The 104,522-nt window shown below is 47.2% G+C and carries 115 protein-coding genes, 2 tRNA genes, 1 pseudogene and 2 other annotated features; of the genes and pseudogenes, 96 read left to right on the top strand and 22 right to left on the bottom strand.

Features of this window, described 5'->3' with window-relative positions; genetic code table 11:
• Positions 1-114 precede the first annotated feature (114 nt).
• Complete coding sequence (locus FC47_RS03580) at positions 115-402, bottom strand: heavy metal-binding domain-containing protein (RefSeq protein ID WP_006500104.1); 288 nt, start codon at positions 400-402, stop codon at positions 115-117.
• Between the two features lie 116 nt (positions 403-518).
• Between FC47_RS03580 and folB the strand changes: the two genes are divergently transcribed.
• Genes folB through folP form a run of 6 tightly spaced genes read left to right on the top strand, consistent with a single transcriptional unit; the run spans position 519 to position 4,951 of the window.
• Positions 519-884, top strand: a complete 366-nt coding sequence (gene folB, locus FC47_RS03585) for a dihydroneopterin aldolase (RefSeq protein ID WP_080749573.1) — start codon at positions 519-521, stop codon at positions 882-884.
• Positions 877-1,359 carry a 2-amino-4-hydroxy-6-hydroxymethyldihydropteridine diphosphokinase gene (gene folK, locus FC47_RS03590; RefSeq protein WP_056967958.1) on the top strand — a complete coding sequence of 161 codons (483 nt, stop codon included), beginning with the start codon at positions 877-879 and terminating at the stop codon, positions 1,357-1,359. The genes folB and folK overlap by 8 nt, the downstream gene beginning before the upstream one ends.
• A gap of 8 nt (positions 1,360-1,367) precedes the next feature.
• Positions 1,368-1,940: a GTP cyclohydrolase I FolE gene (gene folE / locus FC47_RS03595; protein WP_006500101.1), complete on the top strand. Its 573-nt coding sequence runs from the start codon at positions 1,368-1,370 to the stop codon at positions 1,938-1,940.
• Entirely contained in the window at positions 1,937-3,211 is a 1,275-nt protein-coding gene (locus FC47_RS03600) for a bifunctional folylpolyglutamate synthase/dihydrofolate synthase (RefSeq protein WP_056967960.1), read from the top strand. The genes folE and FC47_RS03600 overlap by 4 nt, the downstream gene beginning before the upstream one ends.
• Before the next feature lies 1 nt (position 3,212).
• Positions 3,213-3,815 carry a non-canonical purine NTP pyrophosphatase gene (locus tag FC47_RS03605; protein ID WP_006500099.1) on the top strand — a complete coding sequence of 201 codons (603 nt, stop codon included), beginning with the start codon at positions 3,213-3,215 and terminating at the stop codon, positions 3,813-3,815.
• Complete coding sequence (folP, locus tag FC47_RS03610; protein ID WP_056967962.1) at positions 3,812-4,951, top strand: dihydropteroate synthase; 1,140 nt, start codon at positions 3,812-3,814, stop codon at positions 4,949-4,951. The genes FC47_RS03605 and folP overlap by 4 nt, the downstream gene beginning before the upstream one ends.
• Positions 4,952-5,040: 89 nt before the next feature.
• Here the strand turns inward: folP and FC47_RS03615 are convergent, their stop codons facing one another.
• On the bottom strand, positions 5,041-5,379 hold the full coding sequence (locus FC47_RS03615; RefSeq protein ID WP_006500097.1) for a hypothetical protein: 339 nt from the start codon (positions 5,377-5,379) through the stop codon (positions 5,041-5,043).
• 154 nt (positions 5,380-5,533) lie between these two features.
• On the opposite strand from FC47_RS03615, the gene FC47_RS03620 reads away from it, so the two are divergent.
• The 8 genes from FC47_RS03620 to FC47_RS03655 all read left to right on the top strand — a co-directional run bounded on the left by FC47_RS03620 (position 5,534) and on the right by FC47_RS03655 (position 14,343).
• Positions 5,534-5,884: a hypothetical protein gene (locus FC47_RS03620; protein WP_048345298.1), complete on the top strand. Its 351-nt coding sequence runs from the start codon at positions 5,534-5,536 to the stop codon at positions 5,882-5,884.
• 81 nt (positions 5,885-5,965) lie between these two features.
• A tRNA-Gly gene (locus FC47_RS03625) sits at positions 5,966-6,036 on the top strand.
• Between the two features lie 493 nt (positions 6,037-6,529).
• Positions 6,530-7,426 carry a M48 family metallopeptidase gene (locus FC47_RS03630; protein WP_006500095.1) on the top strand — a complete coding sequence of 299 codons (897 nt, stop codon included), beginning with the start codon at positions 6,530-6,532 and terminating at the stop codon, positions 7,424-7,426.
• A gap of 320 nt (positions 7,427-7,746) precedes the next feature.
• Positions 7,747-9,435: an arginine--tRNA ligase gene (argS, locus tag FC47_RS03635; RefSeq protein ID WP_056967964.1), complete on the top strand. Its 1,689-nt coding sequence runs from the start codon at positions 7,747-7,749 to the stop codon at positions 9,433-9,435.
• A gap of 284 nt (positions 9,436-9,719) precedes the next feature.
• Positions 9,720-11,819: a PBP1A family penicillin-binding protein gene (locus tag FC47_RS03640; RefSeq protein WP_056967966.1), complete on the top strand. Its 2,100-nt coding sequence runs from the start codon at positions 9,720-9,722 to the stop codon at positions 11,817-11,819.
• A gap of 66 nt (positions 11,820-11,885) precedes the next feature.
• On the top strand, positions 11,886-12,263 hold the full coding sequence (locus FC47_RS03645; protein WP_006500091.1) for a YlbF family regulator: 378 nt from the start codon (positions 11,886-11,888) through the stop codon (positions 12,261-12,263).
• Positions 12,264-12,316: 53 nt separating this feature from the next.
• Positions 12,317-13,282 (top strand): 3'-5' exoribonuclease YhaM family protein, encoded by a 966-nt coding sequence (locus FC47_RS03650; protein ID WP_033935321.1) that lies wholly within the window; start codon positions 12,317-12,319, stop codon positions 13,280-13,282.
• A gap of 89 nt (positions 13,283-13,371) precedes the next feature.
• Positions 13,372-14,343: a peptidylprolyl isomerase gene (locus FC47_RS03655; RefSeq protein ID WP_056967968.1), complete on the top strand. Its 972-nt coding sequence runs from the start codon at positions 13,372-13,374 to the stop codon at positions 14,341-14,343.
• 96 nt (positions 14,344-14,439) lie between these two features.
• On the opposite strand, the gene FC47_RS03660 is transcribed toward FC47_RS03655, so the two are convergent.
• Positions 14,440-14,664 (bottom strand): hypothetical protein, encoded by a 225-nt coding sequence (locus FC47_RS03660; RefSeq protein WP_033935319.1) that lies wholly within the window; start codon positions 14,662-14,664, stop codon positions 14,440-14,442.
• A gap of 2 nt (positions 14,665-14,666) precedes the next feature.
• Positions 14,667-15,095: an HIT family protein gene (locus tag FC47_RS03665; RefSeq protein ID WP_006500087.1), complete on the bottom strand. Its 429-nt coding sequence runs from the start codon at positions 15,093-15,095 to the stop codon at positions 14,667-14,669.
• A gap of 131 nt (positions 15,096-15,226) precedes the next feature.
• On the opposite strand from FC47_RS03665, the gene FC47_RS03670 reads away from it, so the two are divergent.
• The 9 genes from FC47_RS03670 (at position 15,227) to FC47_RS03710 (ending at position 24,810) form a co-directional block, all read left to right on the top strand.
• Entirely contained in the window at positions 15,227-15,964 is a 738-nt protein-coding gene (locus FC47_RS03670) for an ABC transporter ATP-binding protein (protein ID WP_056967970.1), read from the top strand.
• On the top strand, positions 15,957-17,150 hold the full coding sequence (locus FC47_RS03675) for an ABC transporter permease (RefSeq protein ID WP_006500084.1): 1,194 nt from the start codon (positions 15,957-15,959) through the stop codon (positions 17,148-17,150). Before FC47_RS03670 ends, FC47_RS03675 begins: the two co-directional genes overlap by 8 nt.
• A 9-nt stretch (positions 17,151-17,159) precedes the next feature.
• Positions 17,160-17,804, top strand: a complete 645-nt coding sequence (trmB, locus tag FC47_RS03680) for a tRNA (guanosine(46)-N7)-methyltransferase TrmB (protein ID WP_006500083.1) — start codon at positions 17,160-17,162, stop codon at positions 17,802-17,804.
• A 425-nt stretch (positions 17,805-18,229) separates the two neighbouring features.
• Positions 18,230-18,904 (top strand): deoxyribose-phosphate aldolase, encoded by a 675-nt coding sequence (gene deoC, locus FC47_RS03685; protein WP_033935315.1) that lies wholly within the window; start codon positions 18,230-18,232, stop codon positions 18,902-18,904.
• Between the two features lie 47 nt (positions 18,905-18,951).
• On the top strand, positions 18,952-20,148 hold the full coding sequence (locus FC47_RS03690) for a phosphopentomutase (protein ID WP_006500080.1): 1,197 nt from the start codon (positions 18,952-18,954) through the stop codon (positions 20,146-20,148).
• Positions 20,149-20,171: 23 nt separating this feature from the next.
• On the top strand, positions 20,172-21,470 hold the full coding sequence (locus FC47_RS03695) for a pyrimidine-nucleoside phosphorylase (RefSeq protein WP_048345306.1): 1,299 nt from the start codon (positions 20,172-20,174) through the stop codon (positions 21,468-21,470).
• Between the two features lie 32 nt (positions 21,471-21,502).
• Positions 21,503-22,222: a purine-nucleoside phosphorylase gene (deoD, locus tag FC47_RS03700; protein ID WP_006500078.1), complete on the top strand. Its 720-nt coding sequence runs from the start codon at positions 21,503-21,505 to the stop codon at positions 22,220-22,222.
• A gap of 102 nt (positions 22,223-22,324) precedes the next feature.
• Positions 22,325-23,290 carry a sugar-binding transcriptional regulator gene (locus FC47_RS03705; protein ID WP_006500077.1) on the top strand — a complete coding sequence of 322 codons (966 nt, stop codon included), beginning with the start codon at positions 22,325-22,327 and terminating at the stop codon, positions 23,288-23,290.
• A complete protein-coding gene (locus FC47_RS03710) occupies positions 23,290-24,810 on the top strand; it encodes a helix-turn-helix domain-containing protein (protein ID WP_006500076.1) in 1,521 nt (506 codons plus the stop codon). Before FC47_RS03705 ends, FC47_RS03710 begins: the two co-directional genes overlap by 1 nt.
• Before the next feature lie 545 nt (positions 24,811-25,355).
• On the opposite strand, the gene FC47_RS03715 is transcribed toward FC47_RS03710, so the two are convergent.
• Positions 25,356-25,691 carry a hypothetical protein gene (locus FC47_RS03715; RefSeq protein WP_033935312.1) on the bottom strand — a complete coding sequence of 112 codons (336 nt, stop codon included), beginning with the start codon at positions 25,689-25,691 and terminating at the stop codon, positions 25,356-25,358.
• A 153-nt stretch (positions 25,692-25,844) separates the two neighbouring features.
• On the opposite strand from FC47_RS03715, the gene FC47_RS03720 reads away from it, so the two are divergent.
• From FC47_RS03720 to FC47_RS03840, 25 genes are all read left to right on the top strand, one after another.
• Positions 25,845-26,162 carry a thioredoxin family protein gene (locus tag FC47_RS03720; protein WP_006500073.1) on the top strand — a complete coding sequence of 106 codons (318 nt, stop codon included), beginning with the start codon at positions 25,845-25,847 and terminating at the stop codon, positions 26,160-26,162.
• Between the two features lie 156 nt (positions 26,163-26,318).
• Positions 26,319-26,954: a YtpR family tRNA-binding protein gene (gene ytpR, locus FC47_RS03725; RefSeq protein ID WP_033935311.1), complete on the top strand. Its 636-nt coding sequence runs from the start codon at positions 26,319-26,321 to the stop codon at positions 26,952-26,954.
• Positions 26,955-26,980: 26 nt separating this feature from the next.
• Positions 26,981-28,291 carry a UDP-N-acetylmuramate--L-alanine ligase gene (gene murC, locus FC47_RS03730; protein WP_048345309.1) on the top strand — a complete coding sequence of 437 codons (1,311 nt, stop codon included), beginning with the start codon at positions 26,981-26,983 and terminating at the stop codon, positions 28,289-28,291.
• Between the two features lie 102 nt (positions 28,292-28,393).
• The gene (locus tag FC47_RS03735) at positions 28,394-29,116 is read left to right on the top strand and encodes a Bax inhibitor-1/YccA family protein (RefSeq protein ID WP_033935309.1); all 723 of its coding nucleotides are present in this window, start codon (positions 28,394-28,396) and stop codon (positions 29,114-29,116) included.
• 148 nt (positions 29,117-29,264) lie between these two features.
• Positions 29,265-31,928, top strand: coding sequence for a DNA polymerase I (gene polA / locus FC47_RS03740; protein WP_006500069.1), 2,664 nt, complete (start codon positions 29,265-29,267; stop codon positions 31,926-31,928).
• Between the two features lie 133 nt (positions 31,929-32,061).
• Complete coding sequence (mutM, locus tag FC47_RS03745) at positions 32,062-32,901, top strand: DNA-formamidopyrimidine glycosylase (protein WP_039945839.1); 840 nt, start codon at positions 32,062-32,064, stop codon at positions 32,899-32,901.
• Positions 32,898-33,500 (top strand): dephospho-CoA kinase, encoded by a 603-nt coding sequence (coaE, locus tag FC47_RS03750; protein WP_006500067.1) that lies wholly within the window; start codon positions 32,898-32,900, stop codon positions 33,498-33,500. Before mutM ends, coaE begins: the two co-directional genes overlap by 4 nt.
• 51 nt (positions 33,501-33,551) lie before the next feature.
• Complete coding sequence (nrdR, locus tag FC47_RS03755) at positions 33,552-34,025, top strand: transcriptional regulator NrdR (RefSeq protein WP_033935305.1); 474 nt, start codon at positions 33,552-33,554, stop codon at positions 34,023-34,025.
• Positions 34,026-34,041: 16 nt separating this feature from the next.
• Entirely contained in the window at positions 34,042-35,430 is a 1,389-nt protein-coding gene (locus tag FC47_RS03760) for a DnaD domain protein (RefSeq protein WP_048345312.1), read from the top strand.
• Between the two features lie 15 nt (positions 35,431-35,445).
• On the top strand, positions 35,446-36,372 hold the full coding sequence (gene dnaI, locus FC47_RS03765) for a primosomal protein DnaI (RefSeq protein ID WP_006500064.1): 927 nt from the start codon (positions 35,446-35,448) through the stop codon (positions 36,370-36,372).
• A 49-nt stretch (positions 36,373-36,421) separates the two neighbouring features.
• Positions 36,422-36,556: a sequence feature (ribosomal protein L20 leader region), on the top strand.
• A 44-nt stretch (positions 36,557-36,600) separates the two neighbouring features.
• The gene (gene infC / locus FC47_RS03770; RefSeq protein WP_006500063.1) at positions 36,601-37,113 is read left to right on the top strand and encodes a translation initiation factor IF-3; all 513 of its coding nucleotides are present in this window, start codon (positions 36,601-36,603) and stop codon (positions 37,111-37,113) included.
• Between the two features lie 24 nt (positions 37,114-37,137).
• Positions 37,138-37,335: a 50S ribosomal protein L35 gene (rpmI, locus tag FC47_RS03775; protein ID WP_033935301.1), complete on the top strand. Its 198-nt coding sequence runs from the start codon at positions 37,138-37,140 to the stop codon at positions 37,333-37,335.
• A 52-nt stretch (positions 37,336-37,387) separates the two neighbouring features.
• Entirely contained in the window at positions 37,388-37,741 is a 354-nt protein-coding gene (gene rplT / locus FC47_RS03780; RefSeq protein WP_006500061.1) for a 50S ribosomal protein L20, read from the top strand.
• A 142-nt stretch (positions 37,742-37,883) separates the two neighbouring features.
• Positions 37,884-38,411 (top strand): YqeG family HAD IIIA-type phosphatase, encoded by a 528-nt coding sequence (locus FC47_RS03785; protein ID WP_033935300.1) that lies wholly within the window; start codon positions 37,884-37,886, stop codon positions 38,409-38,411.
• Positions 38,412-39,536 (top strand): ribosome biogenesis GTPase YqeH, encoded by a 1,125-nt coding sequence (yqeH, locus tag FC47_RS03790; protein WP_039945837.1) that lies wholly within the window; start codon positions 38,412-38,414, stop codon positions 39,534-39,536. It begins immediately after the preceding gene.
• A gap of 26 nt (positions 39,537-39,562) precedes the next feature.
• Positions 39,563-39,874 (top strand): ribosome assembly RNA-binding protein YhbY, encoded by a 312-nt coding sequence (yhbY, locus tag FC47_RS03795; protein WP_006500058.1) that lies wholly within the window; start codon positions 39,563-39,565, stop codon positions 39,872-39,874.
• Between the two features lie 37 nt (positions 39,875-39,911).
• A complete protein-coding gene (locus FC47_RS03800) occupies positions 39,912-40,526 on the top strand; it encodes a nicotinate-nucleotide adenylyltransferase (RefSeq protein WP_045025495.1) in 615 nt (204 codons plus the stop codon).
• The gene (gene yqeK, locus FC47_RS03805) at positions 40,519-41,133 is read left to right on the top strand and encodes a bis(5'-nucleosyl)-tetraphosphatase (symmetrical) YqeK (protein ID WP_056967972.1); all 615 of its coding nucleotides are present in this window, start codon (positions 40,519-40,521) and stop codon (positions 41,131-41,133) included. Before FC47_RS03800 ends, yqeK begins: the two co-directional genes overlap by 8 nt.
• Complete coding sequence (rsfS, locus tag FC47_RS03810; protein WP_033935297.1) at positions 41,133-41,489, top strand: ribosome silencing factor; 357 nt, start codon at positions 41,133-41,135, stop codon at positions 41,487-41,489. The genes yqeK and rsfS overlap by 1 nt, the downstream gene beginning before the upstream one ends.
• 2 nt (positions 41,490-41,491) lie before the next feature.
• Entirely contained in the window at positions 41,492-42,241 is a 750-nt protein-coding gene (locus tag FC47_RS03815; RefSeq protein WP_056967974.1) for a class I SAM-dependent methyltransferase, read from the top strand.
• Entirely contained in the window at positions 42,241-43,386 is a 1,146-nt protein-coding gene (locus tag FC47_RS03820) for a nucleotidyltransferase (protein WP_056967976.1), read from the top strand. The genes FC47_RS03815 and FC47_RS03820 overlap by 1 nt, the downstream gene beginning before the upstream one ends.
• Positions 43,387-43,447: 61 nt before the next feature.
• Complete coding sequence (locus tag FC47_RS03825; protein WP_006500052.1) at positions 43,448-44,002, top strand: YceD family protein; 555 nt, start codon at positions 43,448-43,450, stop codon at positions 44,000-44,002.
• Between the two features lie 51 nt (positions 44,003-44,053).
• Positions 44,054-44,230 carry a 50S ribosomal protein L32 gene (gene rpmF, locus FC47_RS03830; protein WP_006500051.1) on the top strand — a complete coding sequence of 59 codons (177 nt, stop codon included), beginning with the start codon at positions 44,054-44,056 and terminating at the stop codon, positions 44,228-44,230.
• A 203-nt stretch (positions 44,231-44,433) separates the two neighbouring features.
• Positions 44,434-45,120: a response regulator transcription factor gene (locus FC47_RS03835; RefSeq protein WP_006499995.1), complete on the top strand. Its 687-nt coding sequence runs from the start codon at positions 44,434-44,436 to the stop codon at positions 45,118-45,120.
• 19 nt (positions 45,121-45,139) lie between these two features.
• Complete coding sequence (locus FC47_RS03840; RefSeq protein ID WP_056967978.1) at positions 45,140-46,624, top strand: HAMP domain-containing sensor histidine kinase; 1,485 nt, start codon at positions 45,140-45,142, stop codon at positions 46,622-46,624.
• A 63-nt stretch (positions 46,625-46,687) separates the two neighbouring features.
• Here the strand turns inward: FC47_RS03840 and FC47_RS03845 are convergent, their stop codons facing one another.
• From FC47_RS03845 to FC47_RS03860, 4 genes are all read right to left on the bottom strand, one after another.
• Positions 46,688-48,046, bottom strand: coding sequence for an MATE family efflux transporter (locus tag FC47_RS03845; protein WP_006499993.1), 1,359 nt, complete (start codon positions 48,044-48,046; stop codon positions 46,688-46,690).
• 159 nt (positions 48,047-48,205) lie between these two features.
• A complete protein-coding gene (locus FC47_RS03850; protein WP_006499992.1) occupies positions 48,206-48,616 on the bottom strand; it encodes a peptide deformylase in 411 nt (136 codons plus the stop codon).
• 85 nt (positions 48,617-48,701) lie between these two features.
• Complete coding sequence (gene yidC / locus FC47_RS03855) at positions 48,702-49,652, bottom strand: membrane protein insertase YidC (protein ID WP_056967980.1); 951 nt, start codon at positions 49,650-49,652, stop codon at positions 48,702-48,704.
• Positions 49,653-49,741: 89 nt separating this feature from the next.
• Entirely contained in the window at positions 49,742-50,014 is a 273-nt protein-coding gene (locus FC47_RS03860) for an acylphosphatase (protein WP_056967982.1), read from the bottom strand.
• Between the two features lie 94 nt (positions 50,015-50,108).
• Between FC47_RS03860 and FC47_RS03865 the strand changes: the two genes are divergently transcribed.
• From FC47_RS03865 to FC47_RS03910, 10 genes are all read left to right on the top strand, one after another.
• The gene (locus FC47_RS03865; protein ID WP_006499989.1) at positions 50,109-50,882 is read left to right on the top strand and encodes a TrmH family RNA methyltransferase; all 774 of its coding nucleotides are present in this window, start codon (positions 50,109-50,111) and stop codon (positions 50,880-50,882) included.
• Between the two features lie 128 nt (positions 50,883-51,010).
• Positions 51,011-51,538 (top strand): HD domain-containing protein, encoded by a 528-nt coding sequence (locus FC47_RS03870; RefSeq protein WP_056967984.1) that lies wholly within the window; start codon positions 51,011-51,013, stop codon positions 51,536-51,538.
• A 21-nt stretch (positions 51,539-51,559) separates the two neighbouring features.
• Positions 51,560-51,898: a winged helix-turn-helix transcriptional regulator gene (locus FC47_RS03875; protein WP_006499987.1), complete on the top strand. Its 339-nt coding sequence runs from the start codon at positions 51,560-51,562 to the stop codon at positions 51,896-51,898.
• A gap of 306 nt (positions 51,899-52,204) precedes the next feature.
• Positions 52,205-53,251, top strand: coding sequence for a phenylalanine--tRNA ligase subunit alpha (gene pheS / locus FC47_RS03880; RefSeq protein ID WP_006499986.1), 1,047 nt, complete (start codon positions 52,205-52,207; stop codon positions 53,249-53,251).
• A gap of 5 nt (positions 53,252-53,256) precedes the next feature.
• Positions 53,257-55,689: a phenylalanine--tRNA ligase subunit beta gene (pheT, locus tag FC47_RS03885; protein WP_056967986.1), complete on the top strand. Its 2,433-nt coding sequence runs from the start codon at positions 53,257-53,259 to the stop codon at positions 55,687-55,689.
• A gap of 67 nt (positions 55,690-55,756) precedes the next feature.
• A complete protein-coding gene (locus tag FC47_RS03890; RefSeq protein ID WP_056967988.1) occupies positions 55,757-56,125 on the top strand; it encodes an endolytic transglycosylase MltG in 369 nt (122 codons plus the stop codon).
• A gap of 66 nt (positions 56,126-56,191) precedes the next feature.
• Entirely contained in the window at positions 56,192-56,845 is a 654-nt protein-coding gene (udk, locus tag FC47_RS03895) for a uridine kinase (RefSeq protein WP_048345325.1), read from the top strand.
• A gap of 96 nt (positions 56,846-56,941) precedes the next feature.
• Positions 56,942-57,418: a transcription elongation factor GreA gene (greA, locus tag FC47_RS03900; protein ID WP_006499982.1), complete on the top strand. Its 477-nt coding sequence runs from the start codon at positions 56,942-56,944 to the stop codon at positions 57,416-57,418.
• A 132-nt stretch (positions 57,419-57,550) separates the two neighbouring features.
• Entirely contained in the window at positions 57,551-57,928 is a 378-nt protein-coding gene (locus tag FC47_RS03905; protein ID WP_143112705.1) for a cupredoxin domain-containing protein, read from the top strand.
• Entirely contained in the window at positions 57,928-59,838 is a 1,911-nt protein-coding gene (locus FC47_RS03910; RefSeq protein WP_164479305.1) for a copper-translocating P-type ATPase, read from the top strand. The genes FC47_RS03905 and FC47_RS03910 overlap by 1 nt, the downstream gene beginning before the upstream one ends.
• A 120-nt stretch (positions 59,839-59,958) precedes the next feature.
• Here FC47_RS03910 and FC47_RS03915 read toward each other — a convergent pair whose 3' ends face one another.
• A complete protein-coding gene (locus FC47_RS03915) occupies positions 59,959-62,589 on the bottom strand; it encodes a YfhO family protein (RefSeq protein ID WP_056967992.1) in 2,631 nt (876 codons plus the stop codon).
• Between the two features lie 234 nt (positions 62,590-62,823).
• On the opposite strand from FC47_RS03915, the gene FC47_RS03920 reads away from it, so the two are divergent.
• From FC47_RS03920 to FC47_RS03950, 7 genes are all read left to right on the top strand, one after another.
• Positions 62,824-64,890, top strand: a complete 2,067-nt coding sequence (locus FC47_RS03920) for a peptidoglycan D,D-transpeptidase FtsI family protein (protein ID WP_056967994.1) — start codon at positions 62,824-62,826, stop codon at positions 64,888-64,890.
• 156 nt (positions 64,891-65,046) lie between these two features.
• Complete coding sequence (rpmG, locus tag FC47_RS10395; RefSeq protein WP_033935278.1) at positions 65,047-65,196, top strand: 50S ribosomal protein L33; 150 nt, start codon at positions 65,047-65,049, stop codon at positions 65,194-65,196.
• 355 nt (positions 65,197-65,551) lie between these two features.
• Positions 65,552-66,106, top strand: a complete 555-nt coding sequence (locus FC47_RS03930) for a 5-formyltetrahydrofolate cyclo-ligase (protein WP_056967998.1) — start codon at positions 65,552-65,554, stop codon at positions 66,104-66,106.
• 2 nt (positions 66,107-66,108) lie between these two features.
• Entirely contained in the window at positions 66,109-66,771 is a 663-nt protein-coding gene (locus FC47_RS03935) for a rhomboid family intramembrane serine protease (RefSeq protein ID WP_056967999.1), read from the top strand.
• Positions 66,768-67,007, top strand: a complete 240-nt coding sequence (locus tag FC47_RS03940; protein WP_056968000.1) for a YqgQ family protein — start codon at positions 66,768-66,770, stop codon at positions 67,005-67,007. Before FC47_RS03935 ends, FC47_RS03940 begins: the two co-directional genes overlap by 4 nt.
• 43 nt (positions 67,008-67,050) lie before the next feature.
• Positions 67,051-68,025 (top strand): ROK family glucokinase, encoded by a 975-nt coding sequence (locus FC47_RS03945; protein WP_056968002.1) that lies wholly within the window; start codon positions 67,051-67,053, stop codon positions 68,023-68,025.
• Between the two features lie 94 nt (positions 68,026-68,119).
• Complete coding sequence (locus tag FC47_RS03950; protein ID WP_235803990.1) at positions 68,120-68,545, top strand: rhodanese-like domain-containing protein; 426 nt, start codon at positions 68,120-68,122, stop codon at positions 68,543-68,545.
• Between the two features lie 52 nt (positions 68,546-68,597).
• On the opposite strand, the gene FC47_RS10400 is transcribed toward FC47_RS03950, so the two are convergent.
• Positions 68,598-68,774 (bottom strand): DUF3042 family protein, encoded by a 177-nt coding sequence (locus FC47_RS10400; RefSeq protein WP_081036732.1) that lies wholly within the window; start codon positions 68,772-68,774, stop codon positions 68,598-68,600.
• A gap of 88 nt (positions 68,775-68,862) precedes the next feature.
• Here FC47_RS10400 and miaA point away from each other — a divergent pair, with 88 nt between their 5' ends.
• Together miaA and glnA are read left to right on the top strand one after the other, a co-directional pair.
• The gene (gene miaA / locus FC47_RS03955; protein WP_056968005.1) at positions 68,863-69,786 is read left to right on the top strand and encodes a tRNA (adenosine(37)-N6)-dimethylallyltransferase MiaA; all 924 of its coding nucleotides are present in this window, start codon (positions 68,863-68,865) and stop codon (positions 69,784-69,786) included.
• A gap of 204 nt (positions 69,787-69,990) precedes the next feature.
• Positions 69,991-71,334 carry a type I glutamate--ammonia ligase gene (gene glnA, locus FC47_RS03960; protein ID WP_006499969.1) on the top strand — a complete coding sequence of 448 codons (1,344 nt, stop codon included), beginning with the start codon at positions 69,991-69,993 and terminating at the stop codon, positions 71,332-71,334.
• A 113-nt stretch (positions 71,335-71,447) separates the two neighbouring features.
• Here the strand turns inward: glnA and FC47_RS11015 are convergent, their stop codons facing one another.
• Entirely contained in the window at positions 71,448-71,579 is a 132-nt protein-coding gene (locus tag FC47_RS11015) for a hypothetical protein (RefSeq protein WP_006499968.1), read from the bottom strand.
• Positions 71,580-71,778: 199 nt separating this feature from the next.
• Here FC47_RS11015 and FC47_RS03965 point away from each other — a divergent pair, with 199 nt between their 5' ends.
• The 3 genes from FC47_RS03965 to FC47_RS03975 are packed head-to-tail and all read left to right on the top strand — an operon-like array spanning position 71,779 to position 74,258.
• Positions 71,779-72,663 carry a hypothetical protein gene (locus FC47_RS03965; protein ID WP_056968007.1) on the top strand — a complete coding sequence of 295 codons (885 nt, stop codon included), beginning with the start codon at positions 71,779-71,781 and terminating at the stop codon, positions 72,661-72,663.
• Positions 72,653-73,705: a hypothetical protein gene (locus tag FC47_RS03970; protein ID WP_056968009.1), complete on the top strand. Its 1,053-nt coding sequence runs from the start codon at positions 72,653-72,655 to the stop codon at positions 73,703-73,705. Before FC47_RS03965 ends, FC47_RS03970 begins: the two co-directional genes overlap by 11 nt.
• Position 73,706: 1 nt before the next feature.
• Positions 73,707-74,258 carry a dUTP diphosphatase gene (locus tag FC47_RS03975; protein ID WP_056968011.1) on the top strand — a complete coding sequence of 184 codons (552 nt, stop codon included), beginning with the start codon at positions 73,707-73,709 and terminating at the stop codon, positions 74,256-74,258.
• A 489-nt stretch (positions 74,259-74,747) separates the two neighbouring features.
• On the opposite strand, the gene FC47_RS03980 is transcribed toward FC47_RS03975, so the two are convergent.
• Together FC47_RS03980 and FC47_RS03985 are read right to left on the bottom strand one after the other, a co-directional pair.
• Positions 74,748-75,047, bottom strand: a complete 300-nt coding sequence (locus tag FC47_RS03980) for a tyrosine-type recombinase/integrase (RefSeq protein ID WP_056968013.1) — start codon at positions 75,045-75,047, stop codon at positions 74,748-74,750.
• Positions 75,044-77,563 (bottom strand): excinuclease ABC subunit UvrA, encoded by a 2,520-nt coding sequence (locus FC47_RS03985; RefSeq protein ID WP_056968015.1) that lies wholly within the window; start codon positions 77,561-77,563, stop codon positions 75,044-75,046. The genes FC47_RS03980 and FC47_RS03985 overlap by 4 nt, the downstream gene beginning before the upstream one ends.
• A gap of 173 nt (positions 77,564-77,736) precedes the next feature.
• Between FC47_RS03985 and FC47_RS10405 the strand changes: the two are divergent.
• Positions 77,737-78,318, top strand: a pseudogene (locus tag FC47_RS10405) (ISL3-like element ISL3 family transposase); the annotation flags it as partial.
• Between the two features lie 182 nt (positions 78,319-78,500).
• Entirely contained in the window at positions 78,501-78,854 is a 354-nt protein-coding gene (locus FC47_RS03995) for a hypothetical protein (protein WP_056968017.1), read from the top strand.
• Positions 78,855-79,070: 216 nt separating this feature from the next.
• Here the strand turns inward: FC47_RS03995 and FC47_RS04000 are convergent.
• A tRNA-Arg gene (locus FC47_RS04000) sits at positions 79,071-79,144 on the bottom strand.
• 200 nt (positions 79,145-79,344) lie between these two features.
• On the opposite strand from FC47_RS04000, the gene FC47_RS04005 reads away from it, so the two are divergent.
• The 5 genes from FC47_RS04005 to citX all read left to right on the top strand — a co-directional run bounded on the left by FC47_RS04005 (position 79,345) and on the right by citX (position 81,759).
• Positions 79,345-79,980 (top strand): TetR/AcrR family transcriptional regulator, encoded by a 636-nt coding sequence (locus tag FC47_RS04005; protein WP_033935193.1) that lies wholly within the window; start codon positions 79,345-79,347, stop codon positions 79,978-79,980.
• A 111-nt stretch (positions 79,981-80,091) separates the two neighbouring features.
• Positions 80,092-80,162, top strand: a sequence feature (ribosomal protein L21 leader region).
• A gap of 16 nt (positions 80,163-80,178) precedes the next feature.
• Positions 80,179-80,487: a 50S ribosomal protein L21 gene (gene rplU, locus FC47_RS04010; RefSeq protein ID WP_056968018.1), complete on the top strand. Its 309-nt coding sequence runs from the start codon at positions 80,179-80,181 to the stop codon at positions 80,485-80,487.
• Between the two features lie 12 nt (positions 80,488-80,499).
• Positions 80,500-80,820: a ribosomal-processing cysteine protease Prp gene (locus FC47_RS04015; RefSeq protein WP_056968020.1), complete on the top strand. Its 321-nt coding sequence runs from the start codon at positions 80,500-80,502 to the stop codon at positions 80,818-80,820.
• Positions 80,821-80,849: 29 nt separating this feature from the next.
• A complete protein-coding gene (gene rpmA, locus FC47_RS04020) occupies positions 80,850-81,131 on the top strand; it encodes a 50S ribosomal protein L27 (protein WP_006499566.1) in 282 nt (93 codons plus the stop codon).
• Positions 81,132-81,219: 88 nt separating this feature from the next.
• The gene (gene citX / locus FC47_RS04025) at positions 81,220-81,759 is read left to right on the top strand and encodes a citrate lyase holo-[acyl-carrier protein] synthase (protein WP_056968022.1); all 540 of its coding nucleotides are present in this window, start codon (positions 81,220-81,222) and stop codon (positions 81,757-81,759) included.
• Positions 81,760-82,046: 287 nt separating this feature from the next.
• On the opposite strand, the gene cysK is transcribed toward citX, so the two are convergent.
• The 6 genes from cysK to FC47_RS04055 form a co-directional block, all read right to left on the bottom strand.
• Positions 82,047-82,973 (bottom strand): cysteine synthase A, encoded by a 927-nt coding sequence (gene cysK / locus FC47_RS04030; RefSeq protein ID WP_056968023.1) that lies wholly within the window; start codon positions 82,971-82,973, stop codon positions 82,047-82,049.
• A gap of 13 nt (positions 82,974-82,986) precedes the next feature.
• Entirely contained in the window at positions 82,987-83,808 is an 822-nt protein-coding gene (locus FC47_RS04035) for a homoserine O-acetyltransferase/O-succinyltransferase family protein (RefSeq protein ID WP_056968025.1), read from the bottom strand.
• 350 nt (positions 83,809-84,158) lie between these two features.
• On the bottom strand, positions 84,159-85,022 hold the full coding sequence (locus FC47_RS04040) for a lysophospholipid acyltransferase family protein (protein WP_056968026.1): 864 nt from the start codon (positions 85,020-85,022) through the stop codon (positions 84,159-84,161).
• Entirely contained in the window at positions 85,019-85,987 is a 969-nt protein-coding gene (locus FC47_RS04045) for a glycosyltransferase family 8 protein (RefSeq protein WP_056968029.1), read from the bottom strand. The genes FC47_RS04040 and FC47_RS04045 overlap by 4 nt, the downstream gene beginning before the upstream one ends.
• Before the next feature lie 11 nt (positions 85,988-85,998).
• Positions 85,999-86,859, bottom strand: a complete 861-nt coding sequence (locus FC47_RS04050) for a glycosyltransferase (protein ID WP_155519136.1) — start codon at positions 86,857-86,859, stop codon at positions 85,999-86,001.
• The gene (locus FC47_RS04055) at positions 86,825-87,589 is read right to left on the bottom strand and encodes a lysophospholipid acyltransferase family protein (RefSeq protein ID WP_056968033.1); all 765 of its coding nucleotides are present in this window, start codon (positions 87,587-87,589) and stop codon (positions 86,825-86,827) included. Before FC47_RS04055 ends, FC47_RS04050 begins: the two co-directional genes overlap by 35 nt.
• Positions 87,590-87,732: 143 nt before the next feature.
• On the opposite strand from FC47_RS04055, the gene FC47_RS04060 reads away from it, so the two are divergent.
• The 19 genes from FC47_RS04060 (at position 87,733) to FC47_RS04150 (ending at position 103,929) form a co-directional block, all read left to right on the top strand.
• On the top strand, positions 87,733-88,350 hold the full coding sequence (locus FC47_RS04060) for a TetR/AcrR family transcriptional regulator (protein ID WP_056968035.1): 618 nt from the start codon (positions 87,733-87,735) through the stop codon (positions 88,348-88,350).
• Positions 88,351-88,389: 39 nt separating this feature from the next.
• The gene (locus tag FC47_RS04065) at positions 88,390-89,469 is read left to right on the top strand and encodes a M24 family metallopeptidase (protein ID WP_056968037.1); all 1,080 of its coding nucleotides are present in this window, start codon (positions 88,390-88,392) and stop codon (positions 89,467-89,469) included.
• Position 89,470: 1 nt separating this feature from the next.
• Positions 89,471-90,151, top strand: coding sequence for a 2'-5' RNA ligase family protein (locus FC47_RS04070; protein ID WP_056968039.1), 681 nt, complete (start codon positions 89,471-89,473; stop codon positions 90,149-90,151).
• Positions 90,152-90,227: 76 nt separating this feature from the next.
• Positions 90,228-90,665 carry an Asp23/Gls24 family envelope stress response protein gene (locus FC47_RS04075; protein ID WP_006499577.1) on the top strand — a complete coding sequence of 146 codons (438 nt, stop codon included), beginning with the start codon at positions 90,228-90,230 and terminating at the stop codon, positions 90,663-90,665.
• On the top strand, positions 90,665-91,072 hold the full coding sequence (gene nusB, locus FC47_RS04080) for a transcription antitermination factor NusB (RefSeq protein ID WP_006499578.1): 408 nt from the start codon (positions 90,665-90,667) through the stop codon (positions 91,070-91,072). The genes FC47_RS04075 and nusB overlap by 1 nt, the downstream gene beginning before the upstream one ends.
• 105 nt (positions 91,073-91,177) lie before the next feature.
• On the top strand, positions 91,178-92,041 hold the full coding sequence (locus tag FC47_RS04085; protein ID WP_006499579.1) for a bifunctional methylenetetrahydrofolate dehydrogenase/methenyltetrahydrofolate cyclohydrolase: 864 nt from the start codon (positions 91,178-91,180) through the stop codon (positions 92,039-92,041).
• The gene (xseA, locus tag FC47_RS04090) at positions 92,034-93,401 is read left to right on the top strand and encodes an exodeoxyribonuclease VII large subunit (RefSeq protein WP_056968041.1); all 1,368 of its coding nucleotides are present in this window, start codon (positions 92,034-92,036) and stop codon (positions 93,399-93,401) included. The genes FC47_RS04085 and xseA overlap by 8 nt, the downstream gene beginning before the upstream one ends.
• 3 nt (positions 93,402-93,404) lie before the next feature.
• On the top strand, positions 93,405-93,719 hold the full coding sequence (locus tag FC47_RS04095; RefSeq protein ID WP_006499581.1) for an exodeoxyribonuclease VII small subunit: 315 nt from the start codon (positions 93,405-93,407) through the stop codon (positions 93,717-93,719).
• A 27-nt stretch (positions 93,720-93,746) separates the two neighbouring features.
• Positions 93,747-94,622 carry a polyprenyl synthetase family protein gene (locus tag FC47_RS04100; protein WP_033935180.1) on the top strand — a complete coding sequence of 292 codons (876 nt, stop codon included), beginning with the start codon at positions 93,747-93,749 and terminating at the stop codon, positions 94,620-94,622.
• 12 nt (positions 94,623-94,634) lie between these two features.
• Positions 94,635-95,456: a TlyA family RNA methyltransferase gene (locus tag FC47_RS04105; protein WP_033935204.1), complete on the top strand. Its 822-nt coding sequence runs from the start codon at positions 94,635-94,637 to the stop codon at positions 95,454-95,456.
• A gap of 17 nt (positions 95,457-95,473) precedes the next feature.
• Positions 95,474-95,923, top strand: coding sequence for an arginine repressor (locus FC47_RS04110; protein ID WP_006499584.1), 450 nt, complete (start codon positions 95,474-95,476; stop codon positions 95,921-95,923).
• A 15-nt stretch (positions 95,924-95,938) separates the two neighbouring features.
• Entirely contained in the window at positions 95,939-97,618 is a 1,680-nt protein-coding gene (recN, locus tag FC47_RS04115; RefSeq protein ID WP_006499585.1) for a DNA repair protein RecN, read from the top strand.
• A gap of 721 nt (positions 97,619-98,339) precedes the next feature.
• Positions 98,340-98,684: a PadR family transcriptional regulator gene (locus tag FC47_RS04120; protein WP_006499586.1), complete on the top strand. Its 345-nt coding sequence runs from the start codon at positions 98,340-98,342 to the stop codon at positions 98,682-98,684.
• Positions 98,674-99,279, top strand: a complete 606-nt coding sequence (locus FC47_RS04125; RefSeq protein WP_056968043.1) for a DUF1700 domain-containing protein — start codon at positions 98,674-98,676, stop codon at positions 99,277-99,279. Before FC47_RS04120 ends, FC47_RS04125 begins: the two co-directional genes overlap by 11 nt.
• Complete coding sequence (locus FC47_RS04130; protein ID WP_056968044.1) at positions 99,276-100,247, top strand: DUF4097 family beta strand repeat-containing protein; 972 nt, start codon at positions 99,276-99,278, stop codon at positions 100,245-100,247. The genes FC47_RS04125 and FC47_RS04130 overlap by 4 nt, the downstream gene beginning before the upstream one ends.
• 10 nt (positions 100,248-100,257) lie before the next feature.
• Positions 100,258-100,494: a PspC domain-containing protein gene (locus FC47_RS04135; RefSeq protein WP_056968046.1), complete on the top strand. Its 237-nt coding sequence runs from the start codon at positions 100,258-100,260 to the stop codon at positions 100,492-100,494.
• A gap of 349 nt (positions 100,495-100,843) precedes the next feature.
• Positions 100,844-102,274, top strand: coding sequence for an amino acid permease (locus FC47_RS04140; RefSeq protein ID WP_056968048.1), 1,431 nt, complete (start codon positions 100,844-100,846; stop codon positions 102,272-102,274).
• Between the two features lies 1 nt (position 102,275).
• A complete protein-coding gene (locus FC47_RS04145; RefSeq protein ID WP_006499591.1) occupies positions 102,276-102,704 on the top strand; it encodes a universal stress protein in 429 nt (142 codons plus the stop codon).
• A gap of 40 nt (positions 102,705-102,744) precedes the next feature.
• Entirely contained in the window at positions 102,745-103,929 is a 1,185-nt protein-coding gene (locus FC47_RS04150; RefSeq protein WP_056968050.1) for an aminotransferase class I/II-fold pyridoxal phosphate-dependent enzyme, read from the top strand.
• A 162-nt stretch (positions 103,930-104,091) separates the two neighbouring features.
• Here the strand turns inward: FC47_RS04150 and FC47_RS04155 are convergent, their stop codons facing one another.
• On the bottom strand, positions 104,092-104,394 hold the full coding sequence (locus tag FC47_RS04155) for a hypothetical protein (RefSeq protein WP_033935173.1): 303 nt from the start codon (positions 104,392-104,394) through the stop codon (positions 104,092-104,094).
• Positions 104,395-104,522 lie beyond the last annotated feature (128 nt).

Genomic DNA, 104,522 nt, shown 5'->3' on the forward strand with positions numbered 1-104,522 from the left:
TGCCAGTTCCGCCACTGGGGCATCTCAAATTTAATTGATTAATTGTTGCCTAAGACAACGATATTAACTATACCGTTAATATTAAAATATTGCAAGCGAATTTACCAAAAAAAATCAACTTTTTTGATTCAGCAGCTGCACCATCGTTCCATAACCGGTTAAGACCAGAAATTTAGGTGCGACTTGGACGTTGGCGACATTAGTGGTAAAACGGACGCCAACGATTCCATCAGCACCTTTTTCACTTGCTTTTTGCTTCAGCTTCTCTTCAACGGCTGGAAAAAGCTGATCAAAGGCCTCAAATTCATCGATAGCCTCGCTGGGCAGCATCAGGTGACTGGTTGCATTAACGATGCCAAGCGATTTATGCGGTGATGGCAGATTTTCGGTCATTAAGAACATGGCTTCACTTCCTTAAAATTTATCAATATTTATTTTAGCATAAAGATTTTGCATCGGGCACGGGTGCGGTATAGTGGTTGTATTGAATTTTGAAACCAGGTAAGGAGAGGATTATCATCGGGCGCATCAGGATCAATAATATGAAGTTTCATACCTATAACGGCGTATTTGCCGAAGAAAAGAAACTCGGACAAAAGCTGGAGATTGACGTCGACATGCAGTATCCAATTGAAGAACGGGTTCAGCATGATGATTTGAACGAAACCGTCAGCTATGCGGATGTCTATGGTACCATTAGAGAATTTGTTACGACGCATTCTTTTGACTTGATCGAAAGCGTGGCCAATCAGCTTTTAAAAAAGATTTTAGCAGACTACCCAAGCTTGCAGCAGGTTACTTTAAGAATTCGCAAATACAGTGTGCCGATTGATGGTATTTTTGACAACGTGGAAATTGAAGTAGCGGGGGTTAACAATGACTAAGCGGGCCTATTTAAGTATCGGCACCAATCTGGGCGACCGTTTTGACAATCTGGCGCGTGCGTTGGACCTGTTGATGCGCAATCCGGCCAATCAAAATTTGAAGGTTTCGCCAATCTATGAAACCGAACCAGTTGGCAGTGTCAAGCAGGATGATTTTTTAAATATCGCCGTTGCGCTGGATACCAATCTAACACCGCTTGAGCTGCTTCATTGGCTGCAGATCATTGAAAAGTCGCTGCATCGACGGCGGCTGATTCACTGGGGACCACGGACGATCGATCTGGATATTGTTCTTTATGAAGATGAAGAATGGCAGACGGCGAATTTAAAGATTCCGCATCCTGAAATGGGCAATCGTCGGTTCGTCCTGCAGCCGTTATTAGACGTGATGGATGATGATCCGGCACACCAAGCTTGGATCAAGAGGCTGCTGCAAAACACCACGGATCATAACTGGATTCGTCCAGTAGAATAGGGGAAATTATGGATCAAGAAAAAATCAAGCACGCGGTCAGTGAGCTTTTAGAGGCATTTGGCGAGGATCCGCAGCGTGAGGGCCTTAAAGAGACGCCACAGCGGGTTGCCAAGATGTATGCTGAAATTTTTGCCTCTTTGAACCACCAGCCAGAAGACTTCAGCAATTATAAGACTTTTCATGTTGATGATCAGCCAGAAATGGTCCTGATCCAGCAGATTCCGTTTTACTCAATGTGTGAGCATCACCTGCTGCCGTTCTTTGGCAATGTCAGTGTGGCTTACGTGCCACGCGACGGCAAAGTCATCGGCCTAAGCAAGATTCCGCGGCTGGTCGATTTTGTCGCTAAAAAGCCTGGAATGCAGGAGCGGCTGACCACTGAGCTGGCTAATGAGCTGCAGCGGATCTTAAACCCTAAAGGAATTGCAATCAAGGTCGCAGCTCGGCATATGTGCATGGAGATGCGGGGGATCAACAAGGCTGGTCAGTTTACCTATACTTCTAAATTTACCGGTGAGTTTAAAGATGACCTGGCACTGCGCAAAGAGTTTTTAATGCAGACTAAGGACCTGGTCAAATGAGCTATGAACGAATCATTGCCAGTCTAAATCCACAGATGCGTGGTGGCGACAACGATCGGGTAGGCATGCTCAGGCGGGTGTTGGTAAAGCTGAATCATCCTGAGCGTCAGTACCGAATCATTCATATTGCTGGAACCAATGGCAAGGGATCGACTGGCAGTCTGATCGTTAATTTTTTGCGGGCTGCGAATTTAAAAGTCGGTCATTTCAGCAGTCCCGCGATGGTTGATCAGCGCGAACAGATTCAAGTCAATGGTCAAATGATTGCACGCACGGCTTTTGTTGCCACTTATGAGAAGATCAAACGGCAGCTGCCTGATGATCTATCAACGGCTGATCTAACCGTTTTTGAATGGTGGACGCTGATTATGCTGCAGTATTTTGCCGACCAGAAAGTTGACTGGGCCGTCATCGAGTGCGGCTTGGGCGGTCAAAATGATGCCACCAATGCGATTGAGGCTCCCGAACTAGCGATCATTACGCACATTGCCCTTGATCACACGCGAATTTTAGGACCTACCATCAAAAATATCGCGCAGGCCAAAGCCGGCATCATCAAACCGGGCAGTCAAGCGGTTATTTTGGCGCCACACCAAGAACCGGCTGCTTTTCAAGAGATTTTAAAAAAGGCGCAGGCATGCCAGGTGAACTTTTTGGACAGTGAAAAGCAGGCTGCAATCAAGGTGTTGGATCAAAGCTGGTCGAAAACACAGCTGCAGATCAAGACGGCAGCCATTGACTCAACATGCAGCTTTAGGCTTTTAGGTGCTTTTCAGCTGGATAATCTTAAAACTGCATTGACGGCTGTCGATTGGCTGAAGCAGACTGGTACAGAAATCACAGAAGAACAGATCAAGAAAGTGTTGGCGCAGATTACAATTCCCGGGCGTCTGCAGCAGATCGGTACGCATCCTTTATGTTTTTTGGATGGCGCGCATAATCCTGACGCGGCATCACGGTTGATTCAAACGCTCAATCAATTGGGGTACCCCAAAAAACTAGTCTTGGTACTGGGATTTTTAAAGGACAAAAACGTTGCTCAAATGGCGCAGCAATACGCGCAGCTGGATGCCCAGATTATTTTGGCAACTCCCGATCAGCAAAAGCGCGCTCTGCCAGCTGAGGAGCTGCATCAGTATCTGCCCGATGCCATGGTGATTGATGATGCCTGGACTGCCTATCAAAAAGCCGTTGCATTGGCAGACCCGAGCGGTATGGTGCTGGTAACAGGATCGTTTTATCTGATCAAAGAAATTGAGGCGAGAATTTAAGATGACGACACAGAGTTTTGTAATTGCAACTCATAATCCAGCCAAGCAGCGCGAAATCGGTCAAATTCTGGAATTTTACGGCACCCGTGGAATTGCCTATGATCAATTGACGGTGCGGCAAGAATTTCCAGCAGAAGGCAAGCGCAGCTACGAAGAAAACGCCACAAAAAAAGCCCAGTTCATCAGCCGGCTGCTGCCTGATCAAAACGTGATTGCCGATGATTCTGGACTTGAATTGAAAGCTTTTCCGCAAAAGTTTGGAATTGAGACTGCGCGTCAGCTAACCCCGCATTTTGCCACCAAAAGCGATATGAATGATGGTATTATTCAATTGGTTAATGGTCATGACCGACATTTTGTCATGAAAACCGTAATTGCACTGGCAAGAAACGGTCAAGTCGTTCAAATTGCTCATGGAGAATTGAGCGGAACGATTGCCACGGCTCAGCATGGTAATGAGGGTTCAGGATTCGACCGCATTCTGATTCCAAATGGTCTTGATCATACGCTGGCCGAGATGGATTTTGCCAGTTGGGTTGCCTATTGTCATCGCAGCCGTGCCGTTAAGAATCTTTTAGACCTAATGGAGGAAACATCGAAATGAAAATTGTTGAAAATACAAACATTGCTAACCTGTCTCCGCTGGCCTCAGCAATTTATGACAAGCTGGCTCATAATCAGCAGATGCTTTTTTTAACCTGGGAATGCAAAGATGATGAACTGACCAATCAAGTTGCCCATTTTTTGAATCATTTTGATGCTGCCATTGCGCATTTAAAAGGCAAGGTTGAGTTCATGCTGCCACTGACGGCCTTTCATTTAATGGCTCACCGTGCAACCAGTAAATGGCCGGCTGATGAGGAGCTGTGCCGCTCGCTAGCTAAGATTGCGGCCAATCATACCGTATATTGGCGAGCGGGCCGGTTTGACTTTAACGTTTCGGCCAAGCCAATCATTTATGGCATTATGAACATTACGCCCGACTCGTTTTATGATGGCGGACGCTACAATACTCCAGAAGCCATGCGTGAACATATTCGGCAAATGGTTGCGGCAGGTGCCGATGTGATCGAGGTTAACGGTCAAACCACCAAGCCGGGGGGATTTAAAGAAGTCTCGCCAGAAGAGGAATTGGCGCGGATCGTTCCTGGAATTAAAATGCTGCAGGAAGACTTCCCCAATGTAGCCATTGCCGTTGATACCTATAAGCTGCCGGTGATGGAAAGAGTTCTGGAAATGGGTGTTGATATCATCAACGACGTGCAGGCCTTTGACGATCAGCGGAAACTGCTGCTGTTAAAGAACAGTCGCGCTGGCTTGGTAACGATGCACAGCAGCCGGGACCGTGAGTATGGCAATCTGACCGTTGAAATGAAGCACTTCTTTGAGCATAACCTGGCTAAGATCTCAGAAGCCGGCATTAACCTGGATCGTGTAATCATCGATGAAGGAATTGGTTATTCTAAAGTTGCCGATGGTGAGCAGGACTATGCAATGATGCGCAATATTGATGAATTTCGCTACCTTAACCGGCCGATCATGGTTGCCATCTCACGCAAGGGTTTTGGCAAGAAGCTGTTTGATCTGCCAAAAGATGAGCGGCTGCCCGTTACCCTGATTGCGGAAACCTACATGTATCTGCATGGTGGTCGGGTCTTGCGTGTTCATGACATTGAAGAAACGCGTCAGCTGGTAAAAATGATCGATACGATTACGGCTGGATATTGGCAGCGCGGCTGATCAACAGTATCGGCACTGACTAAGATCGATCGCATCGTTAGGTCATTCTTGCGGCGTTGGACGGATAAAACCTGATTAATTGGCTTTGATTACCAAATATTGATAATGACGTTGATGATTAAGATCAGGTAGGTAGCCCCAAACAGCCAGGGACTGCCAAAGGTTTCGCGTTTTTGTCGAAAGGCGGCCTCGATTGCCAGCAGCGCGACCAACAGCCAGATGATGCGGCCGATAAACAGCAGCGGATGCAGACGGAAAAACATTAGCGTCGTTGCCAGAGCCGTAATGGCCGCGACAATCAATGCCAAGCGCGTGAGGACGAACCAGTCACTGACGCGCTTTTCCATTTTGGCATGCAGTCCCATAAAAGCAGTGACGAAAAGCGCAATTGCACAGATGGCATCGATTAAAGTTAGGGTTTTGATCATTTGAAAGGCCTCTCTTTTAAAGTTTTAGTTGTTTAAATTTTATCATTTTTTACCTGATAAAACCGGGTTTGATACGTGATGCTTGAATTTTGCCGCAAAAAGAGTAAACTATCATGTATTGCTATCAATCGGGAAAATTGACGAGGTGAATTGCATGCTTTACAAGATTGGCGATATTGTCAAAGGCAAGAAGTTTGGCCCCATGGATCATGACTTTTCCGGGGAAGTCGAAAAGGTTTATGAAAACTCGATTATGATTGCCATTCAAGACTACGATCCGTCTGACCAGAGCGGTGTCAACGAATTGAACGGTCGCGCAATCATTCGCAAAGATGAGGCCAAGATGTTAAAGGCGGTTCCACGGACGGCAGAAGACAAGGAAGCCGAAGTGGAAGCAGAGAAAGAAGAAGCCGAAAAAGAGGCTAAAAAGACGACTGGTAAGAAGGCGACGCGGGCACGACGCTCTTCAAAGGTACGCATTGAAAAGCCAGCCGACAAGAATTAGTTTGAAAAAATCAAATTACTTGATGACATTTTTAAATTAATGAGGTATACTTGCTAAGTAAGTTATTTTTACTTAGCTTTTGCGGGTATAGTTCAGTGGTAAAACCCAACCTTCCCAAGGTTGTGTCGCGAGTTCGATTCTCGTTACCCGCTTAGTTGAAAGGGATGAGCAGACTGCTCATCCCTTTTTTATTTATCTTTCAACATTAGGAAAGTCGATCAGTATCGTCTTAATCTAAAACGATGGTGTATCAGCAGCAGATTAGTTGACTGACATCAAAAACTGCCATCATGACGATTATTATGCAGAAAATCTTGTATAAAACATCTGACTAAAATCTCATTACCTACCTTTTTTCAAAAAAGCGATGTAATAGTAGGTAATCTCTTGGCCAATAGCCGATTAAGTCTCTATTTTCTTCACAAAGGCAGTTCGCTGATGATCATAAAAACAGCTGACGACTGAATTTATGGTGACAGCCCCGTTCATCAACCAAAAAGACTTGATGAGGACCACGGCTTACCCATCAACATGCAGATCACAGACAAGTTTGGGCAAACGCATCTATCTATATATTTTGAAATAATGCTGGGCGTAAGATCGTTTTCTTTTTGGATTATAATTAATGCATAGGGGGGAGCAAAAATGCTGTTTGAACAGATTGCTCGTAATCGCCGGCATACGATTTGGCTGCTGATTTTTATGGCAATTATCGTTTTGGCGGTTGGCTTAGTGTTTGCTTGGGCATTTGGTACCGATTGGATGTGGATCTTTTGGCTGGCTGGTTTTGGTTATCTGGCTTGGTTTTACTGGCATTCGGCGACGGTTTTGATGAAAATCAATGGTGGTCGGCGGATCGATGAAAAGTCTGCCCCGCGTCTTTATGAGCTGGTGACGGAACTTTGCTTGGCCAGTGGATTGCCGCTGCCCAAAATCTATCTATTGCCAATCGACTGTCCCAATGCGTTTGCGACCGGCTGCGACCCTGAGCATGCTAGTTTAGCGGTAACCAGCGGACTGCTTGAAATGATGAATGATGAAGAACTGCGCGGTGTTTTGGGACATGAGCTGGCGCATATCAAAAACTATGATATCCGAGTTACCACGATTGCGATGTCGCTGCTTGAGCTGGTTCGCTATTCAGGATGGGGGCTGCTGATTGCTGGTCTGGGATTGATGAGCGTCAAAACCAGGGCCGGGATCATCAAGCTGATCTTTTGGATGATCGGGGCCAGTTTGGCAGTAGTTGGCGGTTTGATTGCTATTGTTGGGATTCCATTGGCTAAGATCGCGTTTTTTGCCATCTCAAGAGAGCGCGAATATCTGGCTGATGCCGGGTCAGTAGAAATAACGCGTGATCCTAGTGGCTTGATCAGTGCACTTGAGAAATTGAAAAATGATGATCACCAGATGCCAACTGACGATGCGGCCACCAATGCCATCTGCTTTAATGCCAAGCAAGGAAATTGGCTGATGAAGCTGTTTGATACGCACCCGCCATTGGAAAAACGGATCGCCCGACTGAAAGATTCGGCATCTTAAAAACGCATGAGCTGAGAAGATGAATCGCGCGAAAAAATTCATTCTCGTAACAAACATGTAACTTGCCTTTTTTAATTGAACTGGTATAATCTGAAATTGTATAAAAAGCTGAAGAATATTAGAGAGGTAGCCGCTGGCAAGCGAGCCTGCGTTGCTGGAAGGCAGGTGCAGCTGGTCTCTTGAACGCGCTTTGGTAAGACATTTAAATATCATTTGAGTGGAATGTTGCACATTCAACTAGAGTGGTACCGCGGGAAATTTCTCGTCTCTAATGGACTTTGGGGTTCGTTGGAGACGTTTTTTTATTTAGGAGGTTAAACATGGACGAAAAGACACAGGTTGCTACGGCGCTGCAGACTGCATTGCCAGATATGAGCATTGAAGACATCAAAAATAAGTTGGAACGGCCAAAAACCAACAAGAACGGGGACTACGCTTTCCCAACCTTCTTTTTGGCTAAGGAGCTGCACAAGGCACCACAAATGATTGCTGGTGAATTGATTGAAAAGATCGACCAAACTGGTTTTGAAAAAGTCGTTGCAGCTGGTCCATACATCAACTTCTTCTTGGACAAGGCCAATGTCGGCGCAGGGATCTTAAAGGAAATCTTGGCTGACCCAGAACATTACGGTGACTTGGATCTTGGTCACCAAGCCAACGTTACGATCGACATGTCTTCACCAAACATTGCCAAGCCAATGAGTATGGGTCACCTGCGTTCGACGGTTATCGGTAACGCAATTGCCAACATCATGAAGAAGGTCAACTACAACCCAATCAAGATTGACCACCTTGGCGACTGGGGGACCCAATTTGGTAAGCTGATGGCCGCCTACGAAATGTGGGGCGATGAAGAAGCTGTCAAGGCTGACCCAATCAATACGCTGCAAAAATACTACGTTAAGATCAACACGGAAGCCGACGAACACCCAGAATATGCCGAAGCTGGTCGTGAATGGTTCCGGAAGCTGGAAGATGGCGATGAAGAAGCCGTTCGTCTGTGGAAGTGGTTCCGGGCTGAATCCTTGAAGCGTTTCATGAAGGTCTACGATATGCTGGACGTTCAATTCGACTCCTACAATGGTGAAGCCTTCTACAACGACAAGATGGATGAAATCCTGCAGCTGCTCAACGACAAGCACCTGCTGCAAAAGAGTCGTGGTGCCGGCATCGTTGACCTTTCCAAGTACGACTTGAATCCAGCCATGGTTCAAAAGTCAGACGGCTCAACGCTGTACATGACGCGTGACCTGGCTACGGCCCTGTTCAGAAAGCGGATGTACGGCTTTGAACAGTCGCTTTATGTTGTTGGTGCCGAACAAAGCTACTACTTCCAACAATTAAAGGCCACGCTGGCGACGATGGGCTTTACCTGGTCTAAGCAGATTCACCATATTCCATTTGGTCTGATGACGCTGAACGGTAAGAAGATGTCAACGCGGAAGGGTAATGTCGTTCAACTGGAAGAAGTGCTGGACGAATCCATCAAACTGGCTCGCCAACAAATTGCTGAAAAGAACCCTGACCTGGCCAATGCCGATCAAGTTGCTCAAGAAGTCGGCGTCGGCGCAATCGTCTTCCATGATTTGAAGAACGAACGGACCAATTCAATCAACTTCAAGCTGGAAGATGCCGTTAAGTTTGAAGGTGAAACCGGTCCTTACGTTCAATATGCGCATGCTCGGGCTGAGAGTCTGCTGCGCAAGGCGGGCAACCCAGATCTTGCTGGTGCCGACTTGAAGCTTAATGATGAAGAATCATGGAACATTATCAAGCTTTTGGGACAATACCAAGAAACGATCAAGCGGGCAGCTGTTAAGTACGACCCATCCTTGATCGGCAAGTACGCTCTGTCACTGGCCAAAGCCTTCAACCAATACTACGCTCATACGCGGATCCTGGTTGACGATGACCAAAAGCTGGCGCGGCTGGCACTGGTTCAAGCAGTCAGCGATGTTTTGAAGTCTGCTCTGGCATTGCTGGGCGTTAAGGCTCCAGACGAAATGTAGTCAATCTCAATGGCTTAATGGCTGCCAGCTGCTGGCAATTGAAGCCAGACGATTATCGATTCTGACCAGATCAAATCAATCAAGAAAGCTCCTTGCTTCAATGACTGAAGTGAGGAGCTTTTTTGATAAATTGACGATACCGGCAGCTGATCTTCAATGATGAGTTTCAAGCATGATTGTTTGCGTTTTGGATAAGTTTTAATGGACTGACTTGGCGACTGATCCCAAAAAGGACTGATTGTGATAAAATTACGTGGTGAATTTCAAACATGAGGAAAATTTAAATGAAACAACCAACATCTGATTGGAAATTACGTTTTAAAGCCTGGCTGGGCAAGACCTGGCATGCTTTTTGGACGCGTTTTAAGTATTTATGGCATCGTTTTCAGCTGACGCGCTGGATTATCGTTGTCCTAATGTCGCTGTTTTTGGTGATCAGCATCTATTTGACGTTTGTTGCCAAGACAGCCAATGTTAAGGATCTGGAGCGACGATTGGAACAGCCGACCATGATCTACGACAGCAAGGGCAAGTCGGCCGGCAGTCTTTATTCGCAAAAGGGAACCTACGTCAAGCTTAGCAAGATCTCTGCAAACGTACCTGACGCAGTGCTGTCAACTGAGGATCGCCGCTTTTATCAAGAGCACGGCTTCTCGGTTCGCGGCTTGGGACGGGCGGCACTGCTGCTGGTCAAAAACAAGTTGTTGGGTCGCGACTATATTTCAGGCGGGGGTTCGACTTTGACCCAGCAATTGGTAAAAAATGCCTTTTTGAGTCAGGAACAGACCTTTTCGCGGAAAGCCAAGGAAATTTTTATTGCGATTGAAGTTGAGAATCAATACTCCAAAAAACAGATTCTCACTATGTATCTCAATAATGCCTACTTTGGCAATGGCGTCTGGGGCGTGCAGGATGCGGCCAAGCGTTATTTTAACGAAGACGCCAGCGAATTAACGGTTCCCCAGGCGGCCACGCTAGCAGGGATGCTGACCTCGCCAGGAATTTATGATCCCGTCAAGCACCCGGCTGCCACCAAGTCACGGCGGAATGTGGTCTTGCAGCTGATGGTCGAAAACAAGAAATTGACCCAGTCGCAGGCTGATGCCTATAAAAAGACACCGCTAACGATTACCAATGGCTATACCAGTCCTGACACCTATAAGTATCCATACTACTTTGACGCCGTAATCAGCGAGGCCGTCAATACCTACCATCTGTCAGAAAAAGACATTATGAACAATGGCTACAAGATCTACACGACGCTGAATCAAAATCAGCAAAAGGCCATGCAGGATACCTACGATGACGACAGCAACTTCCCAGACAGCTCCACCGGCTCAACGATGGTTCAATCAGCCTCAATTGCCATGGATCCCAAGACTGGCGGAGTAACAGCAGTCGTTGGCGGTCGCGGCAAGCACGTCTTTAGAGGCTACAACCGGGCAACCCAAATGCGGCGGCAGCCTGGATCAACCATTAAGCCGATCGTCGTCTACACACCGGCACTGGAAAAAGGATATTTCTATGACTCAACGCTGCAGGATAAAAAGACGTCTTATGGCAGCAATCACTATACGCCGAAAAACTATGACAACACGTACAGCGGCAGCGTGCCAATGTACAAAGCGCTGTATGAGAGTCTCAATGCTCCAGCAGTCTGGCTTTTGAACAAGATTGGCGTCAATGCCGGCTACCAGATGGCTGAGAAGTTTGGACTGCCGGTTGAAAAGAGCGACAAGAATCTGGCTTTAGCGCTGGGTGGGATGTCAAACGGCGTGTCGCCTCAGCAGATGGCCCGTGCCTACTCGGTCTTTGCTAATGGCGGTAAATTGCCAGCTGCGCACTATATCGTCAAGATCGAGGACGCAAACGGCAAAGTGATCAAGCGTTATCGAGCCAAACCTGCTAAGCAGATCATCTCTAAAAAGATCAGCAACGAGATGACCAGCATGCTGTTGGGCGTCTTCAATCATGGAACCGGGGTCTCGGCAAAACCAGACGGCTATAAGCTGGCCGGCAAGACTGGGACGACTGACTCGGGAATTGGCGATGGTGATCGCGACAAATGGATCGTCGGCTATACGCCAGACATTGTCGTTGCAACCTGGGAAGGCTATGACAGTACGACTGAGTCTCAGCAGCTCACAGACGTTACTAGCAAAAACATCAGTGTGCTCTACAAGGCTGAAATGAGCGCGATTCTGCCAGAAACAGCCGGTACGCAGTTTACGGTCAAGGATGCTCAGGCCAAGGCTACGGCTAAGCAAAATAAGACCAGCAGCAGTTGGTGGAGGAGTTTTGCCAACAACTTAAACGACAGCGGCAGCACGCTCAAGCAAAAGGCCAGCGATTGGTGGAGCTCTTTGCAGTCGATGTTTCAGTAGCTTTGCCTTAAGTGGTGCATAATGTTACAATCTAAAAAGCAATGAATTATAGGAGGTAGGCCGATTATGGTTGTCAATATCTACGACACGGCAAACGAAATGGAGCGCCAAATGCGGGAAACGCAGGAATTCCAAGCATTGAAGGAGGCTTTTGCAGAACTTAAAAAGGATGAGGATGCATTTGGTACTTTCCAAAAATTCCAAGAAAAGCAGATGCAGGCTCAACAAAAGCAAATGCAAGGCGTTCAGCTGACGGAAGAAGAAATCAAGGAAGTTCAAGACTTGGCTAAAGAAGTTGGTCAAAAAGACGCCATTAAAAATCTGATGGTTAAAGAACGCCAGCTTGACGACATGATTCAACAGATCAGCAAGACGATTACGGCACCAATTGCGGAACTGTATCGCGAAGCTATGCCGGAACAAAACGGCGGCGCGGAAAAATAGTTTTTAAAACGGAATCGTAGCTTGCGGTTCCGTTTTTTAAAGGCGGTGAAAAAATGGCCAAATTGATTGCTCAATACCAAGATGGCGAGGAAATGCAGCTTTTTGCCCTGATTAAAGAAGCAGCGGCTAAGACTACCAGTGCCGGCAAGCCTTACCTGGCACTGACTTTGGCTGATGCTTCCGGTGAGATTAGCGGAATGCGCTGGGATGCGGCACCAAAAGACATTGCCGAACTGCAGGCTGGCAAAGTCGTCAGCGTTAAAGGGCAGCGCGAAACGTATCGCGACCGGCCCCAGATCAAGATTGAAACGATTCGTTTGGCTGGTGACGATGAGCCGCATGATCCGCTGTTGTTCGTTCCGCGGGCTCCAGAAACGACGGCCCAATTAAAAGCAGGTTTTCGCGAGTTTTTTGATCTGATCGATGAACCGGTTTGGAAAAAGATTGCCGGGCATCTGTTTAGCAAGCACGGCGACAAACTATTCTCTTATCCAGCAGCCAAGAGCAATCATCATGCTTTTGTAGGCGGTCTGGCCTTTCACACGCTGTCGATTCTGCGGCTGGCACGCTCGGTTGCGGCTCAGTATTCAGGAATCAATGCGGCCTTGCTTTATACTGGGGCCATGCTGCATGATCTGGGCAAGACCATTGAGCTGAGCGGACCGATCGCGACTCAATATACCGTGATGGGGAACCTGATTGGGCATATCTCGCTTCTGGACGGCGAGATCGTGCAGGCCTGTGACGAGCTGGACCTTGATCCCGAGGCACCCAAGGTAATTCTGCTGCGGCATATGATTCTTTCTCACCATGGTTTGCTGGAATATGGCTCACCGGCGCGGCCCCAGCTTTTGGAAGCCGAGATTCTGCATCAACTAGATGAATTGGATGCCTCAATCATGACGATTCAGACGGCTTTGAAGCAAACCGCGCCTGGCGAGTATACGGATCGTTTGTTCAGCTTGGATAATCGTCGCTTTTATCGGCCGACCAATGAAGAAACTTTGAAGAAAAGCTAAACATTGTCTAAGCCGGGTTTAATCTGGGATCGGTTGTGTTATATTAGATTGGTAAATTTATCACGAGTAAATTCTTAATAAACTAAAGGATGTGTAATTTAGTGAACGCAAAGAAAAAAGCTTTGGCAATTTTAGCCGGAATTTCTTTAATGCTGCCATTGGCTGCCTGTGGCAATAAGGCTGTTGCAACGACTAGCGGTGGCAAGATTACCGAAAGCGAATACTACAGCAGCATGAAGCAGACTTCTGCTGGTAAGCAGGTGCTGCAGCAGATGATCTTGGATAAGGTGCTGGAAAAGCAGTATGGCTCGCAAGTCTCCAAGAGCAAGGTCAACAGTGAATACAATGCCTACAAGAAGCAATACGGTTCATCATTCTCAACCGTTCTGCAGCAAAATGGCCTGACTACCAAGACGCTTAAGCAGCAGATTCGCTCCAACCTGCTTTTGCAAGCGGCCGTTCGCCACTACTCCAACTTCTCCAACAAGGCTTTGAACAAGCAATGGAAGAAGTACCAGCCAAAGGTTCAGACAGCAGAGATTCTGGTTGGCTCAAAGTCTGATGCTCAGGCAATCATTGACGAGCTGAACAACACTTCCGGCGACAAGTACAAGGCATTCAAGAAACTGGCCAAGGAAAAGTCAACGGATACTTCAAACAAGAGCAATGGTGGTAAGGTAGCAGCCTTTGACAACACTGATACCTCGCTTGACTCAGCTTACAAGAAGGCAGCCTTTAAGCTTAAGACTGGCGAATACACGACGACGCCGGTCAAAACCGACAGCGGCTACCAGGTCATCTACATGATCAAGCACCCAGCCAAGGGTAAGAAGAGCAACCACATCGCTCAATTGAAGCAGCAGATCGTCGAAGAAAACATGAATGATTCGACTTTCCTGCAAAACGTTGTCTCCAAGGTTCTGAAGAAGGGCAATGTTTCAATCAAGGACAGCGACTTGAAGAACATCTTGGATGAATACTTGACGACCAGCTCCAGTTCAACCAGCTCGACTTCCAGCTCCAGCAAGAGTTCAAGCTCGGCTTCCAGCTCCAGCAATTAATCAAAAAGGATTGCATCTGATATGCAATCCTTTTTTGGCAGCATTGGAAAAATTAAAATGGGACTCCTTGTCTAAAGGCAGGGGGTCCCATTTTGGCTATGCTTGATATTTTGACAACAGTTTTTGAATCTTGATCAGTCGCGGCTCATTTTTAAACTGCCAAAGATCAATGGCATGCTGGGCAGCGCGGGTAAACTCACTGACGCCATCCATTGCCTGATTCAGCTTGATCACGCTCTGATTAAGCTTAACCAGCTGCATCTGGAGATTCTTAGCGGCGCTTAAAGTGTCGCGACCAGCGTTTTTGAAGTCGTCGAACATGACTAGTCACCGAATTGATCGATAATCGCCTGTTGAACAGCTTGATACTTCTGCTCATCATATTGGCTCGAGTTGTCCGAAAACGTAATGCCAAAATCATCTTGGTCGCTGTAGCGCGGAATCAGGTGAATGTGGGAATGGAAAACAGACTGGTAGGCTACGGCGCCATTGTTGTTTAAAATATTCATGCCCTTGATGTCAGGGTTGGAGTCGCGAATGGCCCGGGCAATCTTTGGCAACCGGCTAAATACGGCAGCTGCCAAGTCAGAGTCATATTCAAAGATGTCTTGAACGTGCTTTTTTGGTACGACCAGCGTGTGGCCAGGCGTGTTTTGCGAAATGTCCAAAAAGGCTTTGACGACATCATCTTCGTAGACCGTGTAGCTAGGAATCTCACCATTGATAATCTTGCAAAAAATACAATCTTCCATTCTGAGAATACCTCTTTTCAATTTTTTTTAAGTATAAACGAATTTTTCAAAAACTGCACCCTTAGTCGATTATAATCAGTATGGTATAATTACTCGGTTAGGCAAGCAAGAAAGACAAAGAAGGGATGACAATGGCGCTGGAAGTTGAACATTTAACGGGTGGCTATTCTCAGCTGCCGGTTTTAAAAGACGTTTCTTTTAACGTGCAGTCAGGCGAACTGGTCGGTCTGATCGGTTTAAATGGGGCCGGCAAGTCAACGACGATTAATCATGTTATCGGCTTGCTGCGGCCGTTTTCTGGATCAATTATTTTAAATGGTCAAAATCTGCAGGAAAACGCCGCGGCTTATAAGCGTCAGATCGCCTATGTGCCGGAAACGCCGATCCTGTATGATGAGCTGACGCTAAAGGAGCATTTGGAACTAACGATGCTGGCATATGGCCTGGATCGAGATCTGACTTGGCAAAAAGCCCATCAGCTGCTGAAAATCTTTCGCTTGGACAATAAGCTGGACTGGTTTCCGGCCAACTTTTCCAAGGGGATGAAGCAAAAGGTCATGATCGTCAGTGCTTTTATGACGGACGCCAAGCTGTTCATTGTCGATGAGCCGTTTTATGGCCTGGATCCACTGGCAGTTCATGATCTGTTGAATCTGATTGAGGAAAAAAAGGCACAGGGAGCAGGTATCTTGATGTCGACGCACGTTTTGGACACGGCACAGCGCTACTGTGATCGCTTTATTCTGCTGGCACATGGTCAGGTAAAGGCGCATGGTACGCTAAAGGAGCTGCAGCAAAAAGCCGCTGGTGCCGGAGAAACGCTGGATGACATTTATCTGCGCTTGGCAAGGGATGAGAGCGATGAATAGTCTTTTTAAGAAACGGCGGCAAGCCCATCTGCTGCGGCTGATGAAGTATTGGCGGCTGGTATTTAATGACCAATTCACGATTGCGCTGTTCTTTATGATTGGCGCACTGGCCTATACCTATGCGCAATGGCTCAAGACGCTCAGCCCTGGCATATGGTGGATTCGCTGGCTTTTGATTTTATGGTTCGTCTTGGTAATGCAGGTCGGCCGCTTTGCTACTTTGCTGAAACCAGCCGATCCCGTATTTTTGCTGCCGCAGTCTGATGGCATCAAGAAATACCTCAATCAGGCGTTTTTATACAGTCTAATATTGGGCGAGCTGATGTCGCTGGGGCTTTTGATTATCGCGCTGCCCTTAGCCCTGATTGACATCAGACTGACCGCGCTAACCATTTTGGAATTGCTCTTGGCAGGCTTTGTTGCTAAGCTTTCCTGGATGGAATTGGCCAAAGCCCAGTTGAGTCTGCAATGGTCGCGGCATGCCGAGCAATTACGGCTGGGACAATGGATCGCACCGCTTTTAATCGGTATGCTCAGCTGGCTGATTGCGCCGGTCTGGGGCTGCGGGAGTGCGGTGTTGATCTATCTGGTCATTAAGATTGGATTGCAAAAGCAGGATCTGGACTGGCGAGCGGCCGTTGATGCCGAGCAGAAGCGGATGTATGACGTCTATCGTTTCTTTAATCTGTTTACCGACGTGCCCAGCGTTAAAGGTGGGATCAAGCGGCGGACTTGGGCCAATGGCTTGATTCACTGGCTGACGATTCCTGATCATGCTTGGTCTTACCTATACGCACGCGGCTTTTTGCGGGATACGGAAACCAGCAGCCTGGTAGGCAGATTGACGATCGTCGGGATGCTGATCGTATTCTTCGTGCCATTGGGCTGGCTGCGCTGCTTACTGGCACTGCTGTTTATTTATTTGATTGCCATGCAGCTGATGCCATTTGCACAGCATTACCAAAACAATGTCTTTACCCATCTCTACCCGATTGAGCAAACAACGCAGCTGACTGATTTCCAGGCGCTTTTAAAAAAGGTCATGATCAGCTTGGGTCTGCTGCTGATCTTGGCCAGTCTTGGTACTGAATTTGACTGGATGAGTCTATTGAGCTGTCTGATTCTAGGCGGTCTGGAGCTGTACTGGCTGATTAATTTTTATTTCAAAAAGAAAATGCAAAAGTGAGGATAACCAATGCGAGTAAAACACAAAAAATGGGCAGAACCACTGATTGAGGCCCATCCTGAAAAAATCACCACTGATCCGGCTCAATTTAAAGGCAAGTGGCAGAGCCGTTTTGCTAAAGAGCAGCCAATCTGGCTTGAAGTCGGCATGGGCAAAGGGCAGTTTGCAATCGGCATGGCCAAGGCGCATCCGGAAGTTAATTTTATCGGTTTAGACGTGGTTTCCACCGTGGCTGGGATTGCCTTGAAAAAGTCGCTGGAAGATGAAGAACTGCCAAACCTGCAGTTTATCTGTGCCAATGGAGCGGGCTTGGATGAGTTTTTTGCGGACGGTGAGATCGATCGGCTGTTTTTGAACTTTTCCGATCCTTGGCCTAAATCGCGACATGCCAAGCGTCGATTAACCTACAAGACCTTTTTGGCAAACTATGAAAAGGTTTTGGTGCCAAAGGGAACGATTGAGTTAAAGACTGACAACATGGGCTTTTTTGAGTTTTCACTGGTCAGCATGAATAATTATGGCATGCAGTATGATGGCGTTTGGCTGGATCTACATCACAGTGATGAAAATGAAAATAACGTTGAAACGGAATATGAACAAAAATTTGCGGCAAAAGGGCAGCCAATCTACAAACTGAAGGCTCACTTTGCTTAAATATTGAAACGGCACAGTCTGGCATTGATTAAACATCACTGCCAGATTTTTGGTTTGGTCATTTTGCGGAGCTGCCTGGCAGATTTAAAATCGTTCAAATGGTTAACCGTCAAACTGTCATTCTTGACCGATACCAATCGTTTGAGAGAAAGCAGGTAATGATGGTTTTATCATATGTCATTATGCAGAATTTATTGAATAAAAGATGTGGCTGAATTTTTATCAACTGCAGAAGCGTTAGATGCCAATCAAAGAAGATTGTATTTTAAGCGGCTTTGTCACAGGATAACTCCCATGGCAGAGCCGTTTTTAATTGCTTTTAAAAATTGTTCATGCAATTCAGGAAAATAATTTCTATAAAAGTATGGAATTTATTTCAAAAAGTGGTATAGTAAAAGCGTTCACTAATGAAAGGGGTTACAAAAATGAAACTTACAGTAGCACAACTAGCCAAATACATGGACCACACGATGCTCAAGCCAAACGCCACTCAAGCAATGATCGACCAATGCATTGACGAAGCTATCAAATACAACACGGCTTCAGTCTGCATCAATCCATATTGGGTCAAGCACACTGCTGATCGCTTGAAGGATACGGATGTCAACACCTGCACGGTCATTGGTTTTCCGCTGGGGGCTTCCACGACTAAGATCAAGGTTGCCGAAGCAGTTGATGCCATCGAAAACGGTGCTGATGAGATTGATATGGTCATCAACATTGGTGAATTGAAATCTGGTCACCAAGAAATCGTTGAGCAGGATATTCGCGAGGTTGCCCAAGCTGTCCACGCTCACCACAAGCTTTTGAAGGTAATCATTGAAACCTGCCTGTTGACTGATGAGGAAAAAACGATTGCCTCTAAGCTGACGGTAGCTGGCGGAGCCGATTTTGTTAAGACTTCAACCGGCTTTTCAACTGGCGGTGCCAAAGCTGAAGATGTGGCATTGATGCGCAAGGCAGTTGGTCCCGACTTTAAGATCAAGGCTTCGGGTGGTATTCATCATTTAGATGAAGCCTATGCAATGATCGAAGCAGGAGCAAACCGCTTGGGAGTTTCCGCTTCGGTCCAAATTCTAGAAGAAGCTGCTCGGCAATAAAATTGGTTTGAAACGTCGCTTAAGATCGATTCAGGGGAGGAAAGATTATGACGTATCAACGAGTATTTGGCATTGTTTTGGATTCTGTAGGGATTGGCGAGGCACCTGATGCATTGAAGTTTGGTGATGATGGTGCCGATACCTTAGGCCACATTGGCAAATGGTATCAAGGCAAGCTGGCATTGCCTAACTTAGCCAAACTGGGACTAAGCAACATTCGCCCGGCCGATCCGATTCAAGGCGTGCCGACAGCTGATCCAGCAATGGGCTGCTTTGGCAAGATGGCTGAGATTTCGGCCGGTAAGGACAGTATGGATGGTCACTGGGAAATGATGGAGCTGCCGGTTAAAAAGCCGTTGTCAACGTTCCCAAACGGTTTTCCTGACAGCATCATTCAAAAACTGGAAGCCTTTTCTGGTCGTAAGGTGATTGTCAACAAGCCATATTCAGGGACGGAGGTTATCCATGACTACGGCGAGCAGCAGATGAAAACCGGTGATTTGATCGTCTACACTTCGGGCGACTCGGTGCTGCAGATTGCGGCACATGAAGACGTGATTCCGGTTGAAGAACTCTACCGCACCTGCCGTTATGCGCGGACACTGGTCAATGGTCCTGAATACACGGTTGGCCGGATTATTGCACGACCATACGTTGGCCCAGACAAGGATCATTTTGTCAGAACGGCTAACCGGCATGACTTCAGCCTAGAGCCAACTGGTGAGACTGATCTGGATCATTTGAAGGCAGCTGGTCTGGACGTCATTGGAATCGGTAAGATCAATGACATTTTCTCTGGTCATGGCATTACGGAAGGCTATCACAATGAAAGCAATATGGATGGCATGGATCATGTTGACCATGTAATGAAAGAAGATTTTCATGGCTTCTGCTTTGTTAATTTAGTTGATTTTGATGCTATGTATGGTCACCGGCGTAATCCAGAAGGCTTTGGCAAGGCTTTGATGGACTTCGACCAACGCTTGGGAACGGTGCTTGAAAACATGCGGGAAGACGATCTGCTTTTGATCACGGCTGACCATGGCAATGATCCTTGCTTCCGCGGTACGGACCATACCAGAGAAGTGACGCCGCTGCTAGCTTACTCGCCGTCAATGAAACATCCTGGTCAGTCGTTGGGAACGCGTGGGACGTTTGCTGATTTGGGGGCAACGATCATGGAAAACTTTGGTGTTGCCGGCAATCAAGTTGGCACGAGTTTTTTGGCGGCAATTGAAAACTAGCTAATTATAAAGGGGGATTCATCATGCGAATGGTGGATGTAATTGACCAAAAACGTAATGGCGGCGTTTTGAGCGATGAACAGCTGCAGTTCTTTGTCGATGGCGTAGTCGACGGCTCGCTGCCTGACTATCAAATCAGTGCTTTGCTGATGGCGATCTATTTTCAGGGGATGACGGATCGTGAACAGACGCAGCTGACAATGAAAATGATGCATTCTGGTGAGCGGCTTGATTTGTCTAAGATTCCTGGGATTAAAGTTGACAAGCATTCAACTGGCGGCGTGGGCGATAAAACCAGTCTGCCACTAGCTGCGATGGTCGCCGCACTGGGAATACCGGTACCAATGATCTCAGGTCGCGGACTTGGCCATACAGGTGGAACATTAGACAAGCTGGAGGCTATTCCAGGTTTTCAAGTTGAATTAAGCGAGCAGGATTTCATCAAGCAGGTTGCTGAAGAAAAATTAGCAATCGTTGGGGCAACGCGTGACGTCGCGCCAGCTGATAAAAAGATCTATGCTCTGCGTGACGTTACCGATACGGTTGATTCCATTCCATTGATTGCCAGTTCAATTATGAGCAAAAAACTGGCTTCCGGAACCGATGCTTTGGTAATTGACGTTAAGACCGGTGCCGGGGCCTTTATGAAGACTGAGGACTCCGCCGTGAAACTGGCTAAAGCATTGGTAGCAATCGGCAAGCAGGCTGGATTGAAGTGTGAAGCCGTGATCTCAGATATGAATCAGCCTTTAGGATCCAAAATCGGCAACACGCTGGAAATTGAAGAGACGCTGGATCTTTTAAAGGGCAAAGGACCAAAAGATCTGCTGGAGCTGGTCTTGGAACTGGGCAGCCGTATGGTCGTGATGGGACAGCAGGCGGCCAGTCTGGCAGAAGCCCGCGCCAAATTGGAACAGACGATTGCTGATGGTTCGGCACTGGCTCGCTTTAAGGCAATGATCAAGGCTCAGCATGGTGATCCAAACGTGGTTGATGACTACTCGCTGATGCCGCATGCCAAGTATCAAATTGAATATCCTGCTCAAAAAGGCGGCGTAATTGCCAAGCTGACCGCAGATGAGATTGGAATGGCCAGCATGCTGATGGGCGGCGGTCGTCAAAAAGCCGATGATCAGCTGGACTATGCGGTTGGGATTGAGCTGCATAAAAAGATTGGCGATTCGGTTCAAAAAGGCGAATCAATCATGACGATCTGGAGCAACCGTGAAGATATTGATGACGTCAAAGAACTGCTGGATCAAGCCGTTGCGATTAAAGAGTCAGCTCAGCAGCCAACTTTGATTCACGAGACGATCGAATAGGAATTATTTATAAAATACGAGGAGGAATTCCAATGAGTACGCCACATATTGAAGCACAAAATGGTGATTATGCTGAAACGGTTCTGCTGCCAGGGGATCCGCTGCGGGCTAAATATATTGCCGAAAATTTCCTGACCAACGTTAAACAGGTCAACAGCGTGCGCAACGCGTTTGGCTACACAGGTGAATACAAGGGCCATCGCATCTCGGTTCAAGGATCGGGGATGGGAATTCCTTCCATGTCGATCTATATCAATGAACTGGTACGTTTTTATGGCGTCAAGACGATTATCCGGGTCGGATCCTGTGGTGGGATGGCTCCCGGCGTCAAGCTGCGTGATGTCTGCCTGGCTTCGGGTTCGTCAACTGATTCGGCAGTCGTTGCCAACTCGTTTGCAGCTGGCGTTCACTTTGCCCCGTTAGCTGATTTTAAGCTGCTTGACACGGCTTATCACGTGGCTAAGAACATGGGGATTGAGCCTAAGGTTGGCGATATCTTTGCTGCCGACCGTTTCTACAATGATGATATTGATATGAAGAAGCTGGCTGATTATGGCGTGATCGGTACAGAAATGGAATCAGCAGGACTGTATCTGCTGGCAGCCAAACTGCATTTTAGAGCGCTCTCGGTTTTGACGGTCAGTGATCTGCTGTTTGGCAGTCAAGAAAAAACAACGGCTGCTGAACGTGAAAAGACCTTTAACGACATGATCAAAATCAGTCTGGAAACGGCGATTGCCCAAGCTGATTGATATATGATCGATTACTAAAAAAGACGGTCCGTTACTGACGGGCCGTCTTTTCTTTAGTAGAATTGATATAAACAGCACAAAATCAGAAAGTGGATGGGAATAATGATTGATGAAACTGATAAGCGGGCTTTAAGCGTTAAAGTCGCGCAGCTCTATTATCAAAATGACTGGCGGCAGAGTAGAATCGCAGCCGAGTTGAATCTTTCACGGCCCACGGTATCAAGATTGCTGCAATACGCACGGGAAAGCGGGATTGTCCAGATTAAGATCAGCAATCCGTTGGTTTCGACTCAGCAGCTGGCCGCGGAGCTAAAGGACTATTATCATTTAGATCAAGTCATTGTTGTACCTTCAGAGATGACAGCCAGTGGCGAGCTGTTGGAACTGGTTGGCGCGGCTGCTGCCGAATACATCGAGACAATCGTTAAGGATGATGACACAATTGGGCTGGCCTGGGGAAAAACGATCCATGCCATTGCCCAGCATCTATCACCTGAAGACGTGCATGGGGTCACGGTGGTTCAGTTAAAGGGCAGCGTTGCCAATACCAAGCAGAAAAACTATGCCTTTGAAAGCGTCAATGCTTTTGCCAGTGCTTTTCACACGCTGCCACAGTATCTGCCGCTGCCAGTTATTTTTGATCACCAAGAAACTAAAGAGCTGGTTGAGCAGGATACGCATATCAAATACATCATGGATCTTGGTCGACAAGCCGATATCGCGGTCTTTACGGTCGGAACGGTACGAGATTCGGCACTGCTGTTTCATTTAGGGTACTTCAGTCAAGCTGAGCAGGAGTATCTGCAGCAGCATGCGGTTGGTGACGTTTTTTCGCGTTTTATCGATCAAAATGGCAGCATTGTAGCACCACAGATCAATCAGCGGACGATCGGTATTGACCTGGAACAGCTGAAAAAAATTCCGCAGCGTGTGATGGTAATTGCCAATCCAGCTAAGACGCAGGCCGCCGCGGGAGCACTGAAAGCGGGCTATGCCAACGTTTTGGTAATTGATCAGGGCAGTGCTGCCGGCTTGGTTAAGAAACTGCGTGAAAAAGGTGCCAACTGATGCTGGAACGTTTTTTGGAAGATGATGTTGTGGTGAGCGTTCATCTGCTGACCTTGCTGTTTGATCGTTCAGGGCTAACGCTGCATTGTCTAGCAGAGCTGACCAGAATTCCCGAGCCCCGGCTTAGAAAGGAACTGAATACATTAAATCAAGAACTGCAGCCGAAAGCATGCATTCAGATCAATGATGCGGTTGTCTCGCTTTCTTTAACCAGTCCGGGTCAGCTGTTTGAGCTAAAAAAGCAGCTCTACCAAAAGTCTGAGGTACTGCAGGTGATGGCCTATCTGCTCAATCACCGGGGACGCTCGGTGACGACGTTTTGTCAGGAGCACTACTTTTCTGAGCCGACTTTTTACCGGCTGCAGCGGCAATGCAAAAATTTTTTGCAGACGGTTGGCCTGACGATTCGACGCGGTCAGATCTGCGGTCAAGAATATCGCAAGCGCTACTTGATTGCGGCATTAAGCTGTCATTATGGCATTGACTGCGTGGATTTCGGTTCAGTCAGTCAGCAGATCGTAAAAAATTTCGTCATTGCAGCCAACCCCGGCGTAAAACCGCTGCTGGACAAGATGCCGCAAGCATTTGCCATGTTTGATCATCTAATTGCTTTGACCTGGCTGCGGCATGACCAGTCTTTGGAATTGCCAACCGATAATTTCTGGCGGGCGGTCTGTCGAGAAAAGGCGCATCAGCAATTGGAACGCATGGTTGATGAATATCTGCAGCCGCAATTGTCATTTGAACTGACGCCGCTTGATCATGACTATTTATACCTGGTCTATCTAACGGTTGCCAACGAGCTGTTTCGTGATGATGCCTGGAGCCTGCAGCGAGCAACGTTTCGCGAGATCCTGCAGCAGCTTCCGGAGATTCGACAGCTGACGGATGCTTTTGCCGCGTTATGGGGAGAGCCGCTGATCAAAACGGCAGCCTTTAAAGAAACGGTTAATGGATTTGGCCTGCACTTTATGGGCGGTCTGCAGAATCTGGTAATTGAACGTCAGCTGGACTATCAAACGGAAAACAAGTCGCAGAGATTGACCGATCAGCTGGTGAAAATGATCGTTATGAGATGGTGCCGGCAAAATCATTGGTCAGATCTGGTTGATGATAATCAGGTCAAGTATTTTTCGCGACAGTTGCTGCCACTGATTGAAGAACAGCTTCCTGCCACGCCGTTATATATCTTTACCAAGTCGCGGGCTGATTATGAAGTAGTGGCTCAAATGGTGCGTCAAGAATTTGGCAATCGCCTTCAAATCAGCAGCTGCAGTTATTTTAGCGCCGAGCAGCTTAAGCATATCAATCAAGTACCGCAAAGCATGATTTTAGCTGACCATGAATTTTGGGAGCTTTTGGCTGATACCAATTCAAACAACCAGCGTTTTTTAATTACCTTGGATAGTCCTTTTTTAGGAATCGAACGCTTGCGGACCAGCCTATATCGCCTGCGCACGACTGCTTATGCAGAAAACCTTACGGAGAAACTATCAATTTTGCATGCTCAAGAGGGTTAGATTTTGATAGGAGCAAAACGTTTTTAACCGCTATACTTTAATTGTCATTCAGGGGGGAACCCGAAGATGACTGCTGATTATGTCCGGGTACATTAGAAAAGCAAAGATAAATAGTTGATAATTTGTCAGATCAAGTATGCTGTATCACGAAAAATCGCTTAGTGCACGATGTTTTCGGCGGGACCCCATTCAACCGCTGATGCAGATGCTGACTCCATTAATAGCGATAAACGCATTAAATAATGTTAAGCTTCAATATGACAAATCATTGCTTGGTCAAGATAGTGTGCAGCTTGGCTGATTAAGTGGTTGTCGTGCCAAATGATAAATCTAGATCATCAATGCGATGCCCATCCACTCCGCCATTGATGTTTCCAATCTCAGTAAAAATTGATTGCTTTGACCGCAGTTTATAGTGCAATTACATCAAAAGATTCCAATTAAATCATAATCGGCAGTTATGAATGACAATCGGCCATGCATCATGTTCAGATAGATGGTGCAAAAAAAGGCTGTTGGAGAAATCCAACAGCCTTTTGTGTTGCTTAATTGTCAATGCGCTTTAGTTTCAGCAGCGTACCAGTACTGGCATCTGCCAAGAATTCGTAGCTGACCAGCTGATCGTCTTCAAAGCGCCGGATGCCACCGCGATATACCAAAGTTCGCACGGCAAACTGACGATAAGGAATCGGCTGATGATCAATCCAGCTGCCCTCAACTGTGCCTTCGCGTTTAAAATCATTGGTAATCATTTTTAAGATCGTGTTTGCGGAACGCCGTCGGTTGCCCACCAGCTTGCCGGCAAAGAAGCCCGCAATACCGGAAGCACCTAAGGTAAGCGGGATCATCCATGGGCTAAGTGAACCATTTGAATCATTCATTTCAATCGCTTCTTTCGTTTAGCCTATGCCATATTTTGACCCAAAGTAGATTGGATGTAACAATTTTAACACAAAGGCAGATCATTATGCATTGTCTTTCAACTTGTAGTAGACTATACTTACATAAAATAAGTAAAAGGATGGTGTTCTGTGATGGAAGCTTTGCCTAAAGTTAATGCTGAACAGCTGCAAAAATATTTGAAAGGGCAGGTCGTCTTGATGTTTACTGCTGACTGGTGCCCTGACTGCCAGTTTATCAAGCCTGCCATGCCAGAAGTCGAAAAGGATTTTGCCGATTTTAAGTTTTATGCCGTTGATCGTGATGAAAATCTGGATTTGGCAACCGAACTAAACGTCATGGGCATTCCAAGCTTTATTGCCTACCGTGATGGTCAAGAAATTGGCCGGTTCGTCAACAAGGACCGCAAGACCAAGCAGCAGGTCGAGGATTTCTTGAGTAATTTAAAATAAGCAAAAATGGCGGCCGGCAAGTCGCCATTTTTTGATGGACTCGGGCCATGAGCACGGGTTGTGTGGTACAATTTAGTCTGGTTGTCAAAAGTTTTTGACGAAGCGAAAAAGAATTTTTAGCACCGTTGCAAAGCGATGCCAAGGGAAGGATTTTTGATGTTAATTTCAAGCTATAACCCAAATGAGATGGGTGATGTTTTGGTAGTCGTAACTGGTCAGGCCGCTGATCAAAACGTCAAGCAAAATCAAGGCGTAGTTCAGATCGTCAGTGCTCAGGATGGCAGTCTGCTGGGCTACAATTTTCTGAAAGCCAGTGAGGTATTGCCAGAACTCAAGGAGCAAAACGGTCAGGTCTTTTTGAGCGAGGATCAGGTCGAAAAGCTGAATGAAAAGATTCAAGCAGCTGGTTTTGATGAAAAATTAACGGCTGATGAAACGCCAAAGTTTGTTATCGGCTATGTTGAATCCATGACCAAGCATCCAAAATCGGATCATCTGCACATTACGCAAGTTGACTTGGGCGATCAGAAGGTTCAGATTGTCTGCGGCTCGCCTAACATTGCCGAACACGTTAAGGTCGTTGTTGCCAAGGTTGGCGCCATGATGCCAAGTGGACAGATCATCTGGCCAGGGGCTTTAGTGGGTGTGCCAAGCAACGGGATGATCTGTGCAGCGCGTGAATTAAACCTAAAAAATGCTCCTCAAAAGCCGGGCTGCCTGATTTTGCCTGATGACTTTGGTCAGGCTGGCGATGCTTTTGACTTTGCACGCGGCAATCAGCTGTTTGCCTAAATGGCGGCAAGGAAAGGAAAATCAGCATTATGGAAAAAAGTTATTATTTTGTAGGCATCAAGGGTACCGGGATGGCCGCTTTGGCACGGGTACTGCATGACCGCGGCTATCATGTTGAAGGCTCAGACATTGAAAAAGAAACCTTTACGCAGGCGCCTTTGGAACAGGCCGGTATTCAGATTCACAACTTTGACCCAGCAAATATCAAGCCAGGGATGATCATCGTGCAAGGAAATGCCTTTGGCGACGATCAGCCAGAAATCGTTCGGGCCAAGGAACTGGGCGACAAGGTGCAAAGCTACCCAGATACGGTTGAGGAACTGGTTGCGCAATATACCAGCATCGGTGTTGCCGGCGCACATGGCAAGACCAGTACGACGGCGCTGCTTTCCCATGTCTTAAGCTCAGTTGCGCCAACGACTTACCTGATCGGTGATGGTGAAGGGGTTGGCACGCCTGATTCACGCTTCTTTGTCTTTGAAGCGGATGAATACCGGGATCACTTCTTGGCCTACCATCCAGACTATGCCATCATGACCAATATTGACTTTGATCATCCCGACTTCTTTAAAGACATCGATGACGTGCGCGACTCATTTGAAGCCTATGGCAAGCAGGTTAAAAAGGCCGTCTTTGCCTGGGGTGACGATGAAAATCTGCGCAAGCTGCAACTGGACGTGCCGATCTATTACTACGGTACCAGTGAAAAAGATGATTTCCGGGCCGTCAATATTCAACGGACGCCGCAAGGATCGACTTTCGAGGCTTGGTTTAAAGATGAGAAGCTGGGCGAGTTTGAGATTCATCTATACGGTGAGCACAGTGTCTTGAACAGTCTGGCTGTCATCGCGGTTGCCTACATGGAACAAGTCGACTTAAAAGATATTGCTAAGGGGCTGGCCAGTTTTTCTGGCGTCAAGCGGCGGTTTGCCGAAAGTTATGTTGGCGATATGACGCTGATTGACGATTATGCCCATCACCCAAGCGAAATTAAGGCCACGATTGATGCTGCCCGCCAAAAGTACCCCGATAAAAAGGTACTGGCCGTCTTTCAGCCGCATACCTACAGTCGTCTGCAAGCCTACTTAAAGGAATTTGGTCAATCGCTGAGTGCTGCTGACAAGACGTTTGTGACGCCGATTTTTGGTTCCATTCGTGAAAATGCTGGTCATGTCTCCAGCCAAGACTTAGAAGACCTGATTCCAGGCAGTGAAGGCATTGACATGGACTCGATGGATAAGCTTTTGGCCTACCATGATGCTGTCGTTGTTTTCATGGGTGCCGGTGACATCGAAAAATACGAAGATAAATATAAGAATTTATTATCCAATGATTAAATTGCTTGTAGAAAATGGTGGCTTTTGCTACCATTTTTTATATGAAAGACAATATTGGTCAAACTAATTTGACCGCTTAATTGAATGAAAGAAGGGGAGCTTATGTTCAACTCTACACCAGAGCCCGAGCAAAGAAGGCGTGTCGTCAATGAAGCCGGCTTAAATGGCTTTTTGACGAAGATGTATGGCTTTGTCGGTCTGTCGGTTTTTGTTTCGGCCATCAGTTCATTTTTGGTCATGACGACCTTTAGAGCTGCCGTGTTTGGCTATTTTACCCAGCATACTGGGATGATGTGGCTGCTATTATTGTTGCCAATTGCACTTTCGATGGGGATCAGTGCCAGTGCTACCCGGAATCCAACCGGCAGCTTTATTATGCTGATGGTGCTGTCGATTATGTACGGGGTTGAGTTTGCCTTGCTGGCCGGCGTTTATACCGGTGCCGATATCACGGCGGCCTTTGTCTCATCAGCAGCGATCTTTATCGTAATGGCGCTGTATGGGACGCTGACCAAACGCTCGCTTGATCGCTTCGGTGCTCATGCAATGGCGGCCTTGATTGCTTTGATTCTGGCCTCTTTGATCAACATGTTCTTAAACAGTCCAGCCATTACCTACATCTTTTCCTACATTGCCGTAATCATCTTCGTAGTTTTGACGGCTTACGATGCGCAAAAGATGAAAAACATCTACCTTAACTACCAAGATCAGGTTTCCGTTACCGGTCTGGCAATTATGGGAGCCTTGCAGCTGTATCTGGACTTTATCAACCTGTTCATCCAGCTGCTGCAGATTTTCGGCATGGGCAGCGATCGTCGCGACTAACTAATTAAATAAAATTTAGATTGGCTCTGCATCCTTAAATGGTGCGGAGCTTTATTTTTTATTGAAACAGATATGGTTCCTAAAAATGCCAGGGGTGGTGAAAGTCTGTTACAATCAAGAAAGAAAATAAAAGAACGAGGTAGTTTAAATGGCAGAAAAAATGTTGTTGATTGATGGCAATAGCATTGCATTTCGGGCTTTTTTTGCAATGCATAATCAAATCGACAAATTTACCAACCAAAACGGTCTTCATACTGCGGCAATCTATGGCTTTAAGTTGATGCTGGATCACGTGCTGGCAAACTATCAGCCGGATAAGGCTCTGGTAGCGTTTGATGCTGGCAAGCAGACTTTTCGAACGGAAATGTATGCTGACTACAAGGGTGGTCGGGCCAAAACGCCAACTGAGCTGACTGAACAGCTGCCGTATCTGCACGAGATGATGCATGCCTGTGGGATCAAGACCTATCAATTAGCCAACTATGAAGCCGACGACATTATCGGTACCCTGGCCAGACTCGGCGATCAGGCTGGTGATGAGACCCTGATCGTAACTGGCGACCGGGATCTGACACAGCTGGTAACTGATAACACGACGGTTGCCGTAACGATTAAAGGCGTGACGCAGACCGAAATGTACACGCCGGCTCATTTTCAAGAAAAATTCGGCGTGACGCCAACTCAGTTTATCGATATGAAGGCGCTGATGGGTGACAGTTCCGACAATTATCCAGGGGTCACGGGCATCGGCGAAAAAACCGCGCAGAAGCTGATTCAAGAATATGGCTCGCTGGATGGGCTTTACGAAAATATCGATCAGATGCGCAAGTCAAAGCGGAAAGAAAATCTGGTCAATGAAGAAAAAATTGCCCGTGAATGTAAGGATCTGGCCACGATACGCCGTGATGCTCCACTGACGATCGGTCTGGATGATTTGAAGTATCAAGGCGTGCAGACTGAAGAACTGATCAAGTTTTATCAAGAAATGAACTTTAAGTCGTTTCTAAGCAAGATGAACGTTGCGCCAAGTACTGAAGAAGCCACGGATGCAAAAGAAATCGCATATACTGAACTGACGGCTGACAATCTGGATCTTTTAGCAGATTTAGATCATCACGTAACCTTCCAGCTGGAAATGCCAAATGAAAATTATCATCTTTCAACGTTTGCCGGCTTTGTAATCGGGGATGGTCAAAAATGGCTCGTCAGTCGTGACGAAAGCCTGCTGCAGACCGCGCCAGTCAAAAAGATTTTAACCAGCGATCAATATACGAAAGACGTTTTTAATGCCAAAGCACAGATCGTCGGCCTCCACCGATTGGGAATTGACTTGAACTATGTGGCGTTTGATCTGCTGCTGGCTTCTTATCTGGTTGATCCGAGCGATAACAGCAATGATCTTGGCGAGCTGGCCCATGCCCATGACTATTATGACGTCAAAAGCGATGAAGAGGTTTATGGCAAGGGCGTCAAACGAGCAATTCCAACTGACGACCAGGTCTTCTTTACTCATTTAGCACAAAAAGCCCGGGCCATTCACGAGCTGCGCGCCCCAGTCTATGCCCAGCTTAAGGAACATGAGCAGATGCCGCTTTATGAAGATATCGAGCTGCCTTTAACCTATGTCTTGGCTAAAATGGAGATTGCTGGTATCAAGGTCAACGCACAGACGCTTAAAGAGATGGGCAGCAAGTTAAAGGAGCGCTTAGCCGAAATCGAGCAGGTTATCTATCAAGAAGCAGGTACGGAGTTTAACATTAACTCCACCAAACAGCTGGGCGAGATTTTGTTTGACAAGATGAAACTGCCGGTTATTAAAAAGACGCGTACTGGGTATTCCACGGCTGTTGCGGTTTTAGAAAAGCTGCAGGGTTATTCGCCGATTATTGGTCATATCTTGGAGTATCGGCAGATCGCCAAGCTGCAGTCGACTTATATCGAAGGACTGCTGAAAGTTATTCACAGCAGCGACCAAAAGATCCATACCCGCTATCTGCAGACGCTGACGGCAACCGGCCGCCTGTCTTCAGTTGATCCGAACCTGCAGAATATTCCGGTGCGCTTGGAAGAAGGTCGTCAGATTCGGCGGGCGTTCGTGCCAAGCGAGCCTGGCTGGAAGATTTTCTCTTCTGACTACTCACAGATTGAGCTGCGGGTCTTGGCTCATATTACCGGCGACAAGAACCTGCAGCAGGATTTTATTGATGGCAAGGATATTCACGAAAGTACGGCACGACGTATTTTCCATCTGCTGCCGGGCGAAGCGGTTACGCCTGATATGCGTCGTCATGCCAAAGCGGTCAATTTCGGGATCGTTTACGGCATCAGCGACTATGGCCTCTCACAAAGTATTCACGTTACGCGCAAGCAGGCCCATGAATTTATCGAAAGCTACTTTGAGGAATTTCCTGGCGTCAAGAAATACGTCACGGAGATCGTCAAATCGGCTCACGAAAAAGGCTATGTCGAAACGCTGACGCATCGGCGGCGCTATTTGGATGATATCCATTCCAAGAATTTTGCCAAGCGCTCATTTGCCGAACGAACCGCGATGAACACGCCAATTCAAGGCAGCGCGGCCGACATCATCAAGATTGCTATGATCAATATGGACAAGATGCTGCGGGCTCATAATCTTAAGGCACGGATGCTTTTACAGATTCATGACGAACTGGTCTTTGAGGCGCCGGCTGCAGAGATTCCGACTTTGGAAAAACTGGTGCCGCAGGTCATGGATTCGGCCTTCAAGCTGGACGTACCGCTAAAGGTTGAAAGTAAGTATGGCGACACCTGGTACGATCTGAAAAAATAAATAAAGCTTTAGGCCGTGGCAGTCAAGGCTAGCCGCGGCTTTTGCTTTGAAATGCATTTTGAGCAAAAAATTGGTTGAAAACTGAAAATCAACTATAATCGATAATGATTCTAAAAGAAACGAGGACGATCAAATGCCAGAGATGCCAGAAGTAGAGACCGTACGCCGGGGGTTGATGAATATTGCCGCGGGCCGTAAGATTCAAGGAATTGACGTTTACTATGGGAAAACGATTGAAAACGACATCGAGAAGTTTCGGCAAGCCTTGATTGGTCAGACGATTGAACGGATTGATCGGCGGGGCAAGTATTTGCTGTTTCGCTTTACCAATAATCTGACCATGGTTTCGCATTTGCGGATGGAAGGCAGCTATTATCGCCAGCTCAATGATGGTCCAATCGACAAGCATACGCATGTAGTTTTCCATTTTACGGATGGTACGGAGCTTTGCTATCGCGACACGCGCAAGTTTGGCCGCATGCGCTTGGTTAAAACCGGTGAAGAGATGCAGGTCGGCGGCTTAAAAACTATGGGACCGGAACCAACCACTAAAGACTTTAAGGTTGACTATTTTAAACGAATCTTGAAAAAGAGCCGCAGCAAAATCAAGCCGTTTTTACTAAATCAGGATCACGTTGCCGGGCTGGGTAATATTTATTGCGACGAGGTTCTTTGGCAGAGCCGCATCAATCCCGAACAGCCGGCTAATACGCTGACTGACGAGCAGATTCAGATTCTGCATGACAACATCATCAAAGAGATTGCCAAAGCGACTAAATACAAGGGGACGACCGTGCATACGTTTATGAATGCCTTTGGCGAAGCCGGCGCCTTTCAAAATCAACTGGAAGTTTATGGCCGTGGCGGCGAGAAATGCGAACGGTGCGGCCATAAACTGGTTAAGATCAAGGTAGCGCAGCGTGGCACGACTTTTTGTCCGCGTTGTCAGGCTTGGGCAGGTGATCAGAAATGACTAAGGTAATCGGTCTGACGGGCGGGATTGCAAGCGGCAAGTCAACCATCAGCAATATCTTTAAAGAAGTCGGTTGGCCGGTAATTGATGCTGATCAGACAGCCCGTCAGGTCGTCATGCCTGGCAGTCTTGGCCTAGCGCAGATCGTAAGCCGTTTTGGCAGCCAGGTGCTTCAGCCTGATGGCACGCTTGATCGTGCAGCGCTGGGCAGCATGGTCTTTGATGATCCCCAAAACCTCAGCGATCTGGATCAAATCGAGCATCCTCTGATTATGGCTGCGATTGATAAACAGCTGGCCGGCTTAAAAAAACAAGGGCTGCCCGTGGTGGTTTTAGATGTGCCATTGCTGTTTGAAACCGGGATGGATCAGGAATGTGATCTGACCGTTTTGGCAGTCGTTGATCGCAAAACGCAGCTTGAGCGGTTGATGAAACGAGATCATTGCAGTAAAGCCGCTGCTTTGAAAAGAATCAATGCTCAGATGCCTTTGGAAGAAAAAATGCGGCGTGCCGATGTGACGATCGACAATAACGGTTCACTTGCACAAACGCGACTTCAAGTGGCAAAACTGGTTGAACGAGTAAGTCAGCAAAAATGATCGCAAGTGTGATAAGATAAATGCATAACCTATTGACAGGAGGAATTCGGTATGCAATGTCCACACTGCCATCATAACGGATCACGCGTGGTTGACAGTCGTCCCAGTGAAGATGGTACCTGTATTCGTCGCCGCCGCGAATGTGCAACCTGTGGCTTTCGCTTTACTACTTTTGAGCGCTATGAGGAAACACCGCTGTTGGTAATCAAAAAAGATGGCACACGGCAGGAATTCAATCGCCAAAAAGTCTTAAACGGGTTGGTCCGCTCGGCTGAAAAACGTCCCGTCAGCATGGAAAAACTTACCAGCATCGCCAATGATGTTGAAAGACGCGTCCGCTCACGTGGGGAAAATGAGGTTTCCAGTCAAGTGATCGGCGAATACGTTATGAATGCGCTCAAAGACGTTGATGAGATCTCCTACATTCGCTTTGCCAGCGTCTATCGGCAGTTTAAAGACGTCGACGCATTTATGAATGAGCTGGAGGCCATGATCAACCAGAATCATCAAAAGCATCAAGACTGATTAAGGAGGAGTCGTTATGGCTGAAGTGCAAGGGCGCTTGACGCCGCAAACCGGCTTTATCGTGGCCGCTGCGTCAGACTTTGTACGGTTTGACCAAGCGACTTTTATTGATTTTTACCAACCATTGCTAAGTCCCACCGCGCTGGGGCTTTTTTATGCTTTGCAAAGTCAGCTGGTCCCCGAACCAATGCTGGCCAAGCGCCAGGCCCACAGCATCATGCTGGATCGCTTGAATCTGGGAGTTGCTCAATTTGCTGAGGCCCGTAATAGTTTAGAGGGCGTTGAAATGTTGCAGACCTTTTATCAGCAAGATGAGATCGGCGGCGTCTATGTCTATGTTCTGCAGCCCACAATGACGCCTGAAGAATTTATTAATGATGACCTTTTAAGCGTTCGGCTGCTCCAACAGATTGGCGAGCAGCGGTTTGACGAACTGGTCGCCCGCTCAAGACGCTATCAGTTCGATACCAGCCGTATGCATAATCTGACCCATGACTACTTTGAGGTTTTTCGACCGGATCGTGCGGCCTGGGATGCTGAACGGCCAGTTTTAAATAATGCCAGAGCGACGGCGGTTCCTAAAAGCCAGGCAATCCAAAAACTACCGTCTAACAGCTTTGACTTTAACTTTCTGCTTGATCAGCTGAGAAATCGCGGCATTGATCTGCAAAGCGTTAAAGAGCAGCGAAAACTGATCATCTCAGAAAGCGTCCTGTATAGTATTGATGAGAGCAGCATGGCCGGCCTGGTCTACGATGCAACGGATTTTAGAAGCGGTATTCTGCAGCCCCAGGCTCTGAAGCGCGGCATTGCAGCCCATTATGCCGGCACGCTGCGCAGGTCAGACGATCCAGCCCCGACAATTCCGGCGGCAGCTGAAGATCTAACTGACCTGGGCGAGGTTGAGCGCAGCTTGATTCAAATGGCACGCCAGTACGCACCTTATGACTACCTGGCTGGAATCAAGCAGTCAAGCGGTTCTGGCTATGTCTCGCCAAATGAGCGCAACACCCTGACGCGCCTGGTTGAGCAGGGACAGCTGCCTGGCGAGGTTGTCAACATACTGATCTATCATATAATCGTCCAAAAAGAAAATACTACCTTAAAGGCCAGTCTGGCAGATGGGATCGCCAATGCCTGGATCAAGGCGGGAGTAAAGACGGCAGCTGACGCCATTCGTGAAATCAAGAATCATAAAAAGGACAATGATAGGCAGGTTTCATCAAAGTCCAAGCGCCGCTATTACTCAACTGGCCGCAGCAATATCAACGAAGAACTGCCGGAATGGGCAAAACATCCAGAAAAAGTTAAAAATAAAAAGCCATCTGCTGAAAAACTTGCTAAGATTGACCAAATGCTGGCTGAACTTGATCAGCAAAAAAACAGTTCAGATAAAAAACAATGATTGGAGGGATTGCCAATGCGTCCTATCATAGAAACCATTAACTCAATTATCGGCGGGCAAAGCGGCTCACCTCAGTATCAGGAACTGATTAAAAAGGCCTACCAAGATCCTGAGGTGCAGAATTTTTTGCGTCAGCACCGCGCTGAATTGTCTGATGAGCAGATCAAGCGGGGCGGGTCAAAACTTTATGAGTTCTACCATGAAAAGATGCTGCTCCAAAATCATCAGACCAGCATTGCTCCAGGCTATACCCCTCAGCTGGTCGTTAGCGCCGGCCGAATCGACGTCGTCTATGTACCGACAGCTCAGCTTAAGGCACAGCAGCAGGCTGCCGAGTTAAGACAGCGCGTGACGACCGTGCGAATGCCTAAATTTATTCGTCAGGCCGATTTTAAGCATGTAATTCGTGATAATGACGATCGCGTCAATGCTCTGCAGGCAGCGATGAGCTTTGTAGGGAGTTATCAACCAGGCCAGTTTCAACCCGGAATGTATCTCTCTGGGAACTTTGGGGTTGGCAAGACCTACCTATTAGGCGCTACTGCCAATGCTTTGGCTGAACGCGGTATTATCTCAACTATGGTGCATTTTCCAAGCTTTGCCGTTGAGATGAAAGGCGCAATCAAGGATGGTACGGTTGATGAACGGCGGGATGCCATCAAAAAAGCACCGATTTTGATGCTGGACGATATTGGTGCCGATTCAATGTCGGCATGGGTTCGTGACGATGTCTTGGGCGTAATTTTGGAATACCGAATGCAAGAAGAGCTGCCAACGTTTTTTAGTTCCAACTTCACCATGCAGCAGCTGGAAGACCAGCATTTGGCCATTGATGCGCAAGGCGCGCGTGAGCCTTTGAAAGCCAAGCGGATCATGCAGCGGATTCGTTTCTTGTCGCGTGAGTATTATATTGAAGGCGAAAACATGCGGGCTGGGAATTAAATTGCTGCTTGACATTGTTAAAGTGGTTTAGTATATTAGTATCTGTTGAAAGAAAAAGCAGAAGCACCCGCTTCTCGCCTTGGTGACCAGAGTTGCCGGGCTGACGAGTTTAAATGACCGTTGACATTCCTTTGTCAATGGAGTTTAGCGGGGTGCAGTATGCATTCCGCTTTTTTTGCTTGATCTTTCTGCTAGTAAAATTGGAGGTGTGTTGCCATAGCTCAAGGAATGATTGTCAATGACGGTATTCGTGCACGGGAAGTTCGTCTGATCGACCAAAATGGTGAACAACTGGGCATCAAGTCCAAACGTGAAGCTTTGCAGCTGGCTGAGGAGGCCGGTCTTGATCTGGTGCTGGTTGCGCCCAAGGCCCGTCCTGCAGTCGCACGGATTATGGACTACGGGAAGTACCGTTTTGAGATGCAAAAGAAAGAACGGGAAGCCCGCAAGAATCAAAAGACGGTCACGGTTAAGGAAATCCGCCTGAGTCCTTCGATCGATACCAACGACTTCAACGTTAAGCTGAAGCGTGTACGGACGTTTATCGAAAAGGGCGACAAGGTGCGAGTTTCAATTCGTTTCCGTGGTCGGGCAATTACCCATAAGGATATCGGACGTGACATGATTGAAAAGATGGCCGAAGAAACTAAGGACATCGCAACGGTTGTGCAACGGCCAAAGATGGAAGGGCGCAGCATGTTCTTAACGCTGGCCCCTGCTGCTGATAAGGCAAAAAAATAATTATTAAGAAGGTAGGAAATAGTTATGCCAAAGATGAAGACTAATCGCGCTGCTGCTAAGCGTTTCAAGCGTACTGCCAAGGGTGGCTTCAAGAGTGCCCAAGCTTTCACCAGCCACCGTTTCCACGGTAAGACGAAGAAGCAACGTCGTCAACTGCGTGGCCTTTCCATGATGGACAAGTCCAACGTAAAACGTTACAAGAAGATGCTTCCTGCCAAGTAATCAGGGCATTTTACGATTAAATAATTTTTAAACAATCTAGGAGGATACCACTATGCGAGTTAAGGGTGGAACTGTTACGCGCGCACGTCGTAAGCGCATCATGAAGTTGGCTAAGGGTTACACTGGTTCCAAGCACCGTCTGTTCAAGACTGCTAAGGACCAAGTTATGAAGAGCGGTCTGTACGCATTCCGTGACCGCAAGGCTAACAAGCGCAACTTCCGTGAATTGTGGATTGCCCGGATTAACGCGGGTGCCCGTCAAAACGGTATCAGCTACAGCAAGCTGATGCATGGTTTGAAGCTGGCTAACATCGACATGAACCGTAAGATGCTGGCTGACTTGGCTGTTAACGACGCTGAAGCCTTTAAGGCCGTAGTTGACGAAGCTAAGAAGGCCCTCAACTAATTTGCGTTTAATACATTGATAAGGTTGGAGCAGTTAATGTTCTGACCTTATTTTTTTACCGCTGCCTTTGGATGGCACGTTAATTGAACCCTTACCGGTTAGTCGGTATAATTAAAATTAGAAATTTTTTACGAGGTGGAAAATGCTCGAAATGTTTAAACCGACTTGGATGGTTGAACGCGCTTATGAGATCTCACCAGCGGCTCTCAAGCGTCAAGGTATCCGAGCCGTCTTCAGTGATTTGGACAATACGTTGATTGCCTGGAACAATCCAAACGGGACGCCTGAACTGCGGGCCTGGATGGAGGAACTGCATCAGGCAGGAATTCCATTGATCGTTGTCTCTAATAACAGTCGGGCGCGAATCGGCAAGGCGGTTCAAAAGCTGGATCTGCCATACGTTGCGCGGTCGCTTAAGCCGCTTAGCTTTGGCATTACAAGGGCACGTAAGAAGCTGGGCCTGGCAACGTCTGAGGTCGTAATGGTTGGTGATCAGCTGCTGACCGACGTGGCTGCTGCCAATCATGCTCATATTCGCAGTATCTTGGTTAAGCCGCTGATTGAGACCGATAAGTGGGTGACGCGGCCAAATCGTTTTATGGAAAAATTCGTTATGCAGGATTTGCAAAAACAGTATCCAGATATGGACTGGCAGGAGGAACTTAAATAGATGACAGAAATGCATGATGAAGAATTGCGCTGCATTGGCTGTGGCGCGATAATTCAGACAACGGATCCGGATGGCTTGGGATATACGCCCAATTCAGCACTGAAAAAAGGACTGGAAACAGGTGAGCTTTACTGTCAGCGCTGCTTTAGACTGCGTCATTACAACGAGATCGCGCCAGTCTCTTTGACTGATGATGATTTTTTGCGTCTGTTAAATCATATTCGTGATGCACACGCCCTAATCGTTTATGTCGTGGACATCTTTGACTTTAATGGCAGTCTGATTCCGGGACTGCACCGCTTTGTGGGTAATGACAATCCAGTCCTGCTGGTTGGAAATAAAGAAGACGTACTGCCTCGTTCGCTGCGCCGGCGCAAATTGACGGACTGGCTGCGGCAACAGGCTAATCTGGCTGGTTTGCGGCCAATCGATACGCTGCTTGTCTCGGCCAAAAAGAACCATCAGATTGATCAGCTGCTGGCTGAGATTGAAAAGCATCGTGCCGATCGTGACGTCTATGTAGTTGGGGTAACCAACGTCGGCAAGTCGACCTTGATCAATGCCATCATCAAGCAGCAGACAGGAGTTCAAGACCTGATCACGACTTCGCGTTTTCCTGGCACGACGCTGGATAAGATTGAGATTCCGCTGGATGATGGTCATAAGCTGGTTGACACGCCAGGGATCATTCATCAAGAACAGATGGCGCATGTCTTATCGGCTAAGGACTTGAAAATCGTGGCCCCACAAAAGGAAATCAAGCCAAGGACCTTCCAGCTTAATGATTCACAGACGATCTTTTTAGGCGGCGTGGCTCGTTTTGATTACGTCAAGGGACCGCATGCCGGCATCGTGGCCTATTTTGAAAACAGTCTGCCGCTGCACCGAACCAAACTGGTCAATGCGGATGAATTTTATGCAAAACACTGTGGCGATTTACTGACGCCGCCAACCAGTGATGAAATGGCAGACTTTCCGCCGCTTGAACGGCATGAGTTTGCCATTAAGGAAAAAAGCGACCTGGTCTTTGAGGGCTTGGGCTGGATCACGGTACCGGCTGGCACGACGGTAGCCGGCTGGGCGCCTAAAGGAGTCGATGTCTTGGTACGTCGCGCAATGATCTGATTTAATTACAGAAAGGAAAATAATCTATGAATCTTCGCGGAAAGCAGAAGCGTTTTTTGCGTGCACAGGCTAACCATCTCCAGCCATTGTTTGCAGTCGGTAAGAATGGTCTAACCCAGGCTTGGCTCGCGCAATTGGATGGTGCTTTGGACAAGCGTGAGCTGATCAAGGTCAGCATTTTGCAGAATGCCGATGAAACGACTGGCGATGTCAAAGAGTTCATCGAACAAAACAGTGATATCCAGGTCGTCCAAGAGATCGGCCGGGTGCTGGTTTTGTTTAAGGTATCAAGCAATCCCAAGCTGCGGGAACTCTCACAGCGTGTTGAACGCATCTAGAAACGAGGTGTGATTCTTGCAGCAGGCTAAAGCAACGATCGCTATCCCTAAGCCGCAAGTTCAGCGTACCAGCTTTCAGCATCGCAAGCGAATCGGCATTTATGGCGGTACCTTTAATCCTGTGCATAATGCTCATTTACTGGCAGCGGATCAAGTTGGCAAAACGCTCCTATTGAACAAGGTGCTTTTCATGCCTGATATGATTCCACCGCATGTTGATCATAAAGAGGCCATTGATGCTGAAGACCGCGTCAATATGCTGCAGCTGGCAATTGAGGATAATCCTTTGTTTGGTATTGAAATGGCTGAAATTGAGCGAGGCGGCATCAGCTATACCTATGATACGATGAAATATCTGAAAGAAAAGCACCCCGATACCGATTATTACTTCATTATTGGTGGCGATATGGTGGACTATCTGCCAAAATGGCACGAGATCGATAAGTTGGTTAAATTGGTAAACTTTGTCGGTGTACGGCGTCCTGGAGCGCAAAATGACTCGCAGTATCCGGTGATCTGGGTTGATGTACCAGGCGTCGACTTCAGCTCAACCGATATTCGCGATCGGATCAAGCAGGGCCGTTCGATCCGCTATATGGTTCCCGATAAGGTTGCCGAATATATTAAGGAGCATCAGCTATATCATGAATGATGAATTGATTTATCAAGAGCATTTGATTCCAATGACGCGCCAAGAGCTGATTAAGCATCTGCGGGCCGCCTTGCGTGATAAGCGTTTTGAGCATGTGCTGCGTGTTGAGAAAACCGCAATTGAATTGGCAAAACAATATGGCGTTGATGTAGAAGCGGCCAGCATTGCCGGACTTTGTCATGATTATGCCAAGCAGCGTGCTGATGAGGACTTTATCAAGGTAATCAAAGCCAAGAAGCTGGATCCCGATCTATTAAACTATGGCAACGCGATCTGGCATGGTTTTGTCGGTGCTGAGATGGTTAAAGACGAACTGGGCGTGCATGATGAAGATATTTTGAATGCCATTCGCTTCCATACAACGGGGGCAGCCTATATGACCAAGCTGGCACAGATCATCTATATGGCAGATTACATTGAACCAGGTCGTGACTTTCCGGTCGTTAAAAAAGCACGCAAGCTTACCAGGCAGGATCTGGGAGCTGGCGTTGCCTATCAGACCAAGCATACGCTGCTTTACCTGATCAAAAACAACGCCCCGATTCATCCACAGACTCTGGCAACCTTTAATGCATGGGTGCCGCAATATGGAAAGGAAATTGATTAATGGACAGCAAAGAATTACTAAAAATGGCCGTACAGGCAGCTGATGGTCGGCGTGCCGAAGACATTACGGCCTTAAAAGTCGATGCGATTACGCCAATGGCTGATTATTTCGTTATTATGACCGGGGGATCCAATCGTCAGGTCCAAGCCATTGCCAACGCGATTATCGAAGCCGCGCATGAAAACGGCGTCGATATTAAGAGCGTCGAAGGCAAGCAGGAAGCACAGTGGGTCTTGATTGATCTTGGCGATGTGGTTGTACACGTCTTTCGTGAAGAAACGCGTCATTACTATAATCTGGAAAAGCTTTGGTCCGACGCGCCGCTGGTTGACTTGAGCGAATGGGTTAAAGAATAGTCATGATCTACGGAACGTTTGCCCAGCTGTACGATGAATTGTTTGAAAGCGATATGTATCAGCAATGGCGTGAATTTGTCGAGAGCCGGCTGCCAAAAAGCGCGCAGACGATTTTGGACGTTGCTGGGGGCGCGGGACGACTGGGCGTTTTATTGGCACAAGATGGCTATCAAGTCGTGGACTTTGATTTTTCAGAAGAGATGCTGAGTCTGGCCTTTAAGCATGCCCAAGAAGCGCAGGTGCCAATGACGCTGGTACAAGGCGATATGCGCGATCTGAACGGCCTGGGACAGTATGATGCGATTACCTGTTTTGCCGACTCGCTTTGCTATCTGGATGATTTTAACGATGTCCAGGCAACGCTTAAGCAGATGGCGGCGCATTTAAAAGATGATGGCTGGCTGCTGTTTGACGTCATTACGCCGTATCAGACCGATGAAATCTACCCTGGCTATATGTACAACTATGAAGATTCTGATGAGCAGCGGGCGTTTTTATGGCGCAGCTATGCCGATGATGACGTTGAGCATGGCGTGATCCATGAATTAACCTTTTTTAACCGCCTGCCCGATGATCACTACCAGCGGCTGCATGAAACGCATTTTGAGCGAGCCTATGAGTTAAAGGAATGGCGAGAGGCGCTTTTAAAGGCTGGCTTTAATCAGATTGAGGTTAAAGCTGATTTTGGCAGTCAAGCGATTGACGAAAAAACAACGCGCTGGTTCTTTATTTGTCGAAAGCAGGTGGATTAATGCATGCCGTGGGGTTGGTAACCGAGTATAATCCTTTTCATAACGGTCATCGCTATCACCTTAGCCAAGCGCGGGAGCTAACCCATGCTGAGGTTGTCGTTGCCGTAATGAGTGGCAATTTTACGCAGCGCGGCGAACCAACGCTGCTTGATAAATGGCAGCGCGCACAGGCGGCACTGACCAACGGCGTCGACCTGGTCGTTGAACTGCCAATCTTTATGGCCGTACAGCCAGCCCATCATTTTGCGGCCGGAGCCTTGGAACTGTTAGCAGCCTTAGGAGTTGATGACGTGGTCTTTGGCGCTGAACATCCAAAATGGGATTTTAAACAGCTGGTAGCCGCGGAGCAAAACTTTACGGCTAGCGGCTTTAGTCAGTACAACGCGACTTTTGCCACGCAGTTCAATGAACAGCTGAAAGATCAGACCGGTTTGTCATTGACTGACCCTAACGATATCCTGTCATTTGGCTATTATAAGGCACAGATCAATGAACAACTGCCGCTTCGTCTCCACCCGATTCAGCGGCGTGGCAGTCAGTACCATGATGAGCGTATTGAGGGAAAGATTGCCAGTGCCAGTGCGATTCGGCAGGCTGTTTTAGAGCATGGCGATTTTAAGCAGGCAGTTCCCGTCCAGACGGCCCAGCAGCTGCAAAAGCTTCAGCAAGTGCCAAGCTGGGACGCAATGTACCCGATGTTGCGCAATCAGCTGATTCAATCCCCCGTCGAGCAGCTGGTCCAGATCTATCAGATGGCAGAAGGGCTGGAATACCGCATGAAAGACGCGGCTCAGCGTAATCTGAGCTTTGCTGGCTTTATGAAGGCAGTCAAAACAAAGCGCTATACCTATGCGCATCTGTTAAGAGTCTATCTGTATACGATCCTGCAGCTTACCGAGTCGCAGGTGAGTGATCATCTTAAACGGCCCTATCTGCATGTTTTGGGCTTTAATGAACGCGGCAGAGACTATCTGCATTCGATTAAGAAGCAGGTTGAATTACCACTTTTAACCAAGATTGATCAAAATCTGCGTGACGATCTGCTCAATCTTGACTATCGCGCAGGTAAGCTTTACCAGACTTTTACGCCGGTTGAGCAGGATTTAAAGCATGCGCCGGTGATTGTTAAGGGTGTCAAGGAATAAACATTGACAAGCAAACTTGGGACTAGTATAATAACGCTTGTTGCATTAGGAGGTTAGTACCGTGAAATGGACGTTGGCTGAACTTCATCGCTATCATGATGAGCCGCTGCATATTCAAAGTACTTTTGATCTAAACGCATCACTGACAGAACGGTTCCCTAATCAAGTCCTTAACTGTCAGCCTGTTGAGGTTGACGGCTACGTGGTCTATGATCAGGGTGATGCTACTTTAAGCGTCAACGTTAAGACAACGCTGACCGTACCATCCAGCCGTTCGCTGAAACCGGTCGAATTGCCATTGGATTTTGCTTTTGCTGAAACCTATGTCAATGATGAGACGCATGCTGGTCGCTATGAAGACGATGACTTGGTTTTCGTCTTGCCTGATCCGCATGATACGATTGATTTTGACAATGTTTTGGCGGAAAATATCATTGAGCAGATTCCAATGCAGGTATTGTCCGAAGATGAAAAAAACAGCTCGCAGATGCCAAATGGCAAGGGCTGGGAAGTCATTGCCGAGGACAATATCAATCAGGCACCGGATAAGGAACATGTTGATCCACGTTTCGCTAAGCTAAAAAACTTATTTCCTGATCAGGATAACCAAAATTAGCGAACGGTTAAAAACCACTAGTGGATAGATTATTTGAAGGAGGTGTCACACATGGCTGTACCAGCACGGAAGACATCCAAGACGCGTAAGCGCAATCGTCGTGGTCACATCAAGCTGACTGTGCCTGGCTTGGCTCCATGTCCAAACTGTGGTGAACTGCGCAAGTCACACATGGTTTGCCCAAGCTGTGGTTACTACAACGGCAAGCAAGCTGTTGAAAACAACTAATCACGTCGATTTTATTCGATTAAAGACCTTTCTCGAGGCGCCGGACCTGGGAAGGTCTTTTTTTATGTAAAGATTGAAAAAATTTTAATTTTAACACAGTTTAATTAATCTCAAAGGTAGGGTAGATTAATTTTCTGTGATAAAATTGGTGTGGTTATTATGTGGGAGTAAGACCCACCAATTTAAACGAGGAGCGTTTTAATATGAGTCGGATTTTAATTATTGAAGATGAAGAAAACCTGGCACGATTCGTAGAACTAGAATTAAAGCATGAAGGATACGAAACCGATGTTGAGCTGGATGGCCGCGCCGGACTGGATGCTGCCTTAAATCAAGACTTTGACGTAATTCTGCTTGATTTGATGCTGCCAGAACTGAACGGGATTGAAGTTGCCCGTCGCGTGCGGGAAGTCAAGGACACGCCAATTATCATCATGACAGCGCGCGATTCAGTTATTGACCGGGTTTCTGGCCTGGATCATGGTGCCGATGACTATATCGTCAAGCCATTTGCCATCGAAGAGCTGCTGGCCCGCGTACGGGCACTGCTGCGTCGAATCAGCATTGAAGGCGGTAATGCCAAGAGTCATCAGACAACGGTTACGTATAAGGACCTGACGATTGAAAAGGAAAATCGCGTCGTTCGTCGTGGCGATGAGATCATCAACCTTACCAAGCGTGAATATGAACTGCTTTTAATCCTGATGGAAAACATCAATGTCGTCATGTCGCGTAAGGAACTGCTCAGCAAGGTCTGGGGATATGACTCCAAGGTTGAGACCAACGTTGTGGATGTCTATATCCGTTATCTGCGTAATAAGATCGACCGCCCTGGCGAAAAGAGCTACATTCAAACCGTGCGGGGTACTGGCTACGTAATTCGTTCCTAGTCGATAAAGAAGGGTCTTTATGAGCGAAAAGCAATCAAAATCATCTCGCTTCGTTTCGCTCAAGGTAAAGTGGGCCATTGGTACGGCCATCGGATCTTTAATCATTTCAATGATCGTGGTGATTTCGCTGTTCAGTGCCTTCACGCAAAACCTACTACAGCAAGAACGCAGCGAGCTTAATCATAATATGTCCGTCGTGGTGCGTCAGCTGGGGAATGCTGGCGAAAGTTCTCTGACCAAGGGCAAGGTGCGGTCGATTTTTGAGCATGAGACCAATCTCAGCAGCACGACCGAATTTTATCGTCAGCCTTTGGTTCAGGGCTTAAGCAATTCACGAGTGACGGTTACCGTGATGAACAGTAATGGGAAAAAGATTTTCCAAACTGCCAAGGCCACGCTGCCGCTTAAAACGTCCAAACAAGCTAAAACCGAAATGGTCAAAGGCGGCCATCATCAAATCATGGTTGGCCGCGAGCCGATCCTATCGCATGACGGCACGATCATTGGCTATGTTCAGGTCGAAAATGATCTCAAGCAGTACTATCAAGTCTTTAAACGCTTGATCTTGATTTCGGTGCTGGCCCTTTGTCTGGTCGTGATTGCCAGCGGCCTGCTGGGCTATTTCCTGTCTTATTACTGGCTGAGTCCATTAAACGATATTCATGATACCTTGACGGTGGTACGAGATGATCCAACCAGCGATGCGCGCGTGCCAAAAGACGTTACTGAATTAAATGACGAGCTGGGCGAATTATCGCGCATGTTTAATCAAATGCTTGATCAGACTCAGCGCTATATTGATCAGCAGACGCAATTTGTCAGTGACGTTTCACACGAGCTCAGAACGCCGGTTGCCATTATTCAAGGACACATGGAAATGCTGCAGCGCTGGGGCAAGGATGATCCCCAGGTCTTGGATGAGTCAATTGCCGCTGCCTTAAAAGAAACGACACGGATGAACAGTCTGATCAAAGAAATGCTTGATCTGACTCGTGCCGAACAAGTTGACGTTAAGTTTCACGATGCCGTCACTGAGGTTAAAGACGTGGTTGAACAGGTCTTTAACAATTTCAAGATGCTGTACCCTGACTACGTTTTCCGTTTTGATGACGATCTGCATGAAGACGTTCCAGTACACATCTATCGTGACCATCTTGAACAGATTCTGATCATCTTGTTTGACAATGCCGTGAAATATTCTAAGGATCGCAGGGAAGTTCATCTCTCCTTATCGCGCAACCTGAATTCCGTTGAAATCGGCGTCCAGGACTTTGGCGAGGGGATTCCGCAAGAAGACGTGCTGCATGTCTTTGACCGTTTCTATCGTGTTGATAAGGCTCGCAGTCGCAAAAAAGGCGGCAACGGTCTGGGACTGGCAATTGCCAAGCGGCTGGTAGAAGGCTATCATGGTCATATTGCCGTTGAAAGTACGGTCGGCTCTGGATCGCTGTTTCGGATTACTTTACCGATCGTGAAGGAAAAACCGATTGAAAAAGACAAATAAGCGCAGTATTTAGCTGACGTAAATAAAAACCTCGTTTCAAATGCTGAAGCGAGGTTTTTATATTTAGGCTGATTTAGTCAGATTTGCTTTTCTTTGGGCGTCTTCCATCAGTTTGAGCCGGTGATCCTGCTGATGAACCAGGAAAAAGCCAACCAGCGTGATCAAAAGCTCCGTTACTGGTACGGCAGCCCAAACGCCATTAATGCCGAACAGCCAACCCATTAGGATGATGGCCGGCAGCAAGACAACGTAGCCTCTTAAAAGTGATAGTGAAAACGAAAGCGTAGCGCAGTTAATGGCGGTCAGGAAAATAATCATCAACAGATTGATCGCTGAAAATAAAGTGCTGGTAAAGTAGATCGGCATTCCCGCCATGGCATAGCGAGTCAGCTGCAGAGAATGATCATGATTGAACAGCGTAATGATCGGATGACGGAACACAACCAGGGCGACAAATGCCAAAACTGCAATTGCCGCTGTAATCTTTATACCATGTCTTAAAGCCAGCCGGACGTTGCGAAAATGCCGCGTCCCATATTCGCGACTGGCCAGCGGCTGAACCCCTAAAGCGACCCCATTAGCGATTGCAACGGTGACGATGGCAATGTTTGAGATCACGCCATAAGCTGCCACGGCGTAGTTGCCGCTGAGCTTTAGCAAAACCATGTTGAAGACATAGATTGAAACGCCGGTGCTCAATTCGTTTAAGCATGCTGAAACGCCAAGCTTGGCAGCCGTTTTAAGCGTTTTAAGTCTTGGCCAGACCCAGTGCCATTCCAGCTGCCGATATGGAAAACGCTTATGAAAAGAAAGCACGATCAGACTGGTTGCTGGCGAAACGACTGCTGCCAAGGCGGCCCCCTCAATCTGGAGATGCAGGCCAAAAATAAAGAACCAGTCAAAGATGATAACGACAAAACTTTCAATCAGAGCAGCACGCATGGTTAAACCAGGGTGATTGTCATTGCGGATGAAATTAACGGAAATGTAGTTGGCCATAGTAACCGGCGCGTCAATTGACATCAGCCGCAGATACTTGATTGCCATGCCCATGGTCTGATCATTGGCCCCCAGAATCGTTGCCAGCGGCCGTGTAAACAGATTGATTAAAATGATGACTGCGGTCCCCAGCAAAACGGCAAAAATAACCAGTTCACTGTAAAGCGTCTTAACGCGTTCCGGATGGTCAATCTTGTTCAATGAAAAATAGGCAGCGCCGCCCACGCCTAAAAGCAGGCCGGTACAGCTGAAAAGACTATAGATGGGCAGCGCCAGATTTAAGACGGTCAAGCCCATTGCTCCGGCAGCCATTGAGATAAAAAGCGTATCAATCAGAATATAGATTGAAAGGCCGACCGAAGCGGTAACGTTGCGGACGATGTAGTTGTTTAACTCGCCGATGATCGATTCATGATGTTTCAATTTTCACCACCCCTTTGCTTTAGGATCGCTGATTAGACAAACCTTGCTCATATTATAAAATAAAAACCAGTCAGCGTAATGGTTAAGCTGCATCAGATCAAAAAGAAAAAGCCGATTCGTCTCAAAAAAGAATCGTTGAGATAAATCGGCTCTGATGATTTAGATGATAATGCCATTGCAATGATCGAGCTCATGCTGGACGGCCTCGGCAGCAAAACCAGTTAATGAAAGCGACTGTTTTTGCCAGTTAAGATCAAAATATTCAACGACGATCTGCTGGTAGCGAGTTGCTGGGCGCTGACCATTAAGACTGAGGCAGCCTTCCTTGGTCTGGTAAGGCTCTTTTTTGCTCGTCAGTTTTGGATTCAGCATGGCTACGCTGACTGGTCCCAAAGATACGGCAATTACCGCAACTGGCGCGCCGATCATATTGGCTGCCATCCCAACACAATCCGCGGAATTGGCCGCGAGCGTCTCTAAAAGGTCTTTAGCTAAAGGGATGTCTTGTTTGGTGGCAGGGCGAGCTTTTTGGGCTAGAATCTGCAGGTTGCGACAGATTGGCTTGATCATAATTACGAGCTTCCTTTCTAATGATTTTGGTCTGGATTTATAAAAAGCACCGGGTCATGATCAGACCGCGATGCTTTAGAATCAATTACTTGGATGAATGATGGTGCTGCTTGCCGGCATTGCGACGCCGATTCTTATTGGCAGTCGGCTTGGTTTTGGCCGGGGACTTTTTGAGCTGTTCGATCGTATCAGTCGTCGGCTTGGTGGCAGCTGGCTGGGCTGGAATCGGGTCTGGCATCTTAACTGGGTGATCCTTCATTTCTTGTTTGATGTTTTCACGCAGCTTTGGTCGCCAGGCATTTACCAGCCAGGTCTGCAGAATGGCAAACAGGGCGCTGACCACAAAATACAGTCCCAATCCGGCAGAAGAAGACCAGGCAATAAACAGGATCATAACGGGGCTCATCAGCATCGCGGCGCCCATCTGCTTGCGCTGTTCTTTAGGTACGCCGATCATGGAAAGCCACCCCTGGACCATGTAGGCCAAAAACGCCAGAATTGCCAAAATTGCGCTTGGCTTCCCTAAAGGCATTCCCATGAACGTAGCATGATAAAGATCTGGCGAGTAGCGGATGGCTGCATACAGGGCAGCAAAGATTGGCAGCTGAATTAATAATGGCAGGCAGCCGATTCCGCCAGTCATCGAGATGTTGTTGTCACGATAGAGCTGCATCATCTGTTGGCTGACCGCGGCTTGTTCCTGTGGCGTCTTGGCGTCTTTTTGCCGCTGCTGCAGCTCACGCAGTTGCGGCTGCACCATTGCCATTTTTTCCTGCATCAGCGTTGATTTTTTCATTTGGCTCATCATGACCGGCAAAAGAATCAAGCGGACGATCACAACGATCACGACGATTGCCCAGCCATAGTTGTTTCCCATGTGCTGAGCCAGCCAAGTCATCAGGTGCTGCATGGGTTTGGCCATGTAGTTGTAGACCCAGCCGATTGGATGTCCATGCTTGTCAGTACGTACGCAGCCGCTTAAGATCAGCAGCATGGCGCTTAAAAGCGTGGCCACGGTGAGACGTTTTTTCTTCATTTTAAATAGCTCATTCCTTTGACTTCAATAAATTTAACATTTTGTATCTTACCTTAAAAAGAGCTTAAAATCTAGCAACTTCAACAAGATCACTGCATTTTAAAGTCCTGCCAGTCGCTTTCAATGGCGCGTGGCTCGATCTGCATGCCGGCAACTTTGGCATATGGGTTGGGACCAGCCTGAACTTCTTTGACAAACATTTTGACCGCTGCAGCTGGACCTTGGACGTCGATCGTCACGCTGCCGTCCCATTCATTTTTGACTTGGCCGACCAGACCGTGTTGTAAAGCCAGTTCGTGAGTAGACCAGCGGAAACCAACGCCTTGGACGCGGCCAGTAACGACAATATGATAATTAAGCATAAAAACCCCTCCCATAAGCGGTTGACGATTATCAAGGATCATTAGGATAATGGTATAATTAAGTTAACGATAAACTGAGGTGAAAAATTAGACTATGAAAGAATTAACTTCAATTCACAATCAACGCGTCAAAAACTGGAAAAAGCTGCAGACGCGCAAGTACCGTCGGCAAACCGGCCAATACATGCTGGATGGCTGGCATCTGGTTCAAGAAGCCATTCAAAGCGGACTGACGATTCATGAGCTGATCGGCACCAAGGCAGCGCTGGCTGAACATAGTGATATTGTATCACGGGTCAACGCGGTCTATCAGGTCACGCCTGAAATCATGCGTCATATTACAGAGACGATTACGCCCCAAGGGATCGTGGCAATCGTTGACATGCCGAATCTCAAGCGCAAGCCAGCTTTACCATTAAAGGGGGCCTGGCTGCTGCTGGATCGGGTGCAGGACCCGGGTAACGTAGGAACGATGGTCAGAACTGCTGATGCGGCCGGGTTTGCGGGAGTAGTTGCTGGCGATCGGACCGCTGACTTCTACAGCCCGAAAGTCGTCCGTTCCATGCAGGGCAGCCAGTTCCACCTGCAGCTGTTTGAAGGCGATCTAAACAAGTGGATTGCCGATTTTAAACAGCAGCAGTCGCCAGTCTATGGCACGCAGCTTAATCCAGCCGCCAAGAATTTCCGCGATGTGCATCCTGGGACTGATTTTGCCTTGATTATGGGCAACGAGGGTCAAGGAATGAGCGATGAGCTTTTAAAGCAGACGACGGATAATCTGTATATTCCAATGCGTGGTCAGGCAGAGTCACTCAACGTCGCAGTTTCAGCCGGCATCTTAATGTTTCAGCTGAATGCCCAAAACTAAATCCTCAGTTGTCGTCAATCCTGCTGAGTTGCTTACTATTAATACTTACATTTTATAAGAGCTTATTAATTTATTTTTAATGGCAAATCATGTATGATATTGACAAATAAAGGAAGGGGCCAGTTACTATGAAAACCGAAAACGAATGGCGTCAAGACCCAGAATATGTATCCTTGGTCAAAGATCTGCTGGAACAGCCGGCCGTTAAAAGGCTTGCGCACTATAAGCAGCATCATCATTCCAATCGCCTGCAGCATTCGATTGCCGTTTCTTTCGACAGCTACAAGCTGGCAAAGAAAATGCATCTGGACTACAAGAGTACTGCTCGCGCCGGACTCTTGCATGATCTGTTTTATTATGACTGGCGAACTACCAAATTCAATCTGGGATCGCATGCCTTTATTCATCCACGGGTTGCTTTGCGCAATGCCGAAAAGATTACACATCTGAACAAAAAAGAACGTGACATTATCTTAAAGCATATGTTTGGTGCTACGATGGCCGTGCCGCGTTATATGGAGAGTCTGATCGTGTCAATGGTCGACAACTACGAGGCCGAGCATGAATTCTTCGGCCCATTGCGCAAAAAACTGGAGCAGCAAAAAAAGGTTGTGGATTGGCATGTGACTCCTTCCAAAAACAGTAAAAAGATTTAGTTTTGAAGAGGGGAAGATTACATGGATCAAGTAAAGGTCAAACAAGATGATTTTACGCTGTGTCCAAAGTTCACTGAAACGTTTGCCATGCTGGGCAAAAAATGGAACGGACTGATCATTGAAGTCTTGCTGCATGAACATACACAGCGTTTCAAGGATCTGGCCGCGCACGTTGATAAATGCAGCGATCGGGTGCTTTGCGAGCGTTTAAAGGAGCTGGAAGAAGACGGGATTGTTTCACGCAATACCTATCCTGGCGAGAGTCGGGTCGATTATTCGCTGACTGAACGAGGTCGTGATCTGGCGCCAGTTATGGAGGCCGTGCACGAATGGAGCAATCAGTGGTGCGGCAAAGACTAAAATTAGGACTTGACCGCGTTGCCATGATTGCCTAAAATAGCCTTATATTTAACTAAAACGACTTTGATGGAAATTAGTAGCTGAACCGACGGCACCTAGGGAGAAATGATCATCGACTGCAAGTCATTTCTGCTTTCATCAGTGAATTTCACTTCCGGAGTCGGTACCTTGTATCCCGGTTGACGACCGTTATCAAGTCATTTGAGCGTATGACATTGTCATAAACCAGGGTGGTACCGCGAACAACTCGTCCCTCGATTCGTCGAAGGACGAGTTTTTTTGTGGCCACGCTAAGGAGGAAAATTGATGGGTTTAAGAGAAAAACTTGAAGAATTGCGTCAACAAGGTCTCAATGAAATTGCAAACAGTGATGACCTAAAGAACGTCAACGATATCCGGGTCAAGCTGCTGGGCAAAAAGGGGCCAATCACCAACGTTTTACGCGGCATGCGTGATCTGAGCGCTGAAGAACGGCCAAAAGTCGGTAAGTTTGCCAATGAGGTTCGCGATGAGCTGCAGCAGGCTTTAGAAGACAAAAAGTCCAGTCTGGAACAGGCATTGATGAATGCTAAGCTGCAAAGCGAGTCAATTGACGTGACCTTGCCGGGAACCCCGGTTGCACAAGGCCAGCCACACGTGATTCAGCAGATCATTGATCAATTGGTTGATCTGTTCATCGGGATGGGTTATGAAGTCGCAGTCGGCGATGAAGTTGAACAAGAAGAATACAACTTTGAAAAGCTGAACCTGCCCAAGGATCACCCGGCCCGCGACATGCAGGATACTTTCTACATCACGCCATCAGTTCTGATGCGGACGCAGACTTCGCCAATGCAGGCGCGGATGATGGAAACACACGACTTTTCTAAGGGACCGCTGAAGATGATCTCGCCAGGCAAGGTCTACCGGCGCGATACTGATGATGCCACGCACAGTCATCAGTTCCACCAAGTAGAAGGACTGGTTGTCGGTGAGCACGTAACGATGGCTGATTTGAAAGGGACGCTGGAAGTAGTTGCCCAAAACCTGTTTGGCGATCAGCTGAAGGTTCGCTTGCGACCAAGCTACTTCCCATTTACCGAGCCGAGCGTTGAAGCCGACGTTACCTGCTTCAACTGTCTGGGCAAGGGCTGTGCAATCTGTAAGGGCAATGGCTGGATTGAAGTCTTGGGTGCCGGGATGGTTCATCCAAACGTCTTGAAGATGTCAGGCGTTGATCCTGACGTATATGGCGGCTTTGCCTTTGGACTGGGGCCGGACCGTTTTGCCATGATTAAATACGGTGTTGAAGACATTCGTGATTTCTACCAAAACGACATGCGCTTCTTGACGCAATTTGATCAGAAAGGATAATTTCAATGAAAGTTTCATACCAATGGTTAAATGAATATCTGCCGCTTGAAAAGAACCAGATTGAACCCAGCGCGCTGGCTGAAAAACTGGCTCTGACCTCGGTTGACATTAATGAGGTCTACTCGCCAAGCGATGGCCTGAGCAATATCGTCGTGGGCCAGATCGAATCGGTCACGCCGCATCCAGACTCTGATCATCTCAATCTGTGCCAGGTCAAGATCAGCGAAGGAGCGGTCGTTCAAATTGTCTGTGGTGCACCCAATGTCAGTCAGGCAGCCGGTAAGAAGGTTATCGTTGCCTTAGCTGGTGCCAAGCTTAAAGACGGCACCAAGATCAAGCGCGGCAAGATTCGTGGCGAAGAATCAAACGGCATGCTGTGTGCGCTGCAGGAAATCGGCTTTAGTGACAAAATTGCACCAAAGGCTTATGAAGAAGGCATCTGGTTCTTGCCAGACGATGCCAAGGTAGGCGATGCCGTCTTTGGCTACCTGGGAATGGATGACACGATCATTGATACCGATCTGACGCCTAACCGGGGCGATATGCTGAGTATGTATGGCAATGTCAATGATCTGAGCGCGATTTATGATCTGCCGAATAATTTCGTTTCACATGACGTTAAGGAAAACGGTACGCAAAAAGCTGCTGACATGCTGAAGATTACGATCCCTGATCCACAGATTGCACCAGCCTACAAAGCCCGGGTCATCAAGAACGTTAAGCTGGGCGAGAGTCCAATGTGGCTGCAGATTCGCCTGTGGAATGCGGGCATTCGGCCAATCAACAATATCGTGGACGTTACCAACTATATCCTGCTCAAGTATGGTCAGCCAATGCACAGCTATGACTATGATCGGCTGCCAGCGCATGAGCTCAGCGTTCGCCATGCGCATGAGGGCGAAAAGTTCGTAACGCTTGATGAGGCTGAACAAACGCTGCAAAAAGAAGACATCGTGGTAACCTCAAACGACGAGCCAGTCTGCCTGGCCGGAACGATGGGGGGACTGAATACGGCAGTCAGCGATCAGACGCAAAACGTGGTCTTAGAAGCGGCTATCTTTGACTCAGTCATGGTTCGCAAGCAGGCTCGACGCTTAGATCTGCACAGTGAAAGCTCAATGCGTTTTGAACGAGGCATCAATCCAGAAACCGTGGAAACGGCACTGAACGAAGCAGCTTACTGGCTTCAGCAATTGGCTGACGGTGAAGTTGAACAGGGGATCGTTACTGGCAGTGAAAAACCGGTTGAATCCACGCCGATTACGATGTCTGTAAACAAGGTCAACGCCGTTTTGGGTACGGAGCTGAAGCTTGAGCAGATTGAAAACATCTTTGATCGCTTGAAGTTTGCCTACACGCAGTCAGGTGATGATGCACTGGTCGTTAATGTTCCGGCCCGGCGCTGGGATATCAGCATTGCAGCCGATTTAAACGAAGAAATCGCGCGGCTGTATGGTTATGAAAACATTCCATCAACTTTACCAACTATGACGCGGACGCTGGGTGGCTTAAATCCACGCCAAAAATTCTTGAAAGCTACGCGCCAATCTTTGCAAAGCATGGGGCTCAACCAAGCTATCAGCTACTCATTGATGAATGAAAAGCAGGCTCAGCAGTTTACGATTGATCCAGCCGTTACGCCAATGCAGCTGGACTATCCAATGAGCTCTGATCACACGACGGCTCGTGAAAGCATTATTAGTGGTCTTTTGGTTGACGTAGCCTACAATACGACTCGCCAGGTTGAAGACATCGCGCTTTACGAACAAGGTCGCGTCTTTATTCCTAAAGGCGATGAGCGTCCTGAAGAACAAGAGCACGTTGCTGGGGCCATGGCCGGCAGTCTGTTGGCTGACAGCTGGCATCTTGAGAAGCGTCCGGTTGACTTCTACCAGATCAAGGGAATTGTAGAACGCTACTTACACAACATGGCAATTGCTGGTACGATCGAATACGTAGCCGACAGCACGCGCAAGGAGATGCATCCAGGACGGACCGCCAATATTCTGCTTAATGGCAAGCTGATTGGTTTTATCGGTCAGATTCACCCACAATTTGCTAAGGACTTAAAGATTCCAGCTACCTATGTCTTTGAACTGAACTTGGAAACATTGATGGCGGCTGAAAAACTGCCAAAACAGTACCTGCACATCAGCAAGTACCCAGCCGTAACGCGTGACATTGCCCTGTTGGTTGATGAGGACGTAACCAATGAAGAAGTTGTTGATCTGATCTATCAAAAGGGTGGTCAATATCTCAAGGACGTGCATCTGTTTGACGTTTACACGGGCGCCAAGCTGCCAGCTGGCAAAAAGTCGCTGGCCTACACGCTGACCTATCAGGCTGACGACACGACGCTGACTGAAGATCAGGTTAACGATGCCTTTGCTCGAGTAGAAAAACATCTGCAAGACGTCTTGAATGCTGAGATTCGTTAATTTATGACTGATTAGGGAACGTCAAAACTGGCGGTCCCTTTTTGTCATTTTGTCAGAGGAATTAAAAATGCCCAATTTTACCAAACAACAGCTGCGGCGCCAAAACATCGTCACCATAATTGTGATTGCTATTTTAATCATTGGCGGATTAGTGATTCATGGCTGGTTTAATCATGAGCTGCTGCCAGTTGATACTAGTGATCAAACCAAACGTGTGGTGGTGATTCCAAAGGGTACGACCGATAAACAGACCGGGTCCTTGCTAAAAAAACAAAAACTGGTACGCAATGCCTATGTGTTCGACTATTATTTGCAAACGCACAAGACGCAGGGAATTAAGGCCGGGCGCTTTTATCTAAAACGGAGTCAGTCAACGCCTCAGATTGTAGAAAAGCTGCAGCAAAAACCGACTGCAACGACAAATACCAGTGAATAACCTTGTCGCTGCTATCTGGCTGCGCTATACTAAATTTTGTATTGACAAATAAAGGAGAAATTTAGCGTGAACAATGATGACAAACGTCCAATCATTATTGGCGTAACGGGCGGCTCCGGCAGTGGTAAAACCACGGTCAGCCGTGCCATCTACAATCAGCTGCATGGCCAGTCCATTCAGATTATTACTCAAGATACCTACTACAACGACCAGGCCGACATGACCATGGAGCAGCGTAAGGCCGTTAACTATGATCATCCCCTGGCTTTTGACACGGATCTGTTGGTTGAGCAGCTGGACCAATTACGGCATAATCAAGCCATTGAAATGCCGGTTTATGACTATAAGGCCTACACGCGGGCTAAGGAGACCGTGCATGTGGAACCACAAGACGTAATTATTCTGGAAGGCATTTTGATCCTGGATGACGAGCGCCTCCGTAATCTGATGGATATCAAGGTGTATGTTGATACTGATGATGACATTCGCATCATTCGCCGTATTCAGCGTGATATGGAAGAGCGGGGTCGGTCTTTGGACTCGATTATTGGTCAGTATCTGGCAACGGTTAAGCCGATGTATCACCAATTTATCGAACCAACCAAGCGCTATGCTGATCTGATCGTGCCAGAAGGTGGTGAGAACCAGGTCGCAATCGATCTTTTATCGACCAAGGTTCGCGATATTCTGGTTAAGCGCGGTCATACTGAACTAAAGTAACATTAATGATGGTTTACAATTAATGTTTAGCATGTTAACGTTGCAAAAGACGAAATTTAAAATCATTTCTAAATAAAAATCAAAGGAGTTATTGAAATGGCTGAAGAAAAAAGCTACCCAATGACGGCTGAAGGTAAGCAAAAACTGGAAGAAGAACTGGAAAACCTGCGTCTGGTACGGCGCCCAGAAGTAATCAAACGAATCAAGATTGCCCGCAGCTATGGTGACCTTTCGGAAAACTCCGAATACGAGTCAGCCAAAGACGAGCAGTCATTTGTTGAAAGCCGGATCTCACAGATCGAACACATGCTGCAGTATTCGGTGATCATCGACAACAATGACGTGGCTGCTGACGAGGTATCAATGGGTCGTCAGGTAACGTTTAAAGAACTGCCGGACGAAGAACCGGAAACCTACCAAATCGTTGGTGAATCCGAATCTGATCCGCTGAACGGCAAGATCTCAAACGAATCGCCAATGGCTAAGGGCTTGATTGGTCACAAGGTTGGCGAAGAAGTTGAAATTGAGATTCCAAATGGCACGATGAAGGTCAAGATTTTGGAAGTTAAGTAAGCTTCCAATAATTCCCCGCTTCAAAAGCAAAGTGGGGAATTTTTTATTACGTCTGTGTTGACAAATGTAATTATAAAGTTCAAAATGATCACGGTTAAAGATTACAATCGTAAACAAAAGGAGGATGAAATAATGATTAAAATCTTAGTTTTATTGATTGCTGTATTATTAATTGCTGCAATTATCTGGTGGTTCTTTGGCCGTCATCAAGAAAAGGCCGTTGCGGCTGACGTTAGTGCCGACAGCCAGGATCAGAAGGTAAAAGTAGAAGTTAATGGTGGTTATTCGCCAAGTACGATTGTCTTAAAAAAAGGCGTACCGGCAGAACTGGATTTTTATCGCAAGGATCCTTCATCTTGCTTGGAACGGGTCGTCTTTCCAGATATGGGAATCAACGAAAAACTGCCACAAAATCAGCTGCACCAGATTAAAGTTGATACCAGCAAGGCTGGCGAGTATGAGTTTGCCTGTGGGATGAATATGTTTCATGGTAAGGTGATCGTAAAATGATGAGCATCAAAAAGCGTTTTTGGCTGGCTTTGATGCTGGCATTGCCGATGTTATATGACATGCTGGCTATGTTTTTTAATTGGCCAATGATCCCAAACGGTGACTTGGTGGCATTGATTTTGACAACGTTGATCATGCTGATCTCAGGCCGTGCATTTGTTCAGAGTGCCTGGGCAGCATTTTTGCATCACCATGCCAACATGGACACGTTGGTTGCCGTTGGGACCATGACGGCATATCTGTACAGTATCTACGCGCTATTGCATCATCAAGGCGTATTTTTTGAAAGTGCCGCTTACATCATTGTCTTCGTTTTGCTTGGGCAGTACCTGGAAGACAAGATGCGCACGCAAGCCTCACAGTCAACAACCAGACTGCTGCAGCTGCAGGTTAAAAACGCCACGCTGATTAAAGATGGCCAAACCAAAGAAGTTCCGATTGAAGACGTTAAAATCGGTGATCGTCTGCTGGTACGTCCTGGTGAAAAAATTGCTACCGACGGCAAGGTAGCTGCTGGTCATTCAACGGTCAACGAGTCAATGATTACTGGTGAGAGCATGCCGATTGAAAAGCAGGCCGGCGATGCAGTGATCGGTGGTACCCTCAATCAAACGGGGATGCTGGAATATACCGTCGAAAAAGTTGGCAAGGATACCATGCTGGCTCAAATCGTTGAGATCGTCAAGCATGCTCAGTCCAGCCATGCGCCGATACAAAAACTGGCGGATCGGATTGCTGATATTTTCGTTCCAGTGGTCTTGATGATTGCAATTGCCGTTTTTGCCGTTTGGTACGTCTTTTTGGATGCTGAATTAGCCAAGGCACTGACTTTTGCCGTTTCGACAATCGTGATTGCCTGTCCGTGTGCTTTAGGAATTGCCACGCCAACTGCCTTGATGGTTGGTACCGGACGTGCTGCCAAGCTGGGAATTTTGATCAAGAATGGCGAGGTTTTGGAAACTGCCAGCCATATTAAAAACGTGGCCTTTGACAAAACCGGGACGATTACGCAGGGACAGCCAGTCGTTACCGATGTGATCGGGGAGCAAGAACAAGCTTTAACACTGGCAGCCGGTTTGGAATCATTGTCTGAGCATCCCTTGGCTGGTGCCATTGTTAAAAAGGCACAGGATCAAAAGCTTACGCTGCCTACTGTTACTGATTTTAAGAATCTAACAGGCCAAGGCGTCACTGGCATAATCAATGGTCAAACCGTTTTTGTCGGCAAACCGGATCTGGCCAGCCAGTCAATTGCCAAAACACTGCAAGTCAAAATGAATCAGCTGCAGTCAGATGGCAAGACGGTAGCAGCAATCGGCCAAGCAGGCAAAGTAATCGGCTTGATTGCAATTCAAGACGTCCCTAAGCCATCTGCCAAGGCTGCGATTGAAAAGCTTAAGCAGCAAGGCTATCACACGGTTATGATTACCGGTGACAATGAGCAGGCGGCCCAAGCAATTGCCAAGCAGGTTGGCATCGATGAGGTAATTGCCTCGGTTATGCCAGGCGATAAGGCACAACGAGTCAAAAATCTGCAAAATCAAGGTGTAACAGCCTTTGTCGGTGATGGGATCAATGACGCACCGGCATTAGCAACTGCGGATGTCGGCATTGCGATGGGCTCGGGAACTGATGTGGCAATTGAGACGGGTGGCATTGTTTTAATCAAGAACAGTCTTAAAGATGTCGTCAAGGCACTTTCAATAGCTAAAAAGACCTTTGCCCGCATCAAGTTGAATCTGTTTTGGGCTTTGATCTACAATCTGATCGGTATTCCAATCGCGGCCGGTGTTTTCGCGCATTGGGGAATTGAGCTCAGTCCTGCCTTGGCGGGGTTGGCAATGGCCTTTAGCTCAGCTTCGGTGGTTGCCAGCTCATTGCTGTTAAACGTTGCTAAAATTGACGAATGAAAAAAAGAGGCTGGGAATAAAGTCTCAAAACAAAAAATGGCTGAAGATTGCGTGACTTAAAACGTTGATCTTCGGCCATTTCTATTATTAAAGTTGTTTTATATAGTAATCAAATAAATTTTACTGTCTGCGTCGAGTGCCAGATCTGATCCACCAGAGACTGGCGCCAAGACTGATCAGCGTGATCGCCGTACCTAAGATCAAGTATGGTGGGATGTAATACATTGAGACCGTATGCTTGCCAGCAGACATTGAGATGGCCATGAAGGTACTCAAAGCTTTTTTAGGCGTAACGGTTTTGCCATCAACCTTGACGTGCCAGCCTTGATCATAAGGGATGGTAGTCATTAAAAGATCCTGGCCAGCTTTGAGATTGACCGTGCCCGAGATTCGGTTGGCGGCATAGCTGGAGACCTTTAATGGCGATTGATTTAAAGTCTTGAGACTGGCATTGAAGGCTTTTTGATTAAGCATGTAGAGACTGACGTTTTGCATCCAGAGCGTTGAGTTCTTGAGACTAAAGACGATCTTGATGGTTTTACCCTTAGCGTGGTTGGCGACGTTGACCGTTACCGTATTGCGATAGGTATCGTATTGAGTCAAGGCCTTGCCGTTGATCGTAATCGTGGCATTGTTCTTGACGTTGGCGCCTAAAGTCAGGTAATAAGAATTATTGGTCGTCGGGGTAAACTCAAGCTCAATGCTTGCTGGCGTCAGCAGATTGCGTTTTTTAAACGTGGTTCCGGTAATCTGAACGGCGGATTGGACATTGCCAAACGTGACGTGGTTAAAGTTCTGGACCTGGAACAGCGACTGATTGACGCCGCGACCCGCCAGCGACTGGAAGATCTGCGACTGATAGGCCAATGGATCCAGCGTGTTATGCGTCAGATTCAAGACTTGGCTGCTGGCACCAAATGCAATCGGCAGCGCAGCTTGATTGGACTTGATATTGACCATTGAAGTCTGAGCAATCGTTTTTTGCTGCTTGAGATCGGGTCTGAGACTGGTCGACGGCAAAACGGTACTGCCATTCTGCTTGCCATTATGCCGTTCCTGTAAGAAGTACTTAAAGCCCAGCAGTGAATCGGTAACCTGTGTGCCATCCGTGTAGGTGATAAAGCCATCGCCATCGGGTTGCCCAATTGCTCCCATGAATGCTGGCTGAGCGGGTTCCAGCGTTGAGCCAAAGTGATCGCCGCTGTTGAAATCAGCTTGGAATGGGTCATCCTTGGTCCGCATAAAGGTCTTGCCGGTTCGATAAAGGCCGCTGTCCAGGGACTTGAGCTTGGTAACGGCTTTATCCAGCTCTTTGGTATAATTGCCGAACTCAGCCTGTGAGACATAAGAAATGTTGTTTAGCGCCGTAAATGCGCTGGTGCTGACGTCACAGACCGCCAACAGAATCAGCAGCAGGTCATAGAGTCGTGAATTGCCGTAACGCGGGATCAACAGCGCCAAAATGGCAATCGCTGCAAAGCCAAGCCCGATCAGCAGCTGATTGCGATTGATATACGAAAGATGACTGACCTGTTTTAGCATCAGGTAGGCAAAAATACTGCCGACTAAAACCGCTAAGCCAAGCGCGGCCGGCCATTTGATTCGAAAGTCAGGCTGCAGAGTGCGCGCGGCCAGCCAGATGCACCAAAATGAAAACAGGTAGGAAAAGCGATACGGATACCAAACTGGGAACTGACCAGCGTGCCAGAACAGATCCAGTGCCTCAATACAAAAAGAGGCCAGTAAAAACAAAGTAATCAGACCGGCTGTCAGACGACCGGCAATTTTTTCGCGCCGATTGAAAAAGTAAAGGACGGCGCCCAGCATAATCAGCATGCCAACATAAATATTTGGCTGACCGCTTGGCATCTGATTGAAATTAAATGATCCGGGCACCAATTTGGCCAGCATCTTTAATGGATTATACTCAAGCTTCCAGTTCCATGACGTGGTCGTATAAGTGCCCTTGCTCTGCGTTAAGGCATAGGCAGTCGGCAGCAGAACGAACGCGCTGATGGCTCCGGCAAGCAGTGAGCTGCCCAGATAGCGTCCCAGGGTATAGCCGGCTGCATGCCATTGCCATTGCCAGGTCGTTTTCTCACTGGCAATCGTCCAAATTCCAAATAAAATGGTGAAGATGGCAACCATCCAGGCCATATAGTAGTTGTCGATCAAAGCCACTGCCAGCCACAGCGTATAGGTCCAGGGACTGCGGCCGGACAATAATTTGCGCTCACCATAAATGATCAGCGGCAGCAGAAACAAGACGTCCAGCCAGAGCAGATTGAACTGGTTGGCCACCATCCAGCCCATTAAGGCGTAGGGGGTCGAAAAAATCCAAATACGCGGCCCCTGTTGAATCTTTTCACGGTCAAGCACCCAGGCCATCGCCAAACCAGCCAGTCCGTATTTAAGCAGCGTTAGAATAGCAATGCCGCTGGCCAGATGCTGCGCGGGGAAGAAGAGCAATAGCAGATTTAACGGGCTCCAAAGATAGTAGGCGTTGGTACCCCACATCTCACCGCCCAGCCCTTTGCTAAATGAATAGAGCAGGCTGCTGGGATGATGCAGAAGCGATGAGCGCAGATAGGCAAAAAAGTCGACATACTGCTGACCAAGATCTACAGTCAAGACAGTACTGCTGCCAAATGGTGCCATGCCGCGATAAACAAAGTAGCCGCCCATAATTAAGACAGGCAGCAAAAAACTGATCAGCAAAACCAAACGGCGCTGACGAACGGTATGTGTCATATCAAAACAGATCCTTATCTTTAGGAATGAAAATTACGTTTTTCATTATAGCCATAAAGTGTGAAAACTTCGTGGTTTCCTTGCTTAAAATTCGTTAAATCATCTCATAATAGGTTTAATCTTGCAAATAAAAGTGTATAGTTAAACTCTTGAGGACAATCTTGCAGTTCGATTCGGTCGTGCTGCAAAAAATTTGTTAAAATAGACTTATTCTGTCTAAGGAGATTATTAAAATTGAAGTTCTTAAATCGCTTTAAGGGCATCTTCGATCAACGCAAAAAGAGCAAAAAAACCGCGCAATCCGTGATTCCATCGCGATTGAACTTTTTGCTATGGGTCGTAGCGCTCCTTTTACTGGCCTTGGTTGCCCGCTTGTTTTATCTGCAGGTGCTGAATGGATCATCTTTTAAGGCTGAGGTTAAAAGCTCGGATACGACCGTGCAGACCAACAATGTTCAGCGGGGGATGATCTATGACTCATCTGGCAAGGTTTTAGTCGGCAATCAGGTCCATCAGGCAATTACCTATACTAAAGGCGCTGACGTTACCAGTGCGGATCTGTATAAGATCGCCAATCGCCTCGGTAATTACGTCAACGTTGGCACTAAGACCAAGCTGACGCAGCGTCAGGCAGAAGACTACTATCTGGCCGACAGCGATAATCTAAAGGCGATTGTCAAGAAGCTGCACCTGTCCAGTCAGGTTACCAGCAATGGTCAATACAACAAGGCATTGGCCTACTTGAACAAGCATCCAGAAGTCTACAAGCTGACCAAGCTGCAGCAGAATAAGGCGCGGATCTATGCTGCGATGAGCGGCGCCTACTCGCTGTCGACGACCTATATCAAGTCAACCGGCGTTACCGCTAAGGAATTGGCTGAAGTCGGCGAGCACCTGAGCGAAATGCCAGGGGTTAAGATTGGGAAGGCCTGGACGCGAAACTATCCACAGGGTAAAGACATTCAAACCTTAACCGGGACGCTTTCATCTGGGCTGCCAAGTGATGAGCTGAACTCCATGCTTGCTCAAGGATACTCACGAAACGATGACGTTGGGCAAAGCTATCTGGAAAAGCTCTATCAATCGACTTTAGCCGGCTCGAAATCGCAGACTGAGGTTATGACGACTGGCAATACCACCAAAGAAAAGGTTAAGTATGCCGGCAAGAAGGGTGACAACCTGGTCTTGACGATTAATTCCAAGTTCCAAAAGCAGGTTCAAAGCATTCTGGAAAAGAACTACTCATCAGCTGGGATCGCTTATTCAACAGGGGTCTATGCCGTCGTAATGAATCCAAATACCGGCGAGATCTATGCAATGGCTGGGATTGACCGGGACCCAACGACTGGCAAGCAGACTACCGATGAGATCGGGGCCATTAACCATCCGATTACAATGGGATCGGTTGTTAAAGGGGCCATGATCATGGGTGGCTTTATGAGCGGTGTCATCACGCCAAGCAACAATACCTTGACCGATATGCCGATCAAGCTGGCCGGGACCAGTGCCAAGACTTCTTGGTTCAACAAGACTGGTAGTGCCAACATTGCCTTGAATGCGGCCACGGCTTTGGAAGTTTCATCCAACTCGTACATGATGCAGCTGGCCATGAAAGAAGGGGGCATGAAATATGTCTCTGGTGGTGCGATTGACCTTGACCCATCGATCTTTACCAAGCTGCGCTACTACTTCAAGATGTTCGGCTTAGGGGTTAAGACAGGGATTGACTTGCCAGGCGAAAGCTCCGGCTATGAGGGTTCTTCCAAACAGTCCAACATCGGTTCGGCACTTGACCTTTCGTATGGTAACTACGATGGCTATACAACGATTCAGCTGGCTCAGTATATGTCCACGATTGCCAATGGCGGCTATCGGATGCGGCCATACATCGTTAAGCAGGTGCGGGGAACCAACAAGGACGGTTCGCTGGGAGCCATTGAATATACTACTAAGCCGGAAGTCTTGGGAACCATCCCAGCCACTGCTGCCGAATGGAAGATCGTCAAAGAAGGTCTCTATGACGTGGTTCACGGCTCAAGTACCTACATTACTGGTAAGAAGCTGGCTAGCGATACGCCATCGATCTCGGGTAAGACTGGTACGGCCGAAACGTTCTACAAGAACAACAGCACGGTTACGCTCAGCTTTGCCGGCTATGCACCATCTGATAATCCACAGGTCGTAGTTGCTCTGGCTATTCCAGGCGCAAGCAATTCTGATGGTGGGGCCAACCTGACGATGGCTTCACAGATCTTTAAGGCTTTCTGGAAGGATGTTAAGAGTTCTAAGGACTATCAATAAAGCTGCAGATTCGACTAAAAAATATCACTGTCAAGGGAATTTCCTTAACAATCTTGGACAAAACTCTGGCCAAAGCAGTGAATTGATGATATAGTTGTACGAGTTAGGGTTACGAATAACCAATTAAATCTGAAAAAAGTTTGGAGGTTGCCACCAATGCGTGTAAACATTACTCTTGAATGTACTTCATGCCACGAACGGACTTACTTGACCAGTAAGAACCGTCGTAACAACCCGGACCGTCTTGAACTGAACAAGTACTGCCCACGGGAACGCAAGGTTACGCTGCACCGCGAAACCAAGTAATTCAAATCTAACCAAGACTCAGCTGCTGACTGGCAGTTGAGTCTTTTTTTCTTTTCAAAAAGAAGCATGTCTGGCTGCTGATGCATCTTCTTAGCTTGATGATGACCTCTGGTTATGATACTGATCTGAAACGCTTGGTTGTTGAAGAAGGCGTTTGGCAGATCAATCGTTGGCATAGCTGGCCTTTAAGCTGAAGACTGCTTTTATGGATTGGGGGAAGCAATTTGGTATTTTGGTGCAAATTATGCGAACGGTTGCAATTTTTGCGCAAAAACGCTTGCATAAATTGCCATTAGCGGTGATAATTACTTTTTGTAAACGTCTGTCAATACGTTTTACGGAGGGAGAGAGAAAATTGACACATTCAAAAAAGGAAATGCGCAAGGCGTATCTTGCCCGGCTGCAGCAGCTGGATCAAAATACGCGGCTGCGCGAACAGCATCGCCTAGCGCAAAAGCTTTATGATCTGCCGCAGTGGACCAATGCCAAGACGGTTGCACTGACCATGAGCCAGTCGTTTGAGCTGGATACGGCACCGCTGATTCTGCATGCCAGGCATGAGGGAAAAAGAGTGCTGGTTCCGCGCACGCTGCCGAAAAGGCAAATGGAGTTTGTTCAAATTGATGAGGATACCGAATTTGAAGAAACTGGATTTGGCGTCTTGGAACCATTGGCAGGGATGGTCTTGCAACCACAGGAGATCGATCTGATCGTTGTACCAGGAGTGGCCTTTACTGCTGATGGCAAGCGGCTGGGCTTTGGCGGCGGCTATTACGACCGTTACTTGGCAAACTATTTAGGCCAGACGGTTTCTTTGGCCTTGACTACACAGTTGGCTGATGCAGCTGAGTGGCCGGTTGAGGACCATGATGTTAAAATTGGTCAGGTCGTTAATTTAGAGCAGGCATAACAATGAGAGAAGCATGGCAAAAAGCGCCGCTGACCAGTCTGATTATTTTGATCCAAGTCATTGTGTTCATCTTGATGACGCTGGCTGGCGGCTCAACCAATACGCAAGTGCTGATTGAATTTGGCGCACGCTATACGCCCCTGATCAAAGCAGGTGAATGGTGGCGATTGATTACGCCCGGGTTCGTGCACATTGGACTCACGCACCTGGTCGTCAACAGCGTAACGCTATATTTTATCGGCATGTATATTGAAAATTTATTTGGCCACTGGCGATTCTTGGCGATCTATCTAATGAGTACGCTGATGGGTAATCTAGCTAGTGCGGTCTTTTTGCCACAGTCGATTTCAGCGGGTGCCAGTACTGGTATTTTTGGCCTGTTTGGCGCCTTTTTGATGTTGGGGCTGGCTTTTTGGGACGAGCCGGCAATTCATTCGCTGGCTCATCAGTTTTTGATTCTGGTGCTGCTTAATCTGGGAACCGACATTTTAGTGCCAGGAATCGATCTGGCTGGTCACTTGGGCGGTTTGCTGGGTGGATTCTTTATGGCAGCCGTGGTTGGTGCTCCACGTTTGGGCAGGATAGACTTGCTAAAACGCTTTCTAAGTGGCACTATATTGATTGTAACGATTGCAGCTTTTTTGGAAATGGGATTGCTAAAATGAAACCAATTCGCGAGATTCGCACGCTTTATGATGTTCAACAGCTTTTGAAACGCTTTAATGTCTTCGTTTACGTAGGCAAAAGGCTTTGGGATATCGAGCTGATGGCCATTGAGGTCGACAATCTTTATCGGGCTGGCGTCTTGGATAAGGATCTGTATATGCAGGCCAAGCTGGTTTTAAGAAAAGAGCACCGCATCGAAGAAGAGCTGAATCAAGAAAACAAGTCGCCTTATTAGACTGAGGCAAGGGATTTATTGAGGTTAAAGGAGAAATTTGAGCATGAACAAGAAGTTAATCGGTGTTGACCTTGGTGGGACTACGATCAAGTTTGCTATTTTAACGGACCAAGGTGAAATTCAACAAAAGTGGTCTTTGCGTACCAACATTTTGGATGAAGGTTCGCACATCGTTCCCGACATTATTCAATCCATCAACCACCATATTGATCTGTACAAGATGGACCGCAGTCAATTTATTGGTATCGGCATGGGAACGCCTGGGACGGTTAACCGTGAAGAAGGTACGGTAATTGGTGCTTACAACCTTAACTGGAAGACGCTGCAGCCAGTTAAGGAACAAATTGAAAAGGGTACTGGCCTGAAGTTTGCTCTGGACAACGATGCCAACTGTGCCGGCCTTGGCGAGCGCTGGAAGGGTGCTGGTCATGAAGGTGACGACGTTGTATTCATCACGCTGGGGACTGGCGTTGGTGGTGGGATCATCGCCAATGGCAAGCTGGTTCATGGTGTCAATGGTGCCGGTGGTGAAGTCGGTCACATCATCGTTGAGCCAAATGGTTATGAATGTACCTGTGGCAACCACGGCTGTCTGGAACAATATGCCTCGGCAACCGGGATCGTTCATCTGGCCCAAGATGCTGCTGAAGAATACGAAGGTAACAGCCGCTTGAAGGCCATGATCGACAACGGTGATGAGATCACAGCTAAGATCGTCTTTGATCTGGCCAAGGAAAACGACTTCCTGGCTAATGAAGTTGTTAACAAGGTTACATACTACCTGGGTCTGGCATGTGCCAACATCAGCAACACGCTGAACCCTGAAACGGTTGTTATCGGTGGTGGCGTTTCGGCAGCCGGTGAGTTCCTGCTCAAGCGCGTACAGCAAAACTTCCAAAAATTTGCTTTCCCAACGGTTCGCACTTCTACTCAACTGAAGCTGGCACAATTGGGTAACGATGCTGGTGTGATCGGGGCTGCTTCATTGGCACTTGACTTTACTGCCGATGAAAAATAAACTATTTATTTGAAAACTATTTTTGGTTAGGCAAGGAGGCACGTTTTACGTGATGAATTGCCTTTCTTAAATTAAGACAAGCATGTTTGGAGGAATTGTTGTGGTACTGGGAATGAGTTCGGGATGGCTGGCTTTTGATATCATCGTATTGGCACTTTTGATTGGCTGGGGCGTAAGTGCTGGGATCAGTGCTTACCGGCGCAAGCATTATGCCACGGTGCTGGATGAAGATGCCTTCCGTGATGGCATGCGTAAGGCGCAGGTAATCGACTTGCGGCAAAAGGATGCTTTTGACAAGGGGCACATTTTAGGCGCCCGCAGTCTTCCATACATCTATCTTAAGCAGCAGTATGGCGAATTGCGGCCGGATCTGCCGGTTTACCTTTATGATGACGGCATGCAGCTGAGCACGCAGGCCGTGACTTTCTTAGCCAAAAAAGGCTACCACAAGCTCTATATCTTAAAGGGCGGCTATGCTGACTGGCATGGCAAGACGAAAAAAGCCAAGTACGCTGACTAAAAACAAAAGGCTGTTGCAGAAATGCAACAGCCTTTTTTATAATCGTAATGGATTACAGTTGGTGAGAAGAGCGTCCCTTGCGCGTAGCGGCGCGACGGTTCTCATCAAAACGATTTTCTTCTTCTTCGATTGGCTTAACGACGGTCTTGTGGAAAGCAGCCACGCCACTTGCCACCGCACCCAGAGTCGTTAAGGCACCCAATACAAAACCACGTGTAAATTTTTTCAAAAGAGTAGCCCCCTTTATGTCATTTGGCTTTATTATGACTGATTTTGAATAGATTTACCAGTAATTTTAAGCAAGGAAGGTTTTAATTTTGACTAAAGCAATAGCCATCGTTGGCCCAACTGCTGTCGGCAAGACGGCACTGTCGATTCAGCTGGCCCATGATTTAAACGGCGAGGTGATCTCAGGCGATTCGATGCAGATCTATCGTCACTTAGACATTGGTACGGCTAAGATCACGCCTGCTGAAATGGATGGCATACCGCATCACTTGATTGATATTCGCGATCTTAACCAGCGCTTTTCGGCGGCAGAATTCCAAAAACTGGCTAATGAACAAATTGATCAGATTACCGCTCGTCATCATCTGCCCATGGTCGTTGGTGGGACCGGCTTTTATCTGCAGACACTGACTGAAAATCTGGCGCTGGGTGCTGATCATTTCGATGAACAATCGCAACGGATTCGCGACTACTGGCATCAAATGGCCGATCAAAAGGGCCCTGAAGCCGTTTGGAAGCAGCTGTACCAAAAAGATCCTCAGGCTGCCAAACAGATCCCGGTGGGTAATTTAAGACGTGTAATTCGGGCACTAGAGGTTATTGAAAAAACGGGCCAACTGTTTTCGCAGCAGACGCAGACCAAAAGCGACAATGAATTTTTGCTGATCGGTTTGACTACCGAACGTTCGGTTTTATATGAACGCATCAATCAACGGGTTGATTTGATGATTAAAGAAGGTCTGCTTGATGAGGCGCGCTGGCTGTATGAACAAGGCGGTGAAAATTACCAGTCTGGCAAGGGAATCGGCTACCGAGAGCTGTTTCCGTACTTTAAGGGTGAGACGACGCTGGCGGATGCAATTGCCAAGATCAAGCAGGATTCCCGTCACTATGCCAAGCGTCAGTTAACCTGGTTTAGAAATAAGATGAACGTTCAATGGTATGATTTGGTTAGCGGTCGGAATACGACTAATGAAATTGAAGCTGACGTTAAGGAGTGGTTAAAAAATTAAAGTTAAACATTAGTCAAACTAATTAATCAACGTGATCGATCATGAAAGCCCTATCAAAAATTGACTTATTTCCTTCCAATTGGTAGGCTATTAAAGTAATCAGAGGGAAGGCTGAATATAAGCATTAACCAAGACCAATTCAATAATTGGTCTAGCCATCTGAGACTAGTTGTGAAACCGTAAGTGTGGAAGGAATGGAATAAAATGGCAAAACACGTATTCACTAAAGAAGAAGTTCATGAATTAGTTGAAAAGGAAAACGTTCATTTTCTGCGGGTAATGTTCTCTGATCTGTTTGGTACGACGAAGAGCGTTGACCTGCCCGTCAGCCAATTGGACAAGCTGATGAACAACAAGATGATGTTTGATGGCTCTTCAATCGACGGCTTTGTCCGCATCAACGAAAGTGACATGTACCTCTACCCAGACATGTCAACTTGGCTGGTCTTTCCTTGGGGTGAGGAACACGGTAAGGTTGCCCGCGTGATCTGCAGTGTGCACATGACTGATGGCACGCCATTTGCTGGTGACCCTCGCAACAACCTGATCCGTGTTTTAGACGACATGAAGAAAGCTGGTTTCACTTCATTCAACATCGGTCCGGAACCAGAATTCTTTTTGTTCAAGACTGACGAAAAGGGCAACCCAACGACTGAAGTAAACGATAACGAAAACTACTTTGACATGGAACCTGCCGATGCCGGCGAAAACTGCCGTCGCGACATCGTTTTGGCACTGGAAAAGATGGGCTTTGACGTTGAGGCTGCGCACCATGAAGTTGCTCCTGGCCAACACGAAGTCGACTTTAAGTACGCTAATGCTCTGGAAGCTGCCGACAACATTCAAACGTTCAAGTTTGTTGTTAAGTCAGTTGCTAAAAAGCATGGTCTGCACGCTACGTTTATGCCAAAGCCATTGTCCGGCATCAACGGCTCTGGGATGCATACCAACATGTCACTGTTTGACAAGGACGGCAACAACGCCTTCTACGATGAAAAAGGCGAACTGCAATTGTCTGACACGGCCTACCACTTCCTGGCTGGTATCTTGAAGCACGCGCGCGCACTGACGGCAATCTGCAACCCAACCGTTAACTCTTACAAGCGTCTGGTACCAGGCTATGAAGCACCGGTTTACGTTGCATGGTCTGCATCTAACCGTTCACCATTGATTCGGATTCCAGACGACCGTAAGATGGGAACGCGGGTTGAAATGCGTTCCGTTGACTGCACGGCTAACCCATACCTGGCAATTGCTGCTATTTTGGAAGCCGGTCTGGACGGTCTGCGCAACAACCTGACGCCAATGAAGGAAGTTACGGAAAACATCTACATGATGACGCCAGAAGAACGTGAAGCCAAGGGCATTGAGGATCTACCATCCAACCTGCACAACGCTTTGAAGAGCCTGCGTGCTGATGAAGTCGTTCGTGAATCGATGGGCGAACACCTCTACAAGAACTTCTTTGAAGCCAAGACGCGTGAATACGACGGTTACCGTCAACACGTTTCTGACTGGGAACGTGACAAGTACATGCTCCAATACTAATTTGTGTTTTGCCAAAAAGGCCCGCCAAGCTGCAGGTCTTTTTATTTTAGCGATGAAAAAAACGCAGCGTTGCAAGTGACGCTGCGTTTTTTAAATCAGAATCGTGACAAAAACTATTCACTGAGCTTTTTGGCATCTGCATCCAGCTTAGCGAAGCCTGAACCACTAGGCTTTTTGTTGCCACGCTTTTCCATAGCCTTGCGGGCCATTTCTTTTCGTTCTTGCTTACTCAACTTACGTGCCATAATAGTTTCGCCTCTTTTCTTGACATTCAAGTAGTCCACATGTGTGTAATACTCGAACAATTCTATTATAGTCATTCTTTAAGAATTTGCAACCGTTATCGCAAATGGTAAAGATTTTACAACTACCTGGATTAATCGCTTTAAAAGTTGTCAAAAATCCGCTAAGATTAAAGCAGTATTAAATTAAGGAGTCAAAGCTATGGCAAGTGTTGAACAGACAAATGGTGCGCTTGATATCAGCCAAGCAATCAACAAGCAGATTGCGGCCAAGATCAAGTATCTACAAGAATTGGAAACCGCGGTCGAACATCATGATGACTGCAAGGTATATCAATTGCTGGACAATCAGCGCTATGCTGCGGAAATTGAGCATCGCGAACAGCAGCCAAACGAGCAGGGGGTTATGAACCTGGTCGATGATCTGGCTGACCAGTTGAGCAACTTTTTGAGTGCCAACCTGATTCAATATTTGGGCAAGGCATACCCATTCTTTTACTATGAAGAATACAAAACCGGTCACTACCGCATCTACTTTGGGAACTGGTGGGATCGGCGGCGCTTTGGTGAACTGGACGTCTTAAATATCCGCTTTGCCTTTGATCAAGAAGAATACCAAAAACTGGCGCGCGCCTTTGAACTAAGCAAGCAAAACAAGCGCTACAATAGTGATCGCATTGAACAGATCTCGAGTGAAAACGATCGTCTGCAAAAACTGATTGACAGTCGTCTGGAACGTGAACAAAAGCGGGCAGCCTTACAAGAGCAGCTCAAAGATGCCAGCTCACGCAGCGGTCTGTTTGAGTCCAACAAGAATCGTGAAGCACGTCAGGTAATCGTTGAACAGATCAGCAAGCTGGAAGATGAGGAACAAGAATCCCGTACGGCTGCGGACACGATCAAAGAAAATGAACGTGTCGTACTGGATCTTTCAAAAGAAAATACGATTCTAAGCTACGAGCAAAAGAGCATCATTGATACGTTTGGCACGTTTGAGGACTTCGAATTGGCCAACCGAAATCTGTATGCCAGCTATCTTAACAGCCTAGGCGGCAAAAAAGCGGGGGTGAGCGCAGATGAGCAGTAATCAAATGATCTCAACGGCAGCCGATCGCGTTCATTCGCTCAGCGACTCGATTGCCCAAGGTTTGGAAGTTGGTCAGCGCTACGTTGCTTTACTCAATCAGCTGACTGAAACCAAGGATCCGGCTGAACTGCTTGATGCTACTGAAAAGCTGGAAGGACTCAGCCTGGCTAATGCCTTCGTGAAGTTTCCCCAGCACTATCAACTGGCTGACTACTATCTACTGCTAATGGCACGCATGCTGGAATTGAATGGCGAAAACAGTCTGGAAATTGAAGAAAATGAGATTCACCACCAGTTATTGGCTAAGATTTCGCCAATGGAGGATCAAGAGCGCTTTACGTTTGAAATCGATCCGCATAACGGTGGGGCCTTCTTTGCCGAGCAGCATCATCACGAGCCGCTGTTTTATCTGAACCTCAAGCATCAGATTCTCAAGTTCAGCAACCGGGCGCTGGTTGACTTTTTCATCGTTCGCCAGACCCAAAAGTTCAGTGATCTGGATCTGCAGGCCGTTGTTTCGCCAATGATTAAGTTTGCCTTGCTGTTGGAAAAGCAGCTTAATTTCGTCATTGATCTGGGAATTTTGGAAACTGGCAACGGTGCCCGTTTCCGCCTGCAAAAACCAGATCTGCCATTGACGATTATCGACCGGCTGTTTGTCAAAACCACGGATACCGACTACATGCTGCTGAACCTGCCACAAAACAATGGCGCCGAGCTGCGACTGGATCAAAACGTACGACTGCAGCTGGCGTTTGATCCAGACGACTATGCTCAGGAATGGAGCTTCCGGGTTCTGGACAAAGAAGAGCGCGTCTCGTTCTTTGACGTCTTATTGCATTATCCGCTGGTACGGGAATGGTACTTGGACAACCGTGAGTTCTTAGCCGTTAGAACGGATGCGATGATCTTTGCCAACAATGCCGATCAGGATTATGTTGGTGAGACGCTGACCATGACGACGCCGGATCAACCAACTCAATCAGCAGAACAGACGGCTGAAAATTTGGAAAATCAAACAGAAGTAGAAAAGGAAGATTAGTTTGTTAGATATTACTAAGTTGCTGCATGAGTCAATTGAATTTGATTGGCAGTTGGATGAGGATCATGATATTCAACTTGGTGCCGAAGCCCGCGTGCAAAACGTCTTTACTGCATTGGACGTTGAGCTGGCCGAGATTGCCAACGCTGCAGAATGGTTTAAAGTCTGGAAAGAGCACCTTGGCAAAAAATTGCCTGGCCGGACGCATCATCAGACCGTTCTGGAAGAATACGTGGACGCGCTGAACTTCTTTTTACTCTTCAGTGCCAAAAAGCAATGGACGCATCTGATTGTTTTGGATGAGCAGATGCTTGCGCGCATTAAAAATGGCAAGCCTGCTGAAAAAGTCCCAGACTGGAACAAGGAATATCTGGCCATCAAAAACTTCTTGTATGGCAGTTATTTCAATCACCGTCAAGAAGATTTTCGTCATGCCTGGCACCTGTTTTTGAAGATGGGACTGGTTGATTTTGGCTTTACTGAAGACGAGATCATGGATGCCTATGAAGAAAAGCTGAAAATCAATATTCAGCGCCAAGAAGACAACTATTAAATATATTAGCCCTGCTAGTCGCCAAGTGCTCTGGGAGGGCTTTTTTTATGACTAAAAAACGACATCCGCCATGGAGACGGATGCCGTTTTTGTTGATAAGGAAAGGCGATGCTTCTTGCCGTTAAGCTATGGGACTTAGCGGCGGGGATTTTATTGCCAAAAGATTTGACCAACTACAGATAAAGAAAGAATCAACGAAATGATAAAGAGTGGCAACATTTTGTGATCCCATCAAAAGCATTGTCTATATATTTCATTATTGTTACTTTTATTAAAAAATGCAATAGTTTTGTAACATAAAACTATATCTTAATAAAATCTTAAACTTTTTTTGCTAAATAGACTAAAAAGAGATTTTTTAGATGAACGTTTATGAGACAAAAAACATCGCTAATCAAATTAATTAATGATTAGCGATGTTTTCTTTAAATGAGATATATAACCAATACCGTTTAAGATAATTGTAAGGGTAACATAAAGGCAACAAAATTAGTCATTAGCTAATGCAGCTAGGGTATTGGCAGCCTGATGACTGGTTACCGGGTGTAAGTCAATATAAACTTGCATCGTTGTAGCGACATTGCTGTGGCCTAATAACTTGGAAACATCAGTAATAGGTGTTCCAGCTTCCAAAAGCAGTGTTCCATAAGTATGTCGGAGACCGTGGGGCGTGACGTACGGTAGATTATGATCCTTTTCTAATTGATGCATCCATTTGCCAGGTTTACTTGGCGTTAACAGTCCACCATTGATATTAGTGAATAGCAATGGTTTTTTGTGTTTGCTCATTTATTTCGGTTAAACTTCAGATATTTGCCCGTCAGGCTGGCTGGGCAAGCCATGATCTCTTCCGGCGTTCCGGCACAAACCACCTGGCCGCCTTCCTGGCCCCCACCTGGCCCCATGTCAACGACATAGTCGGCATTGGCAATCATGTCTTGGTCATGTTCAATCACCAAGACTGTCGCTCCTTGGCTGATCAAGCGCTGAAAGACATCGAGCAAAGACGAAACGTCCAGGGGATGCAGGCCAATCGTTGGCTCATCGAAGATAAAGACCGAATCAGCCTGCTCCTTGCCCAGCTCACTGGCCAATTTCAACCGCTGGGCCTCACCGCCTGACAAAGCTGGCGTCGCCTCACCCAGGGTCAAGTAGCCCAAGCCCAGGTCATGAAGGACCTGAAGGCGCTTTTGAACCAGCGGCAGATCGCGGGTTGCCCGGAGTGCCTGGTCAACGGACATGTCCATTAGCTCGGGAAGCGTGTAGGCCTTAGCTTCAGGCTGCCCTTTCTTGACTTTGGAAGTACGGCTGACAAAGTCTGCTTCTTTTCGGTAGCGTGACCCGCCGCAGTCCGGGCAGGCAATCTCCACGTCAGGCAAGAACTGCACGTCCAGGACGATCGCGCCCGTCCCATCACAGGTTGGGCAGCGCAGACGGCCCGTGTTGTAGGAGAAGTCCCCGGCTTTATAGCCCAGGCGCTTGGCCGCTGGAGTTCTGGCAAAGGTCTTGCGCAATTCGTCATGGATTCCGGCATAAGTGGCCACGGTTGAGCGGACGTTGATTCCAATTGGCGTGGCGTCAATCAGCTTAACCTGGTTGATCCCATCGGCTTTGAGCGCCTTGACGGCCTGGGGCAGTTTTTCTCCCTTGATCTGGCTCTGCAGGCCTGGCAATAAAGTTTCCAGAATCATGGTCGTCTTCCCTGACCCGGACACCCCGGTCACAACCGACAGCCGGCCCTTGGGAAAATCAATGCTCAGGGGCTTGACCGTGTGGATCTGCCGGCTTTCCAGGTGGATCGTGCCTTCTTTAAACAGGTCCTTCCTGGTAATCTGGGACCGCTTATTGATCACTTCCTGCCCAGTCAGGAAGGGGCCGATCTTTGACTGGGGATTTCGCGCGATTTGGGCCACTGGTCCTTGCGTCAGAATCTGACCGCCCGCTTCCCCGGCGCCTGGGCCCATTTCGATCAGCCAGTCCGCTTCACGCAGCACCTGGGTGTCATGGTCAACCAGGATCACGGAATTGCCATCGGCGACCAGGTCACGCATGACGCCTTTCAGCCCCTCGAGGTTGGCGGGATGCAGGCCAATCGACGGCTCATCCAGCACGTACAAAACCCCAGTCGTCCGGTTGCGCACTGCCCGCGCCAATTGCATTCTTTGCCGCTCGCCATTGGACAAGGTCGCCGCGGAGCGGTCCAAAGTCAGGTAGGACAGGCCTAAGTCCAGCAAGCGTCTGGCCACCAGGTCAAAAGAAGCAACGATGCTCTTGGCCATGGGCCGCATTTCAGCAGGCAAGGAGTCTGGCACGCCGTCCACCCACTTCTTGCACTCTCCTAAAGTCAGCTGGCAAGCATCAGCCAAAGACAGGCCGGCCAAGCGCGGCGCCCGGGCAGCTTCGCTCAGGCGCGTGCCACGGCAGTCTGGGCAGGTGCCTTCTTTAAGGAAGCGGGCGACCCGCTTCATCCCCTTTTCGTTCTTGACCTTGGCCAAGGCATTTTCAACGGTGTGAACGGCTGAATAGTAGGTAAAGTCCAGTTCAGTCGACTGGCCTTTCTTGTCAAGATAGAGGATATGCTTCTTGACCGCGGGACCATGGAGAACGATCTCCTTCTCTTTAGCCGTCAGCTCCTTATAAGGAACATCGGTGCGCACGCCCATTTCCCGGGCGACGTCCTTCATCAACGACCACATCAAGGTCTGCCATGGAGCGACTGCCCCCTCATCAATGGTCAGATTCTCATCTGGAATCAAAGAAGCTTCATCCACCGTCCGCACGACGCCAGTCCCGTCACAGGTCGGACATTCCCCTTGACTGTTAAAGGCCAGTTGCTCGGCGGATGGGGCGTAGAATTCCGCCCCGCACTCCGGGCAATTGAGGGGCAAACCGGCCGCGACATTCAGCGTTGGCTTCAGGTAGTGGCCATTGGGACACCGGTGGCTGGCCAGCCGGGAAAACATGAGCCGGAGGCTGTTTAGCAGCTCCGTCCCAGTCCCAAAGGTGCTCCGAATCCCGGGCACCCCGGGGCGCTGGCGCAAAGCCAGGGCGGCGGGCACGTATAAGACCTGGTCAACCTGCGGCTTTTCGGCCTGGGTCATTCGGCGCCTGGTATAAGTCGACAAGGACTCCAGATACCGTCTTGACCCTTCAGCATAGAGAATGCCCAGGGCCAGACTGGACTTGCCAGAGCCGGACACTCCGGCGATTCCGACGATTTTATTTAAAGGCAGATCGACGTCGATATTTTTCAAGTTGTGCACGCGGCCGCCGCGAACCTCAATGCAGGCTGGTCTTTGTTCCATAATTGCTCCTTTTCAAAATCTTGGCTCTATAATATTTCTTACTGATGGATGTCAAGTAATACATCCGTCGGTAAGATTTTTTTGTTTAAAATAAAAAAGAGGTCCATAGGCCTCGCTATTCGTAACTTAAAATCCTCTACCACAATTCTTCTAAGTATAGAGAGCTGGTTTCTATGAACCCTACTGCTAATTATATTGAAAACTTTCTTAATGTTAAAGACACTTGCCTAAATTTTGTAGATTGCTCTCAAACGACTTACAAGGGGAGAAAAGTAATCATGTGTACAGCCATTGCCGAGCTCGACACATGTCCTAATTGTAAATCCGCTGATGACTATATATAACGGCTTCAAGATCGTTCATATCCCTTATATTTCAGCTGACGAAAGCAATCCAGTCATTATCAAAGTCAAGAAGCACGGTATTTTTTGTAAGAACTGTGAGCTATACAGTTATCCGTCTACCCAAATCGTTGACAAGTATTGCCACATCTCTAACGCCGTTAAACGTAAGATCATTGTCGGACTCACTAAAGATCATTCTATGACCAGTATCGCTGACTACTGTGCAAAGATGCTTAGACCACTGCAGCGCTCGATTTACTCCTTCATTGCTATTCTTTGCCAAAACACTTAGCGTTTGATGAATTTAGAGGTGTGGGACGAAAGCTGCACTTTATCTGTCAAGATGGCGAAAAACATACCATCGTCGCCATTTTAGAGAATCGCTTCAAAAACACTATTATTGCTTGTTTCTGGGAATCAGCTTTGCTGTACGTCAAGCGTTAAATAAAAACCTTATAGAGGAGTCATTCAACCACGAATGGCTCCTTTTGTACGCTATGAGCGGCTTTGAGATGATCAATGGGCTTGGATTGATGGTTTCAGAACGTCTCAAGACCGATCTAAGCCGTGTTTAATCTTATGGAGGTAGGAATATGCCACGTAAATGTCGCGATTACTTCACAGCTGCTGAAATCGCTCGTGCTTTTGATGTGCCAGCTGATAAGATTGAAGCCGCAGCAGGGAAAAAAGTTTACCTTAATCAAATTGGCGATATTCGTGAAGCAGTTTTGAGTGTTCATTCAAAATGGATTGGCAATGGCTTTACAGTTGATGAATGCAATCGCTTAATGGGGTTTAAAGCTGACAATATTGATCCGTTGCGAGTGTTTGAAGGAATCACAATTACGCTTGATCCTGACACTGGGGAAGGGATTGTACCGCTTGATGATGTGATTCATGGCTATAATATTTATAAATACCAGTATGATAACGGTTATTGGGACTAAAAAAGCGCCGCTAATCAAATTAATGATTAGTGACGTTTTTAAATAAAACAAGGCGTACAACCAATACCGAACAACCATGCTGATATTTTGATAAAAAAGGTAACAAAAAGGTAACAAAAGAATATAAACGTACGGTAACAGATTATTGAGACGTTAATCTAAAAAGCTGATATAACAAGGTTTTCAGCACATATGGAACTGTGCGATTTTCTTATATGGGGCAAGTGGGAATCGAACCCACAACCTTTGGTTTAGAAGACCAATGCTCTATCCAGTTGAGCTATTGCCCCAGACCTAATTAAGTATATTATATTCCACGAAAATGTCAATAATACAGTTGGTTAGACCATTGCAAAACATTATATGTTAATGGAAGTCTAATTTATTGACAAAGCGCTTACATCGTTTTAATCTAACGTTAGAACAAGTTTGTAGACCAGCTACATGTTTTAACCTAAAGAGCGTTTTTTAGATTGGAGGCGTAGTGTCAATGACGGGCAGCAAGGTTGATCCCCGTGTAGTCAAGACCCGCAGTAGTCTCCGCAAGGCACTTGTATATCTGATGAAGCATGAGAAACTTGAAAACATCAGCGTCCAAAAGATTACTGAAACGGCAAATATTACTCGAGGTACATTTTATCTACATTATAAGGACAAACGCGACTTTATCAAATCAGCAATGAATGAGATTCTGGATGATCTGTTTGCACAAATTATGGTTGAGCGCCAGATCTCAACGTCTGGCAACTCAGTTCAGGTGCTGTCTTTAAATGAAGCCTTTCAATGCATCGAAAACAGTGCAGAAGTCTTTGATGTCTTATTGAATAATGAACGCAATGATTTCTTCTATGCACAGCTCTACGATCGCCTTTGCCAGGAATTAACGAAATATGCCAAACAGTTGGATAGTGAATTTGACGATTTCGATGTTCCAGTCAAAATGCAGGTTTCATTTTTGGCATCCGCCGTGCTGGGCGTAATCAAAAGCTGGCTGCAGGATGGCATGATCTATACGCCACGCTATATGACGCAAAGCATGATGAAGATGCTGCAGCAGTTCAGCGGTGAGGGAATGCTTTTAACCTCGTTTTTTGATGGTAAGGTAAAATCTGCATTGGAAATCTAGCCAAGCATCACCGGGCCTTTTTGCCACGGTGATTTTTTATTCTGCATTGGTCTGATTTTTATTGACGTGATCAAAATGTTTTGATATGATATTAGCGTTGTATTTGTGAACCAACAACTACAACCGCACGCAACCGAGTTTTAAAAGCTTCGGCTGCTCGGCCGGCGAGTCTTAGAAATTAAGGAGGTGCACAAACTGATGTACGCAATTATCGTTACTGGCGGCAAGCAATACAAGGTAGAAGCAGGTCAAGCTATCTACGTTGAAAAGCTGGACGCAAAAGAAGGCGACAAGGTAACTTTTGACAAGGTTATCTTCGTAGGCGGCGACGACGTTAAGGTCGGCACGCCATTTGTTGATGGTGCTTCTGTTGAAGGTACTGTTGACAAGCAAGGCAAGGAAAAGAAGGTTGTTACCTTTAAGTACAAGCCAAAGAAGCACACCCACACCAAGAAGGGTCACCGTCAACCATACACTAAGGTTACGATTGACACGATCAACGCTTAATGGGGTGATTCAATGATTCGCGCGGTTTTTCATACCAATCAGGATCATGGAATAGCTTCGTTTGAGATGACTGGGCATGCCGATCATGGCGATTATGGTCAAGACATTGTCTGTGCTGCGGTTTCTGCTTTGGCAATCGCTACGGTCAATGGATTGGAAAGAGTCGTCAGGCAGCCTGCCACGATTACGGCAGACCATGCTAACGGCGGTTTGCTTAAGGTCAGCTCAATTGATCCGGGACACGATTCCCAGATTTTAATGCAGACGTTCTTGGAAGCGATGCTTGATATTCAAGAACAGTATGCAGAAAATATTGACATTAAAATGTCTTAAAAACAAATTCTAAGCTGGAGGTGAAAACTATGATTATGGATCTTCAATTCTTCTCCCACCACAAAGGGGGCGGTTCGACTGCCAACGGTCGTAACTCTGCTGGTCGTCGTCTGGGAACCAAGGCTGCTGACGGTTCTGTCGTAACGGCCGGTTCTATCATCTACCGTCAACGTGGTACTCACATTCACCCAGGTGAAAACGTGGGTCGCGGTGGTGACGACACTTTGTTTGCTAAGATCGACGGCGTTGTTAAGTTCGAACGCATGGGTCGCAGCAACCGCAAAGTTTCGGTTTACCCAGTTGCCGAATAATAAATTAAAGTCCAGTCCGACTGATGTGTGCTTACATGTCATCGAACTGGACTTTTCTTTTGGCGTTTTGCTAAAGGGGGAAGAAAACATGAACAATTTGTTTGCCAAAGGCACGCCGCAGCAGATTCCCGAAGTCTTGGCCAATCGGGATCGTCGGGTGGCCTTGCAGAATCAATTGACAAAATCACATCCTGACCAGACCGTGATTGCCGCTAAGCTTAATATTCCCGGACCAATCAAGAATAACGAGATGATCAAGAACTTCTTTGTGACCAAGCTGACGATTTTTGAAAAGCAGCTGCAGGCTCAGTATGATTTTAAAATGGTTGGGCAATGGCTTGATGAATCAACTGGACCGGAACGCTTCTATCTGGTTGATGGTCCCGCTGAGCAGGTTAAGCAGCTGACGACCGCATTTGAAGAAGCTGATGCCTCAAATCGACTGTTTGATCTGGACGTTTTGAGTCGTCAAGCTGGACAGACGGTTTCAATGTCACGGACCGAGCTGGGGCTGCCTAAACGGACGTGCTTGATCTGTGGGCGACCAGCCAAGGAATGTGCGCGTTCGCGGCGTCATACGGTTGCGGAACTGCAGGATCGGGTGGCTGAGCTGATTGAAAACAGTTGAACGTTGGGAAAAATCGAATAAGGAAGCTGCTAAATGGATACTAAATGATTGTTATTTGAGGCGTTTAGCAACAACTGCAAAATAAAGAGATTGAGAAAAAACTCCGAAAATCAGCTTGCGACCGATTTTCGGAGTTTGTCTTCGAACCTCCGCAAGGATGGCTAGGTCGGTCAAATGCTGATTTATCAGCATTTGAACTGCCAGCCAGCTACTGCGCTGAGGCATTATTATCCAGAAAACAATAAAGAGGTTGGGTTAATTCCCAGCCTCTTTTGATTGATTAGATTTTAGTAGTCAAACAGCTCAGTTGACAAGTAGCGGTCACCGCCATCAGGAGCAACGGTTACGACTTTCTTACCCTTGCCGAGCTTCTTAGCCAGTTCAATCGCACCATAGATGTTGGCCCCGGCTGAGATACCCGGCAAAAATCCTTCCAGATGACCGACTTCTTGAGCGGTCTTGATAGCATCGTCGCTGGCAACTTCGATAATACCATCATAAACTTCTTGGTCCAGCGTCTTTGGAATAAAGCCGGCACTGATACCTTGAATCTTATGCTTACCGGCTTTGCCTTCCTTGAGCACTGGAGATTCAGCTGGTTCAAGTGCATAGACTTTGATGCTTGGATCAGCTTGCTTCAAGGCATGACCAATCCCACTCAAAGTACCGCCAGTACCAACACCGGCAACGAAGGCATCTGGCAGATTATCCTTGCCGAAAGCATCGATGATTTCTTGGCCGGTCGTAGCTTCGTGAATGGCTGGGTTAGCTGGGTTTTCAAACTGCATTGGCATAAAGTAGCCTTTAGCGTCAACCAGTTCTTGGGCCTTGGCAATTGAGCCTTTCATCCCTTCGGCACCAGGTGTCAGGATCAATTCAGCCCCGTAGCCCTGCATCAGCTTGCGTCGTTCAACGCTCATCGTTTCTGGCATTACGATAATCAGGTGGTAGCCCTTGGCAGCTGCTACGCTGGCCAGCCCAATCCCAGTGTTGCCTGAGGTTGGTTCGATAATAGTGTCGCCAGGCTTAAGCTGGCCTTCTTGTTCAGCCTTTTCAATCATTGCCAGCGCGATCCGGTCTTTGATGGAGCCAGCAGGATTGAAGAATTCCAGCTTTACGTAGACGTCGGCGGCATCTTCGGGAACAATACGGTTAAGCTTTAAAAGAGGCGTGTTGCCGATCAGCTGGTCGATTGAAGTGTAGATTTTTGACATAATTTTTTCTCCTTTAGGCAATGGTTAGTGCGTTTTGTGAATATTCAGCTGTTTTTTGCAGCCAGTTCTTAAAATACAGCTGCTGGACCTTTTCCCACTTGAATTGGGGATCAGTCAGCGTATTAATGTCTTTAAAATAATTCTTAGGCAATGCGTAGTGACGATCAGGATGGGCAGCTGTTTCCCGTTGGTATTCGGCTAATAGTGCCAGACGATCGTATTCAAGGTGGGCAAACAAAAAGTCTTGATTGTCGCTGCCGGTTAGCGAAAGCAGGTAGTCATCACTAGACACGGCGTTGATCGTCAGTCCAGGCGTTTGGCGAATCTGGTCATGGTCCAGCTCGGCATAGCGTGCATGCGGTGCCGGGAAGGGAATGGTCAGGCCATTTAAAACGGGGGTTTCAACCAAAACCTCATTGTCAAAGACGCCGAAGTATTTTTTGGTCAATTGCCGTTTTTCAATGCCATACAGATAGTTGGCGGCAGCCATGGCACCCCAGCAGATGTAGAGTTGCGGGATGTTTAGGTCGACCAGCGTATCAATCAGGCGCGTGACCTCATCATGATATTCGACCTGTGCAAATGGAATCTGCTCAATCGGGGCACCCGTAATGATGAATCCTTGCAGCTGACTTACTTTGTTAAGGTCCAGCGGTTCAGAGATTTGTTGAACCAGTTCAGGGACCGGCCGATTGCGGTAGTGGTCAACGGGATAGAAAAAAGTAAGCTCAACCGTGGGATCGAGGGCCTTAAAGATTGATGAAAAACGCTGCTGAGTGGCAGCCTTGTCATGCATCAAGTTTAAGATACCGATTTTAAGACGCGGATTAGTCATCAGGTGCTCCTTTCCTAACGATTGCGATAGTTAAACAATCAGACTTTCACCGGTGAGTTTGTCATAATTTAAAGTGCGATGGATACAAAAAGCCCCACAAACTATTGCTAGTCTGCGGGGCTTTGCAATCGACTGGGTTGTCGATCGGGCTGTTTATACGAATGCAAAACAAGCCTTTTCCGCAGAAAGAAAAAGGCAGCAACAAGTCATGTTCATAGCAAAATTAGACTTAATCATGATGCACCTCTCCTTTCTGGTTATTTATCAACGCATCTTTAAACATGCCCTTATTTTACATGACATCTTACAAAATGCAAGTAGATTATCAAAAAATTATTAAAAAACGGTGATTAACCGCGCCAGCCCGCAATATCATGCGGCTCAAAATCATAGCTGAGCTTTTTTTGATAGGCAGCTTCATAAGCGGCTTTTTTCTGGGCGTAGTCTTTTTCCATCATCATCTTGGCATTTTCATTAACTGAAAGCTTGGAATCAGGCCAAATCAATGGCAAAACGTGCAGACGATACTTAGTCTGATAAAATTCATCGTTGTTTTTTTCTGGTTTGGGCTGATCAATGATTTCCGTAAAACAAGAGATGATTGGTACGTTGGCCTTGGCAGCGTAATAGTAGGCACCACGCTTGACGGGCCGCGGCTTGCGATAGTTGAACCACATTTCCTGTTCAGGATAGATCAAAACCCAGTGCCCTTTTTGAACCTGCTGCTCAAGTTTTTTGGGCAGCGTACGGCCCAAATAGCCAACGTTTTTGGTCAGTGGCAAAACATCGAGGTGATTCATCAAAAAGCCGATCAGACCATCCATTTTCAAGTTGGTTTCTTGAATTACGATGAACAGCCGACGATGATTCTTCTGAGCAAGCTTGCGAATGACGGTGTTGTCCAACTGATTGAAATGGTTGCTGGTGATTACGGCACCTTGCGTGGGCTTTAACGATTTCAGATTTTCCAATCCACAGAACGTGGTATTGAGATTGAACCAATCTGTGATGCCACGCATTGTGGTCCTAGCAATCAAATTGTCGAATCTTGCGCGCCAGTGATTTTGATTTTGCCAAAACTGATTGACGATCGCCATGCTTTCTTCAGATGAGGTCTGTGGGTCATCGATTTCGACCTTTTCGTTAAAAAGTCCTTTTTGCGCATGGTCGGCGATGTTTTTAATGACCTGATCGCGATGTTCGCCGATAATCATGACAGCCGTACCTGCTTTCCTTGCTCTTGCAGTTTTTTAAACGTTACGGGATTATCAGGCAACTCATCGGCATGATTAAGCATGCTCATCAGTTTTTGCCGATCCAGCTGCTGTTGAGCAATCGTATAGTCAGTTCGGACGTCTTTTAGCTGCTGAGCATAAGGCGTTTTTTTAGCCGCTTGCCAGAAGTATTCATCATACATAACGTGATCAAAATGCCAAGGTTTGAAAAACAGGTTATAGTGAATCAGCTTAGGATCTTTGACGCGTTCATCAGCAAACTCTTCATCTTTTGGCATGGCATTCCATTTTTCATCCAGATAGGTGATGCGACCATTGCACATGACGTTTAGGTAGTCTTGATCGGGGGCAATGCAGTCAACATGGTATCTTTGCAGCAGATTTAAAAAGTGGCGGGTAAATTGATCTTTGCGCAACTGACTGAAATTCATCAATAAGACACCAGAATTGAGGTATTGTTTGGCGGGGACGCCGACCGCTTCTTTAATGTAAAGCTGCATTGGGCCAACGTGCTCAACGGAATGATCTGGTGCCGCACCAATCAGATTATTGCCAAGCTCAATTGCAAACATGTCGGCTGGATCGCCATTCCAGACCGTATCGCTATCGACATAGATGGCCTTGTCGTATTGAGGGAAAAGATCGGCTAAAAATAAGCGGTAAAAAATGCTGGGCGTAAAAAAGTCGGCCCGCAGGTAATTTTCTTTGCGATTTTGGATGGCATTGAGTGCTTCATCATTGATCTCATAAAAAATAAGCTCAAGATTGTCACTGGCCAGGCTTTGCAGATTTTGCCGCGTCACTGGCGTCAGTCCCTGATGCACGATGATAACCTGATAGTGCTGCTCAGGCGAGATATGATCACGCAGCGACTGAATCGCTACAGCCGCATAGGGGGCAAAGTCATTGCTGATGGTATAAAAAATTGGAATTGGCTGTGTCATATTAACCTTCCTTATAGTTCGGACTTCAGTTGACGATATTCTTCCAGGAGACCGTCATATTCATGCAAGCGCAGATCTTTGTGAACGTTGTTGATCTGCCATGGCTTGACGGTCAGAATGTGAAACCAGGGGAAGAAGCGAAAACTGGTGGTAAAGTGTTGAAATACAGTGTCGTGATGGAGTCGGCGCTGATCGTTGAAACGCCGTGGTGCAATCTTTTTGGCATGTGAGAGTCGATTGATTGCAGCCTGGTCGGGCATAAACATATGGCGGGTGGCAATCATGCGGCGTGCCTTGACGAATAAATTGGTACGCTTGATTTCAGGCAGGTTCAAAAGCAAAATGCCTGAGTTGATATAATCGGCCATGCGCATTTGATGGTGGAAGAACCATTTCCCATAATGATCCAGTACGCCAACGACCTGGACACCGGTCAGATCTTGATGATAAAAGTCATCAAATGATTCACGGCAGATTACGTCGTTGTCTAAATAAAGCAGGCGATCCGGCATGTTAGGAATCAGATCGACATACAGTCGCAGCATTGAGTAAGGCGTAAAGCGCGAGTTCATGTTGGCCAAGGGCTGTGATTCGTTGAACAGCTCGGTACAATCGATTAAATGAAGTGAATTTTTGGGATTATACGATTGGAGCTGCTGGGTCAAAAGATTGGCGGCTTTTTTGCTGAAAGGCTCATACTGCAACGACTTGGTGGCCGTCTTCATCGTTAGAATGTAAATGTTTAGCGGTTCTTTAACATGATGAAGCAAAGACAGCGTAACGATCAAAACGCCATCTTCAGCGCGGTGATCGCCGCAAAACAGGATATTCACGGTTTCATCTTCTTTCTTGAATATATTTGATGGCTTCATAATTGCTAAGGCGGGCCCGGCTGACCATGGCAGCTTGAATTTGATCATGCAGCCAGGACTGCTGTTTTTTTAGTGACAGATTATGATCGGGAATAAACGGTCCATCGATAAAAACGGTCAGACGTGGCTTTTTTCCCCAGCGCGGCTTTTGATAGGTCGTCGTCATGGCAAATGCTGGCCGCTGATTTTTAATCGGAAACCGAAAACTGGTATCGGGAAAGGGTCGAATCTCAGTATAGTTGGGCCAGACGTGAGCTTCAGGATAGATAAAGACGTGACCTTGGTGCCGACTGACGGTCTGTACGGCTTTTAAGAGCTGTGCGGTTTGATGAAGCGAATTGCCCACTGGCAAGGCTCCACCATAGGAAAGCAATAGGCCGATTATGGGGATGCCCCAGTTGGCCGGTGCCGCCAAGGCATAAAAGTGCTGTGCCTGGCCGATTAAAAAGGGCATAAAGACGTCGTTAACCGGCTGCGTGTGGTTGCCATAAACAAAATATCCCTGATTTTGATATGGCTGCAGTTTTGCTTGCCCCACGATCTTGGCTCTGCGCCAGCCATAAGTATATAGATAGGCGAATGCCTTGGCACCACCACGAATCATCCATGACCAGCAGCGCTCAGCCGGCTTAGTGCGCAGCCAGCGAAAGTCATCTTGCAGTTGAAAGTCTTGATGAGCGCTTTGTACTACGTCATCAGTTGGTTCGGTATAATAAATTGTTTTTACCATACTTCTCACCTTCTATAATTACGGTAGCCAATTTAAACTTAACATAAGCTTAATCTAATGAAACATTATACTCAAAAAGAAAGTGCAAGTAAATACTTGCAATAATGTGCTAAAATGATAAAAAACAAAAAGGGAGCTAAAACGTGAAGGATAAAGCAGCGACTGACGACAAGATTATGGATGCCTTTGCCGTTTTGGTCAACGAGCAGGGCTACAGCGCAACGACAACCAGTCAGCTGGCCAAAAAAGCGGGCGTCAATGAAAGTACGATTTTCCGCCACTTTGGTGATAAGATGGGGTTGGCTAATGAGCTGGTCAAAAGGTATCGCAGCCTGATTGTTGAACTGATGGATGATTTTGTGCCAACTTGGGAGCTTGAAGATGATCTGATTGAGTTTTCCAAACGCTTTCGCCAGCAGTGGCCGCGCCAAAACGTGATGCTGGTTATGTTTAATACCACTAAAGATCCTAAACAAAAACAGCAGCTGCGGGGTATGATTGAAAAAATCCGTAATTATGGCGTGGAGATGATTATTGACTATTTCCAAAAAATGCAGCAAGCCGAAAAAATTCGCGATGATATTGATTATCGACAATTAGCCTTGAATTTTGTCTGGCTTAACGTCGGTCAATTTTGGAGCAGCCGGTTTTGGGATGGTAACCAACGAATCTCGGATACTGAATTTTACGAGCTTTCGGTGCGGCCGTTTGCAGATCTGCTGACCAGACGGGGTGTTTTTGACGAGCATCCGCAGAATTGATTAATAATGACAAGCAAAAACTGAAAGGAACGATTAGACATGGCTTCTCGAATTGAACGGCTGCGCAAGCGGTTTGACGCTTTATACATTGATGCTTTTTTGGTAACCGATGAGGCAAACATTTTTTACCTGACGGGATTTGATTTGACCCAAGGTGATGGCGAGCTTTTGATTACCAAAGACGCCGCGATTTTGATCACAGACGATCGCTATGCTACCGAGCTGGAAGGATTTGAAAGCGATGAGGTCGTGGGTATGATCACGCGCGATTACTGGGGAGCCTTAAACCAGATCTGCCAAGGCATGGAAATTGAAGTCGTTGGCTTTGAAAATACGATTGACTATCGGATCTATGACGTCTTAGACGAAATTATGGAAGCCGATATCGTGCCTTTTGATGGTCTGATCGAATCCATGCGGGCAGTCAAGGATCCCGATGAAATTAAAAAAATCCGCATGGCAGCTCAATTACAGTCAGCTGGCTATGAATACGTCTTGAATTTTATTGAGCCAGGGATGACAGAACGACAAGTGGCCAATCGCCTGGATTTTTGGATGAAAGAACACGGTGCGCAGGCCGCCTCGTTTCCAACGATTTGTGCCAGTGGTGCCAATGCTGCCATGCCGCATGCTACGGCCAGTGACAAGGTGATTGCAAACGGCGATATCGTTACGCTGGACTTTGGCTACTTTGTTGAAGGCTATACGGCAGACATGACGCGGACGTTTGGAATTGGCAATATTGATCCAGAGCTAAAGGACGTCTATAAAATCGTCAATGAAGCTCGCCAGGCTGTGATTGAAGCTGCCAGGGTCGGAATCCACGGTGATCAGTTGGATGCTGCCGGCCGCCAGATCATTGAAACTGCTGGCTATGGCGATGAGTTCAATCATGGCATGGGTCACGGCATTGGCTTGAGCGTTCATGAACTGCCAAGCAGCTATGGTCCCAATGCCAGCGATGTGATCGTACAAAACAACCAGGTCATTACCGTGGAGCCGGGGATCTATATTCCAGAAATCGGCGGGGTGCGCATTGAAGACGATATTTTGGTAACGCATGGCGGAGTTGAAGTGCTGACGACGGCACCAACCGAGCTGGAAATCGTTAAATATTAAGATGGAAAAAGAGCTAGACAGTTTATATAAGTCAATTGATCAAAAAGGCAAAGCAGCCATCTTAAAAAATCAGTTTACTGATCCTTATCTATGTCAAGATAAGGCAGATTCGCGACGTGGCTTGACGCTGCTTGCTCGGCTGCCGGTTCATGTCGGCAGAAACATCGGCTATGCTCAGCAGAAACTGCGAATCGCCAATCCCAATCTCTACTGTTATCCATTGGCCGATCTGCATCTGACCGTTTTGGATCTGATCGGAGCACGGGCTGATTTTTCGCTGGCACCGGCTGACTTAGCGGCCTATCAAAACAGCATCAAAGAACTGCTGGCGAATTGCCGCCCGTTTTCAGTCACGCTGCAAGGCTTGATTGCCAGTCCCAGCGGTATTTTGGCAGCGGGATATTATTCTGATGAGCTGTTTGAGCTGCGGGAGGCGCTGCGCTTAAAGCTGGCTAAAGAATTACCACTTGCTGAGCGTTATCAGACAGCATCCGGTCATGTTACGATTGCCCGTTTTAAAGCGCCATTGAACGATCCAAACGGGCTGCTTTTTGACTTGGCCAAGATGGATCAACTGCGATTTGGCAGCTTTGTCGTCAAGCAGGTAGACTTGGTAATTCACGATTGGTACAATCATGATGTAAAAGTAATTGACGAATTTGCACTGACCGCGCTAAGCTAGCATGGTTGCCAATTTTGGCGGAATAGTGCATAATTAAAAGGATGTCTTAATGACGAAAAAACTGGAGGGCTGACAAATGGCAGAAGATTCCAACATTATCTTAAACAGCGAAGATCAATCGTTGGGTACGATTCAAATCGCTCCACGTGTCTTAGAAATCATTGCAGGGATTGCCGCTGGTCAAATTGAGGGCGTTTCACGCATGCATGGCTCGATTGCCAACAGCGTCAGTGAATTACTGGGGCGTTCTGACCATCGTCGCGGCGTTAAGCTTTCCAACAGTGATGACGAACTGTCGATTGACGTCGACGTTTACTTGGAATATGGCGTTTCCGTTCCTAAAGTTGCTGCTGAGATTCAAGATAAAATCAAGCAGCAGGTTACGCTGATGACTGATCTGAGCGTTAAGGAAGTCAACGTTCACGTACAGGGCGTAATTACGGAAAAAGAAGAGCAACAGGTTGACCCCAATGATATTTTTGGGGAACACGAAAACAAAGATGGTGAAGAATAGTGGAAATTAGTCGTCATGCGATCCGTGAATGCGCCTTTCAAACGCTTTTTGCATTGGCTTCGGATCCGGAAATCGATCGCGAGGCAATCTACGCAGAACGCTTGGGGCTCAAGCCGGATGAAGAGGTGCCGGCCTACTTGCCAGAGCTGGTCAATGGCGTCTTGGCTCACCAAGATGAACTGGACGCTCAGATCGAATCCAAGCTGGCTCCAGGCTGGACCTTATCACGCTTGGCTCGCCCTGATCTGGTGATTCTGCGCCTGGCATTGTACGAGCTGGAATACACGCAGGTACCAAATGCCGTGGCTATTAACGAAGCCTTACGCTTGGCACACGACTTCAGCGATGAAAAGTCGTACCGTTTTATCAATGGTGTTTTAGGCAGCATTGAAAGCGAGCAAAATTAATCAAAAAACTCATCTCCAAAGCGGGGATGAGTTTTTTTGTTGCGGCTTTAATGCTAGAATATAAACATATGCAATTTTTATGCAGTCTGATAAGGAGAGATTTTAGTGGCAACATTGATCGACGGTCGGGCATTGGCTAAAGAAGTCAACGCCCACACTAAGCAGCGTATTGAGAAGCTAAAGGAAAAAGGCGTTACGCCGGGGATTGCAACGATTTTGGTTGGTGATGATCCAGCCAGCCAGATCTACACGCGCAGCAAGGAAAAAAAGGCGCACAGTCTGGGGATGAAGTCGGTACGAGAACAATTGCCGGCCTCAACTACGCAAGCTGAACTGGTACAGGCGGTTGAGCACTTAAACAGTGATCCATCGATTCACGCAATCCTGGTGCAAGAGCCGCTGCCTAATCATCTTGATGACACGGCAATCGTTAATCTGATTGATCCGCTCAAAGACGTTGATGGTTTTCATCCCATCAATGTCGGTAAGCTCTATAACAACGTTCAAGGCAATTATCCAGTTGCCTGCACGCCACGGGGAATTATGACGATGCTGCGCCATTACCACGTTCCATTGGCCAGCCAGGACGTTGTGATCGTTGGCCGCAGCACGCTGGTCAGTCGGCCGCTGCAGGCGCTGCTGATCAATGAGGATGCCACGGTAACGATTACCGGACGGCGCACTAAGGATTTAGCTAAGCGAACGCGTGAAGCTGATATTCTGGTCGTAGCAGCCGGCGTGCCTAATTTGATCAAGGCCGATGCCGTTAAGCCGGGAGCCACGGTGATCGATGTCGGCATCAATCGGCTGGATGACGGGACGATCGTTGGCGACGTTGACTTTGAATCAGTCAAAGAGGTCGCGGGAATGATTACGCCCGTTCCAGGTGGGGTTGGTCCAATGACGATCGCCTCTTTAATGGAACAAACGGTTGATTTGGCAGAATGGAGCGCGGAAATTAATGGATAAAAAGGATTGCCTGACGGTTAATCAACTGACTCGCTATATCAAACGCAAATTTGATTTTGATCCTTATCTGCAAAAAAATCTTTGGATCGTTGGCAAGCTGACCAACTTTAAGCAAAGAGCACGCCATCAGTATTTTTCGCTTAAAGATGATGACGCGCCTGAAGATCAGCAGGCCGTAATCGATGCCGTCATGTTTGGCAGCGATTGGGAAAAAGTCGACTTCACACCGGAAAACGGCATGGAGGTTATCTTGGGCGGCAAGGTGACGGTCTATGAAAGAAACGGCCGCTATCAGTTTTATGTCAATCGGATGCTGCCGGTTGGCGTCAGTGCAGCCCAGCTGGCATTTCAAGAAACCTATAAAAAACTGAAGGCCAGTGGGGTATTTTCGCATGCGCAAAATCCGCGGCCGCTGAATCGGTTTCCTAAGCGGATTGCGATTGTAACCAGCAATGATGGGGCCGTTAAGCATGATATGATTACGCGGATTCGCAACAACAATCCCTTGGCTCAAGTGGTTTTTTATCCAGCGCAGGTACAAGGCGAGCGGGCTGCTGAGGATCTGGCCCGCCAGATACAGCGCGCTGGCATCAATGGCACGTTTGATACGCTGATCGTGGCGCGGGGCGGCGGCTCGGAAGAAGATCTGATGCCGTTCAACTCAGAAATCGTGGCGCGAGCAGTAGCGGCCAGCCCGATTCCCGTAATCTCAGGGGTTGGTCATGAAACTGATACGACCATCTGTGATCTGGCGGCTGATTATCGGGCTCAGGTACCGGGACTGGCAGCGGAAATGGCGACCCAGCTGCATTTGCTGGACATTCTGACTGAACTGCAGCGGGCCCGTACGCAGATGGCTAATACGATTCAGAACCAACTGCAGCAGGCCCAGCAGCAGCTGCAGGTCCTGACCAGCAGCTATGTATTTTCTCAGCCTGCTCGTCTGTATGAAGGCGAACAGCAGCATGTTGATCAGCTGACTGAAAAGCTGCAGCAGTCCATGCAGTGGCGCCTTTCGCAAACCAGCCACGACTGGCAGCGCTTGTTGGATTCGCTTTTATTGAATGCGCCAGCCAATCGATTGCAGCAGAATCGACAACAGCTCACACAACTGCAGCAGGCAATGGTTCATGCCATGGATAAGCAGCTGCTGTCGGCAGGCGATCGGTTCAAGAATCTGCTCAGTCAGCTGGATTCACTGAGTCCGCTGAAAGTGATGGCGCGCGGCTACAGCTATGTGACCAAAGAAGATAATAAAGTCGTTGCCAGCACCAGTCAGCTGCAGCCTGATGAGCAAGTGGCGCTGCATTTTAGTGATGGCACGGCTGAAGCAGTAATCAAAAAAATCAATAAGAGGTAAAAAATGGCAAAACAACCTAGCTTTGAAGAACAGATGAGTCAGTTGCAGCAAATCGTCAACGAGCTGCAGCAGGGCAATCTGTCTTTGGAAGAATCATTGAATGAATTCAAAACCGGTATGGAATTGGCAAACGGTCTGCAAAAACAGCTGCAAAACGCTGAGGCCACGGTTGCCCATCTGATGAAAGACGATGGCAAGGAAGTCGAGGATCCAACCGACAGCCGCAGCGATGATGGCTCAGGACACCAGGGATACCGTTCACAGTTTAGCGGCCAGGGATTTGAAGACGGTCAGGACGATAACGTTGATCTTTTCTAATTTGCGATTAATGAAAGGAATGAGCAAATGGTCAGCACGATAACGGAACTTAAAACACGGATCGATGCCTATCTGGACCAGGCTCTGCCAATGGACATCGACCAGCCGACTTTAAAAGAATCAATGTGCTACTCGGTTGAAGCAGGCGGCAAACGCTTACGGCCGGCACTGACATTGGCAACGATTGAGATGCTGGGCAAAAAGATCGACCAGAATGCGCTGCGGGCTGCCTGTGCCTTAGAGCTGCTGCATACCTACTCGCTGATTCATGATGATCTGCCAGCAATGGACAATGATGATCTGCGGCGGGGCGAGCCAACCAATCACGTCAAGTTTGGCGCGGGGATGGCGACGCTGGCTGGTGATGGCTTGCTGACGCTGGCTTTTCAATGGCTGACGGACAATCAGCTGCCAGTTGACGTTCAGGCAAATCTAACGCTGGCTTTGGCTAAGGCGGCCGGTCCCAGCGGTATGGTTGCTGGACAGGCACGCGATATCGAGGGCGAGGGTCAGCATCTGAAGCTAACCGAGCTGCAGTATCTGCATCGCCAAAAAACGGGAGCACTGCTCAAATACGCGGTTCAGGCAGGTGGCATCATCACTGAGCAGCCGGTTACAGTCATTGACCTTTTAGGAACGTTTGGCGCGCAGTTTGGCTTAGCTTTTCAGATCTATGACGACATCATGGACGTGGTAGCCACGCCAGCACAGATGGGCAAGGCAACTCAAAAAGACGCCGCTGAGCAAAAAAACACTTATCCAGGACTGTTGGGACTTGATGGTGCTAAAGAACAGCTGCAAAAAGCCCTTGTTCAGGCAAAAAATGCTCAACAGCAGCTGGCAGAACTGACAGGACGATCAATGGCTGGTTTTGATCAATTTTTGGCATACTTTAAACTATAGGACGAGATTATGATTGAAAAAGAACGCGTTGATATTTTACTAGTCAAGCAGGGCCTGTTCGATTCCAGAGAACAAGCCAAGCGTGCCGTAATGGCTGGCGAGATCCTAGGCAAGAACAATGAGCGCCTTGATAAGCCAGGGCAAAAGATTCCCGTTACGACAACGCTGCACATGAAGGGCAAGAAGATGCCGTACGTCAGCCGAGGTGGTCTGAAACTGGCCAAGGCACTCAAGGTATTTGACATCTCGGTTAAAGACAAAGTGGTACTGGATATTGGCAGCTCGACCGGCGGCTTTACCGACGTGATGCTGCAAAACGGCGCCAAGCTCAGCTATGCCTTAGATGTTGGTACCAATCAACTGGTTTGGCAGCTGCGGGACGATCCGCGCGTCGTGGTAATGGAGCAGACCAACTTCCGCTACAGCAAGCTGGCTGATTTTACGCATGGTCAGCCGGAGTTTGCCTCGATTGACGTATCGTTTATTTCTTTGAGTCTGATTCTGCCGCCACTGGCCCAGATTCTGAAAATGGGCGGCTCGGTCGTGGCCTTGATCAAGCCGCAGTTTGAAGCCGGTAAGGAGCATGTTGGTAAGCATGGCATCGTTCGTGATCGTAAGGTGCATGAAGAAGTGCTGCAGCATGTTCTGGGCTTTGCAACCGCAGATCATTTCGATGTTTTAGGTTTGGATTTCTCGCCAATCAAAGGCGGTCAAGGGAATATTGAATTTTTGGCGCACCTGCAACTGGTTGATCGAGAAGGCCGCATCGCACCAGAAGTTGACATCGACCAGACGATCAGCGCGGCTTATGCAGAACTGAACAAGCAGGATTAGTTTTGGAGGTTTTGTCAATGAAAAAATCAGAACGTCAGCGACACATTCAAGAAATTATTTCCAATCAATACGTCGAACGTCAAGAAGATCTGGTCAAGCTGCTGGCCAAATCCGGCATTCGCGTCACGCAGGCTACGATTTCACGCGACATCAAGGATATGCAGCTGCTCAAGGTGCCAAGCGTAGGCGGCGGCTATCACTACAGCCTGCCAGCCCGGCGTCAGGACAATAAAGAAGAACGGCTGGCAAACGTGATGGGGAATGAGTTGCAGGAAATGAAACGCAGCGATCGTTTCGTATCCTTGTCAATGCGGCCAGGCAACGGTCCGGTAGCCGCCATGCTGATCAATCAGATGAAATATCCCACGGTGTTTACCGCGATTGGCGATGACGCTACGGTTTTGATCGTCTGTCACTCTGCCGGGGCTGCCGTTGAATTTGAACGTACGCTGCAGGCACTGCGCTAGACTGGGTGATCGGCTATGCTACAGGAACTGACAATTGATAATTTAGCGATTATCGAGCATTTAACGCTGGATTTTAGCGATCAGATGACGGTTTTGACTGGTGAGACCGGGGCCGGCAAGTCCATTATTATCGATGCGGTGGGTTTATTGGCTGGCAATCGCGGCTCACAGGAGTTTATTCGGCATGGCGAAGAAAAGCTTCATCTGCAGGGCCAGTTCACATTACCGGATGATCAGCGCGTTTTTGCATTACTGGATGATCTGGGAATTGAACGTGATGATGGCACGCTGATTATTTCGCGCGAGATTCATCGCAATGGCCGCAACGTGATCCGGGTCAATGGCGCGCTGATCAATACTGCCACGCTGCGTAGAATCGGTGCTCATCTGGTTGATATTCAAGGGCAAAACGATCATCAGCAGCTGATGCAGCCAGAAAACCATCTACACATGCTCGATCAGTTTGCAGCCGACCAGGTTAAGCCGCTGTTGTCCAAATATCAAGAGGCCTATCGGCGCTATGCCAAATTGAAGGCAACGCTGAGCCGCAAGCAGGCTGACTCGCAGCAGTGGGCCCAGCGTCTGGACATGCTGCGCTACCAGGTTAAAGAAATCAGTGCTGCCGATCTGCACGCCAATGAAGAAGATGAGCTGACCAGCGAGCGCGACCGCTTAGAGCATTTTCAACAGATCAACAATGCGCTGCAGCTGGTCGTCGGAATCTTAAATGAAGGCGAGGCACCGGTTTTGGATCAGGTTGCCCAGGCAATGAATGAGGTTCAAGAAATCGCACCGTTTGACTCGGCCTATGATGAGTTGAGCAAGTCGCTTGGGGATGCCTACTATTCGCTTCAGGATGCTGCCAATGCCGCCAGTCGTCAGTTAGACATGCTTGAATTCGATGACGGCCGTCTGGAACAGATCAATGAACGGCTGACCATTATTGGTGATTTGGAACGCAAGTATGGCGATACGGTTGAAGACGTCTTGGCATATTATGAAAAGATTCATAAGGAACTGTCGACGATGGAGCAGACCGCCGATTCAGATGATGAGCTTAAGCAGCAGCTGGCCGCGGTGACTGGTGAGCTGCAAAAACTGGGCGGTGAATTGAGCCAGGTTCGTCAAAAAGCCGCTCATCAGCTCAATGGCCAGGTTCATCAGCAGCTAAAAGAACTCTATATGGACAAAGCCATTTTTGAGGTTAAGTTTCATCAAAATGAGTCGATGACCTTTTATCCGGATGGGATTGACAATGTTGAGTTCTATATTCAAACCAACCCTGGCGAAAGCATGGGGCCATTGGTAAAGATTGCCTCTGGCGGGGAGCTTTCGCGGGTCATGCTGGCCTTAAAGACGATTTTTGCGCAGCATGAGGGCGTTACCTCAATTATTTTTGACGAGGTTGATACGGGGGTCAGCGGTCGCGTTGCTCAGGCCATTGCCGATAAGATCAAGCTGATTGCCCAGCATTCACAGGTTTTGTGCATTACGCATCTGCCGCAGGTTGCCGCCGTTGCTCAGCATCATTTTCTGATTCAAAAAACCGTGCAGAACAACCGTACGACGACGCACGTTACGATTCTGCATCCTGAAGAACGAATTAATGAATTGGCTCGGATGATCTCAGGTGAAGAAATTACCAAGCTGAGTCGCGAGCATGCTAAAGAATTATTGCAGATGGCGCATTCATAATCCACGCTAGGTTTAGCATTTGCGGGTGCGTCACGTTAAGCTGCTAGGTGCTTTACATCCGTGAACGTGCAGAAGTTGGATTGAAATATATGGATGCGATTATCCAGCTGCTGCCGCTAAGATTACGGAATTTTCGATTAAGGATACAAATCAGCTTGGTGAAAAGTAAAAATGGGACTCCTTGTCAAACGACTGGGGTCCCATTTTTTATTGGCTTGCTATCCAATCAGTGTAAAAACTGCTTAAAATCAAGCTTTGATCATTGAATTAACTTGTTGGTCAAAGAAGCAAATGATGAATATCGAAATCGAATTACGATCATCGAGTCAGTCAGCGGATAGTCGCAAAAGCCGCAATCGAATATGTTGTTGAAATCGGGTCGGTTATTAGATTTTGGCGGATCGATCATTAAGCAGAGGTGTTTGAGTACATCGCAATGTTTATGGGGCGAATGATTTGATTTTCAGCTGATCGTGAAGTTTAGTTCTATTGGCGATGAACCAGAAGAAAACGGTAGCTATTATAGGCGGAAAATGGTAATCACGTGCTATCCTTCATTACCTAATGATTCCTAAGATGGCAGTGGACTAAACGATAAAAGATCAAGTGTTATCGGAAAAGTTAGGAATCAACTGATTAAAATTCAGTGGTATCTATTTGCCTCAATATATTATATACGATATAATATTATAAAATAAAACTGAAAGAGGCGAAACGAGAGATGAAAATTCAAGTTTCAGCTGATCTTTTGGATGGCTTGGTGCTGGCGCTGCTTGAACGCAAAGATTACTACGGCTACGCGCTGACTCAAGACATGCAAAAAGCGATTACGATTTCAGAATCCACTCTTTATCCGGTATTGCGCCGGCTAAAAAGAGATCAGTTCGTTGAAACGTATGATCAGCCATATCATGGACGCAATCGCCGCTATTATCGCATTACGTCTGCTGGTGAATCACATCTGGCACGCGTTAAGCAGGTATGGAAAGACTATAAGGAAAGCCTCGATTCGATTTTTGAGGTCAGCAAATATCCTGTAAAGGAGGATCAGACACATGACTTCTGAAACTGCAAAGTACATGCAGATGTTAAGACGTTACCTTCGCAAGCTGCCAGATGATGAGATTGATGACATCGTTGAATTCTACAGTGAGTATTTGGCAGATGCCGGCATTGATACCAAAGCAGAAATTGAACAGGAACTAGGAACACCGCGTCAGCTTGCATTAAAGATACTTGCTGATCACTCCATCAAAGAAGAGGCTGAAGATCAGCGGGTAGTCTCAAAAACCAAGATTAAGACGACATGGCTGATCATTCTTGCGCTGTTGGCCACTCCGGCAACCTTGATTATCGGCTTGATTCTGCTGAGCGTGCTGATTGCCATCTTTGCAGTCGTCTTTAGTGGCGTGGTGGTAGTTATATCGCTTGCCGGGGGTGGCATCTTCCTAACGGCGGCGGCTATCTTTACCGGTCTGAGTCTTTTGTTTACCAACCTGGGGACAGGACTTTTCTACCTAGGGATTGGCTTGCTCGGATTAGGACTGTTGCTGATCGTGATTCCACTCGTCTGGGGCTGTTCTGTCTGGATCGTTAAGGCATGCACGCGCCTCGTTCAGCACGTCTATTACAAGTACATCAAAAAGGAGGCGGCAAAATGAAAAAGACCATTGTAAGCGGCCTGGTCATCACGGTGATTGGCGCTGTTGTGCTGGCGTTTGGCATTGGGATGCATGGTCAGCGGGCAGTAATTTTTGACGGCTTGACTCCGCACGTGATATCAAAGGCCAAGACAACACGGACCCAAACCTATGCCAAAGCTGAGCGGATTAAGGCAGACGTAAGCGATATGAATGTCGTTGTCAAATCGGGCAAGACCTTTTCTGTTAAGTATGCCGGTGAAAAGATCAATCAGCCAACCATTCAAAAGAAAAACGGTACGGTGATCATCAATTCTAAGAGTCATAAGCATGGCTTTAGCTTTAATGGCTTCAGTTTTTCTTCAACTGGCTTTTATCATGGCGCGGCAAATGACAAGCTGACGATTACGGTACCAGAGAACGTAAATCTCAAGCATTTGGCGCTGCGGGTTAGTGATGGCAAAGTCATTCAAGAACCAGCTGCCAAGATGAAAATCGAAAAATATGATTTACGGGTAAATGATGCCAGTCAAGTCAGCTTGAGCAATCTGGAAATTGAGCGGGCCGACTTCCGACTCAATGATACGGATACTGCTTTTAATGGCGTAACGATCAACAATGGCCAGCTGCATCTTAGCGACAATGATCTTGCCGTTAACGATTCTACTTTAACCAAGATGCTGATTCAGACGGCTGATTCAGATATTACAATGAATTCCGTTGCCTTGGATGGCGGCAGTCTCAGTACCCAGGATGGCGACGTTCATTTTAACGACATCACGATTGCCAATGGCTACACGATTACAGCCAAGGATGGCGACGTGGAAGCATTAAATACTAAAGCGGATGGCTACTCAACTTCGGTCAGCGACGGCGACAATCGCTTATTCAATCAGTCCAATGACAATGGCGGCACGCTTACTCAAAACGATACCGCGCCAAATCGCCTGCAGGTCACGGCTTCTGATGGTGACGTAACGATTAGATAGGGGGATTATTATGAAAAAGCTGACGAAATCAAACGATCGGATTATTGCCGGTGTTTGTGGCGGGATCGCGGATTATTTTGGCTTTGACGCAACGATCGTACGACTGGTGACTGCCGCCCTGGCTCTTTTCACCGCGATTGTACCATCAGTCATTCTTTACCTGATTGCGGCAATGATTATCCCAGACGCATCGCCAAAGAAAACTGTAGATGATGGCCCAGTTTTCTACGAGTCAGATAAAAAATAATAACTAAAAATGCCCGGTGATTGTCAGCAGAAATAAGCTGATGATGGCAGGGCATTTTTGCTTGAATCGATTAGGTAAAATTCAATTATGAAATTTGAAAAAGGCGGTCTATTTGTATAGGTCGTCTTTTAATCATCATTCAATGTAATTTTTTGGCAACGCTTTCTTTTATGAAACGTGATCATACGAAGGCTTTATTAAAAAAATCCAAACCAGCGGGAAGCTTAACGTTATTCACCATAAAACGGCTCCAGTCCAAAGATTGATACATTTTTAGCTGATTATCTTTACTCTTAGATTAAAAGCAAATAAACTTTGTATTAACTTTTGATTAGAAGGGAGCCTGCTTATGACATCTTTACTACGCAAAAAAGATATCAATGCCTTGATTAGTCACGCATCGCCATTAAAGCGAACGCTACGTACCTGGGATCTGACTTTCCTGGGAATTGGTGCCATCATCGGTACGGGGATTTTTGTTTTAACTGGGAAAGGGGCCCTTACTGCTGGACCAGCCCTTTCCATTTCATTTTTGATCGCGGCACTTTGCTGCGGCTTTGCTGGCCTTTGTTATGCTGAATTTGCATCAATGGCACCAATTGCTGGCTCGGCCTACACTTATTCTTACATTGCATTTGGTGAAATCATCGCTTTTATTATTGGCTGGGATCTGATCCTGGAATACGCGCTTAGTGCCGCAACTGTGGCCGTTGGGTGGTCGGGTTATTTTGTCAACCTGCTCGATAATTTTGGGATTCATATTCCAACGGCTTTAACGGCGGCGGCTGGGACCACGCCTGGTGTTACTAGTTACTTCAACTTACCGGCTTTCTTGGTCGTTTTGATCATTACCTGGGTCATCTCGATGGGAATCACGCAAACTAAGCGAGTCAACGATACAATGGTAATTGTCAAATTGCTGGTCATTATTCTCTTTATTGCCTGCACGGTTTGGTTCATCAAGCCGCAAAACTGGCATCCTTTCAGCCCATATGGATGGTATTCGCATCATAATGGTACGGCGACCGGAATTATTCCGGGGGCTTCGATCGTCTTCTTCTCGTTTATCGGTTTTGATTCGGTCTCATCCAGTGCCGAAGAAACGATCAATCCTAGCAAGACTTTACCGCGTGGGATTCTGCTCTCGCTGATTATCTCAACGATTCTGTACTTCTGCATGACGCTTACGATGACTGGCGTCGTTCGCTACCCAGTTTTCCGGAAATATATCAATGCGCCGGTGCTGGCGGTTTTGGCGAAGACTGGTCAAAGCTGGCTGTCGATTATCGTATCGATTGGTGCTATTCTTGGGATGACCACCGTTATTCTGGTTCAGCTGTATGGTCAATCAAGAATCAGCTATTCAATGTCACGGGATGGCCTTTTTCCGAAGTTCTTCGGTCAAGTTGATGAAAAACACCAAACGCCTTTTAAAGGGACTTGGTTTTTCGGCATCATTACTTCGCTTGGAGCCGGCTTGATCAACTTAAACATTCTATCTGAATTGGTTAACATTGGGACACTGACTGCCTTCATCCTGGTTTCGGCGGGAATCTTGATCATGCGCTATACGCAGCCTGATCTGCATCGTGGTTTTAAAGCACCGGGCGTTCCGTTTACCCCGATCATTTCGATTATTTTCTGCTTAACGCTGGTAGCAGGACTTAACTGGGAAACCTGGGTTCGATTCTTTGTCTGGCTGGCTCTGGGAATGGCGCTTTACTTTGGCTATGGTCGGCGGCATTCTCATTTAAATCCAAACTACAAAGGAGCTGATTAAAATGGCCTACAAAAATATTTTAGTCGGGATTGATGGTTCTAAACGTGCTGAACGAGCTTTTGAAACAGCGGTTGATCTGGCCAAGGTTTTTTCGGCCAAACTGTACTTGGTCTGGGTAGTCAATCGTGACCGCGGGATGGATTCATCATTTGGAGTCAATGAGGATTTCTACCAGGATTTTGCCAAACGTACCAAAAAACAGCTGCAGATCTATTTGAAAAAAGCACAGGATAAAGGAGCAGATGCCAGTGCCACGGTGATTATCGGCAGCATTAAAACCGTGCTTGCTTATGATTTTCCTGATCAGCATGATATTGATCTGATTGTCCTTGGCAGTACCGGGATCAATGCCGTTGAAAAAATGCTGCAGGGGTCGCATACCGATTATGTCGTTCGTCATGCCAAGGCCGATGTGCTGGTAGTCAAGTAGATAGATTTTTTATCGACACGTCATTAAGGAGGAAGTTTCCATGAGTAAAATTGCATCACTGGTTCCAGAAAGTTTAAAGTCATCCAAGCCATCACTGATTCGAGTGCTTAACAATAAATACGGCAGTGATCCAGAAGTCGTTAATCTGACAGTTGGCGAGCCGGATTTTAAAACGGCCGATCATGTTAAGCTGGCGGCAATCAAAAGTATTCTTGACGATCATACGCACTATCCGCACAACTGGGGGACACTAGGTCTGCGTAAGGCAATCAGCGAATATCTGGCAGACGACTTGGACCTTCACTATGATCCAGAAGGCGAAATCTTCGTTACAGAAGGTGCCAGTGGAGCCATCAGTACGATTATTGCCGGTTTATGTCAGCCAGGTGACGTCGTATTGATCCCTTGCCCTGCCTACACGCTTTATCGAATCAATGCCGAGCTGCGTGATGCCAAAGCGGTTGAACTGGAAACTGCCGAGCCTGACTTTAAGGTGACGCCGGAATTATTGAAAAAGGCGTTGGACAAATATGGTGAAAAGGTAAAGGTGCTGGTTCTCAACTATCCAGTCAATCCAACTGGTGTCACCTATACTCCTGATGAGGTCCGGGCACTGGCTGATCTCCTCAAGGACTACAACGTTGCCATTTTGGATGATGAGATCTATGCCGACCTGCTTTATGAAGGTGAGCATCTGCCAATGGCTAAGCTGCTGCCAGACCAGACCCTTTATGTCAGTGGGGTGTCTAAAAATGCCGCAATGACTGGCTGGCGGGTTGGTTATATCTGCGGACCGCGTGATGTTTTAGGAGCACTGGCCAAGGTACATCAAGCCGCAATCTCGACCAATGCCACGATGAACATGGATGCCGCTGAAGAAGCCCTCCGTCATGGCAAGGCTGATACTGCTCAAATGAAAGCAGAATATGATCGGCGGCGGCAGTTCTTAATGACCGCTATGGATAAGATTGGTTTCCAATACACTAAGCCAATGGGGGCCTTTTATCTGTGGGTCAAGATTCCAGACAGCTTTGATGGCGATTCGATGGCCTATGCAGAGCATCTGGCAGAAAAAGCTAAAGTAGCCATTGTTCCGGCAGCGGCCTTCACCAAGCTTCCCGTGCGCTACTTTAGAATCTCATATGCGGCTTCAATGGAAAAACTTAAGCGGGCAGTTGATGGACTGGCCAAAGTTTTTGCAGAAGACGGTTCATTCTACGACTAGTGATGCTGAATTACCGGTATTCAATCCAGGGATGTCGGCAACTGAATAACAAAACAATCGGACAAAAGCAAAAACAGGCTCGAGAAATTTTCTCAAGCCTGTTTTTATATATATAAATTAGTATGATAAGAAATGTCGATATATTTATGGTATTGATTGTGTTTAAAGAATTTGGCGCCAGTTCTCCCCATAACGTCTTCTCAGTTCTCTTTCGGCTGAGCCGCTAAGCATTAGATCATTGGATTGAGTTGCCCAATATACGAGATCTTCTTTTGTGGCATTATGAGTTTTTTCGAAGTTATTGCTGACCTTTTTATCGAGGTCTGCATCTACCTTAAATGCCCAGTAAATGATAGATACGATCCCTAAACCAATTGCTCCTAGCATATGACCCCACTTAATGCCTTTTTTAGCGTGAAGATACCAACAAATACCTAATACAATTATAAGAATAATAAGAAACATAATAGCTCTCCCCTAAGATCTATTGCTTGATAAAAAACAATTGCTAATTAATATTATTAAGTTAAATAACATTATATATATCTATATATGGTCAATACTTTAATTGAGAGTGTCAATAATTTTGTGTA

It is taken from the genome of Limosilactobacillus mucosae DSM 13345 (genome assembly GCF_001436025.1).
Lineage (GTDB): Bacteria > Bacillota > Bacilli > Lactobacillales > Lactobacillaceae > Limosilactobacillus > Limosilactobacillus mucosae.

Excerpts from the sequence above, each read along its gene's own strand:
- rpmF (WP_006500051.1), top strand. The coding sequence starts at position 44,054 with ATGGCTGTACCAGCACGGAAGACATCCAAGACGCGTAAGCGCAATCGT.
- pheT (WP_056967986.1), top strand. The coding sequence starts at position 53,257 with ATGAAAGTTTCATACCAATGGTTAAATGAATATCTGCCGCTTGAAAAG.
- FC47_RS03970 (WP_056968009.1), top strand. The coding sequence starts at position 72,653 with ATGAGCAGTAATCAAATGATCTCAACGGCAGCCGATCGCGTTCATTCG.
- nrdR (WP_033935305.1), top strand. The coding sequence starts at position 33,552 with ATGCAATGTCCACACTGCCATCATAACGGATCACGCGTGGTTGACAGT.
- FC47_RS03980 (WP_056968013.1), bottom strand. The coding sequence starts at position 75,047 with ATGAGCAAACACAAAAAACCATTGCTATTCACTAATATCAATGGTGGA.
- deoC (WP_033935315.1), top strand. The coding sequence starts at position 18,230 with ATGAAACTTACAGTAGCACAACTAGCCAAATACATGGACCACACGATG.
- FC47_RS03715 (WP_033935312.1), bottom strand. The coding sequence starts at position 25,691 with ATGAATGATTCAAATGGTTCACTTAGCCCATGGATGATCCCGCTTACC.
- FC47_RS03870 (WP_056967984.1), top strand. The coding sequence starts at position 51,011 with ATGAAAACCGAAAACGAATGGCGTCAAGACCCAGAATATGTATCCTTG.
- FC47_RS03815 (WP_056967974.1), top strand. The coding sequence starts at position 41,492 with ATGATCTACGGAACGTTTGCCCAGCTGTACGATGAATTGTTTGAAAGC.
- FC47_RS04135 (WP_056968046.1), top strand. The coding sequence starts at position 100,258 with ATGAAAAAGCTGACGAAATCAAACGATCGGATTATTGCCGGTGTTTGT.
- yqeK (WP_056967972.1), top strand. The coding sequence starts at position 40,519 with ATGAATGATGAATTGATTTATCAAGAGCATTTGATTCCAATGACGCGC.
- ytpR (WP_033935311.1), top strand. The coding sequence starts at position 26,319 with ATGTTAATTTCAAGCTATAACCCAAATGAGATGGGTGATGTTTTGGTA.
- FC47_RS04015 (WP_056968020.1), top strand. The coding sequence starts at position 80,500 with ATGATTCGCGCGGTTTTTCATACCAATCAGGATCATGGAATAGCTTCG.
- dnaI (WP_006500064.1), top strand. The coding sequence starts at position 35,446 with ATGCGTCCTATCATAGAAACCATTAACTCAATTATCGGCGGGCAAAGC.
- trmB (WP_006500083.1), top strand. The coding sequence starts at position 17,160 with ATGCGAGTAAAACACAAAAAATGGGCAGAACCACTGATTGAGGCCCAT.
- rpmA (WP_006499566.1), top strand. The coding sequence starts at position 80,850 with ATGATTATGGATCTTCAATTCTTCTCCCACCACAAAGGGGGCGGTTCG.
- folE (WP_006500101.1), top strand. The coding sequence starts at position 1,368 with ATGGATCAAGAAAAAATCAAGCACGCGGTCAGTGAGCTTTTAGAGGCA.
- rplT (WP_006500061.1), top strand. The coding sequence starts at position 37,388 with ATGCGAGTTAAGGGTGGAACTGTTACGCGCGCACGTCGTAAGCGCATC.
- FC47_RS03645 (WP_006500091.1), top strand. The coding sequence starts at position 11,886 with ATGGTTGTCAATATCTACGACACGGCAAACGAAATGGAGCGCCAAATG.
- deoD (WP_006500078.1), top strand. The coding sequence starts at position 21,503 with ATGAGTACGCCACATATTGAAGCACAAAATGGTGATTATGCTGAAACG.
- FC47_RS03660 (WP_033935319.1), bottom strand. The coding sequence starts at position 14,664 with ATGTTCGACGACTTCAAAAACGCTGGTCGCGACACTTTAAGCGCCGCT.
- FC47_RS03620 (WP_048345298.1), top strand. The coding sequence starts at position 5,534 with ATGCTTTACAAGATTGGCGATATTGTCAAAGGCAAGAAGTTTGGCCCC.
- FC47_RS04130 (WP_056968044.1), top strand. The coding sequence starts at position 99,276 with ATGAAAAAGACCATTGTAAGCGGCCTGGTCATCACGGTGATTGGCGCT.
- infC (WP_006500063.1), top strand. The coding sequence starts at position 36,601 with ATGATTGTCAATGACGGTATTCGTGCACGGGAAGTTCGTCTGATCGAC.
- FC47_RS03940 (WP_056968000.1), top strand. The coding sequence starts at position 66,768 with ATGAAACCAATTCGCGAGATTCGCACGCTTTATGATGTTCAACAGCTT.
- polA (WP_006500069.1), top strand. The coding sequence starts at position 29,265 with ATGGCAGAAAAAATGTTGTTGATTGATGGCAATAGCATTGCATTTCGG.
- FC47_RS03735 (WP_033935309.1), top strand. The coding sequence starts at position 28,394 with ATGTTCAACTCTACACCAGAGCCCGAGCAAAGAAGGCGTGTCGTCAAT.
- FC47_RS03785 (WP_033935300.1), top strand. The coding sequence starts at position 37,884 with ATGCTCGAAATGTTTAAACCGACTTGGATGGTTGAACGCGCTTATGAG.
- rpmG (WP_033935278.1), top strand. The coding sequence starts at position 65,047 with ATGCGTGTAAACATTACTCTTGAATGTACTTCATGCCACGAACGGACT.
- FC47_RS11015 (WP_006499968.1), bottom strand. The coding sequence starts at position 71,579 with ATGGCACGTAAGTTGAGTAAGCAAGAACGAAAAGAAATGGCCCGCAAG.
- yidC (WP_056967980.1), bottom strand. The coding sequence starts at position 49,652 with ATGAAGAAAAAACGTCTCACCGTGGCCACGCTTTTAAGCGCCATGCTG.
- FC47_RS04040 (WP_056968026.1), bottom strand. The coding sequence starts at position 85,022 with ATGATTATCGGCGAACATCGCGATCAGGTCATTAAAAACATCGCCGAC.
- citX (WP_056968022.1), top strand. The coding sequence starts at position 81,220 with ATGAACAATTTGTTTGCCAAAGGCACGCCGCAGCAGATTCCCGAAGTC.
- FC47_RS04055 (WP_056968033.1), bottom strand. The coding sequence starts at position 87,589 with ATGGTAAAAACAATTTATTATACCGAACCAACTGATGACGTAGTACAA.
- FC47_RS04075 (WP_006499577.1), top strand. The coding sequence starts at position 90,228 with ATGGCAGAAGATTCCAACATTATCTTAAACAGCGAAGATCAATCGTTG.
- FC47_RS03965 (WP_056968007.1), top strand. The coding sequence starts at position 71,779 with ATGGCAAGTGTTGAACAGACAAATGGTGCGCTTGATATCAGCCAAGCA.
- FC47_RS03690 (WP_006500080.1), top strand. The coding sequence starts at position 18,952 with ATGACGTATCAACGAGTATTTGGCATTGTTTTGGATTCTGTAGGGATT.
- FC47_RS03860 (WP_056967982.1), bottom strand. The coding sequence starts at position 50,014 with ATGCTTAATTATCATATTGTCGTTACTGGCCGCGTCCAAGGCGTTGGT.
- FC47_RS04120 (WP_006499586.1), top strand. The coding sequence starts at position 98,340 with ATGAAAATTCAAGTTTCAGCTGATCTTTTGGATGGCTTGGTGCTGGCG.
- FC47_RS03710 (WP_006500076.1), top strand. The coding sequence starts at position 23,290 with ATGCTGGAACGTTTTTTGGAAGATGATGTTGTGGTGAGCGTTCATCTG.
- FC47_RS03875 (WP_006499987.1), top strand. The coding sequence starts at position 51,560 with ATGGATCAAGTAAAGGTCAAACAAGATGATTTTACGCTGTGTCCAAAG.
- FC47_RS04110 (WP_006499584.1), top strand. The coding sequence starts at position 95,474 with ATGAAAAAATCAGAACGTCAGCGACACATTCAAGAAATTATTTCCAAT.
- FC47_RS03890 (WP_056967988.1), top strand. The coding sequence starts at position 55,757 with ATGCCCAATTTTACCAAACAACAGCTGCGGCGCCAAAACATCGTCACC.
- FC47_RS03905 (WP_143112705.1), top strand. The coding sequence starts at position 57,551 with ATGATTAAAATCTTAGTTTTATTGATTGCTGTATTATTAATTGCTGCA.
- FC47_RS03945 (WP_056968002.1), top strand. The coding sequence starts at position 67,051 with ATGAACAAGAAGTTAATCGGTGTTGACCTTGGTGGGACTACGATCAAG.
- FC47_RS03985 (WP_056968015.1), bottom strand. The coding sequence starts at position 77,563 with ATGGAACAAAGACCAGCCTGCATTGAGGTTCGCGGCGGCCGCGTGCAC.
- coaE (WP_006500067.1), top strand. The coding sequence starts at position 32,898 with ATGACTAAGGTAATCGGTCTGACGGGCGGGATTGCAAGCGGCAAGTCA.
- FC47_RS03820 (WP_056967976.1), top strand. The coding sequence starts at position 42,241 with ATGCATGCCGTGGGGTTGGTAACCGAGTATAATCCTTTTCATAACGGT.
- FC47_RS03650 (WP_033935321.1), top strand. The coding sequence starts at position 12,317 with ATGGCCAAATTGATTGCTCAATACCAAGATGGCGAGGAAATGCAGCTT.
- FC47_RS03915 (WP_056967992.1), bottom strand. The coding sequence starts at position 62,589 with ATGACACATACCGTTCGTCAGCGCCGTTTGGTTTTGCTGATCAGTTTT.
- FC47_RS04005 (WP_033935193.1), top strand. The coding sequence starts at position 79,345 with ATGACGGGCAGCAAGGTTGATCCCCGTGTAGTCAAGACCCGCAGTAGT.
- FC47_RS04125 (WP_056968043.1), top strand. The coding sequence starts at position 98,674 with ATGACTTCTGAAACTGCAAAGTACATGCAGATGTTAAGACGTTACCTT.
- FC47_RS03670 (WP_056967970.1), top strand. The coding sequence starts at position 15,227 with ATGGCGCTGGAAGTTGAACATTTAACGGGTGGCTATTCTCAGCTGCCG.
- FC47_RS04145 (WP_006499591.1), top strand. The coding sequence starts at position 102,276 with ATGGCCTACAAAAATATTTTAGTCGGGATTGATGGTTCTAAACGTGCT.
- FC47_RS03675 (WP_006500084.1), top strand. The coding sequence starts at position 15,957 with ATGAATAGTCTTTTTAAGAAACGGCGGCAAGCCCATCTGCTGCGGCTG.
- FC47_RS04035 (WP_056968025.1), bottom strand. The coding sequence starts at position 83,808 with ATGACTAATCCGCGTCTTAAAATCGGTATCTTAAACTTGATGCATGAC.
- FC47_RS03630 (WP_006500095.1), top strand. The coding sequence starts at position 6,530 with ATGCTGTTTGAACAGATTGCTCGTAATCGCCGGCATACGATTTGGCTG.
- FC47_RS04050 (WP_155519136.1), bottom strand. The coding sequence starts at position 86,859 with ATGAAGCCATCAAATATATTCAAGAAAGAAGATGAAACCGTGAATATC.
- folK (WP_056967958.1), top strand. The coding sequence starts at position 877 with ATGACTAAGCGGGCCTATTTAAGTATCGGCACCAATCTGGGCGACCGT.
- FC47_RS03695 (WP_048345306.1), top strand. The coding sequence starts at position 20,172 with ATGCGAATGGTGGATGTAATTGACCAAAAACGTAATGGCGGCGTTTTG.
- FC47_RS03720 (WP_006500073.1), top strand. The coding sequence starts at position 25,845 with ATGGAAGCTTTGCCTAAAGTTAATGCTGAACAGCTGCAAAAATATTTG.
- FC47_RS04155 (WP_033935173.1), bottom strand. The coding sequence starts at position 104,394 with ATGTTTCTTATTATTCTTATAATTGTATTAGGTATTTGTTGGTATCTT.
- FC47_RS03665 (WP_006500087.1), bottom strand. The coding sequence starts at position 15,095 with ATGGAAGATTGTATTTTTTGCAAGATTATCAATGGTGAGATTCCTAGC.
- FC47_RS03835 (WP_006499995.1), top strand. The coding sequence starts at position 44,434 with ATGAGTCGGATTTTAATTATTGAAGATGAAGAAAACCTGGCACGATTC.
- yhbY (WP_006500058.1), top strand. The coding sequence starts at position 39,563 with ATGAATCTTCGCGGAAAGCAGAAGCGTTTTTTGCGTGCACAGGCTAAC.
- rplU (WP_056968018.1), top strand. The coding sequence starts at position 80,179 with ATGTACGCAATTATCGTTACTGGCGGCAAGCAATACAAGGTAGAAGCA.
- glnA (WP_006499969.1), top strand. The coding sequence starts at position 69,991 with ATGGCAAAACACGTATTCACTAAAGAAGAAGTTCATGAATTAGTTGAA.
- pheS (WP_006499986.1), top strand. The coding sequence starts at position 52,205 with ATGGGTTTAAGAGAAAAACTTGAAGAATTGCGTCAACAAGGTCTCAAT.
- folP (WP_056967962.1), top strand. The coding sequence starts at position 3,812 with ATGAAAATTGTTGAAAATACAAACATTGCTAACCTGTCTCCGCTGGCC.
- FC47_RS04045 (WP_056968029.1), bottom strand. The coding sequence starts at position 85,987 with ATGACACAGCCAATTCCAATTTTTTATACCATCAGCAATGACTTTGCC.
- greA (WP_006499982.1), top strand. The coding sequence starts at position 56,942 with ATGGCTGAAGAAAAAAGCTACCCAATGACGGCTGAAGGTAAGCAAAAA.
- FC47_RS03840 (WP_056967978.1), top strand. The coding sequence starts at position 45,140 with ATGAGCGAAAAGCAATCAAAATCATCTCGCTTCGTTTCGCTCAAGGTA.
- FC47_RS03995 (WP_056968017.1), top strand. The coding sequence starts at position 78,501 with ATGCCACGTAAATGTCGCGATTACTTCACAGCTGCTGAAATCGCTCGT.
- FC47_RS04150 (WP_056968050.1), top strand. The coding sequence starts at position 102,745 with ATGAGTAAAATTGCATCACTGGTTCCAGAAAGTTTAAAGTCATCCAAG.
- xseA (WP_056968041.1), top strand. The coding sequence starts at position 92,034 with ATGGATAAAAAGGATTGCCTGACGGTTAATCAACTGACTCGCTATATC.
- FC47_RS03615 (WP_006500097.1), bottom strand. The coding sequence starts at position 5,379 with ATGATCAAAACCCTAACTTTAATCGATGCCATCTGTGCAATTGCGCTT.
- FC47_RS04095 (WP_006499581.1), top strand. The coding sequence starts at position 93,405 with ATGGCAAAACAACCTAGCTTTGAAGAACAGATGAGTCAGTTGCAGCAA.
- FC47_RS03850 (WP_006499992.1), bottom strand. The coding sequence starts at position 48,616 with ATGATCAAGCCAATCTGTCGCAACCTGCAGATTCTAGCCCAAAAAGCT.
- FC47_RS03705 (WP_006500077.1), top strand. The coding sequence starts at position 22,325 with ATGATTGATGAAACTGATAAGCGGGCTTTAAGCGTTAAAGTCGCGCAG.
- rsfS (WP_033935297.1), top strand. The coding sequence starts at position 41,133 with ATGGACAGCAAAGAATTACTAAAAATGGCCGTACAGGCAGCTGATGGT.
- recN (WP_006499585.1), top strand. The coding sequence starts at position 95,939 with ATGCTACAGGAACTGACAATTGATAATTTAGCGATTATCGAGCATTTA.
- FC47_RS04065 (WP_056968037.1), top strand. The coding sequence starts at position 88,390 with ATGGCTTCTCGAATTGAACGGCTGCGCAAGCGGTTTGACGCTTTATAC.
- FC47_RS03655 (WP_056967968.1), top strand. The coding sequence starts at position 13,372 with ATGTGTAATTTAGTGAACGCAAAGAAAAAAGCTTTGGCAATTTTAGCC.
- FC47_RS04070 (WP_056968039.1), top strand. The coding sequence starts at position 89,471 with ATGGAAAAAGAGCTAGACAGTTTATATAAGTCAATTGATCAAAAAGGC.
- FC47_RS03600 (WP_056967960.1), top strand. The coding sequence starts at position 1,937 with ATGAGCTATGAACGAATCATTGCCAGTCTAAATCCACAGATGCGTGGT.
- FC47_RS03760 (WP_048345312.1), top strand. The coding sequence starts at position 34,042 with ATGGCTGAAGTGCAAGGGCGCTTGACGCCGCAAACCGGCTTTATCGTG.
- FC47_RS04140 (WP_056968048.1), top strand. The coding sequence starts at position 100,844 with ATGACATCTTTACTACGCAAAAAAGATATCAATGCCTTGATTAGTCAC.
- FC47_RS03865 (WP_006499989.1), top strand. The coding sequence starts at position 50,109 with ATGAAAGAATTAACTTCAATTCACAATCAACGCGTCAAAAACTGGAAA.
- rpmI (WP_033935301.1), top strand. The coding sequence starts at position 37,138 with ATGCCAAAGATGAAGACTAATCGCGCTGCTGCTAAGCGTTTCAAGCGT.
- FC47_RS04100 (WP_033935180.1), top strand. The coding sequence starts at position 93,747 with ATGGTCAGCACGATAACGGAACTTAAAACACGGATCGATGCCTATCTG.
- mutM (WP_039945839.1), top strand. The coding sequence starts at position 32,062 with ATGCCAGAGATGCCAGAAGTAGAGACCGTACGCCGGGGGTTGATGAAT.
- FC47_RS03910 (WP_164479305.1), top strand. The coding sequence starts at position 57,928 with ATGAGCATCAAAAAGCGTTTTTGGCTGGCTTTGATGCTGGCATTGCCG.
- argS (WP_056967964.1), top strand. The coding sequence starts at position 7,747 with ATGGACGAAAAGACACAGGTTGCTACGGCGCTGCAGACTGCATTGCCA.
- FC47_RS03580 (WP_006500104.1), bottom strand. The coding sequence starts at position 402 with ATGTTCTTAATGACCGAAAATCTGCCATCACCGCATAAATCGCTTGGC.
- FC47_RS03640 (WP_056967966.1), top strand. The coding sequence starts at position 9,720 with ATGAAACAACCAACATCTGATTGGAAATTACGTTTTAAAGCCTGGCTG.
- FC47_RS03935 (WP_056967999.1), top strand. The coding sequence starts at position 66,109 with ATGAGAGAAGCATGGCAAAAAGCGCCGCTGACCAGTCTGATTATTTTG.
- FC47_RS03605 (WP_006500099.1), top strand. The coding sequence starts at position 3,213 with ATGACGACACAGAGTTTTGTAATTGCAACTCATAATCCAGCCAAGCAG.
- yqeH (WP_039945837.1), top strand. The coding sequence starts at position 38,412 with ATGACAGAAATGCATGATGAAGAATTGCGCTGCATTGGCTGTGGCGCG.
- cysK (WP_056968023.1), bottom strand. The coding sequence starts at position 82,973 with ATGTCAAAAATCTACACTTCAATCGACCAGCTGATCGGCAACACGCCT.